This window comes from Amycolatopsis sp. NPDC004747, from assembly GCF_053601335.1.
In genome coordinates, this window is the sequence record NZ_JBSGBQ010000009.1 from 1 (window position 1) to 115,343 (window position 115,343).

General features: G+C 72.5%; 94 protein-coding genes and 1 pseudogene (1 of these 95 running past the window's edge). 43 read left to right on the forward strand and 52 right to left on the reverse strand.

Annotated features, from left to right (window positions below):
• The first annotated feature begins 131 nt into the window (after nucleotides 1–131).
• Nucleotides 132–1,100 (forward strand): ParB/RepB/Spo0J family partition protein, encoded by a 969-nt coding sequence (locus ACWEGE_RS15960; RefSeq protein ID WP_449661187.1) that lies wholly within the window; start codon nucleotides 132–134, stop codon nucleotides 1,098–1,100.
• Nucleotides 1,101–1,107: 7 nt separating this feature from the next.
• On the opposite strand, the gene ACWEGE_RS15965 is transcribed toward ACWEGE_RS15960, so the two are convergent.
• From ACWEGE_RS15965 to ACWEGE_RS15990, 6 genes are read right to left on the reverse strand one after another with little or no spacing between them, the layout of a single operon-like run.
• Nucleotides 1,108–1,914, reverse strand: coding sequence for a hypothetical protein (locus tag ACWEGE_RS15965; protein WP_449661188.1), 807 nt, complete (start codon nucleotides 1,912–1,914; stop codon nucleotides 1,108–1,110).
• Nucleotides 1,907–2,683, reverse strand: coding sequence for an ABC transporter permease (locus ACWEGE_RS15970; RefSeq protein WP_449661467.1), 777 nt, complete (start codon nucleotides 2,681–2,683; stop codon nucleotides 1,907–1,909). The genes ACWEGE_RS15965 and ACWEGE_RS15970 overlap by 8 nt, the downstream gene beginning before the upstream one ends.
• A gap of 5 nt (nucleotides 2,684–2,688) precedes the next feature.
• Entirely contained in the window at nucleotides 2,689–3,633 is a 945-nt protein-coding gene (locus ACWEGE_RS15975; RefSeq protein WP_449661189.1) for an ABC transporter ATP-binding protein, read from the reverse strand.
• A gap of 2 nt (nucleotides 3,634–3,635) precedes the next feature.
• Nucleotides 3,636–4,700 carry a hypothetical protein gene (locus ACWEGE_RS15980; RefSeq protein WP_449661190.1) on the reverse strand — a complete coding sequence of 355 codons (1,065 nt, stop codon included), beginning with the start codon at nucleotides 4,698–4,700 and terminating at the stop codon, nucleotides 3,636–3,638.
• The gene (locus ACWEGE_RS15985; RefSeq protein ID WP_449661191.1) at nucleotides 4,697–5,404 is read right to left on the reverse strand and encodes a histidine phosphatase family protein; all 708 of its coding nucleotides are present in this window, start codon (nucleotides 5,402–5,404) and stop codon (nucleotides 4,697–4,699) included. The genes ACWEGE_RS15980 and ACWEGE_RS15985 overlap by 4 nt, the downstream gene beginning before the upstream one ends.
• Complete coding sequence (locus ACWEGE_RS15990; protein ID WP_449661192.1) at nucleotides 5,401–6,591, reverse strand: M16 family metallopeptidase; 1,191 nt, start codon at nucleotides 6,589–6,591, stop codon at nucleotides 5,401–5,403. The genes ACWEGE_RS15985 and ACWEGE_RS15990 overlap by 4 nt, the downstream gene beginning before the upstream one ends.
• Before the next feature lie 344 nt (nucleotides 6,592–6,935).
• Here ACWEGE_RS15990 and ACWEGE_RS15995 point away from each other — a divergent pair, with 344 nt between their 5' ends.
• Genes ACWEGE_RS15995 through ACWEGE_RS16030 form a run of 8 tightly spaced genes read left to right on the forward strand, consistent with a single transcriptional unit; the run spans nucleotide 6,936 to nucleotide 14,154 of the window.
• A complete protein-coding gene (locus ACWEGE_RS15995) occupies nucleotides 6,936–7,799 on the forward strand; it encodes a class I SAM-dependent methyltransferase (protein WP_449661193.1) in 864 nt (287 codons plus the stop codon).
• Nucleotides 7,796–8,263 carry an NUDIX domain-containing protein gene (locus ACWEGE_RS16000; RefSeq protein WP_449661194.1) on the forward strand — a complete coding sequence of 156 codons (468 nt, stop codon included), beginning with the start codon at nucleotides 7,796–7,798 and terminating at the stop codon, nucleotides 8,261–8,263. Before ACWEGE_RS15995 ends, ACWEGE_RS16000 begins: the two co-directional genes overlap by 4 nt.
• Nucleotides 8,250–9,287: a phosphotransferase gene (locus ACWEGE_RS16005; RefSeq protein ID WP_449661195.1), complete on the forward strand. Its 1,038-nt coding sequence runs from the start codon at nucleotides 8,250–8,252 to the stop codon at nucleotides 9,285–9,287. The genes ACWEGE_RS16000 and ACWEGE_RS16005 overlap by 14 nt, the downstream gene beginning before the upstream one ends.
• Nucleotides 9,284–10,060, forward strand: a complete 777-nt coding sequence (locus ACWEGE_RS16010) for an ATP-binding protein (protein WP_449661196.1) — start codon at nucleotides 9,284–9,286, stop codon at nucleotides 10,058–10,060. The genes ACWEGE_RS16005 and ACWEGE_RS16010 overlap by 4 nt, the downstream gene beginning before the upstream one ends.
• 50 nt (nucleotides 10,061–10,110) lie before the next feature.
• A complete protein-coding gene (locus ACWEGE_RS16015; RefSeq protein ID WP_449661197.1) occupies nucleotides 10,111–11,115 on the forward strand; it encodes an asparagine synthetase A in 1,005 nt (334 codons plus the stop codon).
• Nucleotides 11,106–12,155, forward strand: coding sequence for a S66 peptidase family protein (locus tag ACWEGE_RS16020; protein ID WP_449661198.1), 1,050 nt, complete (start codon nucleotides 11,106–11,108; stop codon nucleotides 12,153–12,155). The genes ACWEGE_RS16015 and ACWEGE_RS16020 overlap by 10 nt, the downstream gene beginning before the upstream one ends.
• Nucleotides 12,156–12,157: 2 nt before the next feature.
• The gene (locus ACWEGE_RS16025) at nucleotides 12,158–13,084 is read left to right on the forward strand and encodes a hypothetical protein (RefSeq protein WP_449661199.1); all 927 of its coding nucleotides are present in this window, start codon (nucleotides 12,158–12,160) and stop codon (nucleotides 13,082–13,084) included.
• 11 nt (nucleotides 13,085–13,095) lie between these two features.
• Nucleotides 13,096–14,154 (forward strand): hypothetical protein, encoded by a 1,059-nt coding sequence (locus tag ACWEGE_RS16030; RefSeq protein WP_449661200.1) that lies wholly within the window; start codon nucleotides 13,096–13,098, stop codon nucleotides 14,152–14,154.
• 12 nt (nucleotides 14,155–14,166) lie between these two features.
• On the opposite strand, the gene ACWEGE_RS16035 is transcribed toward ACWEGE_RS16030, so the two are convergent.
• The 4 genes from ACWEGE_RS16035 to ACWEGE_RS16050 form a co-directional block, all read right to left on the reverse strand.
• Nucleotides 14,167–17,223, reverse strand: a complete 3,057-nt coding sequence (locus ACWEGE_RS16035; protein WP_449661201.1) for an AfsR/SARP family transcriptional regulator — start codon at nucleotides 17,221–17,223, stop codon at nucleotides 14,167–14,169.
• Nucleotides 17,224–17,373: 150 nt separating this feature from the next.
• The gene (locus ACWEGE_RS16040) at nucleotides 17,374–17,514 is read right to left on the reverse strand and encodes a hypothetical protein (RefSeq protein WP_449661202.1); all 141 of its coding nucleotides are present in this window, start codon (nucleotides 17,512–17,514) and stop codon (nucleotides 17,374–17,376) included.
• A gap of 373 nt (nucleotides 17,515–17,887) precedes the next feature.
• On the reverse strand, nucleotides 17,888–18,607 hold the full coding sequence (locus ACWEGE_RS16045; protein ID WP_449661203.1) for a mycothiol-dependent nitroreductase Rv2466c family protein: 720 nt from the start codon (nucleotides 18,605–18,607) through the stop codon (nucleotides 17,888–17,890).
• Between the two features lie 42 nt (nucleotides 18,608–18,649).
• A complete protein-coding gene (locus ACWEGE_RS16050; RefSeq protein ID WP_449661204.1) occupies nucleotides 18,650–19,840 on the reverse strand; it encodes an MFS transporter in 1,191 nt (396 codons plus the stop codon).
• Between the two features lie 58 nt (nucleotides 19,841–19,898).
• Here ACWEGE_RS16050 and ACWEGE_RS16055 point away from each other — a divergent pair, with 58 nt between their 5' ends.
• On the forward strand, nucleotides 19,899–20,255 hold the full coding sequence (locus tag ACWEGE_RS16055) for a MerR family transcriptional regulator (RefSeq protein ID WP_449661205.1): 357 nt from the start codon (nucleotides 19,899–19,901) through the stop codon (nucleotides 20,253–20,255).
• Nucleotides 20,256–20,290: 35 nt separating this feature from the next.
• The gene (locus tag ACWEGE_RS16060) at nucleotides 20,291–20,857 is read left to right on the forward strand and encodes a TetR/AcrR family transcriptional regulator (RefSeq protein ID WP_449661206.1); all 567 of its coding nucleotides are present in this window, start codon (nucleotides 20,291–20,293) and stop codon (nucleotides 20,855–20,857) included.
• Here the strand turns inward: ACWEGE_RS16060 and ACWEGE_RS16065 are convergent.
• Complete coding sequence (locus ACWEGE_RS16065) at nucleotides 20,854–21,762, reverse strand: PDR/VanB family oxidoreductase (protein ID WP_449661207.1); 909 nt, start codon at nucleotides 21,760–21,762, stop codon at nucleotides 20,854–20,856. The two genes, ACWEGE_RS16060 and ACWEGE_RS16065, sit on opposite strands and share 4 nt — an antisense overlap.
• A 119-nt stretch (nucleotides 21,763–21,881) precedes the next feature.
• Here ACWEGE_RS16065 and ACWEGE_RS16070 point away from each other — a divergent pair, with 119 nt between their 5' ends.
• The 8 genes from ACWEGE_RS16070 (at nucleotide 21,882) to ACWEGE_RS16105 (ending at nucleotide 28,824) form a co-directional block, all read left to right on the forward strand.
• Nucleotides 21,882–22,262 (forward strand): hypothetical protein, encoded by a 381-nt coding sequence (locus ACWEGE_RS16070; protein WP_449661208.1) that lies wholly within the window; start codon nucleotides 21,882–21,884, stop codon nucleotides 22,260–22,262.
• Nucleotides 22,263–22,266: 4 nt separating this feature from the next.
• A complete protein-coding gene (locus ACWEGE_RS16075) occupies nucleotides 22,267–23,169 on the forward strand; it encodes a pyridoxamine 5'-phosphate oxidase family protein (protein WP_449661209.1) in 903 nt (300 codons plus the stop codon).
• Between the two features lie 154 nt (nucleotides 23,170–23,323).
• The gene (locus tag ACWEGE_RS16080) at nucleotides 23,324–24,361 is read left to right on the forward strand and encodes a trans-sulfuration enzyme family protein (protein WP_449661210.1); all 1,038 of its coding nucleotides are present in this window, start codon (nucleotides 23,324–23,326) and stop codon (nucleotides 24,359–24,361) included.
• Nucleotides 24,362–24,450: 89 nt separating this feature from the next.
• Nucleotides 24,451–24,927, forward strand: coding sequence for a DUF1097 domain-containing protein (locus ACWEGE_RS16085; RefSeq protein WP_449661211.1), 477 nt, complete (start codon nucleotides 24,451–24,453; stop codon nucleotides 24,925–24,927).
• A 25-nt stretch (nucleotides 24,928–24,952) separates the two neighbouring features.
• A complete protein-coding gene (locus ACWEGE_RS16090) occupies nucleotides 24,953–26,386 on the forward strand; it encodes a glutamine synthetase family protein (RefSeq protein ID WP_449661212.1) in 1,434 nt (477 codons plus the stop codon).
• A gap of 1 nt (nucleotide 26,387) precedes the next feature.
• Entirely contained in the window at nucleotides 26,388–27,392 is a 1,005-nt protein-coding gene (locus tag ACWEGE_RS16095) for a carbon-nitrogen hydrolase family protein (RefSeq protein ID WP_449661213.1), read from the forward strand.
• The gene (locus ACWEGE_RS16100; protein WP_449661214.1) at nucleotides 27,385–28,038 is read left to right on the forward strand and encodes a type 1 glutamine amidotransferase; all 654 of its coding nucleotides are present in this window, start codon (nucleotides 27,385–27,387) and stop codon (nucleotides 28,036–28,038) included. The genes ACWEGE_RS16095 and ACWEGE_RS16100 overlap by 8 nt, the downstream gene beginning before the upstream one ends.
• A gap of 36 nt (nucleotides 28,039–28,074) precedes the next feature.
• Nucleotides 28,075–28,824 carry a FadR/GntR family transcriptional regulator gene (locus ACWEGE_RS16105; protein ID WP_449661215.1) on the forward strand — a complete coding sequence of 250 codons (750 nt, stop codon included), beginning with the start codon at nucleotides 28,075–28,077 and terminating at the stop codon, nucleotides 28,822–28,824.
• A 3-nt stretch (nucleotides 28,825–28,827) separates the two neighbouring features.
• Here ACWEGE_RS16105 and ACWEGE_RS16110 read toward each other — a convergent pair whose 3' ends face one another.
• Genes ACWEGE_RS16110 through ACWEGE_RS16125 form a run of 4 tightly spaced genes read right to left on the reverse strand, consistent with a single transcriptional unit; the run spans nucleotide 28,828 to nucleotide 32,818 of the window.
• Entirely contained in the window at nucleotides 28,828–29,403 is a 576-nt protein-coding gene (locus ACWEGE_RS16110; protein WP_449661216.1) for a PadR family transcriptional regulator, read from the reverse strand.
• Between the two features lie 19 nt (nucleotides 29,404–29,422).
• A complete protein-coding gene (locus ACWEGE_RS16115; RefSeq protein WP_449661217.1) occupies nucleotides 29,423–30,844 on the reverse strand; it encodes an aldehyde dehydrogenase in 1,422 nt (473 codons plus the stop codon).
• Nucleotides 30,841–32,139 (reverse strand): MFS transporter, encoded by a 1,299-nt coding sequence (locus ACWEGE_RS16120; RefSeq protein WP_449661218.1) that lies wholly within the window; start codon nucleotides 32,137–32,139, stop codon nucleotides 30,841–30,843. Before ACWEGE_RS16120 ends, ACWEGE_RS16115 begins: the two co-directional genes overlap by 4 nt.
• 13 nt (nucleotides 32,140–32,152) lie before the next feature.
• Nucleotides 32,153–32,818: a class II aldolase/adducin family protein gene (locus ACWEGE_RS16125; protein WP_449661219.1), complete on the reverse strand. Its 666-nt coding sequence runs from the start codon at nucleotides 32,816–32,818 to the stop codon at nucleotides 32,153–32,155.
• 107 nt (nucleotides 32,819–32,925) lie between these two features.
• On the opposite strand from ACWEGE_RS16125, the gene ACWEGE_RS16130 reads away from it, so the two are divergent.
• The 3 genes from ACWEGE_RS16130 to ACWEGE_RS16140 are packed head-to-tail and all read left to right on the forward strand — an operon-like array spanning nucleotide 32,926 to nucleotide 34,782.
• Nucleotides 32,926–33,813 (forward strand): VOC family protein, encoded by an 888-nt coding sequence (locus ACWEGE_RS16130; RefSeq protein WP_449661220.1) that lies wholly within the window; start codon nucleotides 32,926–32,928, stop codon nucleotides 33,811–33,813.
• Nucleotides 33,810–34,586 carry a 2-keto-4-pentenoate hydratase gene (locus ACWEGE_RS16135; protein WP_449661221.1) on the forward strand — a complete coding sequence of 259 codons (777 nt, stop codon included), beginning with the start codon at nucleotides 33,810–33,812 and terminating at the stop codon, nucleotides 34,584–34,586. Before ACWEGE_RS16130 ends, ACWEGE_RS16135 begins: the two co-directional genes overlap by 4 nt.
• A 22-nt stretch (nucleotides 34,587–34,608) precedes the next feature.
• Nucleotides 34,609–34,782 (forward strand): tautomerase family protein, encoded by a 174-nt coding sequence (locus ACWEGE_RS16140; RefSeq protein ID WP_449661468.1) that lies wholly within the window; start codon nucleotides 34,609–34,611, stop codon nucleotides 34,780–34,782.
• Nucleotides 34,783–34,792: 10 nt separating this feature from the next.
• Here ACWEGE_RS16140 and ACWEGE_RS16145 read toward each other — a convergent pair whose 3' ends face one another.
• The 9 genes and pseudogenes from ACWEGE_RS16145 to ACWEGE_RS16185 all read right to left on the reverse strand — a co-directional run bounded on the left by ACWEGE_RS16145 (nucleotide 34,793) and on the right by ACWEGE_RS16185 (nucleotide 44,319).
• Complete coding sequence (locus tag ACWEGE_RS16145; RefSeq protein ID WP_449661222.1) at nucleotides 34,793–34,981, reverse strand: hypothetical protein; 189 nt, start codon at nucleotides 34,979–34,981, stop codon at nucleotides 34,793–34,795.
• 50 nt (nucleotides 34,982–35,031) lie between these two features.
• A pseudogene (locus ACWEGE_RS16150) lies at nucleotides 35,032–35,736 on the reverse strand (MoaF C-terminal domain-containing protein); the annotation flags it as partial.
• Nucleotides 35,625–37,112, reverse strand: a complete 1,488-nt coding sequence (locus ACWEGE_RS16155; RefSeq protein WP_449661223.1) for an APC family permease — start codon at nucleotides 37,110–37,112, stop codon at nucleotides 35,625–35,627. The pseudogene ACWEGE_RS16150 and the gene ACWEGE_RS16155, both read right to left, overlap by 112 nt.
• A 119-nt stretch (nucleotides 37,113–37,231) precedes the next feature.
• Nucleotides 37,232–38,275, reverse strand: coding sequence for a 3,4-dihydroxyphenylacetate 2,3-dioxygenase (hpaD, locus tag ACWEGE_RS16160; RefSeq protein ID WP_449661224.1), 1,044 nt, complete (start codon nucleotides 38,273–38,275; stop codon nucleotides 37,232–37,234).
• Nucleotides 38,272–39,777: a 5-carboxymethyl-2-hydroxymuconate semialdehyde dehydrogenase gene (gene hpaE, locus ACWEGE_RS16165; protein ID WP_449661225.1), complete on the reverse strand. Its 1,506-nt coding sequence runs from the start codon at nucleotides 39,775–39,777 to the stop codon at nucleotides 38,272–38,274. Before hpaE ends, hpaD begins: the two co-directional genes overlap by 4 nt.
• Nucleotides 39,774–40,721, reverse strand: a complete 948-nt coding sequence (gene dapA, locus ACWEGE_RS16170; RefSeq protein ID WP_449661226.1) for a 4-hydroxy-tetrahydrodipicolinate synthase — start codon at nucleotides 40,719–40,721, stop codon at nucleotides 39,774–39,776. The genes hpaE and dapA overlap by 4 nt, the downstream gene beginning before the upstream one ends.
• A gap of 17 nt (nucleotides 40,722–40,738) precedes the next feature.
• Nucleotides 40,739–41,407, reverse strand: a complete 669-nt coding sequence (locus ACWEGE_RS16175; RefSeq protein ID WP_449661227.1) for a GntR family transcriptional regulator — start codon at nucleotides 41,405–41,407, stop codon at nucleotides 40,739–40,741.
• A complete protein-coding gene (locus tag ACWEGE_RS16180) occupies nucleotides 41,389–42,810 on the reverse strand; it encodes a fumarylacetoacetate hydrolase family protein (protein ID WP_449661228.1) in 1,422 nt (473 codons plus the stop codon). The genes ACWEGE_RS16175 and ACWEGE_RS16180 overlap by 19 nt, the downstream gene beginning before the upstream one ends.
• 72 nt (nucleotides 42,811–42,882) lie before the next feature.
• The gene (locus ACWEGE_RS16185) at nucleotides 42,883–44,319 is read right to left on the reverse strand and encodes an aldehyde dehydrogenase family protein (protein ID WP_449661229.1); all 1,437 of its coding nucleotides are present in this window, start codon (nucleotides 44,317–44,319) and stop codon (nucleotides 42,883–42,885) included.
• Nucleotides 44,320–44,457: 138 nt separating this feature from the next.
• Here ACWEGE_RS16185 and ACWEGE_RS16190 point away from each other — a divergent pair, with 138 nt between their 5' ends.
• Nucleotides 44,458–45,897 (forward strand): GMC family oxidoreductase, encoded by a 1,440-nt coding sequence (locus tag ACWEGE_RS16190; RefSeq protein ID WP_449661230.1) that lies wholly within the window; start codon nucleotides 44,458–44,460, stop codon nucleotides 45,895–45,897.
• Here the strand turns inward: ACWEGE_RS16190 and ACWEGE_RS16195 are convergent.
• Genes ACWEGE_RS16195 through ACWEGE_RS16205 form a run of 3 tightly spaced genes read right to left on the reverse strand, consistent with a single transcriptional unit; the run spans nucleotide 45,884 to nucleotide 48,775 of the window.
• On the reverse strand, nucleotides 45,884–46,717 hold the full coding sequence (locus ACWEGE_RS16195) for an alpha/beta hydrolase (RefSeq protein WP_449661231.1): 834 nt from the start codon (nucleotides 46,715–46,717) through the stop codon (nucleotides 45,884–45,886). The genes ACWEGE_RS16190 and ACWEGE_RS16195 overlap by 14 nt on opposite strands.
• Nucleotides 46,714–47,661 carry an aldo/keto reductase gene (locus ACWEGE_RS16200; protein ID WP_449661232.1) on the reverse strand — a complete coding sequence of 316 codons (948 nt, stop codon included), beginning with the start codon at nucleotides 47,659–47,661 and terminating at the stop codon, nucleotides 46,714–46,716. Before ACWEGE_RS16200 ends, ACWEGE_RS16195 begins: the two co-directional genes overlap by 4 nt.
• A gap of 10 nt (nucleotides 47,662–47,671) precedes the next feature.
• A complete protein-coding gene (locus ACWEGE_RS16205; RefSeq protein WP_449661469.1) occupies nucleotides 47,672–48,775 on the reverse strand; it encodes a zinc-binding dehydrogenase in 1,104 nt (367 codons plus the stop codon).
• A 23-nt stretch (nucleotides 48,776–48,798) separates the two neighbouring features.
• Here ACWEGE_RS16205 and ACWEGE_RS16210 point away from each other — a divergent pair, with 23 nt between their 5' ends.
• Nucleotides 48,799–50,121: an amidohydrolase gene (locus ACWEGE_RS16210; RefSeq protein ID WP_449661233.1), complete on the forward strand. Its 1,323-nt coding sequence runs from the start codon at nucleotides 48,799–48,801 to the stop codon at nucleotides 50,119–50,121.
• Here the strand turns inward: ACWEGE_RS16210 and ACWEGE_RS16215 are convergent, their stop codons facing one another.
• A complete protein-coding gene (locus ACWEGE_RS16215; RefSeq protein WP_449661234.1) occupies nucleotides 50,122–50,856 on the reverse strand; it encodes an SDR family NAD(P)-dependent oxidoreductase in 735 nt (244 codons plus the stop codon). It abuts the gene before it with no gap.
• A 45-nt stretch (nucleotides 50,857–50,901) separates the two neighbouring features.
• On the opposite strand from ACWEGE_RS16215, the gene ACWEGE_RS16220 reads away from it, so the two are divergent.
• Nucleotides 50,902–51,822 (forward strand): aldo/keto reductase, encoded by a 921-nt coding sequence (locus tag ACWEGE_RS16220; protein ID WP_449661235.1) that lies wholly within the window; start codon nucleotides 50,902–50,904, stop codon nucleotides 51,820–51,822.
• Nucleotides 51,823–51,869: 47 nt separating this feature from the next.
• Here ACWEGE_RS16220 and ACWEGE_RS16225 read toward each other — a convergent pair whose 3' ends face one another.
• The 5 genes from ACWEGE_RS16225 to ACWEGE_RS16245 are packed head-to-tail and all read right to left on the reverse strand — an operon-like array spanning nucleotide 51,870 to nucleotide 57,752.
• Nucleotides 51,870–52,586 (reverse strand): alpha/beta fold hydrolase, encoded by a 717-nt coding sequence (locus ACWEGE_RS16225; RefSeq protein ID WP_449661236.1) that lies wholly within the window; start codon nucleotides 52,584–52,586, stop codon nucleotides 51,870–51,872.
• Nucleotides 52,587–52,598: 12 nt separating this feature from the next.
• Nucleotides 52,599–53,504 (reverse strand): ABC transporter permease, encoded by a 906-nt coding sequence (locus tag ACWEGE_RS16230; RefSeq protein ID WP_449661237.1) that lies wholly within the window; start codon nucleotides 53,502–53,504, stop codon nucleotides 52,599–52,601.
• Entirely contained in the window at nucleotides 53,501–54,445 is a 945-nt protein-coding gene (locus ACWEGE_RS16235) for an ABC transporter permease (RefSeq protein WP_449661238.1), read from the reverse strand. Before ACWEGE_RS16235 ends, ACWEGE_RS16230 begins: the two co-directional genes overlap by 4 nt.
• A complete protein-coding gene (locus ACWEGE_RS16240) occupies nucleotides 54,442–56,019 on the reverse strand; it encodes an ABC transporter substrate-binding protein (RefSeq protein ID WP_449661239.1) in 1,578 nt (525 codons plus the stop codon). The genes ACWEGE_RS16235 and ACWEGE_RS16240 overlap by 4 nt, the downstream gene beginning before the upstream one ends.
• Nucleotides 56,016–57,752 (reverse strand): dipeptide ABC transporter ATP-binding protein, encoded by a 1,737-nt coding sequence (locus ACWEGE_RS16245; RefSeq protein ID WP_449661240.1) that lies wholly within the window; start codon nucleotides 57,750–57,752, stop codon nucleotides 56,016–56,018. The genes ACWEGE_RS16240 and ACWEGE_RS16245 overlap by 4 nt, the downstream gene beginning before the upstream one ends.
• 230 nt (nucleotides 57,753–57,982) lie before the next feature.
• On the opposite strand from ACWEGE_RS16245, the gene ACWEGE_RS16250 reads away from it, so the two are divergent.
• Both ACWEGE_RS16250 and ACWEGE_RS16255 read left to right on the forward strand, forming a co-directional pair.
• Nucleotides 57,983–58,957 (forward strand): methyltransferase family protein, encoded by a 975-nt coding sequence (locus ACWEGE_RS16250; protein ID WP_449661241.1) that lies wholly within the window; start codon nucleotides 57,983–57,985, stop codon nucleotides 58,955–58,957.
• Complete coding sequence (locus ACWEGE_RS16255; protein WP_449661242.1) at nucleotides 58,954–59,877, forward strand: alpha/beta hydrolase; 924 nt, start codon at nucleotides 58,954–58,956, stop codon at nucleotides 59,875–59,877. The genes ACWEGE_RS16250 and ACWEGE_RS16255 overlap by 4 nt, the downstream gene beginning before the upstream one ends.
• Nucleotides 59,878–59,879: 2 nt before the next feature.
• Here ACWEGE_RS16255 and ACWEGE_RS16260 read toward each other — a convergent pair whose 3' ends face one another.
• The 4 genes from ACWEGE_RS16260 to ACWEGE_RS16275 form a co-directional block, all read right to left on the reverse strand.
• The gene (locus ACWEGE_RS16260; RefSeq protein WP_449661243.1) at nucleotides 59,880–60,467 is read right to left on the reverse strand and encodes a TetR family transcriptional regulator; all 588 of its coding nucleotides are present in this window, start codon (nucleotides 60,465–60,467) and stop codon (nucleotides 59,880–59,882) included.
• Between the two features lie 396 nt (nucleotides 60,468–60,863).
• Nucleotides 60,864–62,462 carry an amidohydrolase gene (locus tag ACWEGE_RS16265; protein ID WP_449661244.1) on the reverse strand — a complete coding sequence of 533 codons (1,599 nt, stop codon included), beginning with the start codon at nucleotides 62,460–62,462 and terminating at the stop codon, nucleotides 60,864–60,866.
• A 2-nt stretch (nucleotides 62,463–62,464) separates the two neighbouring features.
• Nucleotides 62,465–63,217: a MoaF C-terminal domain-containing protein gene (locus tag ACWEGE_RS16270; protein ID WP_449661245.1), complete on the reverse strand. Its 753-nt coding sequence runs from the start codon at nucleotides 63,215–63,217 to the stop codon at nucleotides 62,465–62,467.
• Nucleotides 63,218–63,224: 7 nt separating this feature from the next.
• A complete protein-coding gene (locus ACWEGE_RS16275; RefSeq protein WP_449661246.1) occupies nucleotides 63,225–65,087 on the reverse strand; it encodes a primary-amine oxidase in 1,863 nt (620 codons plus the stop codon).
• 113 nt (nucleotides 65,088–65,200) lie between these two features.
• On the opposite strand from ACWEGE_RS16275, the gene ACWEGE_RS16280 reads away from it, so the two are divergent.
• Both ACWEGE_RS16280 and ACWEGE_RS16285 read left to right on the forward strand, forming a co-directional pair.
• A complete protein-coding gene (locus tag ACWEGE_RS16280; protein WP_449661247.1) occupies nucleotides 65,201–65,899 on the forward strand; it encodes an SDR family NAD(P)-dependent oxidoreductase in 699 nt (232 codons plus the stop codon).
• Between the two features lie 13 nt (nucleotides 65,900–65,912).
• A complete protein-coding gene (locus ACWEGE_RS16285) occupies nucleotides 65,913–66,713 on the forward strand; it encodes an SDR family NAD(P)-dependent oxidoreductase (protein WP_449661248.1) in 801 nt (266 codons plus the stop codon).
• A gap of 1 nt (nucleotide 66,714) precedes the next feature.
• Here ACWEGE_RS16285 and ACWEGE_RS16290 read toward each other — a convergent pair whose 3' ends face one another.
• Genes ACWEGE_RS16290 through ACWEGE_RS16320 form a run of 7 tightly spaced genes read right to left on the reverse strand, consistent with a single transcriptional unit; the run spans nucleotide 66,715 to nucleotide 73,301 of the window.
• Entirely contained in the window at nucleotides 66,715–67,407 is a 693-nt protein-coding gene (locus ACWEGE_RS16290) for an ABC transporter ATP-binding protein (RefSeq protein WP_449661249.1), read from the reverse strand.
• Nucleotides 67,404–69,098, reverse strand: a complete 1,695-nt coding sequence (locus ACWEGE_RS16295) for a branched-chain amino acid ABC transporter ATP-binding protein/permease (RefSeq protein WP_449661250.1) — start codon at nucleotides 69,096–69,098, stop codon at nucleotides 67,404–67,406. Before ACWEGE_RS16295 ends, ACWEGE_RS16290 begins: the two co-directional genes overlap by 4 nt.
• Nucleotides 69,085–69,945: a branched-chain amino acid ABC transporter permease gene (locus ACWEGE_RS16300; protein ID WP_449661251.1), complete on the reverse strand. Its 861-nt coding sequence runs from the start codon at nucleotides 69,943–69,945 to the stop codon at nucleotides 69,085–69,087. Before ACWEGE_RS16300 ends, ACWEGE_RS16295 begins: the two co-directional genes overlap by 14 nt.
• A 10-nt stretch (nucleotides 69,946–69,955) precedes the next feature.
• Nucleotides 69,956–71,116, reverse strand: a complete 1,161-nt coding sequence (locus ACWEGE_RS16305; protein ID WP_449661252.1) for an ABC transporter substrate-binding protein — start codon at nucleotides 71,114–71,116, stop codon at nucleotides 69,956–69,958.
• Nucleotides 71,117–71,124: 8 nt separating this feature from the next.
• Nucleotides 71,125–71,520, reverse strand: a complete 396-nt coding sequence (locus ACWEGE_RS16310) for a nuclear transport factor 2 family protein (RefSeq protein ID WP_449661253.1) — start codon at nucleotides 71,518–71,520, stop codon at nucleotides 71,125–71,127.
• A gap of 11 nt (nucleotides 71,521–71,531) precedes the next feature.
• On the reverse strand, nucleotides 71,532–72,299 hold the full coding sequence (locus ACWEGE_RS16315) for a MoaF C-terminal domain-containing protein (RefSeq protein WP_449661254.1): 768 nt from the start codon (nucleotides 72,297–72,299) through the stop codon (nucleotides 71,532–71,534).
• Between the two features lie 57 nt (nucleotides 72,300–72,356).
• Nucleotides 72,357–73,301, reverse strand: coding sequence for an AraC-like ligand-binding domain-containing protein (locus ACWEGE_RS16320; protein WP_449661255.1), 945 nt, complete (start codon nucleotides 73,299–73,301; stop codon nucleotides 72,357–72,359).
• 311 nt (nucleotides 73,302–73,612) lie between these two features.
• Between ACWEGE_RS16320 and ACWEGE_RS16325 the strand changes: the two genes are divergently transcribed.
• Nucleotides 73,613–75,052, forward strand: coding sequence for an outer membrane protein assembly factor BamB family protein (locus ACWEGE_RS16325; protein ID WP_449661256.1), 1,440 nt, complete (start codon nucleotides 73,613–73,615; stop codon nucleotides 75,050–75,052).
• 4 nt (nucleotides 75,053–75,056) lie between these two features.
• Here the strand turns inward: ACWEGE_RS16325 and ACWEGE_RS16330 are convergent, their stop codons facing one another.
• Nucleotides 75,057–77,945, reverse strand: coding sequence for a BTAD domain-containing putative transcriptional regulator (locus ACWEGE_RS16330; protein ID WP_449661257.1), 2,889 nt, complete (start codon nucleotides 77,943–77,945; stop codon nucleotides 75,057–75,059).
• A gap of 176 nt (nucleotides 77,946–78,121) precedes the next feature.
• On the opposite strand from ACWEGE_RS16330, the gene ACWEGE_RS16335 reads away from it, so the two are divergent.
• The 5 genes from ACWEGE_RS16335 to ACWEGE_RS16355 all read left to right on the forward strand — a co-directional run bounded on the left by ACWEGE_RS16335 (nucleotide 78,122) and on the right by ACWEGE_RS16355 (nucleotide 93,805).
• The gene (locus ACWEGE_RS16335) at nucleotides 78,122–87,403 is read left to right on the forward strand and encodes an RHS repeat-associated core domain-containing protein (RefSeq protein ID WP_449661258.1); all 9,282 of its coding nucleotides are present in this window, start codon (nucleotides 78,122–78,124) and stop codon (nucleotides 87,401–87,403) included.
• A gap of 34 nt (nucleotides 87,404–87,437) precedes the next feature.
• Nucleotides 87,438–89,690 carry a hypothetical protein gene (locus ACWEGE_RS16340; protein WP_449661259.1) on the forward strand — a complete coding sequence of 751 codons (2,253 nt, stop codon included), beginning with the start codon at nucleotides 87,438–87,440 and terminating at the stop codon, nucleotides 89,688–89,690.
• 193 nt (nucleotides 89,691–89,883) lie between these two features.
• Nucleotides 89,884–91,779 (forward strand): ArnT family glycosyltransferase, encoded by a 1,896-nt coding sequence (locus ACWEGE_RS16345; protein WP_449661260.1) that lies wholly within the window; start codon nucleotides 89,884–89,886, stop codon nucleotides 91,777–91,779.
• 94 nt (nucleotides 91,780–91,873) lie between these two features.
• Nucleotides 91,874–93,223 carry a diacylglycerol/lipid kinase family protein gene (locus ACWEGE_RS16350; RefSeq protein WP_449661261.1) on the forward strand — a complete coding sequence of 450 codons (1,350 nt, stop codon included), beginning with the start codon at nucleotides 91,874–91,876 and terminating at the stop codon, nucleotides 93,221–93,223.
• An 81-nt stretch (nucleotides 93,224–93,304) separates the two neighbouring features.
• Nucleotides 93,305–93,805, forward strand: coding sequence for a hypothetical protein (locus ACWEGE_RS16355; protein ID WP_449661262.1), 501 nt, complete (start codon nucleotides 93,305–93,307; stop codon nucleotides 93,803–93,805).
• 31 nt (nucleotides 93,806–93,836) lie between these two features.
• Here ACWEGE_RS16355 and ACWEGE_RS16360 read toward each other — a convergent pair whose 3' ends face one another.
• The 4 genes from ACWEGE_RS16360 to ACWEGE_RS16375 form a co-directional block, all read right to left on the reverse strand.
• A complete protein-coding gene (locus tag ACWEGE_RS16360) occupies nucleotides 93,837–99,239 on the reverse strand; it encodes a DUF6531 domain-containing protein (RefSeq protein ID WP_449661263.1) in 5,403 nt (1,800 codons plus the stop codon).
• Nucleotides 99,240–99,373: 134 nt separating this feature from the next.
• The gene (locus ACWEGE_RS16365) at nucleotides 99,374–100,219 is read right to left on the reverse strand and encodes a carbon-nitrogen hydrolase family protein (protein ID WP_449661264.1); all 846 of its coding nucleotides are present in this window, start codon (nucleotides 100,217–100,219) and stop codon (nucleotides 99,374–99,376) included.
• An 8-nt stretch (nucleotides 100,220–100,227) separates the two neighbouring features.
• A complete protein-coding gene (locus ACWEGE_RS16370) occupies nucleotides 100,228–101,103 on the reverse strand; it encodes a hypothetical protein (RefSeq protein WP_449661265.1) in 876 nt (291 codons plus the stop codon).
• 5 nt (nucleotides 101,104–101,108) lie between these two features.
• The gene (locus ACWEGE_RS16375) at nucleotides 101,109–101,612 is read right to left on the reverse strand and encodes an MmpS family transport accessory protein (RefSeq protein ID WP_449661266.1); all 504 of its coding nucleotides are present in this window, start codon (nucleotides 101,610–101,612) and stop codon (nucleotides 101,109–101,111) included.
• 873 nt (nucleotides 101,613–102,485) lie between these two features.
• On the opposite strand from ACWEGE_RS16375, the gene ACWEGE_RS16380 reads away from it, so the two are divergent.
• From ACWEGE_RS16380 to ACWEGE_RS16400, 5 genes are all read left to right on the forward strand, one after another.
• The gene (locus tag ACWEGE_RS16380; protein ID WP_449661267.1) at nucleotides 102,486–105,308 is read left to right on the forward strand and encodes a plastocyanin/azurin family copper-binding protein; all 2,823 of its coding nucleotides are present in this window, start codon (nucleotides 102,486–102,488) and stop codon (nucleotides 105,306–105,308) included.
• A gap of 71 nt (nucleotides 105,309–105,379) precedes the next feature.
• Nucleotides 105,380–106,465 (forward strand): multicopper oxidase domain-containing protein, encoded by a 1,086-nt coding sequence (locus ACWEGE_RS16385; RefSeq protein WP_449661268.1) that lies wholly within the window; start codon nucleotides 105,380–105,382, stop codon nucleotides 106,463–106,465.
• A gap of 14 nt (nucleotides 106,466–106,479) precedes the next feature.
• Nucleotides 106,480–107,184 (forward strand): YcnI family copper-binding membrane protein, encoded by a 705-nt coding sequence (locus ACWEGE_RS16390; protein ID WP_449661269.1) that lies wholly within the window; start codon nucleotides 106,480–106,482, stop codon nucleotides 107,182–107,184.
• 78 nt (nucleotides 107,185–107,262) lie between these two features.
• A complete protein-coding gene (locus ACWEGE_RS16395; RefSeq protein ID WP_449661271.1) occupies nucleotides 107,263–109,011 on the forward strand; it encodes a copper resistance CopC/CopD family protein in 1,749 nt (582 codons plus the stop codon).
• A 5-nt stretch (nucleotides 109,012–109,016) separates the two neighbouring features.
• Nucleotides 109,017–109,757: a helix-turn-helix domain-containing protein gene (locus ACWEGE_RS16400; protein ID WP_449661272.1), complete on the forward strand. Its 741-nt coding sequence runs from the start codon at nucleotides 109,017–109,019 to the stop codon at nucleotides 109,755–109,757.
• Here ACWEGE_RS16400 and ACWEGE_RS16405 read toward each other — a convergent pair.
• Nucleotides 109,754–110,281: a DUF6318 family protein gene (locus ACWEGE_RS16405; protein WP_449661273.1), complete on the reverse strand. Its 528-nt coding sequence runs from the start codon at nucleotides 110,279–110,281 to the stop codon at nucleotides 109,754–109,756. The genes ACWEGE_RS16400 and ACWEGE_RS16405 overlap by 4 nt on opposite strands.
• Before the next feature lie 188 nt (nucleotides 110,282–110,469).
• On the opposite strand from ACWEGE_RS16405, the gene ACWEGE_RS16410 reads away from it, so the two are divergent.
• Nucleotides 110,470–110,727 carry a hypothetical protein gene (locus ACWEGE_RS16410; RefSeq protein WP_449661274.1) on the forward strand — a complete coding sequence of 86 codons (258 nt, stop codon included), beginning with the start codon at nucleotides 110,470–110,472 and terminating at the stop codon, nucleotides 110,725–110,727.
• Here the strand turns inward: ACWEGE_RS16410 and ACWEGE_RS16415 are convergent.
• Nucleotides 110,708–111,538, reverse strand: coding sequence for a helix-turn-helix domain-containing protein (locus ACWEGE_RS16415; protein WP_449661275.1), 831 nt, complete (start codon nucleotides 111,536–111,538; stop codon nucleotides 110,708–110,710). The genes ACWEGE_RS16410 and ACWEGE_RS16415 overlap by 20 nt on opposite strands.
• A 275-nt stretch (nucleotides 111,539–111,813) precedes the next feature.
• Here ACWEGE_RS16415 and ACWEGE_RS16420 point away from each other — a divergent pair, with 275 nt between their 5' ends.
• Nucleotides 111,814–113,961, forward strand: coding sequence for an FUSC family protein (locus ACWEGE_RS16420; RefSeq protein ID WP_449661276.1), 2,148 nt, complete (start codon nucleotides 111,814–111,816; stop codon nucleotides 113,959–113,961).
• 183 nt (nucleotides 113,962–114,144) lie between these two features.
• Here ACWEGE_RS16420 and ACWEGE_RS16425 read toward each other — a convergent pair whose 3' ends face one another.
• Nucleotides 114,145–114,708, reverse strand: a complete 564-nt coding sequence (locus ACWEGE_RS16425) for a TetR/AcrR family transcriptional regulator (RefSeq protein ID WP_449661277.1) — start codon at nucleotides 114,706–114,708, stop codon at nucleotides 114,145–114,147.
• 112 nt (nucleotides 114,709–114,820) lie between these two features.
• On the opposite strand from ACWEGE_RS16425, the gene ACWEGE_RS16430 reads away from it, so the two are divergent.
• Nucleotides 114,821–115,343: the beginning of a GMC oxidoreductase gene (locus ACWEGE_RS16430; protein ID WP_449661278.1), read on the forward strand. It continues 1,040 nt past the right edge of the window; the window shows 523 of its 1,563 coding nt (coding positions 1–523); the start codon lies at nucleotides 114,821–114,823; its stop codon lies off the right edge, out of view.

The following is a 115,343-nucleotide window of genomic DNA, read 5'->3' on the forward strand; positions in this document are numbered from 1 at the left end:
GCGCGGCGGGTCACCGCACGGCCTCGGTGGCCGACGCCGAGCCATCCACGCCCACCACGATCGGCCGGGTTTCGGAACCCGCCTTACCACTCACGACCAGCCGCGGCAGGACGAAGCGAAGGAGACGAGGATTGACCGCGGAAGCGCTGCGCCCGGAGCCGGCCGGGCACCGGCGGGGGCCCGACCTCCGCCGCGTCGAGATCGTGCCGATCTCCGCTCTGAAGGTGAGCGGTTCGCCGCGATCGGGCGGTGTCGACATGGCGCACGTCCGCGCGCTCGCCGGCACGGACGCGCCCCTGCCGCCGATCGTCGTGCACCGCCGGAGCAACCGGGTGATCGACGGCATGCACCGGCTGCGCGCGGCGGTGCTGCGCGGACGGCGGGAAATCGAAGTGTGCTTTTTCGACGGATCCGAAACCGACGCGTTCATCGCCGGGGTCGAGGCCAATGTCACCCATGGGTTGCCGCTTTCTCTCGCCGAGCGTGAAGCCGCCGCCGTGCGCATTCTCGCGTTGCGGCCGCAGTTGTCCGATCGCGCGATCGCCGCCGCTGCCGGTCTGTCGGCCAGAACGGTGGGACTTCTCCGTTCGCGTTCAACTGCCGGAAATTCCCAATCGCACGAACGGATCGGGCGGGACGGCCGGATCCGTCCATTGGACGCCGCCGCCGGGCGGCGGCGTGCGTACGAGTGCCTCCAGGCCCGGCCGGATGCGTCGTTGCGGGAAATCGCCCGGGAGGCCGGAGTCGCGATCGGGACGGCCCGCGATGTGCGCGCCAGGGTGCAACGCGGAGAAAACCCGCTGCCGCCCAAATTGCGCGGGCGAACCGGCCCGGCGGCGGGAAAAGCGGTTCCGACGGCACCGGTCGGGCCGCCGGATCCGTCGGCGGCGCTGCAGACCCTCGGCAAGGATCCCGCCTTGCGGTTCAGCGAGCGGGGCCGCGAGCTGGTGCGGTGGCTGACCGCGCACGCCGCTTTCCCGGCCGACCTGCCGGCCTTGCTGGACAGCGTCCCCCCGCACTGCGCGGAGGCGGTCGCGGCGGTGGCCGCGGCACACGCGCGGAGGTGGCACGCCGTCGCCGAGGAACTGCGGCGGCGCTGAGGCGGCTTCACGTCGCGGCGGTGAGCCGGCCGGTGCGGACCTGGTGCCGGATGGAGCCGACCAGGGCGAAGTGGGCCACCGCAAGCCAGCCGAAGCCGACCAGGCACTCGAGGCCGAGGTGGGCCAGGAAGGGCCCCGGCAGGGGAGTGCCGGCCACGGCCGCGCGGACCGCGGGCAGCCCGTTGCTCACCGGCATCAGGTGCAGCGGGAAACGCCACACGGGGTTTTGCGGCACCGCGGTGTTCACGCCGGTGCCGGCCAGCAGCACGATCGTCAGCGTGCTGGTGAGGAACGTGCGCGCTTCGGGCCACCGGATGCTCAGCCCCGAGACCGCCAGTGCCATGGCGTAGGTGGACAGGGTGAGGACCACCTGCCCGCCGACGACCAGCGGGAGAGCGCCGTGCTCCACGCCGAGGCCGAGCAGCGCCGAAACCAGGCCCAGGGTGACCAGCGACGTCAGCAGCCCGTCGAAAACCCAGTACAGGCCCCGGGACACGAGCACCAGGAGCGGATCCGTCGGCGACAGGAGCAGCAGCTGCAGCGTGCCGAGCCGGCGCTCCAGCGAGGTCGAGGCGACCACGCCGAGGCAGCCCAGCGGCGCCAGCACGAGCGCGTTGCCGATCGCCGCGTAGCGCTCGTCGGCGGCCGTGCCCACGAGCCGGCCGAGCATCGCGAAGAACAGCACCTGCGCCACCAGCCGGGAAAGCCAGCCCAGTGACCAGGATTTCCAGGTGAACATGCGGCGGTAGTCCTCGAAGCTGCTGAGCAGGCCGAGCCGGACGATCCGGAGCCGGCAGCGCATCAGGTCAGCCATGGAACCGCACCTCCCCGCGGCGGAGGCGGAGCAGGACGCGCCGCAGCAGCAGGGCGCCGGCCGCGCCGGACACCAGGGCCGACACCGCCGCGAAGCCCAGGTCCCGCCAGCCACCGGCGCTGCCCGCGGCCGCGGCCCGCAGGCCGTCCACGGCCCAGGTCAGGAAGAAGACGTCGGAAAGCTGCCGGAACCCGCCGGGCAGCGAGGAGTGCGGCAGGACCAGGCCGGCCAGCAGGTAGAACGGGTAGGTGAGCGCGTTCTGCAGGGTCCGGGCCCCGCGCACCAGCATCAGCAGGCCACCCAGCAGCAGTGCTCCGGCCGCGCACGCGGCCAGGCAGGTGAGCACCGCCACGAAGAACTGGAAGGGGAGCCGGATGACCAGGCCCGTCCCGTGGGTCAGGACGCCGGCCACCGCGACCTCGGCGATCACCGGCGCGGCGAGCGCGGTGACCGTGACGATCCGGACGACCAGCGAGGTCAGGTACCCCGCCGGAGCGGTCAGGTTGACCTCCAGCGTGCCGCTGAGCCGTTCCTCGTCGATGACGTGCGAGGCGGTGAAGACCGCGTGCCCCCACGCGGCCATCACGAAGGCGGTGAGGCCCAGCGACGTCAGCAGCTCGGCGGAGGGCCGGTGGGCCGCGACGGCTCCGAAGAACACCACGACGTAGAGCGGGTTGACCAGCAGCGGAGCGAGCGAGCCGGCGCGACGCAGCGTCAGCCGGATCTGCATGCCCACCGAGCGGACGGCGACCCCGGCCGTCGCGGTCATCGCGTTCACAGCGAGAACTCCCGGTCCGCGATGAGCGTCCGGTAGACCTCGAGCAGCCCGGGGCCGGACGTGCGGATCTCCCGCGCGTGCGCTTCGGCGAGCACCGCGAGCACCGGGGCGACGTCCTCTCGGCGGGACACCCCGACCACGACCTTGCCGCTGCCGTCCGCCGTGCACTCGCGGACCCCGGGCAGCGCGTCGAGCCGCCGGATCGCGGGCGGGGCCACGTGGGTCGCGCTGATCGTCTGCATGCCGTCGAGCGCGAGCCCGAGCCGTGCCGGGTCGTCGGTGGCCAGGATGCGGCCCCGGTCGAGGAAGGCGACGCGGGTGCACAGCTGCTCGGCCTCGGCCAGGTCGTGGGTGGCCATCAGGATGGTCTTGCCCGCCGCCTGCAGGTTCTCGACCCGGCGGCGGAACCCGATGGCGGCGTTGGGATCCATGCCGCTGGTCGGCTCGTCGAGGATGAGCACGGGCGGATCGGCCACGAGCGCGCGGCCCAGGTGGACCCGCTGGAGCATCCCGCGAGAGAACGTTTCGACCGGTTCGTCGGCGCGGCTTTCGAGGCCCAGATCGGACAGCAGCCAGGCGATGCGGGCCCGCGCGGCGCGGTGCGGGACCCGGCACATCGCCGCCCAGTACTCCCAGTTCCGGCGGGTGGAAAGCCGTCCGTAGAGGCCGCGTTCGCCGCCGAGGACCAGGCCGACGCTCGACCGCACCGCGCGGGGTTCGGTGACCGCGTCGTGCCCGGCGACGCGGACCGTGCCGGAGGTGGGCAGCAGGAGCGTGCTCAAGATCCGGGACAGGGTGGTCTTCCCGGCGCCGTTCGGGCCGAGCAGGCCGAAGACCTCGCCGCGTTCCACGCGGAGGTCGATCCCGTCGAGCGCCACGTGCGCGGGACGGCGGCGCCGGGCGAACTCCCGCCGCAGCGCGGTCACTTCGATGGCCGCCATCGTCAGGCTCCCGGCACGGGCGCGGTGGTCCGCAGGCGCCTGCTGACCCGCAGGGCGTGGTCCACGTCCGCGGCGTCGGCCTGGGGACCGGCCAGCATGAGGTAGTCCCCGACCGGGGTGTGGACCAGCTCGCCGCCGGGCACGGGCGGCCCGGCGCGCCAGGTGGTGCCCGGGCCGGCGAAGGCGTCCAGCAGCAGGCCGAAGCGGACGTTGTCGGCGCTCGACCACCGCCCGCCCGCCAGCGCCGGACCCTCCGGGCAGCCCGCGCGACGGCGGCGGGCGCGTTCGGCCTCGGCCAGGGCGGGGAGCCCGCCGGGCACCCGGCCGCCGGTCAGGCCGGTGGCGAGGGTGACCAGCTCGAGCAGTTCGGGAGCGATGCGGAAGTCGGTGACCGCGGCCTCCGCCGCCGGTCCGTCCAGCAGGCCGGGTTCGGTGGCCAGCAGCACCGCGCAGTCGATCACGTGCTTCACCGAAAACGGTCCCTGGCACCGCTCTTCGACGACGGCGAACAGCTGCGTCAGCGCCTCCGACGGCGGGAACCCGGGGCGAACCGGGATGGCCGCCTGGTCGCCGGCAAAGGCGAAGGTGCTGATCTCCACCTCGAAGTCGGACTCGCTGAGCGGATCGTCGGAGGGCCAGTCGAGCCCGAGCAGGCAGTGGTGCCCGCCGTCGTGCCGGATCAGCGTGAACACCGAGGGAACGGCCCGGTAGGCGTCGATCAGGCGCTGCGCCGCGGCCCAGACCTGCTCCTCCGAGGCGACCACGAGGTCGAGGTCGCCGACCGGCCGCTGGAGGGGGCCGGGGTAGCGCCGGGCGAGGGCCGGTCCTTTCAGGACGGTGGGGTCGGCGACGGCGCGCACCAGGGCGAGCACCTCGGCGTAGCGGCGGGCCCGGGCCCGGGCCCGCTTCAGCACCAGCGCGGTCTGGGCGCCGACCGGGTGCCCTTCGGCCGCGGCCGCGCTGAACACGAGCGGAGCCAGCTGCCCGCCCAGTGCACGGGCCAGCCGCCGCACGGGTTCGTCGGGGTCCACGTGTGCCGCGGCGTACAGCTGGGTGAGGCCGATCATCGGAGTGCACCTTTCGACGAGAAGACGGTCAGGGGCATCGACAGCGAGTCCTCGAGGTGCCAGGTGTCGTTCACGCAGCCGACGACCCAGTGCCCGCCGGCGAAGCCGAGCCGGGTCACCCCGGTCAGGTCGAGGCGGAACAGCGTCCGGGCGGGGCTGCCGAGGAGCGCGCACAGGACTTCGTTGATGACTCCGCCGTGCGTGACCACGATGGTCCGGGCGCCGTCCGGGCACCGGCGCAGCGCGCCGAGGACGCGGGCGCGGAAGTCCCGGCGGCGTTCGCCGCCGGGCCACCCCTGCCAGGCGCCGTCCCGCCACCGGCGTTCGTGCTCCGGGTGGCGGCCCGGGACGGCGTCCTCCAGTGCTCCCCGGTGGAATTCCGCCCAGGCCCGGTCCGGTTCGGGAGGCAGGCCGCAGGCGGCTCCGATCCGCTCGGCGGTGGCGACGGCCCGGCGCAGGTGCGAGCAGACGAGGTGGTCCCAGTCGAACGCGGCGAGGCGGGTGCCGACGGCGTCGGCCTGCGCTCGTCCCGGCCCGGACAGCGGGGGATCCCACCGGCCGTCGGGTGCGTGCCCGCGGTCGGTGTCGTCGTAGGCCCCGTGCCGGACCAGGCAGATCTCGGTGAGCCGGTCCGTGGCCGCCGGGGGCTGCGCGCCGGGAGCCGGGCGCCCGGCCGCGAGGGAAGCGGCAGAGTCCGTCGTCACGTCCGCACCGTCACTTTCAGCGTGTCCGCCACCCGGGCCGCGGCGGCGCGCACCTGATCGGGGGTGACCTGACGCAGCGCCTCCTGTTCGGACTCCGGGGTCCAGGCGCGGTCGAGGCCGCCGTGCAGCGCCAGGTCGATGGTGAGCTGCCAAGGGTCTTCGGCGTCGCGCCGGCACTGGCCGACCGCCTGCCGCACGGCGATGCCGTGTTCCCGCGCGCTCGGCCCGGTCTCGGCGATGCGGTGCAGCAGCCCCTCGACGACGGCGACGGCCTTCGCAACGTTGCCGGACTCGACGCCCATCAGCACCCGCCAGGCACCGGCGTCGCTGTAGTGCGACGGCCAGGCTTGGAAGGTGTAGGCGAGCCCCGCCGCGTCGCGCAGCTCGCGGTAGAGGGAAGAAGCCGGGCTGGAGCCGAGCAGGTGACCCAGCACGGTGTAGGCGCTCCGCCCGGGATCCCCCGCCGGCACGGCCCGCCCGCCGACGGCCACCCAGGCGAACTCCCCGTCCGACGGCGGCACCGCCGCGGGGCCGGGCGGGGCCTCTTCCGGTGGGCCGCCGGGACGGCGCACGTCCCGGGCGAGCAGAGCGTGCTCGGGGAGCGCGGCGCGGATCCGGCCGGGGTCGGCGCCGCCGACCACGACGACGCGGTGGGGCGGCAGGCCGCGCTCCCGCTCGGCTTCGGCGTCGGCCAGGGTGAACCGCGCCACCTCGCCGGGGTCGCCTGCCACCGGCCTGCCCAGCGGGTGGCTGCCGAACAGGTCGGCCAGGAACGCGTCCTGGACGACGTCGGCGGCGTCCGCGCGGGCGGTGGCGATCTCCTGGGCGACGACGTTCTTCTCCCGGGCGAGGTCGGCCTCGGTGATCTCCGGCGACTCGACCGCCCGCCAGAGCGCCGCGGCGACCCGCGGGGCGTCTTCGTCGGCGACCCGGGCGTAGTAGAGCGTCATTTCATTGCCGGAGCTGGCGTTGGCCGTGCCCCCGCGCTCCTCGACGAGGTCGGTCAGCGCGCTTCCGCTGCCCCGCGCGGACATCACGAGGTGCTCGAACAGGTGGGCCGCGCCGGCCCGGCCGGGGCGGTCGTCCCGGCTGCCCCGGGCCAGCGCCACGCAGAGGGTGGTGGTCTGCAGCCACGGGCGGTGCCGTGCCACGAACACGCCGTCCGCGTCTTCCGATGTGTTCGACAAGGGAATCAGTCCTCCAGCCGGGTCGTCCGGCGCGGCGAGGGCGGATTTGCGCGGCGAACGGGGTCCGCAACGCAAATCCGCCCCGGGTCACGCTTAGTTGGCCTTCTTCACGACGAGCTTGGTGATGCGCGGCCGGAGACCGGTCGAGTGGTTGCGGGTCATGGTGGACCTCCCTTCGGGGAATCGAATGTGTTGTCGTTTCCGACGCCGAGAAACGTATCCGCGTTCCCGGAGCGGGATCAAGTGTTCAACTTCGATTCTTCCGGCTGGTCGATCACTTGACTGAAGAACCGCGTCGATTGAAGATCGAAGCATCAGAAGGTGCATTCGAGATTGGGGTCGCTTTGTCGGTCGAAATAGTTTCCGAATCGAGTGCGGCGGATATCGTCTCCTACTTCCACCGCAAAGCAGGCCGGTACGACGAAGTCGACCGGCAGGTCTACTGGCGGCTGTCGGACGAGCTGCTGTGGGACACGCTCACCGGCAGCTTCCTGGACCAGCTGCCGCCGGACTTCACGTTCCTCGACGCCGGCGGGGGAACCGGGCGGTGGACCCAGCGCGTGCTGGACGCCTACCCGCAGGCCCGCGGGGTCCTGGTCGATCTGTCCCCGGACATGCTCGCGGTGGCCGCGGCCAAACGGACCGGCAACCGGGCCGGGCGCCTGGAACTGGTCCACGGTGACCTCGGCGACCTGCCCGCGGACGTCCGGGACCGCCGGTTCGACGTGATCTGGAACTTCCACAACGTGATCGGTTTCGTGCCCGATCCCGCCGCGGTGCTGACCGCGCTGGCCGGCCTGCTGACCGAGGACGGCGTGCTCGTGACGCTCGCCCCGAACCGGTACCACGGTGTCTACTTCAACCTCGCGACCGGCCGGCTGGACGCCGCGCGCCGGGCCGCCGAGACCGGCGTCTCCACCTTCACCGACGACATGCCGCCCCTGCGGTTGTTCACCCCGGACGAGCTCACCTCGCTGTACGCGGGGGCCGGCTGCCGGGTGGACCTGCTCACCGGCTTCCCCTGCGCGGTGTACCCGGCCCGGCAGGAGACCCAGCTCGACGGGTCCAGCCCGGCGGTCGTCGACCTGCTCGGGGATCCGGCGGTCTTCGCCGACGTGCTGGCGATCGAGAAGCAGCTGGCGAAGGCCCCCGACGTGGCCGCGCGGGGCAACAACATCCTCGTCGCCGGGCGGCGGAGCCCGTCGTGACCACCGCGGGTCCGCTGCACATCTGCAACGTGGAGGCCGCGTTGTGGCGCGGTGACCGGTGGCTGCTGATCCGCCGCGGCGGCGGCGAGCGCCACGCGGCTGGCGAGCTGGCCCTGGTCGGCGGCAAGGTCGAGCACGCCGAAGCGCCCGGCGCCGTGCTCGAGAACGCGCTGCGCCGCGAAGTCGCGGAGGAGGTCGGGCTGGCACCCGGCGGTGCCTTCCACTACGTCACGAGTGCGCACTTCCGCCTCGGGGACGGCACCAGTGTCGTGAACGTCGTGTTCTGCGCGCCCGCTCCCGAGGCCGAGCCGGTCGTCCGGGACACCCGCGAGGTCGCCGGGTTCACGTGGCTGACCGCCGCGCAGATCGCGGAGTCCGGCGCTCCCGCGTGGACGAAGGACTACCTGGCCCGGTCGGAGCGGATCCGGCTGTCGGTGGGAGGAGCAGCCCATGCCGGTCCGTGAGAAACCGGTCTTCAAGGACTTCCTCAACCTCGACGACCGGGTGCTGGGCCTGGTCGCGGACCGCTACGGGCTGCCCGGCGTCGACTGCTTCCTGCCGATCCTGCTCGACGGGGATCGCTGCACGCTGCTCGACGTGCGGTCGGAGACGAGCAAGAAGGCGGTGCTGGAAACCGGCGCCCGGAAGTACTTCCTCAAGCAGATCCCGTGGTACTGCGACGATCCCGCGCGGATCGCCATGGCGACGCGGCTGCAGGAGGGGCTGCGCCGGGCCGGCCTGCCGGTGCCGCGGCTGGTGCCCACCGTCGACGGCGACCTGTGGACCTCCTTCCGCGGCGAGTCGTTCGTCCTGTTCGACTACGTACCCGGCCTGCGGTACCGGGGTGACCGGGCCCAGCGCCGGGCGGCGGCGCAGGTCCTCGCGCGGCTGCACCGCAGCCCGGTCGCCGTGGACGCCGTCTCCGCCGAGGACGTCTTCACCCTGGCGGCCGACCACGTCACCCTCCTGCGCAAGGTGGTTCCGGGCGCGGCGGAGGCGGCCTCGGCGTTCGAGGAGCTGCTGCTGCCGCTGGAGCGCCGGGCCAGGGACGCCGGCTTCGGCGAGCTCCCCGCCACGGCCGTGCACGGGGACTTCAACCCGTGGAACCTGCTGTTCACCGCCGATCACCGGGTGAGCGCGGTGGTGGACTTCGACAACTGCGACGTCCAGTCGCGGCTGCACGACGTCGCCGAAGCGGTGCTGACCCTGTGCGTCCTGCGCTACGCCGAGGACTCGACGAACTTCGCCGCCCGGCAGCCGGCGACGGTCGACTGGGCGGCGGTGACGGATTTCCTCGTGGCCTACGAAGAAGTGGCGCCGTTGTCGGACCGCGAACGGGAGTGCCTGCCGTTCGCGCTCGGGGCGGTGTGGACCGAGCTGATCTGCCTGGGACTGCTGCGGCACGACTTCGGCCCGGACGCGGTGGACCGGTGGCGGCGGACCTTCCGGTCGCTCGTCGGGCGCACCCGGCTCGGGGAGGTCCGGTGAAGACCTACCTGCCCTCGGTCCGGATCGTCCTGGTGTGCGGCGGAAAAGGCGGCGTCGGCAAGTCCACCGTGGCCGCCCGGCTGGCCACCGGGCTGACCGCCCGCGGTTGCCGCACCGGGCTGCTCGACGCGGACCTGCAAGGCCCGAGCCTGCCGGTGCTGTTCGACGTCCGGGAGCGGCCTGCCGTCCGCGACGGGCGCATCCGGCCCGTGGTGCGCGGGGGCGTCCGCCTCATGTCCACCGGGCTGCTGGCGGACTCCTCGCGAGCGCTCGCCTGGAAGGGACCGCTGCTGCGCGGCGCGTTGCGGCAGATGGTGCGGGACGTCGACTGGGGAGACGTCGAGACGCTGGTGATCGACACCCCGCCGGGGACCGGCGAGATCCACCTGGCGCTCGCCGACCTGCTCGACGTGGCCGCCGCGGTCGTCGTGACCACCCCGCAGGCGATGGCCGTCGAGGACACGTACCGGTGCATCGCCATGCTCCGCCGCCTGGGTATCGCCGTTCCGGCCGTGGTCGAGAACATGGCCTACTACCCGTGCCCGTGCTGCGGGGCCCGTACCGAACCCTTCGCCGCCTCCGGGCCGGCCGGCACGCTGCCGTCGGAGACCGGTGACGCGGCCACCCGCCTGATCCAGCTGCCCTTCGCCCCCGCGCTGGCCGCCGGGCCCGAGCCCGGTGCCCGGCCTGCCGCCGGTGCCGACGCCACCGCCGCGACCGCGTTCGCCGAACTGCTCGACACCCTGGACACCGCCCGCTGCCCAGTGCCCTGACCCGCGGCACCCCGCCGACCTTCGAGACCTTCGAGAAAGGCCCCACCGTCATGGACATCGCCACCCGCCCGGCCCCCGCCCGCACCGAACCCGGCCTGGAGAGCACGCTGGGCAGTTCCTGGTTCCGGACGATCACCCGGCTCAACGCCGAAATCGTGCGCGCGACCGCGGACTTCTACCGGGAACGCGACGTTTCCCCCGTGCTGATGCCGGTCACCGTCAACTCGGTGTCCAGCCCCATGGGCCTGGGCAGCGACAGCCTGCCGGTGCGGGTCGAGCTGTTCGGCACCCCGACCTACCTGGCCGACTCCATGCAGTTCCAGCTGGAGTTCATGCTCCGGATGGACCTGCCCGGCGCCTACTACATCATGCCGACGTTCCGCGGCGAGGACCCGGACAGCAGCCACCTCAACCAGTTCTTCCACTCCGAGGCCGAGATCACCGGTGGCCTGGACGACGTCATGCGGCTCGTCGAGGGCTACGTCACGGCGCTGTGCCGCCGGTTCGCCGAGTCCCCGGTCGCGGCGGAGATCGAGCGGATCGCCGGCGGACTGGACCACGTCCTCGACATCGCGGGCCGCCCGCGGTTCCCAGAGGTGACCTTCGCGCAAGCGTGCACGCTGGTCGACCCGGAGTGCGTGGTGGACCGCGGCTCCGGCGTGCGGGTCATCACCCGGCAGGGCGAGCAGCAGCTGATCGACCGGTTCGGCGGCGTGGTGTGGCTGACCCGGATGCCGGAGAACTCGGTGCCGTTCTACCAGGGCAGCGCGGGCGACGGCACGGCGTTGTGCGCCGACCTGCTCCTGGGGCTCGGCGAGGTCGCCGGCTGCGGGGAGCGGCACGCGACCCGCCCGGCGACCGAGCGCGCGCTGACCGGGCACGGGGTGGACCCCGCCGAGTACGACTGGTACCTGAAGATGAAGGAGCTGGCCCCGTTGCGCACCGCCGGCTTCGGTCTCGGCCTCGAGCGGTTCCTCGCCTGGGTGCTGCGCCACCACGACATCCGCGACCTGCACCTCATGCCGCGGCTCAAGGGCGTGCCCACGTGGATGTGACCGGCGCGGCGGGCGCGGTCGTGCGCCCGCCGGTGACCCGCTTCGGAGACGAGGTCGCGGTGCTTTCGCTGGCCGGCCCGCTGGCGGCTCGCTGCCCGCGCCGCCTCGCCCGTGCGGAACGCGAGCTGAGCCGGCGGGGGTTGTCCCCGCGGATCGACCCGACCGCCCTGCTGGACACCGGGACCACGGCCGGGCCGGCGCGGGTCCGGGCGGAGCGGCTGACCGCCGCGGTGCTGGACCCGGCGGTGCGGGTGGTGCTCTCGGCCGTCGGCGGTTTCGGCACCCGGGACATCCTGCCGCACCTCGACCGCGGCGTGCTCGCGGCGGCGCCCACCGCGGTGGTCGGCTACAGCGACACCACGTCCTTGCTGCTGTGGCTCTACCACGAACTCGGCTGGACCACCTTCTACGGACCGGCGGCGCTGCCGCAGTTCGGCGAGCACGGGGGAGTGGCCGGCTTCACCTGGGAAGCCCTGTGGCAGCAGCTGTCCGGCGCGGGCGGTCCACTGCCCTCGACCGACCGCGTCGTCGTGGAGACCTTGTTCTGGGACAGCCAGGACGACCGGCCGCGCGTCGCCGCCGGCCCGGCCCCTCGCCGGGTGTGGGTCACCGGCCGCGCCGCCGGACCCCTGGTCGCGGCCAACATCGCCACGCTCGCCGACGACCTGCGGGCCGGCCTGCACGCGGGGATCCGCTGGGACGGCCACGTGGTCTGCCTGGAAGAATCCGACTCGGCTTCGGCGGCCGAACTGCGGGCCGCGGTGGCGGTGCTGGCCGACAGCGGTCTGCTCGACGGCGCCGCGGCCCTGGTGTTCGGCCGCTTCGCCCAGGAGCACCGGGGTGACTGGCCGGCCGGGCGGAGCCGGCACCTGCTGGCGCCACTCGTCCGGCGGTGCGCGGGACCGGTCGTGGCCGGCTGCGAGTTCGGGCACACCGATCCGGTGCTGACCCTGCCGATCGGGGTGGTGGCCGAGGTGCGCGCTCCCGCCCGCGGCCGGCCGGGGCTCTGCGTGCCACCCGCCCGGGACCGGAGGAGCTGACCGTGCTGCCGACCGAACTCGCGACCTGGATCTCCGGGCACCTCGGCCCGGTCTCCGAGCCGGAGCTGATCTCCGAGTCCAACAGCCAGGTGTGGCGGGTGCGGGACCGGCGCGGTCGCCGGTTCGCCGTCAAGCACCTGACCGACCGCTCCAGCCGGATCGAAGCCGAGGAAACCGTGCGGCGGCTGCTCGCCGCACGGGGGAACCGCCGGATCCGCCCCATCCTGGCCAGGCGGCGGAATCCCGACGGCACCCACTACGTGCTGACCGAGCACCTGGACGGCCGGTTGCTCGCCGACGTGCTCGACGGGGGCGGACCGGCCGCCGGGTGGGCCGCTCAGCTCGCCGACCTGCTCGACGCCGTGGCCGGGATCCCGGTGACCGGTTTCGGGAAGCTGTCGGGAGACCTGCGCGCACCCTGGCCGACGTGGTCGTCGTTCCTCCTCGACTACGCGGGAGAACAGCGGCGGAAGGCACCGGCGCTGGCGGAGGCCCGGTACGCGCCGGTGAAGGCCGTGCTGACCGAAGCGGCACCGTTGCTGGACGCCGCCGCGCCCAGCCCGCTGCTCGTGGCCGCCGACATCAACAACCGCAACTTCGTCATCGGCTCCGCCGGACTCGGCTGCGTCAACCTCCCGGTCCTGTGGGGCGGCGACCCCGCGATCGCGTACGGGCAGGCCCTGCTGCACTGGACCGGCACCGACGGCGAGGCCGTCCTCGCCGCCCGGTGCGGTGCTCCCGGCTGGCTGCTGCACTGCTACGCCGCGTTCCACGCCTACGTCGTCCTCGCCTACGCGGAGCGTTTCGCTCCGGAGCCGTGGCAGGGGGTGCGGCCGTGGGGCCGGCCCACTCCGCTGCTCGACCTCCTCGACCGGCACCTGGCCCAGGTCCGGTTACCGCGTGCCGCCACGAAAGACGTGTCGCGATGACCCTTCTCCCCGTGACCTCACCCACCCACGCCGTGTCCGGCACCACCGGACGGCACCACGTCGACGTCACCTGCGACGCGGACACCCTCGCCGGGCTCCTCCGGCTGGCGGAGCCGTTCTTCACCGCCGGCCCGCCGGAAGCCGGCCGGGCGCGGGCGAGAGTGCTCGCCTGCACCGCGCCGCCCGGTGGCCCGGGCTGGACCCGGGTGGTCTATACCTCGCCCTACGAGCCCGACCGGGTGCTGTGGACGCACGAGGCGAGCCGCACCGTCGCGGTGTGCGGAGAGCCGTCCTCCTGGCGGACGCAGCAGCTTCTGCGGTGCGTGCGCAACCTGTTGCGCTGGGAGCACTTCGCCGACGGTGAGTTGTTCCTGCACGGCGGGCTCGTCGTGACCGGCGGGCGCGGTATCGCGTTCGCCGGCCGGAAGAGGTCGGGCAAGACCTCCAGCATCTTGAGCGCGCTGCTGCACGCGGAGGCCGATTTCGTGTCCAACGACGACCTGGTGATCAGCCCCGGCACCGGGCTGCGCGGCCTGGGTTTCCCGCGCAGCGTCAACGTGCGGACCGATTCCCTCCTGGCGTTGGCCCGGCGCCGGCCCGAGCTGCGGAGCCTGCTCTCCGACGTCACCCACCCCGCCAACCGCTTCCCGGGGGTGCACCACACCCCGGAACGGCAGGTGACCGTCGGACCGGGGCTGCGCGCCCCGGCGCACCTCTGGGTGCGGGTCCGCGAGCTCACCGAACTGGCCGGTGCGGCGGTGCGGCCGTCCGGTCCCGTTTCCGCCGTCGTCTTCCCGGTGTTCGACGCCTCGGCGGTGCGGCCGGAGGTCCGGCGGCTGTCCGGGGAGGAGGCCCGGCAGGCGCTGGCGGCCAACACCGAGCCCACCGCCTCGGCCTACGACCCGTTCCTGGCCGCGTGGTACCCCCGGACCCGCCCCGCCCGCCGGGCGGCGATCGCCGACCGGCTCGTCCGGACGGTTCCCTGCTACCGGCTGACGCAGCACATGCAGCACCTGGACGCGGCGACCGAGGCCCTCCGCAGCGCCCTCGACCGTGATCTGCCCGGCTGACCCGTCCGCCGGTCAGTCCCGGGCCCGTGCGGGCACCCCGAGTGCTTCGAACACGTCCCCGGCCTCGCGGAGGTACTCGTCGCCCGCTTTGGTGTCCCCCAGGGCCGCGCAGGCGCGCCCCATGCCCTGGAGGGCGCGGGCTTCCTCGACGCGATAACCGATTTCCGAGGCGACGGAGTAAGCGCTCTCGTACAGCGCGAGGGCGGCGGCGTGCTCGCCGCGAGCGCGGTAGAGCTTGCCGAGCAGGTTGTTGACCACGGCCTGGCGGACCGGCGTCCGGTAGGTACGGCCCAGGTCGACGGCGCGTTCGGCGAACCGCGTGGCCGGCTCGCGGTGCCCGAGCCGCTGGCAGGCGAGGGCCGACAGGGCGAAGACCATCGCGATGTCCCCGGCCGAGGCGGACTGCTCGGCGAGTTCCCTGGCGGCGGCCAGGTGCCCGCTCGCCTCCTCGTCCGCGCCGAGGCCGAGGCACGCCAGCGACAGGTCCATGAGCGCGATCATCTCGTGTTCCCGGATCCCGAGCTCGCGGTTGAGCATGACGGCCCGCCGCGCGGCGTCGGCCGCTTCGGCGTAGCGGCCCCACTGCTCGTACAGCGTGCTGAGGTTGACCAGCGACTCCGCCTCCGCCCGGCCGGCACCGACGTCGCTTTTGATGGCGGCGGATTCCAGGAGGAGCGGCAGGGCCTCCTCGAACCGCCCGATCATGGTCATCAGCAGGCCCAGCATGCCGGTGTCCTTGGCGAAGCCGCGCCGGTCGCCGAGCTCGCGGGCGAGTTCCAGCGCCTCGGACGCCGCCTTGATGCTCTCGTCGAACCGGCCGAGCTTCCAGTGCACGACCGCGAGGTTGGACAGGCTGATCCGCAGCAGCGGCCCGTGACCGAGCCGGCGCGACGAGACGACGGCCAGCTTCGTCATCTCCAGGAACTCGGCGTACTGCCCCGACGTGTCGAGCTGGAACACCACGTTGCGGGCCAGGTGCGCGACGTGCCGGTCCAGACCACGGGAATGGGCCAGCTCGACGGCCGCCTGCAGCGTGGCCTGCTCGCGCACGAGCCAGGTGCGCACCGCCTCCGCGTCGCGCAGCGGCGGCAGCACGCTGGTGCTCTCCGGCGCCTCGAAGGGCAGGGGGACGCGGCCCGGGAACAGCGTGTCGCAGACGTGGTCGGTGATGCGGCCCAGGTAGTCGAACAGCCGCACCAGCGCCGCCGAGGTCTCCCCGGACCGCGTTCCGGTGTCGTCGTCGAGCCGGTTGAGCTGCTGCACGAAGCTGCGGACGAGGTCGTGGAAGGTGTAGTAGCCGAGTTCGTGCTGCTGCACCATGTGCATGTCCAGCAGCATTTCCAGCATCGTCTCGGCTTCGTCCGGCGACGTGCCCAGCAGCGCCGCCGCGGAATGGACATCGATGTCACGACCCGGGTGGAGGCCGAGCACCCGGAACACGGCCCGCTGGCCGGCGCCCAGCCCCTCGTAGGACATCTTGAGGGTCAGTTCCACCCCGCGGTCGCCGGACCGGAGTTCGTCCAGGCGGCGGGACTCGTCGCTCATCCGGTCGACGAGGTACCCGATGGACCACCGCGGGCGGTTGGCCAGCCTGCTCAGCGCGATCCGCATCGCGAGCGGCAGGTGGCCGCACAGTTCGATCAGCGCGGCCACCGCCTGCGGCTCGGCCGACGTCCGCTGCTTGCTCAGCACGGTGTCCGCCATCGCGGCGCCGTCCTCGGCGGTCATCGTGCCCACCGACATCCAGTACGCGCCGTCGAGATCGATCAGCCGCGTCCGGCTCGTGATGATCACCAGGCAGTCGGAGTTCGGCGGCAACAGCGGCCGGATCTGCGCCACGTCGGCGGTGTTGTCCAGCAGGACCAGCAGCTTCCGATTCGCGACGGTCGTCCGCCACAGCGCGGCCCGCGCGTCGGCGTCGTCGGCCAGGTGGTCGGTCGGCACGCCGAGCACGCGCAGCAGGGCCTCCGCGACGGCCTGGGTGGTCAGCGGGTGCTCGTTCGAGGCGTCGCCACCGAGATCGATGTAGAGCTGGCCGTCGGGGAACCGGTCGGCCAGCTGGTAGGACGCCCGCACCGCCAGTGACGTCTTGCCGACCCCGCCCATGCCGTCGATCGCGATGATCCGGGTGCCCTCGCCCGCCGTGCTGTCGACGTACCGGCGCAGCGCCACCAGCTCCTCCCGGCGTCCGGTGAAGTCGACGAGGTCGTAGGGCAGGGTGCAGGTGGGAGCGCGGTCCCGCGGTCCGGGCCCGGCGGGCGGGCTCGGGGCCACCGCCGCGGCCACCGGCTCGGGCGCGGCGAGATCCGGTGCGTTGCGCAGCATCCGCTCGTACAGCTCCGCCAGGTGGGCGCCCGGATCGATGCCGAGCTCGTCGGCGAGCAGCTTCCGCACCCGGCCGTACTCTTCGATCGCCTCGGCCTGCCGCCCGGACCGGAACAAGGCGAGCATCAGCTGCCCGCGCAGGACCTCGCGCAAGGGGTGCGCGGCGACGTGCTCCCGCAGGTCGCCGATGAGCGTGCTCGCCTCCCCGCGCGCGAGCCGCAGGTCGATCACCTGCTCGAGCGCGGCGAGGTGACGCTCCTCCAGCGCGACGTCGGCGGCTCGGATGACCGCACCGCCGCTACCGGCGAGTACCGGTCCCCGGCGCAGCGCCAACGCCGATTGCAAGTGCCGCAGGGCGTCGTCGAGGCTGCGCTCGGCCGTCGCCTGCCTGGCTTCGTCGAGCGCCGCCGAGAAGTTGGCGAGGTCCAGGCAGCCCGGGGCCACCACGGCCCGGTAACCGGGGCCGTCGGTCACGATCAGCCCGGGACCGCCGGGGATCAGCTGACGCAGGCGGGCGACCGCCTTCCGCACCTGGTGCGTCGCCGTCGCCGGGGGCGTCTCGTCCCACACCGCTTCGACGAGCCGGGAAACGCTGAGCACCTGGCCGGCTTCGAGCAGCAGGCTCACGAGCACCCGTTCCTGCACCGGCCCGCCGAGGTGGATACGGCGATCACCGGCCCAGCACTCGAGGGTACCCAGCACGTTGATGCGGACCTTCGAGCCGTGCCCCGGTGTCCCGCTCATGCTTCCGAACCCCTTGTCCTTCTTTCGTGGCCCGGCCACCCCGAGTGAAGCGTCGCCGGCAACGGACCACCACGTGCGGCGATCCGGGATTCGCCGCGGTCACGGTGGAGATCCGCGCAAGTCGTGGTGTGCCGGGGGCGAAGGCGGGATTCAGATCAGGCCGTGCCGGGTGCGCATGCCCTGCAGGACGTTCTTCACCGTGTGCTTCGCGGAGGACAGCAGTTCGATGCCGGCTGTGTTGCCGAGCTCGGCGAGGAGACCCCCTCGGGTGTGCGCGACAGATGACAACATGCGCCCATAGAACCGCCTGAAAGAGGGAAAGGGCAAGGTTCGGGGGAGGCAGCTTCTGCTTTCGAAGTTCTGCCGGTCGGGTGAGGTGTGACGCATGTCTCAGCAGAAATGATAACACGTTGCAGCAAATCCGGAGGCGCGGAGCGTCGCGGGGGCGATGGGTGTCCGGCAGGGTCAGACGTCCTCGGTCTCCGCCCACCTCGGCCGGCGCGGCGGCGAGACAGCGCTCGACACGGACGGGCTCGGCGGGCCCGATGCTCGCCGGACAACCCTTCCGTACCAGCAGGTAACGACCCCCGTGGTTGGCGAGCCGGCAGGCGGTGGACTCCGGCCGCCCCGTAGCCCGCGACCGGTCCACTGTGCCTTGCTCCGACTATTTCTTGAGCCGGCGGCTCCCGGCGTGCCAGTCTTCGGTGATGCCCGGCCCCTGCGCCGTTACACCGAAGGATGGCAGCTGGGGACGTTCGCGCAGGCTGCGCTTCAGCTCGGCGAAGCCGGGGAACCGGGCGAGGCCGACGACGTGGTCCCACAGCTGCCCGGCCTGCTCCTCGTCCGGCAGCCGGCTGATCACCGGGCCGAAGAAGGCGACGCCGTGCGGCGGTTCGAAGTGGATGATCGGCGTGCCGACGTCCCTGCCCGTCAGCGAAAGCGCTTCATCGGACTCCGCCTGGATCTCCGTGTCGCGTGAGGTGTCGTCGAGCGCGTCGGTGAGCGAGGTCGGTAGGCCGGCCTCGGCGAGGGCGTCGGCGGCGAGGTCGGGAGTGCCCTGCCAGCCGGGGGTTTTGCCTTCGTCGGAGCCGGCTTCGAAAATGCGCGTGCCGAAAGCCGCGTACAGCGGGCCGATCGCCTCGCGGCCGTGCTGTTCCCGGACCGCCGACGCCACTCGCAGCAGCCGCAGGCCCGCGGTGTGCTGGGCGGGGTACTCCGGCGGGAAGTGCGTGTCGTAGTCGAGGTGGGCGTTGATCAGGCGCAGGGAGATGAACCGCCAGTCGACGGTGTAGTTCCGCTGCGCTTGGACCAGCCGGATCCATTTGCTCGTCATCCACGCGAACGGGCAGATCGGGTCGAAGTAGAAGTTGATGTCGCTGTTCATGTCACGATCCTAGGTAGGGGGTCAGGCCGGCGCGCCGCGGTTTCAGCGGGCCGGGAAGGCGTGGCCGCGGGCGAAGAGCACGACGAGTGCGGTGGGCACCAGGAGCGCGACGGCGGCGATCATCAGGGAGCCGGAGCCGAACCCGGCGAGGAGCGCGCCGCCGGTCAGGCCGCCCAAGCCGATGCCGAGGTTCCAGGTGGTCACCATGGACGACTGGGCGACGTCGGCATGCGTGCCCGCCGCTCGCATCAGTGCCGACTGCAGCAGGGTGGCCGCGCCGCCGAAGGAGAGGCCCCAGGCCGCCACGGTGGCGTAGTCGATGACCGGGTTGGCAGTGGCCATGGCCAGCACGGCGGCGGCCACGGTGAAGAGCAGGGTGCTGACGATGACGAGCCGGCGGTGGTGCCGGTCGATCAGCACGCCGGTCAGCCAGATGCTCGCGATCGAGGCGATGCCGAAGTCGAGGAGGATCCACTGGACCTGGTCGGCCAGCCCGACGTCGCCGAGGATCGGCGCGATGTAGGTGTAGAGGATGGTGTGCGCGAGCACGAACGCGCCCGTCACGACGAGCACCGTGCGGAGGCCGCGCAGCCGGAGAACGCGCCGCAGCGGGATCCGGTCCTCGGCCGTCCGGCCGGGGAAGTTCGGCAGCGTCCACCCGGTCCAGAGCATCAGCAGCGCGGTCAGCGCGGTGACCGCGCCGAACGTGAGCTGCCAGCCGACGGCCTTGCCGAGGTACGCCCCGACGGGGACGCCGAGGGACAGTGCCACCGGGGTGCCGGCCATGGCGAAGGCCATCGCGCGGCCTTTCAGGCCGGGGCCGACCAGCCGTGCCGCGTAGCCGCCGAGCAGGCTCCAGACCACCCCGGAAGACGCGCCCGCGACGAACCGGGCCGCCAGGGTGGTGGTGAAGTCGAGGGAGACTGCGGTCACGAGGTTGGCGAGCACGAATCCCGCGAGTGCGGTCAGGAACAAGTGGCGCCGCGGCCACGACGCGGTGGCCAGTGTCACGGGGATCGCCGTCAGCAGGGTCGCGACCGCGTAGATCGTCACCGTCTGGCCTGCCACGGATTCGGACACGTCCAGTGCGCGGCTCATCTGCGGCAGCACACCGGCCGGGAGCGCTTCGGTCAGGGTGGTGATCAAGCCGGCGGTGAAGAGGGCGATCAGCGGGGGGAGCGGAAGGCGTTCCGCCGGTGAGGTGCGGGGAACGTTGATTTGTTTGGTGGTCACGTGTTTAGACTCGAACCTTGACATCAGTGTGAGAGCAAGCAGCCTGCTGGGAGGTGTGATGCGGATCAAAGAGCTGTCGGAGCGGACCGGGGTTTCCGCCCGCTTGCTGCGGTACTACGAGCAGCAGGGCCTGATCGAGCCGACGCGTGAGGAGAACGGCTACCGGTCCTATGAGGAGCCGCAGGTCGAGCGGGTGCAGCAGATCCGCAGCCTGCTGGACGCGGGCCTGACGACCGAGATCATCCGGGCCGTGCTGCCGTGCCTGGCCGAGGCGGCCAATTCCTGTTACCCGGCACCGGACTTCGTGGACCGGGTGCGGCAGGAGCGGGCCCGGATGGCCGAGCGCCTCGACGGCCTGCAGAAGAACCTGCGGGCCATCGACGACTACCTGGACGCCGTCGTCGGGGAGCGGTAGTACTTCTTTACCGAAAGTTCGGTAAAGTGGGCGGCATGGCACGCCCTCCCTCCATCGACGACGCCCAGCTGCTCGACCTCCTGGTCTCCGTGTTCCGCGAAAAAGGCTTCGACGGCACCGCCATCGGTGACCTGTCCGCCGCGACCGGGCTGCAGCGGGCGAGCCTCTACCACCGGTTCCCGGCGGGGAAGGAGGAGATCGCCGACGCGGTCCTGACCGCGGTGGGGGAGCGGTTCCTGTGGATCCTGGCCCCGATGCGCGAGGACGCCGACGTCGCCAAGGGCATCAAGGAGACCGCTCGCCGGCTCGGTGACTTCTACGGCGCGGGAGCGCTGTCGTGCGTGCTCGACACCATGACGCTGGCCGGGACGCCGCCGAAGCTGCGTGACCACGCCCGCGACCTCGGGAAGACGTGGGTCGACGCCATGACCGACGCGTCGCGCCGGGCGGGGCGGACGCCCAAGCAGGCCGCGCGGGCCGCCAAGGACGCGTTCTTGCGCATCGAGGGGGCGCTCGTGCTGGCGCGGGTGCTGGGCGAAACCGACGCCTTCGCCGAGGCCGTCGCCGACCTGCCGAAGCTGCTGATGCCGCCGAAGCGTTAGATGTCCAGCACCAGCTTCGGGCACCGGGAGCGGGACACGCAGATCATCATCGTGTCCGGCGCCGCGGAGTGGTCGAGGTAGTCGTCGCGGTGGTCCGGGACGCCCTCGAGCACGCGGGTCTCGCAGGTGCCGCAGAACCCCTGCGTGCACGAGTAGTCGGCCTCGACCCCCGCTTCCAGCAGCGCGTCGAGGACCGTGGTGCCGTCCTCGACGCGGACGTCCACTCCGGACAGTGCGCAGTGGACGTCGAAGCCGCCGTCCGCTGGGACGGTTCCGGCGGTGAAGCGCTCGACGTGCACGCTGCCGGGTTCGCAGGCGTCCTCCACCGCCGCGGTCAGGGAATGGGGACCGCAGCAGTAAACGGCCACGTCGCGGTCGAGTGACCCCAAGACGTCGGCGACCCGGATGCGGTCACCGACGTCGCTCGCCGCGAGGTGCACCCGGTCGCCGTACCGGGCGAGTTCGTCGATGAAGGCCATCGATGACCGGGTCCGCCCGGCGTACCAGAGGGTCCACGGAGTACCCGCCTGCTCGGCCTCGGCGATCATCGGGAGCAGGGGAGTGATCCCGATGCCGCCCGCCACGAACACGTAGGCCTTCGCCGGCTGCAGCTCGAAGAGGTTCCTCGGCGTTCCGGCCGTCAGTGTCATGCCCTCGGTGGCCTGGTCGTGGAACCACGCCGAGCCCCCTCGCGAGTCCTCTTCGCGCCGCACCGCGATGCGCCAGCTCGACCGGTCGGCGGGGTCGCCGCACAGCGAATACTGGCGGGTCGGCCCCTGGGGAAGTGTCACGTCGATGTGGGCGCCCGGGCGCCAAGGCGGCAGCTCACGGCCGTCGGCGGGGACGAGGGTCAGGGCGAGCACGCCCGCGGCGGCGGGTGTCAGCGCGTCGATGACGAGATTCATATTACCGAACGTACGGTAAATAACGTTCGACCGCGGTGTGAGGACGGACACTTTGGTATATTACCGAACGTACGGTAAAAATGGCGGCGCAGACCTTCCGAGCAACGAGGAGCACGTTCATGAGCAGCAAGACCGCCGTCGTGGTGCTGTCCGACCCGTCGACCGGCACCGAAGAGGCACTGGGCCGGGTGTTCAACGCCCTGGCCACCGCGTGGGAGTTCGCCCAGGGCGGGGAAGCGCTGGTGTTGTTCCAGGGCGCGGGCACCCGCTGGCCGGCCGTGCTGGCCGACGCGAACCACCCGGCGCACGAGCTGTACACCGCGGTGAAGAAGCAGGTCGCCACGGTCGCCTCGGGTGGCTGCGCGACCGTCTTCGGTGCGACCGAGGGCGTCGAGGGGGAGGACATCAAGCAGATCAGCCAGAACCAGGCGCCGGGTACCCCGGGCGTCGCGAGCATCCGCGAACTGGTGCAGTCCGGCTACTCGGTCCTGACCTTCTGACGCCGTGGCCGACCTCATCGACCGGCTCGCCTTCCACCCCGGCGAGCTCGAAGCGCAACGGGTGGCCGGAACGGCCGAGCTGGCCGAGCGGGTCCGGCCGATCATCTCCGACGCCATCCCGCACGGGGCGTCCGGCTTCCTGACCCGCCAGCGGATGCTGGTGCTGGGCGCCCAGGACCGCGACGGACGGCCCTGGGCGAGCACCCTGCTGGGGCCGGAAGGCTTCCTGTCGGCGGCCGGCCCGCACACCCTGCGGGCCGCCGCCGGCGTGGTCGCCGGCGACCCCCTCGCCGACGTCCTGCGGGACGAGACCGACGTCGGCACCCTGGCCATCGACCTGGTGGCGCGCAAGCGGTTGCGGATCAACGGCCGGTGGCGGCCCGTCGACGGCGGCGGCGAAGTCGACGTCCACCAGGCGTTCGGCAACTGCCCCAAGTACATCCAGGCCCGCGTCATGCCCGACGACGCGCCGGGGGAGTTCCGGCCGGTGGCAACCCGCGCCGGGACGCTGGACGAGCGTGACGCGGCGCTCGTGGCGGCCGCCGACACGTTCTTCGTCGCCACCGCGGTGGACGGCGGGGTCGACGTCTCGCACAAGGGCGGCAACCCCGGCTTCGTCGACGTCGTCTCGCCGGCCGAGCTGCGCTGGCCGGACTACGTGGGCAACGCGATGATGATGACCGCGGGCAACCTCGGCGTGAACCCCCGCGCCGGCTTGCTCTTCCCGGACTGGGAGACGGGCGCGACCCTGCAGCTGACCGGCACGGCGGAGGTGCGCCGCGCGGCGCACCCCACCGGGGGACCGGCCACCGGCCAGGAAACGGTCTTCCGGATCGCCGAAGCAATCCGGACCGAGCACTCGTTCCCCAGCGGGTGGTCGGCACCGAAGTACTCCCGCTTCAACTGAGACCACCATGGACGGTGACGATGACCAGTACCCACCCGGCGACCCGAGCCGCACGCGCGGGCACCCAAACCCGGCCGGGCGGGGCACCGCCGCTGGTGCCCGCCCTGTACCAGAGCACCGTGCACGCCTTCCGGACCTCGCGTCGCTGCACCGCGTGCTCGACGGTGAGGACCACGGCAACGTCTACTACCGCTTCGGTCACCACAACGGCCACGTGCTCGAGGAGGCCGTGGCGGACCTCGAAGGTGCCGCCGACGCCGTCTCGACCGCCTCCGGGATGGCCGCGCTGACGGGGATCGTGACGGCCCTGGTCGAGACGGGCGGGCACGTCGTGGCCGACCGCAACGCCTACGGCGGCACCCGCAGCCTTCTCGAGGCCGACCTGCCCCGGCTCGGCATCGACGTCACCCTGGTCGACGGCACGGACCTCGCCGAGGTGGAGCGTGCCCTCACCTCCCGCACCCGGCTCCTGCTCGTCGAGGCCCTCACCAATCCGACGATGCGGGTGCCGGATCTGCCGGCGCTGGCCCGGGCCGCGGCCGGTGTCACGTTCGCCGTCGACTCGACGTTCGCGACCCCGGCGTTGCCCCGCCCGCTCGAGCACGGCGCGGACCTGGTGTGGCACAGCATCCCGAAGTACCTCGGCGGCCACTCCGCCGCGATGGGCGGGATCGTCGCCGGCCGCGCCGACCTCGTCGGGCGGATCCGGCGGTCGGTCGTCCACCTCGGCGCGACGCTCGGCCCGTTCGACGCCTGGATGGCGTTGCTGGGACTGAAAACCCTGCCGCTGCGGATGCGCGCGCACACCCGCGGCGCGACGGCCGTCGCCGAGTTCCTCGCCGGGCACCCGGCCATCACCCGGGTGCACCACCCGGGCCGCCCGGACCACCCGCACGCCGAGGTGGTCGCGCGGCTCTTCCCCGACGGGACCGGGGGCATGCTCTCCTTCGAACTCGCCGGCGGGCGCCCGGCCGTCGACGAGCTGATCCGGCGGCTGGGGCCGGCGATCCCGCTGTCGCCGAGTCTCGCCGACGTCGCCACGACCCTCGTCCACCCGGCCACGACCACGCACCGGTCGCTGCCGCCCGAGGACCTCGAGGTCCTCGGGATCACCGAAGGGCTGGTCCGCCTGTCGGTCGGCATCGAGGAGCCCGGCGACCTCGTGGCCGAACTCGGCTCGGCGCTCGCTTGACACGGGGAACGCGCCTGGTCATGCTGACGTGGTCCAGTGGTCAGACCACCAGATGACCTGCTCCATCCACTTCGATGCGAGGAGACGACGTGCGCGCTTTGACGGCCACGGGGATCACCGTGGGACTGCTGGCCGGGCTCTGGACCTGGGTCAGCGAGCTGACCGGCCTGCCGACGTGGGTGGCCGTGGTCTCGTGGGCCGCGTTCTTCGCGGCGGGCGGCAAGGGGACCGGCCTGGTGAAGACGGCGGCCGCCGGGGTGTCCGGCATCGCCTGGGGCTGGCTGGGCGTCCTCGGTGCCGGCCTGCTCGGCGGCTGGGCGGGCGCGCTGCCCGTGGCGGTCGCGGTGATCGCCTTCGCGATGTGCGTCCAGGCGGGGTGGGCGCCACTCTCGTTCATCCCGGCGGCCTTCCTGGGCGCCGCGTCGCTGTTCGGCACCGGCGTGGACGTGCTCACCACGGCGGTCGCGTTCGTGATCGGCGTCGGGCTCGGCATCGCCTCGGAGTGGGCGGCCGCGCAGCTCGTGCGCAGGGCCCGGCCCGGTTCCGCTGTACCCGAAGTGGTCTGACCACCTGACCTACGAGGAGACGAAGATGAGCACCCCCTTCATCCAACGCCACCGGCTGTGGACCGCCGAACAGCAGGAGCAGGCCGACCGCGTCGCGGCCCGGGTCGAGGAACTCGGCCTGCGGCAGGTCCGGATCAGCTGGGGCGACCAGCACGGCATCCTCCGCGGCAAGACCCTGGAGGCCGGACACTTCCTGTCCGTGCTGCGCAACGGCAAGGACTTCCAGACCGCGACCCTGATCTTCGACACGACCAACAACCCCGCGGTCCCGCCGTTCGCGGCCGACGGCTTCGGCGATCCACGCCTGACCGGCCTGCCCGACGGCGTCCTCGTGCCCGACCCCGGGACGTTCCGCGTCCTGCCGTGGCTGGACAAGACCGGCTGGATCCTCAGCAACCTGCACTACCGCAGCGGCGAGGTCGTCCCGTTCGACACCCGCGGCGTGCTGCAGACCCAGCTGGACCGGCTCGCCGGCGACGGGTGGGACTTCGTCGCGGGCATCGAGCTGGAGTTCTACCTCACCCAGCTCGACGACCCGCGGCTGTCGTTCGAGTCGTGCGGCTACCCGCCGGACCCGCCCACGGTCAGCGCCGTCTCCCACGGGTTCCAGTACCTCACCGAGAACCGCGGCGACGAGATCGCCGGGATCCTCGACATCCTGCGCGACAACGTCGTCGCGCTGGGACTGCCGCTGGCCACCGTCGAGGACGAGTGGGGGCCGGGGCAGACCGAGTTCACCTTCGAACCGATGTCCGGCCTGCAGGCGGCCGACGCGGCCATCCTGTTGCGCAGCGCCGTCAAGCAGCTGTGCCGCCGCAACGGCTACCACGCCACGTTCATGTCCCGCCCGGCCTTCCCCAACGCCTTCTCCAACGGCTGGCACCTGCACCAGTCGCTGAGCGGACCCGACGTGGCGAACGCCTTCGCCGGCTCGGCCGAGGAAGCGCTCTCCGACACCGGCCGGCACTGGATGGCCGGCCTGCTCGAACACGCCAAGGCCTGCTCGGTGCTCAGCACCCCGACGGTCAACGGGTACAAGCGCTACCGGCCCGACTCGTTCGCGCCCGACCGCATCGCCTGGGCGGAGGAGAACCGGGGTGCACTCGTGCGCGTCGCCGGCGGCCGCGGGGACGCCAACACCCACCTCGAGAACCGGGCCGGCGAGCCCGCCGCGAACCCGTACCTCTACCTGGCTTCGCAGATCATCAGCGGCCGCGACGGCCTGCGCAACAAGCTCGACCCCGGCCCGTCGGCCGACGAGCCGTACCGGGCCGACGCCGAGCCCCTGCCGGGCAGCCTGCAGGAGGCCGTCGAGCTGTTCGCCGCCAGCAGCGTGCTGCGCGCCGAGCTCGGCGACCCGTTCGTCGAGTACCTCGCGACCATCAAGCGGCACGAAGTCGCCCGCTTCAACGCCGCCGTCACCGACTGGGAACAGCGTGAATACTTCGAGGTCTACTGACGTGCGCGTGCTGGCCGGCGCCCGCCTGCCCGACCCCGACCCCCGCTCGACGATCACCGTGGCCGCCGCCCAGCTCGGCGGGCCCTGGCTGGACGTCGGTGCCCGCCTCAAACGGCTCACCGAGGCGGCGCAGCTCGCCGCCGCCGAGGGCGTGAAGGTGCTGGCGTTTCCGGAAACCTACCTGTCGGGCTACCCCTTCTGGCTCACCCGCACCCACGGCGCCAACTTCGACGACGCGGCCCAGAAGGCTTGCTACGCCTACTACCTCGACTCCGCCATCGAGGTCGGCGGGCCCGAGCAGCGGGAGCTGGAAGCGGTCGCGGCCGACTTCGGGCTGACGCTGCTGGTGGGCGTCACCGAGCGCGGCCGGGGACCGGCGAGCGGCTCGGTGTACTGCACGCTGCTCACGATCACCCCCGAAGACGGCCTCGCCGGGCACCACCGCAAGCTCGTCCCCACCTACGACGAACGCCTGGTGTGGGCCCACGGCGACGGGGCCGGGCTGCGCACCCATGCCGTCGGCCCGGCCCGGGTCGGCGGCCTGAACTGCTGGGAGAACTGGATGCCCCAAGCCCGGCACGCCCTCTACGCGGCCGGGGAACAGGTCCACTTCGGCACCTGGCCGGGCGCGAGCAAGGTCAGCCGCGACGTCACCCGCTTCACCGCGATGGAGGGCCGGGTGTTCGCCGTCGCGGCGGCGGGGATCCTGACCGTCGACGACGTCCCGGACGACTTCCCGCTGGCGGCCCAGCTGCGGGACAACTCGGCGCGGATGCCGTTCGACGGCGGCTCGGCCGTCGCGGCCCCCGACGGGACCTGGCTCGTCGAGCCGGTCCGCGGTGAAGAGGGCCTGGTGATCGCGGACCTCGACCTGCGCGCCGTCGGCCGCGAACGGCTGACGTTCGACCCGACCGGCCACTACAGCAGGCCGGATGTCTTCTCCGTGACCGTGAACCGCACCCGCCGGGAGGCGGTCGCGTTCGTCGAGGGGAGTCCTCGTGACTGACGTCCTCGTCCTGCAGCACCAGGAGGACGCGGGACCCGGGAACCTCGGGACGTGGCTGAGCGACCACGGTGTCGGGTGGGAGCTCGTCGACGTGTCGGCCGGTCTTCTGCCGACCCCGCGGCGGTGGCGCGCCCTGGTGGTCTTGGGCAGCCGGGAAGCCGCCTACGACGAGACGGTCGGGTGGCTCGCGGCGGAGCGGGAGTTCGTCCGCGCCTCGATGGCCCTGGGCACCCCGGTGTTCGGGATCTGCTTCGGCGCGCAGCTGCTGGCGCAGGTGCTCGGCGGCGAGGTGCGCCGGGCGGCGGCGATCGAACGCGGGTGGACCGCGGTCGGCTCGTCCGAGGCGGACCTCGACGGGACCTGGTTCGAGTGGCACGGCGACGAGATCACCGCCCCGCCGGCGGCCACCGTCCTGGCGGCCGGCTCCTGCGTTCAGGCGTTCCGTTCGGGGCCGCACCTCGGGGTGCAGTTCCACCCCGAGGTCACGCGGGAGCAGCTCGAGCGGTGGATGGACAGCGACCGGCGGCTGAAGCTGCTGGCGGAGGCCGGCGGCGAACGCGCGACACTGCTCGCGGACACGGCGAAGCACCTGCCCGACGCCACGGAAGCCGCGGGCCGGCTGTACGCCCGCTTCTTCCGGGTATGATCAGACCACCTGATCACCTGCTGTCGTGGGAGTGGCATGACCGAGGAACGGCGCGGTGTGGCGCCCATCCGCCCGGTGGACCGCAGGCCGCTGTACGAGCAGGTCAGCGATCGGCTGCGCGAGTTCATCGACGTCAACCAGCTGCAGCCCGGCGACCGGCTGATGACCGAACGGGACCTGGCGAAGGCCCTGTCGGTCGGCCGGTCCTCGATCCGCGAGGCGATCACCGCGCTGCGGGCCCGCGGCGAAGTCGAGGTCCGCCACGGCGACGGCATCTACCTGGTCCGCCGCCCCGAGGACGTGATCCCGTCGCTCGCGGCCGAGCTGGTCGCGACGCACCTCGACCACCCGGCGATCTGGGAGACCCGTCAAGCGCTGGAAACGCAGTGCGCGCGCCTCGCGGCCCTCCGCGCCACCCCGGAGGACCTGGCGGAACTGGAGTCCGCGCTCGAGGAGATGGAGCGCGAGATCGCCGCGGGCGAGCCCGGCTTGGCGGGCGACCGCCGGTTCCACCGCGGCGTCGCGACGGCGTCGCACAACCCGATCCTGATCGGGTTGCTGGAGAGCATGCGCCAGGCCCTCGACCGGACGTCGGCGACCTCGCTGACGCGCTCGGGCCAGCCGGGTGCGTCCCTGGCGGATCACCGCGGGATCGCGGAGGCGATCAGGGCGGGAGAGCCGGCCGCCGCGGCCGACGCGATGCTCGCTCACCTGGTGAGCACGACCGACTCCCTCGTGCAGGAGGGCCAGGTCAAGGAACCCCACGTGGCCGGGGGCCGCACGTAGCCGCTAGTCGCCGTCGAGGAGACGCTGCCCTTCGCGGGCCCACTCCGCGCGGGTGCGGGCCACGGCGGCCACGCCCTCGAAGACGTGCGCCTTGAGCCGCGCGATGCGGTCGTGGTCGGCCGGATCGCGCCGGGTCAGCCGCTCCCGCAGCAGGTCGGTTTCCTTGTTGAGGAGGCGGTCGCGGTGGGCCTCGGCCTCCTCGGCAGCCTTCTCCTGGTCGGCGATGAACGCGTCCAGGACCTCGCGGGCCCGTTCGGCGTCGATCATTTCGAAGTTCAGCGCCTGCAGCAGAAACGGGTCGCGCGGGGGCGCCGGGTCGTGCGGGGTGCCCAGCCACGCCAGCAGTTCGTCGTGGCCTTCGGCGGTGATCGAGTACACGGTCCGGGTGAGCTTCGGGCCGCGCTGCTCGTCGTCGCCGGTGATCAGGCCCGCGCGTTCCATGCGCCGCAGCGTCGGGTAGATCTGGCTCTGCGGCGCCGCCCACACCCAGCCGGTGGAGCTGTCGAAGAAGCGGACGAGGTCGTACCCGCTCATCGGACGTGCCTCCAGCACGCCCAGCAGGGCGTGCTGGAGCGACATACCCGGATCCTAACCGGCCTCAGCGCACCAGAACGGACACGGTCTTGGGCTCGGTGAAGAACTCCCGGCTGAACGTGCCGCCTTCGCGGCCGACACCGGAGTCGCCCATCCCGCCGAACGGTGCGCGCAGGTCGCGGACGAAGAAGCAGTTCACCCAGACGTTGCCGCTGCGCAGCCGGGCCGCGACGCGGTGGGCGCGGTTGAGGTTCTCGGTGAACAGCATCGCCGAGAGCCCGAACGGGGTGGCGTTGGCCAGGCGGACGCCGTCGTCCTCGGTGTCGAACGGGGTCACGGTGACGATCGGGCCGAAGATCTCGTCGGTCTGCACCGGGGCGCCGGCGGGCACGTCGGTGAGCACGGTCGGGCGCACGAACCAGTCGTGGTCAAGGCCCCCGGTGACCACGGTCGCACCGCGCAGCGCTTCGGGCTCCAGATAGCCGGCGACCTTCCGGAAGTGTTTCTCGCCGGCCAGCGGACCCAGTTCGGTCCCCGGGGCGCTCGGATCGCCGGCCTGCATCGCCTCGGCCGCGGCCGTGAACCGCGCGAGGAATTCGTCGTGGACCCCGCGCTGCACGAACAGCCTCGACCCGGCCAGGCAGACCTGGCCGGTGTTGCCGAACGCCGCCCGGATCGCCCACGGGACGGCGTTGTCGAGGTCGGCGTCGTCGAACACGACGTTGGCGCCTTTCCCGCCGAGCTCGAGGCTGACCGGCGCGAGCCGCTCGGCGCCCGCCTTGGCCACCGCACGGCCGGTGACCGAAGAGCCGGTGAAGGTGATCCGGTCCACCCGCGGGTCGCGGGTCAACGCGGCCCCGGCGTCGCCGAAGCCGAGCACCACGTTGACCACGCCGTCGGGCAGCCCGGCCTCGAGGGCGAGACGGCCGAGCAGAGCGGCGGAGGCGGGGGTGTCCTCGGCCGGCTTCAGCACGACGGTGTTGCCCCACGCCAGCGCGGGTGCGATCTTCCAGGTCGCCAGCATCAGCGGGAAGTTCCACGGCGAGATCGCCGCGACCACCCCGGCCGGCTCGTAGCGGGTGTAGACGTGCTGGCCGTTGTCGGACGGGAACGCCTCGGCCGAGGCGAGCCGGGCGTGGTCGGCGAAGAACCGGAAGTTCTGCACCGAGCGCGGGACGTCGTGGCCGGTCGCGGCGCCGACGGGCTTGCCCATGTCGCGGCTTTCGGCTTCGGCCAGCTCGGTGGCGTGCACTTCCATCAGGTCGGCCAGCCGGTGCAGCAACCGGCCGCGCTCCTCGAACCCCAGCCGCGGCCACGGCCCGGTGTCGAAGGCCCGCCGCGCGGCCGTGACGGCGGCGTCGACGTCGGCGGCGCCGGCCTTGGCCACCACCGCGTAGGGCTCGCGGGTGTAGGGGTCGATGTCGTCGTAGGTCTGGCCCGTGGCCGAGCCGATGACTTCGCCGCCGATGACGTGGTCGATCTTCACGCGGTGCGCTCCTTGAATTCGGTCCGAACCGGGTGCGGTTCGGGGCTGCGGGCCGGGACGAGGGTGATCGCGGCCGTGCCGAGCAGGGCGGCCGCGCCGAAGAGGACGAAGTTCCACTGGTAGCCCGCGCCGGAGGCCAGGACGAACCCGCCAAGGGGCGGCCCGAGGATGGCGCCGAGCCGCCCGACGCCCAGGGCCCAGCCGACCCCGGCCGCGCGCAACCGCGCCGGGTAGTGCCGGGTGATGTGGACGTTGAGCAGGTTCTGGGTGCCGATGGTGCCGTAGCCCGCGACGGCGATCAGCACGTACAGCACGATCGTCGGTGGCCGGGTCAGCAGCAGCCCGATGCCGGCCGCGGCGAGCAGGAACGACACCGCGATCACCGGCCGTGAGCCGAACCGGTCCGCCGCCCGGCCCCCGGCGAAGGAACCGGCGATCGAGCCGAGGTTGAACACCAGCAGGAAGGTCAGCGCGGAGCCGAGGGAGAAGTGGGCCTGGCGCATGATCTGCGGCAGCCAGGTGTTCATGCCGTAGACCGTCAGCAGCGCGCAGAACGCCGTGGCCCACAGCAGCAGCGTTCCGGCGCGCTGTCCCGGCGCGACGAGCCCGCGCAGCGCGGCCGTCCACGACCGGCGCTGCGGGCGCTGCAGCTGCGGCACCGGACGGCCCAGCGCCGCGGCGAGCCGCGTCGCCTCATCGGTGCGGCCGGTGAGCACCAGGTGCTCCAGGGATTCCGGGAGGAGTTTCCAGCCGAGCGGCACCACCACGAGCACCGGCACGGCGGCGATCAGGTACATCACCCGCCAGCCCGCCACCGGCAGCAGCGGGATCGCCAGCGCGGAGGCGAGGATGCCGCCCACCGCGTAGCCCGACTGCATCATCACGTAGGTGAGGTTGGCCCGGCCCGGTGGCGCGTACTCGACGACCAGCGCGGCCGCGGTCGGCATCAGGCCACCGAGGCCGAGCCCGCCGAGCAGGCGCAGCACGGCGAACACCTCCGGCGACGGCGCCGCCGCGCACAGCACGGTGAACACCGAGAACCACGTCACGCACAGCAGCAGCATGCGGCGGCGGCCGACGTAGTCGGTGAGCGTGCCGGTCAGCAACGCCCCCAGCAGCATCCCGATCAGCGCGTAGCTGCCGAGCGTCCCGGCCTGCGCCGGGCCGATGTGCCACTGCGCCATCAACGCCGGCACGGTGGTGCCGTAGACGACCAGGTCGTAGCCGTCGAAGGCGACGGCGAGCGCGCAGAGCAGGAACACCGTCCACAAGCGGCGCGCGGGGTGTGCGGTCATGTCGATCGTCCTTTCACGACACTGTGGAACGAAGGTGCTGCCACAAGCGGTCGAGCAGTTCGGATCCGGTGGCGCGCCAGGCATCGGCTTCGTCGCCGGTGAGCGGCCGGGGGGTGCCGGCGGCCGCGGCGGCCAGCGTCAGCCGCGCGGTTTCCTCGAGGATCCACATGCGGGCCACGGCTTCGCCGATCGTGGCGCCGGCGGTCACGGCTCCGTTGCCGCGCAGTACGCACGTGAAGTTCTGGCCGAGGTTCTCGGCCACGGCCAGCCCGCGCTCGCGGTCGCGGACCAGGCGCGGGTCCTGGTGCACGGCGACCGCGGGGCCGAGCAGGGAGCCCTGGCCGTGGAGCGGCTGGAGCCGCAGACCGGCGGCGGCCGCGGCGGTCACGGCGTGGGGCTGGGCGCGGCAGATCGCACCGATGTCCGGCCGGGCCGCAGCGATGGCGGTGTGCAACCACGCCTCCTTCGGCGCCGATCCGGGCAAGGCGGCGCCGACGAGCGGAAGCGTGACGCTGTCGGGGACCGTGGGGTCCAGCTCGCCCAGCGGGCGCGGCGGAGTGATGAGGAGGCTGTCGCCCGCGGTGCGGACACTGACGTGGCCGAAAGCCGTGACGAGGCCCGCGGTGGCCAGAACGCGTCCGGCCCGGGCCAGCTCGGCGGCGAGCTGCGCGCTTGTCATGCTCGCAACTATCTATAGGTATCTGTATACCTGTCAAGAACTATTGAACCAGTATTCAGATACCTGTATGGTTGGTTGATCGTTTTCCGGGGATCGAAGGGACGGGCATGATCGAGCTGCAGGACATCGCCTACGTGCGCTCGGGCACCGCGGACCTGGCCACCGCCGTGGACTTCGCGGTCGACATCGTCGGACTGGAACTCACCGCCCAGGCTCCGGGCCGGGCCTGGCTGCGCGCGGACTCACGCCACCACTGCCTGGCCTTCGTCGAAGGTGCGGCCGGGGTGCTGGCCACGGCCTTCACCGTCGCCGACGAGGACCGGCTGGCCGCCGCCGAAGCCGAACTCGAAGCCCACGGCACCCGGGTCGTGCGTGGTGATCCCGCCGGCGCGGCCGAGCGGCACGTGCGGGACTACCTGACGTTCGACGACCCGGCGGGCAACGTCGTGGAACTGGTGGTGGACCAAGCGACGGTCTCGCGCCCGGTGCGGTTCGGCCGCACCGCGGGCATCACCGAGTTCGGTCACCTGTGCCTGGACGCACCGGACGTCCGCGAGGCGTACCGCTTCTGGTCGACCCGGTTCAACGCCCGCGCCTCGGACTGGATCGGCGACGGCGCCTGCCTGATGCGGATCGACCCGGTGCACCACAAGCTGGCCGTGTTCCGCGGCGACGGACCGGGCCTGTGCCACCTGAACTTCCAGGTCGAGTCGATCGACGACGTCATGCGCAACTGGCACTTCCTCGTCGACCGCGGCGTCGAGATCGAGATGGGCCCCGGCCGGCACCCGCAGTCGGGCGCGATCTTCCTGTACTTCAAGGGCCCCGAGGGCCTGACCTACGAATACTCCTACGGCGGCCGGCTGATCACCGACGAAGCGGCGTGGCGGCCCCGCTACTTCGACCCCGCCGAACCGGATTCGATCGACCTGTGGCGCGGCCCGACGGCCCGCACGACCTCGCAACCGCAGCTGCACTCGGGAGACCGCGTATGAGCACCCCCTGGACCGTCGAGCGCGCGGCCCGCATCCTGCTCGAGCGGGAAGACGCCCGAGCCGACGGCGAGCCGCTGACCGACGAGTGGCCGGAGCTGGACCTGGCCACCGCCCACCTCGTGCAGGACGAAACCCTGCGGCTGCGGCTGTCGCGCGGCGAGACGCTGATCGGTGTCAAGCTGGGCCTGACCTCGCGGGCCAAGCAGGAGCGGATGGGTGTCGCCAGCCCGATCACGGCGTGGCTGACCGACGCGATGGTGCTCCCCACCGGTGCGCCCGTGCCGTCGCTGATCCACCCCCGGGCCGAACCGGAGATCGTCTTCACCCTGGGCCGCGACCTCGCCGGGCCCGGCGTCACCGCACCCACCGCCCTGGCCGCGGTCGAGCACGTGCTGGCCGGTGTCGAGCTGATCGACAGCCGCTACCGCGACTTCCGGTTCACCCTGCCCGACGTCGTCGCCGACAACGCCTCCTCGGGCGCGTTCGTGACCGGCCCGATCAGCCGCCCGCCGGAAGGCTGGGACCTGTCCGCCGAGGCGTGCACGATCTCCGTCGGCGGCACCGTCGTCGACACGGCCACCGCCGCCGCCGTTCAGGGCCACCCGGCCCAGGCGCTGGCGCTGGCCGCCAACGAGCTGGGCCGCCGCGGCCACCGCCTGCGCGCGGGCTGGCTCGTGCTCACCGGCGGGATCACCGACGCCGTACCGATTCCCGAAGGCACCGTCGTGACCGCGACCTTCGGATCCCTGGGCCGGATCGAAGTGGGAGGCTGACGTGCCGCTCGTGCAGATCACCGTGGCGGAGGGACGCACGCCGGAGCAGCTGCGCGCTTGTCTGGCCGCGGTGCACGACGCAGTCCGCGACAGCCTCGGCGCCCCCGACGCGTCCATCCGCGTACTGCTGACCGAAGTACCACCGGAACACTGGAGTTCGGGGGGAAAGACGCTGGCGGAACGAGCCGCACCCTGAAGCTACGTGCTCATGAACGGTCTCCCCAGGGAAGTGCCGGGTCGAGGTGGGCGGGGTGGACGGTGGTGCTGAGCAGGCGGCCGAACGCGCCGAAGGTGAAGTGCGTGGTGTCCCGGCCGGTCTCGTCCAAGCCGAACAACGCCCCGTGGGAGCGCAGGTCGTGGGCGTTGCGGTGGTCGGCCACGGTGACGCGGCGCACGGGATCACCTTCTCCCGCCAGGTGAAGACGTAGATGCCGGGGCGCAGCTGGTACACGGTGTTTTCGTCGGTGTCGGCCAGGCCGCGCTCCGGCCCCGCGAGGCACTGCCACGTGTACCACTGCGGGCTGAGGTAGACGTGTTCGTAGGCGTGCTCCTCGCTGTACACCCACAGCGCGCGCCGGCCGATCAGCGCGGTCGTGGGTGCCGGGGCCGGCCCGCTGACCGGTGTTCCGTCGAGGTGGCCGGGCACGAACGCCTGCCGGACGCGGGTCCGGCCCGGCTCCGGCCCGGCGATCGTGGTGATCACCGAAAGGGTGTGCCCGGTGGTGAAGTCGAGGAACAGGCTGACCGCTTCGGCCGGCTCGTGCGTGTGGTGGAACTGCGCGTAGACGAGCCCTTCGGCGACGTCGAAGGCTTCGTAGTGGTCCTTCCCGGTGGCCGCCGGGAGCGGGTCGGTGGCGCCGGGGACGTAGTCCCAGCCGACCGTGCCGGCACCGAAGCGGTGGGTGATCCGGGTGCCCCGGTCGTCGGTGACCACCACTTCGCGGTCGGCCAGCGCGGTCGAGGGCTCTGCCTTGTTGGCGTCGAAGCCGGGTTCGAGCCCGTTGAGGGGCAGCCAGTTCGCGGTGTCGGCGAGGTCGGTCACGAGGTTTCCTCCATGGTGTGTTCCGCGGATTCGGCGGTGGCGGCCGGTTCGCGTTCGAGGTCGGCGGCCAGGGCCTGGTAGACGGCCGGGCGGCGCTTGCGCAGCCACGCGGCGACCACCAGCCCGGCCAGTGCGACGACCAGGAGCAGCCAGGGCAGCTGCGGGACGACGCCGTTGCTGGAGCCGGCCAGGGTGGGGAAGTTGACGATCGCCAGGGTCACGATGAGCCCGAGGCCCACCGCACCCAGGCCGGGCGCGATCAGCGTCCGGGTGAGCCGGGGGTCGCGGGTGCGGCGGAAGTGGACCAGGATCGCCAGCGCCGCGAGCAGTTGCAGGGCGAGGATGGCGAGCGTGCCGAAGCCGGTCATGCTGGCCGTCAGGTCGGCGACCGGGTCGAGGCCGGCGAGCCGGAACAGCAGCGCCACCACCGAGCCGAAGACCAGCTGGGCGAGGGCGGCGTGCTGGGGTGCGCCGGTGCGGGCGCGGGTGCGGCCCAGCAGCCGCGGCAGGACGCCGACCCGGCCGAGGGCGTAGAGGTAGCGGGTCGCCGAGTTGTGCAGGGCCAGCAGGGCCGCGAACAGGCTGACCACGAGCAGCAGCATCATCACCTTGGTCGGCACGTCGCCGAGGTAGTCCCGCGACACCGAGAACACCAGGTCCCCGGTGGACAGGTGCGCGGTGGCGACGTCCTGGGCCTGCGCGACGCCGATCGCGGTGACCACGGCCCAGGTGGTGAAGGCGGCGAAGACCCCGATGAAGCCGATGGCGACGTAGGTCGCCCGCGGGATCGTCCGCTTGGGGTTCTTCGCTTCTTCGCCGAACAGGGCGGTCGCTTCGAAGCCGATGAAGGCGTTCGCGGCGAACAGCAACGCCAGCCCGCTCGCGCCCTGGACCATGACGGACGGGGTGAAGACGGCGAAGGAGAAGCCGTGCCGGAACAGCACGCTGAAGTCCATGACCAGCAGGATGGACACCTCGAGGACCAGGGAGACGCCGAGGACCTTCGCGCTGACGTCGATGCCGCGCCGGCTGAGCAGGAAGACCAGCACGACCGAGACCGCGCTCCAGACGATCCAGTCGAGGTCCACGCCGAAGACGTCCTTGAGGACGGTGCCGGTGAAGAACCCGCTGGTGCCGATGGCGCCGGCGACGAAGCAGTTGTAGCCGAGCATCGCGACGAACCCGGCGACCAGGCCCATGGTCCTGCCCAGGCCCTTGACGACGAAGGCGTAGAAACCGCCCGCGCTGGTCAGGACCTTCGACATCTGGGCGTAGCCGACGGCGAACAGCAGCAGCACGACCGTGGCGAGGACGAACGCGGCGACCATGCCGCCGCCGTTGCCGACGGCGATGCCGATGGCCGCGATCACGACCATCCCGGTCAGCGGCGCCACCGCGGCCAGCACCAGGAACACGATGCCGGGCACCCCCAGGACGTTCTTGGCGAGCGAGGTGCTGTCCTGCCCGGGACCCGATCCGCTCATGGCTGCTCCTTGGTGACGGGACCATCTTCGGTCGGCTTGGACCGGAAGTATGGGTTCTCGGCCCTCTCGCGGCTTGCCTTTGCGTGCGCGGTCCTTGTCCCTGCGCGACCGGCTCGGGGTCAGACCTGCTCGCCGAGCTTGAATTCCGCCTGCCCGGACGCGTAGGAGAAGCCGTCCGCGCCGATGGTGACGTCGGCTTCGCGCGGCTCGGCCCGTTCGACGACCGGCTGGACGCGCCCGTCGAGGTCGAGCACGACCGACGCGTCGGTGTACCAGCTCGGCACCACCGGGTTGCCCCACCAGTCGCGGCGCTGGTTGTCGTGGACGTCCCAGGTGATCACCGGGTTGTCCGGGTCGCCGGTGTAGTAGTCGTGGGTGTAGAGCTCGATGCGGTGGCCGTCGGGGTCGCGCAGGTACAGGTAGAACGCGTTCGACACGCCGTGGCGGCCCGGCCCGCGCTCGATCATCCCGGACTTCCGCAGCGCGCCGAGGTGGTCGCAGATGTGCAGGATCTGGTGCCGTTCGTGCGAGGCGAACGCGATGTGGTGCAGCCGCGGGCCGTCGCCGCCGGTCAGGGCCACGTCGTGGACCGTCGGCTTGCGGAACATCCAGGCCGCGTACACCGTGCCCTGGTCGTCCTGGATGTCCTCCGAGACGCGGAAACCCAGGCCCTCGTAGTACTTCCGGGCCGCCGGGACGTCCGGGGTGTCGAGGTTGAAGTGATCCAGCCGCGACAGTGCGCCGGCGCCGTGGACGTCGTAGCGCTGGGTGAACCGCTCGACGTGCTCGGCTTCGTGGAAGAACTCGACCGGGAACCCGAGCGGGTCGAGCACGCGCACCGCCTCGCCGATGCCGCGGGTGGCGCCGGCCGGTCGCCGGGAGACCGGGCAGCCGAGCTCGCGGTAGTACGCCTCGGCCAGCTCGAGGTCCGCCGGGGTCCGCACCCGGTAGGCCAGCACGCCCAGCGCGGGTTCCGGGCCCTTGCGCAGCACCAGCGAGTGGTGCAGGTACTCCTCGAAGGCCCGCAGGTACAGGGCGGACGAGTCTTCGTGGGTGACGACGAGCCCGAGCACGTCGACGTAGAACGCCCGTGACGCGGCCAGGTCGGTGACGACGAGTTCGGCGTACGCGCAGCGGATGACGTCCGGCGGGGTGGCGGTCATGCGGTTTCCTTCCCGGCGCCGAACCGTGCCGTGTGCACCGGCCCGAGTGAGACGTGGATGGCCTGCTGGTCGGTGTAGAAGTCGAGGGAGCGGTAGCCGCCTTCGTGGCCGAGGCCGGACGCCTTGACCCCGCCGAACGGCGTCCGCAGGTCGCGGACGTTGTGCGAGTTCAGCCAGACCATCCCGGCCTCGACCGACTGCGCGAAGGTGTGCGCCCGCGTCAGGTCGGCCGTCCACAGGTACGCGGCCAGGCCGTACTTGACGTCGTTGGCGAGCGCGAGGGCTTCGGCCTCGGTGTCGAACGGCGTCAGGGCGACGACGGGGCCGAAGATCTCCTCCTGGAAGATCCGCGCGGTCGGGGGGACGTCGGCGAACACCGTCGGCGCCACGTAGTTCCCGCTGTCCAAACCGGACGGACGACCGCCGCCGGCGAGCAGCCGGCCCTCGGTCTTGCCCAGCTCGACGTAGCGCATGACCTTGTCGTAGTGCTCGGGGTGCACCAGCGCGCCGACCTCGGTGGCCGGGTCGTGCGGGTCGCCCACGACGATGTTCGCGGCCCGTTCCGCGTACCGCGCGCAGAACTCCTCGTAGATCGGCCGCTCGACCAGGATGCGGCTGCCCGCGGTGCAGCGTTCGCCGTTGAGCGAGAACACGCCGAACAGCGTCGAGTCCAGTGCCGCGTCGAGGTCGGCGTCGGCGAAGACGATCGCCGGGGACTTGCCGCCCAGCTCCATCGACATGCCCTTGAGGTGCGCCGCGCAGTTGCGGTAGATCGTCTGCCCGGTCGTGGTCTCGCCGGTGAACGAGATCAGCGGCACGTCCGGGTGCTTGACCAGGGCGTCGCCCGCTTCTTCGCCGAAGCCGTTGACGAGGTTGAACACCCCGTCCGGCAGCCCCGCCTCGGCGAAGATCCCCGCCCACAGGCTCGCCGAGAGCGGCGTGAACTCGGCCGGCTTGAGCACCACCGTGCAGCCCGAGGCCAGCGCCGGCGCGAGCTTCCAGCTCTCGAGCATGAACGGTGTGTTCCACGGCGTGATCAGCCCGGCGACGCCGACCGGCTTGCGGTGTACGTAGTTCACCTGCCGCCCGGGCACCTGGTAGGTGTCGTCGGCCTGGGCCACGACGAGGTCGGCGAAGAACCGGAAGTTCTCGGCCGCGCGCTGGGCCTGGCCGAGCGCCTGGGTGATCGGCAGGCCGGTGTCGAACGTCTCCAGCTCGGCCAGCCGCCGGTCCTGGGCTTCGACGGCGTCGGCGATCTTGTTCAGCACGCGCGCCCGTGCTCGCGGCAGCATCCGCGGCCACGGGCCGCCGGTGAACGCCTTCCGGGCCGCCGCGACCGCGCGGTCGACGTCTTCGGCCTGGCCCGCCGCGGCGGTCACGTACGGGGTGTTCGACACCGGGTCGAGGACGTCGAACGTCTTGCCCGAGACGCTGTCGACGAGCTCGCCGCCGATGTAGTGCTTGAGCTCGCCCGGCAGTCCTTCCGGGACGTGGTGGGTCATGCCTTTCCTTCCAGGGAGAAGCCTTCGACCGGGCTGAGGTACCGCGCGCCTTCGGCCATGAGGTCCTTGATCCGGGCGAGGCCGGCTTCGGTCGGCGGGATCAGCGGCGGCCGGACGTGCCCGGAGGCGATCAGCCCGCGCTGTTCGAGCACCCACTTCCCCGGCGCCGGGTTGGTTTCGACGAACAGCAGGTCGACCAGCGGGTGCAGGCCGTAGTGGATCTCCCGCGCCCGTTCGTGGTCACCGGCCTGCCAGGCTTCGTACATCTCGGCGCACGCGGCCGGGGCGATGTTGGCCGTCGCGCTGACGAACCCGGCGCCGCCGAGGGCCAGCAGCGGCAGGCAGAGCAGCTCGATCCCGGACCACACGACCAGGTCGCGGCCGCACAGGTGCAGCACGCGCGAGAAGTGCTCGAAGTCCTTCGTCGTCTCCTTGATCCCGGCGAAGTTGTCGCACGAGCGGTACAGCCGTGCGACGGTCTCCGGTGCCAGGTCGACCGCGGTCCGGCTCGGGACGTTGTAGGCGACGATCGGCAGGTCCGGGAACTCGCGGCAGACCGTGCGGTACCAGACGAACAGCGCGTCCTGGGTCGGCCGCGCGTAGTACGGCGTGATGACCAGGGCCGCGTCGATCCCGGCCTCGCGCGCGGCCGCCGTGAGTTCCAGGGTTTCGTCGAGCTTCGCCGAGCCGGTACCCGGGACGAAGGGGACGCGGTCGCCGACCTCGGCCGCCACCGTCCGGATCGCCTCGGCGCGCTCGGCGACCGTCTGGGACCCGGGCTCGCCGGTCGAGCCGCCGATCGAGATGCCGTGCGTGCCCGAAGCCAGCTGCCAGCGCACGAGGTTCTTCAGGCCGTCGTGGTCGACGGCCCCCTCGGCGGTGAACGGCGTCATCAGGGGCGCGATCGACCCGCGGACGGCCCGGGGGTCGGAGCGGAAGCGCATGGGTTTCCCTTCGTGCGTCAGTGGCGGCGGTAGGCGAGGTAGGCGTCCAGGGTGGCCAGCCGGTGGGCGCGGACGGCCTGTTCGATCTCCGGACCGGGCGCGCCGCGTTCGAGCAGGCCGAGAATGGTTTCGTGCTCGGCGACCGACTCGCGGGCGCGGCCGGGCACGAAGCTGAACGTCGAGCTGCGCAGGCGGCCGAGCCGGTCCCAGCCGCGGCGGACGAGGTCGAGGACCTGCGGGTTGGGGCAGGCTTCGAACAGCACGGCGTGGAAGTCGCGGTTGAGGCCGGTGAACCTCGCGGGTTCGAAGTCGCCGAGGCAGCCGGCCAGCTCGGCGTTCAGCGCGCGGGCCTTCGCCAGCGTGCCCGGCGGGAGGACCGGCGCGGCGAGCGCGGCGGCGTAGCCCTCGACCAGGGCGAGGGTCTGCATCGTGTGCTGGTACTCGCTCTCGTCGACCATCGCGACCTGGGCGCCGACGTTGCGCTCGAAGGTCACCAGGCCCTCGGCCTCCAGCAGCCGGATCGCCTCGCGGACCGGCACCACGCTGACGCCGAGCTCCTGGGCGAGCTGGCCGAGGACCAAGCGGTAGCCGGGGGAGAAGGTGCCGTCGGCGATCCGGGCCCTGATCCACTCGTAGGCGATCCGCGACTTGCTCATCGTGGTGCCGTTCACCGCTTCGCGCGCCATGCCGCGTACCTCCCGCGCCAGTGCTCGTCCATCGGGTAGAGGCCTTCGACGCGCTCGCCGTCGGCGACCCGCTCGGCGATGAACGTCTCCTGCAGCTCCTGCTCGATCGCCGCGTCGACGACTTCTTCGACGAGGTCCGGCGGGATGACCAGGACGCCGTCACCGTCGCCGGCGATGACGTCGCCCGGGCGGACCGCGGCGCCACCGCAGGCGATGGCGACGTCGACGTCCCACGGCACGTGCCGCCGGCCGAGCACCGCCGGGTGCGCCCCGGCGTGGTAGGTGGGAATGTCCAAAGCGGACACCGCGGCCAGGTCGCGGACCCCGCCGTCGGTGACGATCCCGGCGGCGCCGCGCACCTGGGCCCGCAGCGCGAGGATGTCGCCGACCGTGCCGGTGCCGCGTTCGCCGCGGGCCTCCATGACCAGGACGTCACCCGGGCCGAGGCGGTCGATCGCCTGCTTCTGGGCGTTGTAGCCGCCGCCGCGGGCTTTGAACAGGTCTTCGCGGTACGGCAGGTACCGCAGGGTCCGCGCGCGGCCGGTCAGCCGGGCGCCGGGCCTGGTCGAGGTGAGCCCGTCGATCGACACGGCGTTGTACCCGCGCTTGCGCAGCTGGGCCGACAGCGTGGCGGTGCCGACGGATTCGATCCGCTGCTTCAGGGAGGCCGTCAGCTCGAACGGCGGCTCGGCGGTCCCGTACGCGTCCGCGCGCTGCTGTTCGTCGACGCGGGGGAGAGCACCGTACGGTCCGAAGGGGACGGTCCCCTCGGTGATCGGGGTGACGAGCCGGCCGGTGGTGTGGCCGCCGCCGTCGACCTCCACTTCGACCACGTCGCCGGGGACCGCGACCGACGCTCCCGCAGGCGTCCCGGTCAGGACGACGTCGCCGGGTTCGAGGGTGATCAGCTGCGAGAGGTCGGCGACCAGCCGTCCGAAGCCGAAGAGCAGGTCGGCGGTGGTGTCCTCCTGGACGAGTTCGCCGTTGAGCCAGGTCCGCAGCCGCAGGGCCGCCGGGTCGAGCCCGGCCGCGGGCAGGACCGACGGCCCGAGCGGGGTGAAGCCGTCGCCGCCCTTGGCGCGCAGGTTGCTGCCCTTGTCGGCGTACCGCAGGTCGTAGACGCCGAAATCGTTGGCCGCGGTGACGCCGCCGACGTGCGCCCAGCCCTCTTCGGGCGGGACGCGGCGGGCCGTGCGGCCGATGACGAGCGCGATCTCGCCTTCGAAACCCAGCAGCTCGGTGCCCGCCGGCCGTTCGAGGGCGGTGCCGCTCGCCGCGACGGACGTCGGGGGCTTGAGGAAGTACGACGGCTGCTCCGGTACCCGGCCGCGCTGGGCGGCGCGGGAGCGGTAGTTGAGGTGCAGCGCGATGATCTTGCCGGGCCGCTGCGGGAGAGGCGTCATCGGTGGTCCTGCCTGCCGGTCGGGAAAAAGTATCTCAAATAATATACGATCTGTGGCGCGGGGAAACCCCCTTCAGCTGCCGTAGTGGAGCCAGACGGACTTGGTTTCGGTGTACGCGTCGAGGGCCCACGGGCCCATCTCGCGGCCCCAGCCGGACGCCTTGTACCCGCCCCACGGCGCCGCCATGTCGGGGATCGGCGGCATGTTGACGAACACCGCGCCGGCCCGGAGGCCGTCCGCGTAGCGCTGCGCCGTGCGGATGTCGCGGGTCCACACCGTGGCGGCCAGGCCGTATTCGGTGTCGTTGGCGCGGGCCAGTGGCTCGTCGCCGTCGTCGTAGGCCGTCACGGCCAGCACCGGGCCGAAGATCTCCTCGCGCATGATCGCCATGTCGTCGCGGACGCCGGCGAACAGCGTCGGGGTGTAGAAGTAGCCGTCGCCGTCGACCGGGTTCCCGCCGGTGACCAGGTCGGCGCCCTGGTCGCGGCCGGTGCCGACCAGGAAGTCGACGTGTTCGCGGTGCTTCTCGGACACGAGCGGCCCGAGCTGCGTGGTCTCTTCGGTGCCCGGCCCGAGCCGCAGGCCTTCCAGGCCGCGCGCCAGCTTGTCGACGAACTCCTGCTCGCGCTTGCGGTCGACGTAGAAGCGCGTGTACGCCGCGCAGACCTGGCCGGTGTTGAGCGTCGCGCCGGCGAGGTTGCCCGCGACGGCGGCGTCGATGTCGGCGTCGGCCGCGATGATGCTCGGGGCCTTCCCGCCGAGTTCGAGGGTGAGCCGCTTGAGGTTGGACGCCGCGCTCGCCGCCGTGATCAGCTTCCCGACCGCCGTGGACCCGGTGTAGGAGACGTGGTCGACGTCCGGGTGCTCGGTCAGGAGCGCACCGACGGCGCCGTCGCCGGTGACGAGGTTGACCACGCCCGCCGGGATCCCGGCCTCGTGCACCAGCTCGACCAGCCGGATGCTGGTCAGCGGCGTGACCTCGCTGGGCTTGATCACCACGGTGTTGCCGGTGGCCAGCGCGGGGGCGAGCTTCCAGGCGAGGATCATCAGCGGGAAGTTCCACGGCGTGATCAGCGCGTTCACCCCGACCGGCTCGCGGCGGGTGTAGTGCAGCGTGTCCGGGAAGGACACCGGGTTCGTGGTGCCCTGCAGCTTCGTGACCCACCCGGCGAAGTACCGGAAGTGCTCGGCCGCGCCGGTCACGCTCACCTGCCGGGACACCCCGATCGGCTGCCCCTGGTCCAGGGTTTCCAGCCGGGCCAGTTCTTCGTGGTGCCGCTCGACGAGGTCGGCCAGCCGGAACAGCAGCGCGGCGCGCCGCACTGGCGGCAGCCCGGCCCACCCGGGCGCGGAAAGCGCTCGCCGCGCGGCCGCGACGGCGGCGTCGACGTCGGCCCGCGAAGCCGTGCCGACTTCGTCGAGGATCCGGCCGGTGGCCGGGTCGCGGGTCGGGAGCGCGCCGCCGCCGGCTTCGGTCCACTGTCCGTCGATGCAGAGGCGTGTCGCCATCCCGCTGTCCTCCTCGGCCTGGGGTGCACCGAGTATCGGGCGACGCGCCGCCGCGGGTCTTGTCCGCTCCCGCAAGCCCGTTGACCGACCGCGAAGGGATCCCGCGCGGGCTGCGGGCCGCGCGTCAGGCTGGGCCGCATGGACGTGATCGTGGTGGGCGCCGGCTCGGCCGGTTCGGTGGTGGCGCGGCGGCTGGTGGACGCGGGCGCGGCAGTGACGCTGCTGGAGGCCGGCGGCGAGGACGTCAACCCGGCCATCCACGACCCCGCCCGGGCCGGGGAGCTGTGGCACGGGCCCGAAGACTGGGACCTGTACACGGTTCCGCAGGAGCACGCCGCCGGGCGGCGGCTGCACCTGCCGCGCGGCCGGGTGCTCGGCGGGTCGCACGCGCTGAACGCGATGATCTGGGTCCGCGGCGCTCCGGCCGACTACGACGGCTGGGGCCTGCCCGGCTGGACCTGGGCCGACGTCGAGCCGGTGTTCGCGCGGATCGAGCAGGACCTCCTGGAGGTCGTCCCGAACGAGCCGCTGCACCCCGTTCAGGAGTCCATAATGGACGCCTGCGTCTCGGCCGGGCTGCCGCTGAACCCGGACTACAACAGCGGGAAGCTGGACGGCGTTTCCGTCGAGCGGATCACCCTACGCGGTGGCCGACGGTTAACCACCTGGCACGCCTACGGGGCGCCGGTGGCCGCGCGGATGACTGTCCACACGGGAGCGCTGGTGCACCGGCTGCGGTTCTCCGGCTCGCGCGTGACCGGGGTGGTGGTCGCTCTCGACGGGGTGCTGCAGGAGCTCTCCGCGGACCTGGTGGTGCTCGCCGCGGGGGCGCTGGCCTCGCCCGCGATCCTGCTCCGCAGCGGCGTCGGCCCGGCGGACGAGCTGCGCGCGCTCGGCCTCGACGTCGTCGCGGACCTGCCGGGCGTGGGGCGCAACCTGCACGATCACCTGCTCTCGCCGGTCATCTTCTCGACCACCCGCGAGGTCGTGCCCGCGCCGGGCCGTCCGGTGACGCAGGTGCACTGGTTCTGGCGCAGCCGGGACGGCCTCGCGGTGCCCGACACCCAGCCGATCTGCTTCAGCGTGCCGATGTACGAGCCGTGGATGTCCGGGCCGCCGACCGGGTTCTCGCTGATGGCGGGGATGGTGACGCCGGAGAGCCGGGGGAGTCTGAAGCTGTCCGGCCCTTCGCCCGATGACGAACTGCTGATCGACCTCGCCGCCCTGTCCGCACCGGCGGACTTCGAGAGCCTGGTGGCGTCGGTCGAGCAGTGCCTCGAGGTCGGCCGCGCGCCGGCGCTGGCGGAGGAGTGGGGCGCCCGGCCGCGGTACCCGGCGCCGGGTACGGACGTCCGCGAGTACGTCCGCCGGACGGCGGTCACCTACCACCACCAGGTCGGCACCTGCCGGATGGGCACCGGCCCGGACGCGGTCGTCGACCCGCGGCTGGCCGTGCCCGGCCTGGACGGCCTGATGGTCGCCGACGCGTCGGTGCTGCCCCGCGTCACGACGGGCAACACGAACGCACCGGCGGTCCTGGTCGGCGAACAGGCCGCGCGGTTCCTCATCGGGAACTGAGCAGCCGCCGCAGCCACGAGGACCGCGCGGCCAGCGCCGCGCGGGTCACCTCGGCCTCCGGGGCGAAGCGGTCGAAGCCGTGGTGGGCCTCCGCCCAGACGTGCAGCTCGGTGGGCACCCCTGCTTGGGCCAGCCGCTGGGCGTACGCCACGTCTTCGTCGCGGAACAGCTCCGCCCCGCCGACCTCGACGAACGCCGGCGGCAGGCCGCTCAAGTCCGCCATCCGCGCCGGGGCCGCGTACGGCGAGACCTGCCCGTTCAGCAGGCTGCGCCAGCCGAAGTCGTTGGCCTGCTTCGTCCACACGAGGTCCGGGAGGTCGGCCGACGTCCGGTCGTCGAGCATCGGGCACAGCAGCAGCTGCCCGGCCAGTGCCGGCCCGCCGCGGTCGCGGGCCAGCAGCGCCACCCCGGCGCCGAGCCCGCCGCCCGCGCTGCCGCCCCCGACGACGAGCCGCTCGAAGCCGAAGGCCGACGCGAACCACACGAGGCCCGCGTAGCAGTCTTCGAGCGGCGCCGGGTGCGGGTGCTCGGGCGCGAGCCGGTACTCGACCGTGGCGCAGACGAACCCGAACTCCTCGATCAGCGGCACCAGCCGCGGCAGGTCGGCGAACCGGTCGTCCATCACCATCCCGCCGCCGTGGATGCTGTACAGCCCGGGGGCGTCCGGGCGCGGGTGCCGGGGCTGCAGCACCGTGACCACGACCCCGCCGTCCAGCGTGTGGTCCGACCAGGTGATGTCCCGGTCGCCGATCGCCTCCGCCGGTGTGGGGTTGCGGAAGGACGCGCGGATCGCGGGGAGCGTCTCGGCGGAGAGGTTCACGGCCCCTCCGGATCGACCGCGTCCCGGTCCGCCCAGAACGGCTCCACCAGCGCCCGCAGCTCCGCCGCGCCCACCCGCTCGACCAGCGCGACCGCCTCCAGGTTGTCCTCGAGCTGCCGCACGCTCGTGGCGCCGAACAACGTCGTCGTGTTCGCCGGGTGGGTGAGGGTGAACGCCAGGCACAGCTGGGCCGGGGTCGCCCCGACGCTCTCGGCCACCTTCGCAAGCTCCGCGGCCGAGTCCGCGATCCGCTGCCGGACGTCACCGGGGTCCCGGCCGACCTGGCGCCCGCCCTTCCCGAGCAATATCCCGCCTTCGAAGACGTCGGACGCCTGCAGCGACACCCCGAGCCCGAAGACCGAGGCGAACGGGGCACCGTCCGGAATGGACCGCCGGGCCACGCTGTACTTCAGCTGGGCGATCGCGGGGGCCGGGACACCGTCCGCGGCCGCGAAGCCGTGCACGGCCTTGATCGCCGAGGCCGACCAGTTGTTGACGCCCCACTGCCCGATCAGCCCCGCGTCGTGCAACTCGGCGAGGTCGGTGACAAGGGCGTGCAGGTCGGTGCGGTCGTGCCGGAGGTCGCCGAGGATGACCAGGTCGGCGTGCGAGACGCCGGCGCGGAAGAACGCGTTCTCCAGCTGGGCGCGCAGGCTGTGCTCCGGGTAGCCCTCCAGCCACAGCTTGGCCGAGAGCAGGTAGTCGTCCCGGCGCAGGCCCGCGGCGCGGACCATGGCCGAGAACAGGACGTCGGTGAAGACCGGGGGACTGCCGGGCAGGCCGTACACCCCGACGTCGAAGAGCGTGATCCCGGCGTCGACGGCGGTCCGCAGGAGCGAAACCGCTTCGCGGAAGTCCATCCGGTCATAGGTGTGCCACGAGCCGAGGGACAGCACGCCGGTGTGCGGGCCGTCGCGGCCGATGCGGCGCTGGGGGATGGGCACGGGAACCCTCCTAGGGGAGTCGGGGGTCGATGACGGCTTTGAGCTCGCCGAGCCGGGACATCGACTCGACGGCGGCGGACGCGCCGGCCAGCCCGACCGGCGCGCTGAACAGCTCGTCCCACGGCATCCGGTCGGCGAAGGTGCGGAAGAACCCGACCGAGCGGTGGTAGTCGGCGATGTCGCCGTTGAGGGAGCCGGCGAGCGTCAGTTCCTTGCCCATCACCGTGCCCAGCGGCACCGGGACGGGCGCCGGGCCGGTGGACCCGACGATCGCGACCGTGCCGCGCTGGGCGGCGAAGGCGACGGCCTCCTCGCCGATCGTCGGGCCGCCCGCGAAGTCGAAGACGTGGTCGGCGCCGCGGCCGCCGGTCAGCTCGCGCACGCGCTCGATGCGTTCGTCCGGAGTGGACTCGACGTCGACGGTCGCGGTGGCCCCGAACCGTTCGGCCACGGCCAACCGCGACTGCGGGCCGCCGACCGTGAGCACGGTTCCGGCGCCGCACAGGCGGGCGACCGCCGTGGCGAACACGCCGAGCGCCCCCGCGCCCTGCACGACGACCGTCGCGTTCGGACGGATGCCGCCGGACCGGGCCACCGCGCGCAGCACGGTCTTGCCCGCGCAGCCGGACATCGACGCCCACGTGTCCGGGACGTCGCCGGGCAGCAGCAGCTTCGCCGCGCCGGGCGTCACGTAGCAGTACCGGGCCAAGCCGCCGGTGGCGTACGGGAACCGGTCGGCGCGCTGCAGGAAGCCGTAGCCGCGGTGCTCGCAGGCGACCGGCTCGCGCAGAACCGTGCAGCCATAACACTTCCCGCACGTCGACTCGGACCAGCCGATGCGGTCGCCCGGCTTGATCTCCCGGCCGAGGGTGTCGGTGGTGCCGGGGCCGGTGGCGACGACCTCGCCGACCATCTCGTGGCCCAGCACCATCGGGAGCATGCCGGGCAGGCTCAGCTGCCCCGACCACAGGTGGACGTCGGTGCCGCACAGCGTGGTGCAGGTGAGCCGGACGAGCGCGGCACCGGGCTCGGGCTCTTCGGGCAGCGGGAGTTCGCGCAGTTCGAGAGGAGCGCGGCGGCCGGTGAGAACGGCGGCCTCCGTGTGGGTGGGCAGGGCCATCTTTTTAGTCTACAGTCGTGGAAGAAAAAGTCCAGAGCCGGGAGGAAACCATGACGGCGCAACGGATCCACCCGGCGGACGTGGTGGTCCACCGCGGGCTGGTGCACACCTTCGGCCCCGCGGGCACGGTCACCGGGCTCGCGGTGCGCGACGGCCGGATCGCCGCGGCCGGCGGCGACCTGACCGGCCACATCGGATCGGACACCGAGGTTCTGGACCTCGCCGGGCGCACGGTGCTGCCCGGCATCAACGACGCCCACCTGCACGCGACCTGGCTCGGCGCCCGGTGGCCGCACCCGCTGCTCGGCGCGCCGCACGAGGAAACCCCGGTGGTCACCGCGGAGGACCGCCGGTCCGCGATCCTGCGGGCCGGCGACGTCTGCGCGGCACTGGGCATCACCAGCTACACCGAGCCCGGCCTCGGTCCGGGCGAGACGGGCTGCTTCTCGGCGGACGTCCTCGGCGAGTACGCGGCCCTGCAGCGCGAAGGGCGGCTGCGGGCCCGGGTCACGGTGCTGCGCCTGTTCGGTCTCCTCGACGGTGCCAGTTCGCTGCCGGACTTCGAGCGTGGTCTGGGCACCCCGGTGCCGGCGGCGGATCCGGAGTGGCTGGCCGTCACCGGCGTCAAGATCTTCGCCGACGGCATCCCGCCGATGCGCACGGCCTGGACCCACCACTGCTACGCCGACGGCACGCGCGGAACCCTGCTCGTCGACGGGCCCGACGACGACGGGCGCGCGGCCAACCTGGCGAAGATGATCGCCCTGGCCCATGACGCCGGTCTCGTGGTCGGCGTCCACGCCACCGGCGAGCGCAGCATCGAAGCCGCCCTCGAGCACCTGCGGGCCGGCGACCACCTCGTGCACGGCGACCTCGTCACTCCGGCCCAGCTGCGGCGGATGGCCGCCCGGGGCGTCGGGCTGACCACGCAACCGGCCATCGCCGCCGCGATGCGGCCGATGGTCGCCACCGCGCTCGGCGAGGAGGTCGCCGCGAAGGCGTGGCCGCTGCAGGACGTCCTCGACGTCGGGGTGCAGCTCACGCTGAGCAGCGACGCCCCGGTCGTCACCCCCGACTGGCGGGTCCACCTCGCGGCGGCCGGGGAACTGCTGGGTGCGCGCGGTGTCACGCCCGCGCTGTCCGAACGGCTGCTTCGCTGCTACACGACCGAAGCCGCGGCACAGGACGGATCGTCGGACTGGAAGGGGTCCCTGGAACCGGGCAAGGTGGCCGACTTCTGCGTCCTCGGTGCCGATCCGGTGGGCGTTCCCCTGGCGGACCTGCCGTCGGTCACCGTCGAGCTGACCGTGACCGGCGGCCGGATCGTCCACAAGGGATAGTCAGGTGAGCAGCTGGCCGCCGTCCACCGCCAGGCTCACCCCGGTGATGTGCCCGGCGGCGGGCGAGGCCAGGAACACCACCGCCGGGACGACGTCCTCGACGGCGGCGATGCGGCCCAGCGGGATCCGGGCCTCCCAGGCCGCGCGGGCGGCGGGGTCCGCGGCGAAGCCCGCCGTCATCGGGGTCAGCACCGGTCCGGGTGCGACCGCGTTGACGCGGATCCCGTGCGGCGCCAGTTCCACTGCCGCGGACCGGGTCAGCGCGTCGACCGCGGCTTTGGTGGCTTCGTAGTGGCCGAGTCCGGGCGTCGGCTGCCGGGCACCGATCGAGGAGATGTTCACGATCGCCCCGCGCGTCCCGGCCGCGGCCATCTGCGCGCCCACCGCGCGGGTCATCAGGAACGTGCCGCGGAAGTTGACCCGCAGGCAGCGGTCGAAGACCTCGACGTCCAGGCCGGTCAGCGGCCCGCCGCCCCCGGCCAAGCCGGCGTTGTTGACCAGCACGTCCACCGGCCCGAACCGGTCCGCCACCAGGGCGGCCGCCACCTCCACCGACGCGGGATCCGCGATGTCCAGTTCGACGTGCCCGGCGCCGATCTCGCGACCGACGTCGTGCGCCGCGCGGATGTCCACATCGGCCACGACCACCCGGTCACCCGCTGCCACGAACGCTTCGGCGACCCCGCGGCCGATACCGCTCGCGCCGCCGGTGACCACCACAACCCGTGTTTTCATTCTACAATCGTAGATGAAAGATGTGCTGTGGCGAAAGGAAAACCCGTGCTCGGAAGATCGGCCTTCGGCCTCGGTTCGTGGAACACCTGGGACCGGATGGCGTTCGACGACGCCGTCCGGCTGCTCCGGACGGCCGTCGACGCCGGCGTCACGCTGTTCGACGTCGCCCACTACGACTTCGGTCCGCACGCGGAGAACTCGCGCACGGACATCCTCTTCGGCGAGGCCGTCCGGAAGGCCGGGATCGCGCGCGAAGACTACGTGCTGTGCGGGAAACTCTGGCTCTGGGACCACCCGCGCAGCGGCTTCGCCGAGCAGCTCGAAACGTCGCTGGGCCGGATCGGCACGGAGTACGCGGACCTGGTCGTGGTGGGCGACTACCGGGAGCGGCTGGACGTCCCGCGGGTCGTCACCGAGGTCGCGGAGCAGGTCCGGGCCGGGCGGATCGGCGGCTGGGGCGTCAACAACTGGCTCGCCGCGGACCTGGACGCGGCACTGGGGTTCGCGGACCGCGAAGGTCTCCCCGGCCCGGAGTTCGCCCAGCTCAAGTACTCGATCGCGCGCCGCTCGATGGCTGAAGGCGAGCCCTATCGCAGGCACTTCGCGAGCGGGCGGCTGGCGCTGCAGGCGTCCGACGTCTTCGAAGGCGGAGTGCTGCTGGGCAACGCTTCCCCGAGCCGGAAGATCGGCGCGGACGTCGGCGGGATCCGCGAATCCATCGTGGCGGCGTCCGCGGAGGTCGGGCGCGTCGCGGCGGACTTCGGCGCCACCCGCGCCCAGCTCGCGCTGGCCTTCTGCCTGGCGTACGAACCGGTGGCGAACGTCCTGTTCGGAGTGACCCGGGTGGACCAGCTGACCGACAACCTCGGCGCGCTCCTCCTGGCCCGCGAACACGGCCCCGAAATCCGCGCGGCCCTCGATCACCTGCGCCTCGACCACGCGGTCGCCCCCGACGGTTCCTGGTGACGGCTCAGGGGCGGCGCTTTCCCGGAAGGCGCCGCCCCTGAGGTCGATCAGGTGGTGAGGAAGGTGAGGGCCGAGGTGCGGAAGGGGGCGCCGCGCAGGGCGCCGCCGTGGTCGCCGGGAACCGTCACGAGATCGCTGCCCGGCACCAGGGGGACGAGGGTTTCGATGCCGTGGCTGACCGGGTCGTCCCGGCCCGCGACGAACCGCGTCGGCACGGTGATCACGCCCGCCTCCGGCACGAACGGCTCCCGCCGCAGGCCCTCGATGCATTGGGCAAGGGCGGCCGGGTCGCGGCCGGGCGCGGTGATCATCCGGGCGATCGCCGCCGTCAGCGGATCCGCCGGCAGCCGCCCGCCACCGGCGAAGGCCAGCGCGGCCTCGACGTCGACCGCGCCGAACGGCTCGTGCGGGCTGAGCCCGCCCAGCACCAGCCGCCGGACCGGCAGCACCGCGGGCAGTTCCCACGCCAGCCGCGCGCCCAGCGAGTAGCCGACAACGTCTACTTCGGACACATCACCGGCCACGAGAGCGAGTTCCCCGGCGATCGCCTTCGGCGTGACGTCGGCGAGCGCCGGGCTGGAGCCGTGGCCGGGCAGGTCGGGCACCAGCACCGGACGGCCCGCGGCGGTGAGCGCCGACGGCCAGCCCGTGCTGATCCAGTCGGTGTGCCCGTCGGAGGCGAACCCGTGCAGGAGCAGCACCGGCGGTCCGGCGGTAGGCCCGTCCGGGGCGAACCGGCGGACGGCGAGGGAGGTGAGGGTCAAGGAGATCCTTTCTCACGAAGCCCGGCGCAGCCGCTGGAGCTCGCCGAGCGTCCGGGCACGGGCGTCGACGGCGATCCGCAGCGCGGAGCCGATGAGGTTCAGCAGGAGCACGCAGGCCATGATCGTCACGCCGGGCACGACGACCAGCCACGGCGCGGTGACCAGGTACGACCGGCCCTCGGCGATCATGTTGCCCCAGGTCGGCGTGGGCGGGGCGATGCCGAGGCCGAGGAAGCTCATGGCGCCGTCGACGAGCATCGCGGCCGCGGCCAGGATGACGACCTGGACCAGCGCCAGCGGCAGCACGTTGGGGAACACGTGCACCAGCAGGATCTTGCCGCGGCTCATCCCGGACACGCGGGCGGCGCCGATGTACTGCCGCCCGGCGATGCCGAGCACGCGGCTGCGGATCACCCGGGCGGTGAACGGCGTGAAGATCACCGTCAGCGCGATCAGCTCGGTCCAGATGCTCGCGCCCAGCGCGATGGCCAGCGCCATCGCCAGGATGATCGCCGGGAACGACATCCACGCGTCCATCAGCCGCATCAGCACCGCGTCCGCGGCTCGGTAGAAGCCGCTGACCAGGCCGATCACCATGCCGGAGAAGGCCGCGCAGAGCGTGATCAACGCGGACAGCCCCAGCGACGCGCGCCCGCCGGACACCAGCCGGGCCAGCACGTCCCGGCCGAACGAGTCGGTGCCGAGCGGGTGCGCGCCCGAAGGCGGCAGCAGGCGGTGCACCGGATCGGTCGCGCTGACACTCGGCAGGAAGAACGGCAGCACGACCACGGCCAGCACGATCAGGCCGAGCAGGACCGAGCACACGACGAGGGTCCGGTTGCGCCGGAACACCCGGGCCGCGCGCCGCGGCGGGGGAGCGTCCACCGAGGTGGCGGGTTCGGCGACGGCGAGGCTCATGCGACACGCACCTTCGGGTCGAGCAGCGCGTACGAGAGGTCGACCAGCAGGTTGACCACCACGAACAGCACCGCGACGAACAACGTCACGCCCTGGATGAGCGGGAAGTCGCGGGTGGACACCGCCCCCATCAGCAGGTGCCCGAGGCCGGGCACCACGAAGATCGACTCGATGATCACGATGCCGCCGACGAGCATGGCGAAGTTGCTGCCCAGCTGCGTCACCAGCGGCATCAGCGCGTTCGGCAGGACGTGCTTCAGCATGACCCGCCGCTCCGGCAGGCCCTTGACGCGCGCGGTCCGCAGGTAGGTCAGCGGCAGTTCGCCCAGCACGCTCTCGCGCAGCGTCAGCACGAACAGCGCCGTCTGCCCGATGACGAGCACGGTCACCGGCAGCACCAGCGCCGGCACCGCGGCCACCGGGTCGGTGAGCAGGTCGTGGTAGCCGCTGGACGGGAACCACCGCAGCGTCACCGAGAACACCAGCACCAGCACCAGCGAGATCCAGAAGTCCGGCATCGCCATCCCGAGCGAGGACAGCCGGTCGAGCGCGCGGGCCACCGGGTTGCGCGGTGACACCGCCTGCCACGCGGTGATCGCCACCGAGAGGACGAAGCTGATCACCGTCGAGAGCACGGCGAGCGTCAGCGTCGGCACGATGTGCGCGGCGACGACGCCGAGCACCGGCCGGTGGTAGGTGATCGACGTGCCGAAGTCGCCCCGCAGGACGTGCCCGGCCCAGCTCAGGTACTGCTGCCAGAGCGAGCCGTCGAGACCCAGGCTCGTGCGCAGCGCGGCGACGTCGGCCGGGCGCGCGGTCGGGCCGAGGATGGCCTGGGCCGGGTCGCCCGGGATCAGCCGGATGACGAAGAACATCATGGTGCCGACGATGACCAGGATGATCACCAGATCGCGCAGCCGGCGCAGCAGCACCCCGGTCATGCCGCCAGCCAGGAGTTCCAGAACACCCGGTAGAAGTCGCCGTAGCCCTTGAGCCGCGGGGTGTAGGCCGCCCAGAGCTTCGACTGGCTCAGCGTGATCACCGACAGCTGCTTCCAGGTGAACGCCTGGAGCTTGTCGATGACGGCCTTGGCCTGCTCGGGTGTGGTCGAGGCGTTGAACTCGGCCAGCAGCCCGTCGAGCTCCGGGGACGACGAGCCGTTCAGCGTGCCGAGGGTGAGCGCCGGCATCTGGGCGGGCGAGGTCAGCGACGAGTCGAAGAACAGCGTCGTGATGTCCCAGCCGCCCGGATCCTTGGTGAGGGTGCCGAGCATGGTGGCGAAGTCGAAGGTGTCGATCTTGGTCTGCAGCCCGATCTTGCCGAGCGCGTCCTGGATGAGCACGGCCCACTTGCCGAACTCGGGGTAGGAGTTGGTGGTGACGATGCGGATCGTCGCGCCGGCGGTGACGCCGGCGTCGGCGAGCAGCTGCTTCGCACGGGCCGGGTCGTGTTCCCGGTAGACGGACTCACCGGCGGTCGAGTAGGACGCCTTGTTGTCCGGCGAGGCGAACGCGCCCGTCTCGATGGTCAGGTCCTTGCTGCCGCCGGTCGCCGCGTTGAGGGCCGGCTTGTCCAGCAGCAGGTTCAGCGCCTGGCGGGCTCGCGGGTCGGCGAACTTCGAGCCGGGGTGGAAGTTGGGGATGACGACGTTCTCGTTGCCGCCGGGCAGGTTGTGCACCACCAGGTTCGGGTTGGCCTTGAGCTGCTCGTACTGGTCGTTGGCCGGCATCGCGTGGTCCCACTGGCCGGTCTGCAGGCCGTTGATCAGCGCGTCCTGGTCGCCGACGACCTTGTAGGTGACGGTGTCGAGGTAGGCGTGTTTCGCGCCGGCCTGGCCACCCCAGTCCTCTTCGGACCGCGATCGGTAGCCGTCGTAGCGCTGGAGCACCAGCTGCTGGCCGATGTCCCAGCTCTTCAGCTTGTACGGGCCGGTGCCGATCGCCTTGTCCTGGCCGAACCCGGTGGCGGGCAGGCCGGAAAGGTTCTTCGCCTCGTAGATCTCGGTGCCCGCGCCGGCCAGCTCGTCGATCAGCGGGTAGCGCGGCCGCTTGAGGTCGATGGTCACCGTCGCCTTGTCGGGCGCGGTGATGGCGGCGATGTCCGGCGTGACGAGCTGCCCGGTGCGGTGGCTCTTCTGCCAGCGCTGCAGGCTCGCGACGACGTCGTCCGCGGTCAGCGGGTTGCCGTCCTGGAACGTGACGCCCTGGCGCAGCTTGAAGGTGTAGGCGAGCCGGTCCGGGCTGGTCGTGTAGCTGTCGACGAGCATCGGCCGGGCGACGAAGTGCTGGTCGACCTCGAACAGCTTCTCGTACATCATGTTGCCGATCTGCGCGGTCACCTGGCCGGGGTTGGCGACCATGTCGAGCGACTGCGGATCGGTGGGCACGGCGACGGTGAGGTTGCCGCCGCGGACCGGCGGGCCGCCGGCGGCCGGGGTCGTGCCGGCGCTGCCCATGCAGCCGGCGAGCAGGGTGGCCGCGGCGGCGAGGGCGGCGAGCAGGGGAGTTCTCTTCATGGGCGCGTCGATCCTGTGTGGGGGAGGGCGGGCAGGTCGGGGTTGGCGGCGAGCAACCGCCGGGTGTAGCCGTGCCGCGGGGAGAGGCGGATCTCGTCGGGGGCACCGGTCTCGATCAGCTCGCCGCGGTACATGACGCCGACGCGGTCGGCGACCGACAGCACGAGGCTGAGGTTGTGGGTGATGAACAGCAGGCTCAGCGTGCGGGTGCGGCGCAGGTCCAGCAGCAGGTTCAGCACCTGGCCCTGCACCGAGACGTCCAGGGCCGATGTCGGCTCGTCGGCGACGATCAGCTCGGGCCCGGCGGCGATCGCCCGCGCGATGGAGACGCGTTGCCGCTGCCCGCCGGACAGCTGCGACGGCAGCTTCCCGGCGGTGTCCTTCGGCAGCCCGACCTCGTCGATCAGGTCGGCGACCCGGCGGTCCAGCTCGGCACCGCGCAACGGGGTCAGTTCCTTCAGCGGCTCGGCGATGATCCGGGCGGCGGTGTGGCGGGGGTCCAGCGAGCTCTGCGGGTCCTGGAAGATGAGCTGGACGCGGCGGCGGAACGCCCGCTCGTCGCCCGTCAGCCCGCCGGGCGTGATCCCGTGCGCGCCGAAGACGACCGTGCCGGACGTCGGCGGTTCCAGCGCGCTCACCAGCCGGCCGAGGGTCGACTTGCCGGAGCCGGATTCACCGACCAGGCCGAAGAACTCGCCGGGCGGGATCTCCAGGGAGACCTCCCGCACCGCTTCGACCCGGTGTCCTTTCCGGCCGTACACTTTGGACACCGCTGTGATGCCGAGTGGTGACCCGTCGTGGTCCGTTCGCGGACGTGGCTTCAGCGTCCGGGTTTCGACGGCTTCGGTCGCTTCGCCCGCCATGGCGGATTCGAGCAGGGCGGGGGAGATGGTGGGGAACCCGTCGCGGCGGTCGACGCCGAGCTGCGGCACGCAGCCGAGCAGCGCCCGGGTGTACGGGTGCTTCGGCCGCGTCAAGACCTCGTCGCGCGAGCCCACTTCGACCAGGCGGCCGCGATACATCACCGCGATCCGGTCGGCGACCTGCGCGGCCACGCCCATGTCGTGGGTGATGAACACGCAGGCGGTGCCGTGGTCGCGGCGGACCCGGTCGAAGAGCGTGAGGATCTCCGCCTGCGTGGTGACGTCGAGCGCGGTGGTCGGCTCGTCGGCGATCAGCAGGTCCGGGTCGGCCATCAAGGCCAGCGCGATCATCACGCGCTGCTGCATGCCGGCGGACATCTGGTGCGGGTACAGCCGCAGGATCCGGTCGGTGTCGGTGAGGCCGACCTCGGTCAGCAGCCGCTTCGCCTTGGCTTCGGCCCGCTTGCGCAGCGGGCTGCCGCGGCGGGCGGCCTGGCCGGGCAGCGACCCGGGTTCGCGGTAGGCCTCGGCCAGCTGGTGGCCGACGCGGCGGCTCGGGTTCAGCGAATCGAGGGCCTCTTGGAAGACCATGCCGATCCGCGGCCCGCGGTAGGCGCGCATCGCGTCGGCGGGCAGCTTCGTCAGGTCCACGCCGTCGAACGCGATTTCGCCGCGGGTGCGCACGGGGGCGACGAATTCGAGCAGGCGGATGATCGACAGGGCGGTCACGGTCTTGCCGCTGCCGGACTCGCCGACCACGCAGAGCGTCCGCCCTTGCCCGAGATCGAGGGAGAGCTCCCGCACGAGTTCGCGTTCGGTGTCGTCGGTGACGACGCCGACGGTGAGCTCCCGGATTTCGAGCAGCGTCATGGGTTCCCCTTCCTCGCGCCCGCCTTGATGAGGGCGGGCCGGACTGCCGGGCACCGGCAGGGGTAGTTCTACGCATGTTGACACTGCCCGGAGGCACTGTCAATGGTTTTATTCTACGAACGTAGGAAGTTGAAACATCACGGGTTTTTGTTGCTGCGCGGCGGAAATTCGTCCCTGGAACTTTTTATCTACGCATGTAGAGTGTACGGGTCGAACACAAGGAGGACGACGTGACGCCCACCCCAGCCGCGCCCGACCGGATCGTGGAAACCGCCACCGGCTACATGGCCGCCCAACAGCTCTTCGCCGCCAACCGGATCGGCCTGTTCGCGGCGCTGGCGGCCGGCCCGCTCGGCCCGGCCGAGCTGGCCGAGCGCACCGGCAGGCCGGAGAAGATCGTCCGCATCCTCGGCGACGCCCTCGCCGCGCGCGGCTTGCTGTCCCGCGTGGACGGTCGCTACGCGCTCACGCCCGACACCACCGAGTACCTCGGCGGAGGAGGTCTGGACCTGGCGCCGTTCCTGACCTTCCTCGAGACCATCAGCTACCCGCACTGGCTGCAGTTCGCGCACACCACCGACACCGGCGAGCCCGGCGAGCTCGACCTCGACGGCGACCGCTGGACGACGTTCCTCGGCGGGGTCATGGTGTATAACGCCCTACACGCGCGCATGCTGGCGCGCAGTTTCGACTTCGGTGGGTACCGGAACCTCCTGGACCTGGGCGGCCTTTCCGCCGAGTTCGCGCTCCAGGCCCTCCGCGCCAACGACGTCCTGCGGGCCACGTTCGTCTACGACCCGCGATCGGTGGACTCGGTCACCGCGGCCGTCGCCGAGTTCGCCGAGCGGACGACCGTCGCCGGCGCGGCGACCCCGGACGCCGAACCCGGTGGCGAGTTCGACCTCGTCATGGTCAACCATGTGGTCCACCGGTTTTCCGTCGACGAGAACCGGGCCATCCTGCGGCACGCGCGGGCCGCGGCGGCGCCCGGCGCCCGGCTGCTGCTGCTCGACTTCTTCCTCGACGAGGACACTTCGCCGCGGGCGCTGGACGCGCTGCACGCGGGGGAGTACCTGGTCATCGACGGCACGGTCGTGTACCCAGAGGGGGACGTCCGGGGCTGGCTGGCCGGCGCCGGGTGGCGGCCGGTCGACCGGCTGACGCTGCCGGGTTCGCCGCGGGTGCTCGTCGCGGAGGCGGTGTGAGCATGGGTCTCGACCCCGCGGTGCGGGAGCTGCTGGCCCGCAGCCCCGACGCGCCCGCCCGCCCGATGACCGCCGCCGAGCTGCGGGCGGCGTTCGCGGCGTCGCGGCCGGAGCCCGGTCCGCTGGCGCCGGTGGCTTCGGTGACCGAGGTGGCCGTGCCCGGCCCGGGCGGCGACCTGCGCGTCCGGCTGTACCTGCCGGACGCGCCCGGCCCGGTGCCGGTGTTCGTGTGGATCCACGGCGGCGGCTGGACGATCGGCTCGGTCGACGAGAACGAGGTCGCCTCCCGCGCGGTGTGCGCGGCGGCGTCGGTCGCGGTCGCGGCCGTCGAGTACCGCCTCGCCCCGGAGGACCCGTACCCGGCGGCGCCCGCGGACTGCTACGCGGTGCTGGCCTGGCTGGTGGCGGGCGGCGCGGGCCCGGCGGTTTCGCCGTCCCGGATCGCCGTCGGCGGCGAGAGCGCCGGCGGCAACCTGTCCACAGTGGTCTCCCTGATGGCCCGCGACCGCGGCGGCCCGCCGATCGCGGCGCAGGTGCTGATCTGCCCGGTGTTCGGCCACCCCGACGACGGCCACGCGTCCTATGTGGACTTCGCGACGGGTTACGGCATGACGGCCGACGCCATGCGGTTCTTCTTCGCCCAGTACGCCCCGCCTTCGTTCGACGACCCCTACGTGCTGCCGTCGCGGGCCGGTGACCTCACGGGCCTGCCGCCGGCGCTGGTGCTGACGGCGGAGTACGACGTCCTGCGTGACGAGGGGGAGGCGTTCGCCCGCCGGCTGGCGGAGGCCGGGGTGGCGGTGGACCTGCACCGGTACGCCGGGCAGATCCACGGCTTCTACGGCCTGTACACCCGCTTGCCCGCGTCCGCGCGGTCGCACGCCGAGGTGGCTGCGTACCTGCGGGGGATCTTCGCCTGAGGTCAGGGGCGGGTGAGGCGGTCCAGGAGGGACTCCAGGTGCCGGTGCTGGAGGTCGATCGTGGAGAACTCACCCGCCACCAGGCTCATCACGTTGGCGCCGGCGTTGAGCAGGACGATCTCGTCGACGATCTGCTCGTCGGGGGTTTCGGTGACGATGTCGCCGTCTTCGCGGCCCTCGGCGAGGAAGCGGTGCAGCAGCCCGCGCCACTCGCGGACGTGCTCGAGGTACTTGTCGTGCATGGTCCGGTTGCCCAGCGACATCTGCCAGAAGATCAGCAGCACCCGCCCGGCGGTGATCCGCTCTTCGTCGATCGGCATGGACGAAACGCAGACCTCGCGCAGCGCGGTGAGCCCCCGCAGGCCGTCGAGCTCGACGTACTGGCGCATCATGTCGAGGGCCCGCTCGTAGGTGGCCGCGATGATGTCTTCCTTGCTGGGGAAGTACAGCTTCAGCGCCCCGTTGGCGAACCCGGCGGCGGCGGCGATCTCCCGCATGGTGGCGGCTTCGATCCCGCCCCGCACGATCAGGTCCCAGGTGACGTCGACGATGTCGCTGCGCCGCTGGTCGTGGTCGATGATCTTGGGCACCCGGCACCTCCCGCACTGGTTTCTCTACCAGTGTAGGAGAAAGTGCGCGCGAGGACAGCGCCGGGGTCAGCGCCGGAACACGCGCCGCCCCGCGAACTGCGACTGCCGACGGGGACGTACGGGGAGGGGCGGCGGCTGGAGAGGCACTCAGTCGCGTTCGGCGCCGCAACATGCACGGCCTGCGAGGCTCTGCCGGGCGCGGGGCGGGGTGGCTCGACGCGCGAACAGTACCGGGGTCAGCGCCGCAACACGTGCCGCTGCGTGTTGCGAACGGCGGCGGGGACCGCGCGGGGCGGGGCGGCGGCCGGAGGGGCACTCAGTCGCAGTTCGGCGCGCGGCCCGCGAGATGCGGTCGGGTGCGGGGCGGGGTGGCTCGGCGCCCGATCACGCCTGAGGTCAGCGCCGGAACACGCGCCGCCCCGCGAACCACGTCTCGACGACCTGGGTGTCCGCGACCTCCGCCGTCCGGAAGGGATTGCGGTCCAGGATCACGAAGTCCGCCGACCGCCCGGGTGTCAACGCGCCCGTCACGTCGTCCAAGCCGCACGCCCGCGCGCCGCCCAGGGTGAACACCTCGATCGCCTCGGCCAGCGTGATCGCCTGCTCCGGCCAGAGCGCCCCCGGCCGTCCGTGCGGGTCCGCACGCGTCACCAGGCCCGCGATGCCCTCCCAGGCGTTCGGCGACTCGCTCACCGGCCAGTCCGAGCCGCCCGCCACCAGTGCGCCGGTGTCCAGCAACGCGCGGTTCGGCTGCATCCGCGCCGCCCGGACGGCCGGGAGCACCTCCGCGATCGCCTCCGGGATGACCCCCGGCACCCACAGGAACGGCGAGATGTCCGCCGCCACGCCCAGCTCGGCGAACCGCGGCAGGTCGTCCGGGTGCACGAACTGCCCGTGCGCCACCTGGAACCGCGTGTCGGCGTACCCGGCCGCGCGCACCTGCTCGACCGCGTCCAGGAACTGCCGCACCGACGCGTCGCCCGTGCAGTGGACCTTCGCCGAGAAGCCCGCGGCCGCCGCCTTCAAGAGCCAGCCGGTCAGTTCGGCCGGGGGCATCGTCGTGGCGCCGTGGAAGCAGCTGCCGTGGGTGTCGTCGGGCAGGTACGGCTCCAGGAACGCCGCGGTGCGGGTCGGCGGTACGCCGTCGAGGAAGATCTTCACGAAGTCCGGCCGGTGGTGCTCGGTGCGGTACTCGCCGGCGAGCTCCAGCAGGGGCGCCCCGACCGGGTCGAAGCCGAAGATCGGGTCGTTGACCAGCAACGACGACACCACCCAGGCGTCGAGTTCGCCGGCCAGGTCCAGCGAGCGGAGCGCGCCGAGGATGTCGGTCGAGACCCCGGCGTCCTGGAACGCGGTGACGCCGAAGCCGTGCAGCACCTCGATCGCCCGCCGGGATGCTCGCCGGTGCTGCTCCGGGGTCAGCCCGACGATCACGCGCTCGACCAGCACCCCGGCGGCCTCCAGCAGCAGCCCGCTGGGTTCGCCGCCGTCGCGGACGACGACCCCGCCGGGCGGGTCCGGTGTCGCCGCGGTGATCCCGGCCAGCTCCAGGGCCCGGCTGCTCACCCAGCGGTTGTGCCGGCTGTCGTCCGACAGCGACACCGGGCGCCCGCCCGCGGCTTCGTCCAGGGCCCGCCGGGCCGCCGGAACCGACAGCTCGGCGACCAAGGTGGACGCCCAGGCGCCGCCGGTGAGCCATTCGTCCGGTCCCAGCGACGCGGCCCGCGCGCGGACGGCGGCCAGGATGTCCTCGATCCCGGCGTCCGCGCCGAAGGTGAGCTCGAACAGCTCCGCCCGTCCGGCCATCGCGTGGTGGTTGTGCACGTCCACGAGCCCCGGCATGACGAACGCGCCACCGAGGTCGAGCACCTCGGTGCCCGGGCCGGCGACGTCGTCGACGACCTTGCCGCCGGTCACGGCCAACGACGACGCCCAAGGTCGCGTGCTGTCCAATGTGTACACGACGGCGTTCGTCAGCACCAGGTCGGCGGCCACGGTCAGCTCTCCGCCGGGTCGTACCCGGCCGGGTGGACGGTGGTGCTCAGCAGCCGCCCGTGCGCACCGAAGGTGAAGTGCGCCGGCCGCTCGCCGGTGGCATCGAGTCCGAAGAGGACACCGTGGGAGCGCAGGCGGCGGGCGTCGCGGTGGTCGGCGATCGTCACCGACGCGCACGGGATGACCTTCTCCCGCCAGGTGAAGACGTGGATGCCCGGCCGGATCCGGTAGACGGTGTTCTCGTCGGTGTCGGCCAGCCCGCGCTCGGGCCCGGCGAGGCACTGCCAGGTGTACCAGTGCGGGCTCAGGTAGACGTGCTCGTAGGCGTGCTCGCGGCTGTAGACCCACAGCACGCGGCGCCCGATCAGCGCGGTGCTCGGCGCCATCGGCTCGCCGCGGACGTCGAAGCCGTCGATGGTCGCGGGCCGGAACTCCTGGGTGACGCGCGGGGTGCCGTGGTCGCCGATCGTCGTGGTGACCACCAGCGCCCGGCCGTCCCGCAGGTCCAGGAAGAGCGACACGGCCTCGCGCGCGTCCGGCGACGGGTGGTGCTGGACGTAGTAGAGGTCGTCGTCGACGAGGAACGTTTCGCCGGCCGCGATCTCCGCGTCGACGACCCGGCCGGGGCCGCCGTCGTCGTCGCGCAGCACGAAGGAGCGGCCGTGCAGGTCGTCGACGACCGGCGCCTTGTTGGCGTCGAAGCCGGGGGCGAGGCCGTCGAGCGGCAGCCAGGTGGAGGTGTCGGAGAGCGTCATCGTGTCCTCAATGTGCGCAGTGGTCGCCGGCCGGGAGATCGAGCGCGGGGTTGCGGTCGAGGAACCCGGACGGCCGGAACAGGAACCCGGAGCGGTCGACCGGCATCACCGGCCAGTCTTCGGGGCGGGGCACGTGGGTCGGGCCGAACACGTGCCACAGCACGAGGTCGGTGTCGACGAGGTCGCGGTCGGCGGCCGTCCACGCCGGCAGGCCCGCGCCACCGGGGTGGGCGTTGGGGCGGTCGCCGGCCGGGAACCGCTCGTCCTCGCGGTACGGCGTCGCCCACAGGTGCTGCGTGGCGAAGGTGGCGCGGGCGTGCACGGTCGCCTCCGGCTGCGCCATCAGCGTCGCCGAGGGCCGCGGCACCAGCTGGTAGGCGGTCGGCTTGCCGAGCCGGTTGACCCGCGACGCGCTGCGGACCTCCCAGACGCGGGCGCGGGCCGGATCGGCCCGGCGCATCGCCTCGCGTTCGGTCCGCAGCGGCGTGGTCTTCCAGGTGAACGCGTTGCCGTACGGGTTGCGCGGGCCGGTCGGCACGCCTTCGACGTCGACCTCGTGCAGGCTGGTGCGGTCGCCGTCGACCTCGACGTCGAGGCGCGCGCAGAACAGGTGCTGGTGGACCGGCGCGAACAGGCCGGGCGCCAGCTCGGTGGCGTGCGGCTGGTCCTGCCCCGGTGTCCCGGCGCCGCAGAAGACGATGCCGGTGGCCTTCGCCTCGAACTCGATCGAGCCGTCGAGGTGGAAGTACCAGTAGTGGCCGTAGTCGTAGTTGCCGATGGTGGAGATCGACGACACCACCAGCCGCCGCGACCGCCGGACCTCGGGCCGCCCGGCCAGGTCGGTGTGCTTCCAGAGGATGCCGTCGTCCTCCTCGTGCAGGCAGACCGCGCGCGGGATCTCCACCGGCTCGCCGCGGTCGTCGGCCACCCAGGCCGGGAAGTAGCGGATTTCGCCGACGCAGTCGCAGCCCAGGCGCAGGTCGTTGCCGTTCTTGCCGAACTGGTACTCGCCGGCGTCGAAGTAGCTGATCCAGAACCGGCCGGGCGCGACGTCCCCGTACGGGACCACCATCTCCGGGACGGACGCCCGGTACAGGACCGGCCGGTCCTGGAAGCCGACCTGGTGCAGCGTCAGCCCTTCGCGGGCGTTGAACCCGATGCGCAGCCGCCAGCCCTCCCAGCTCACCTCGGCGCCCTCGACGGTGAAGCTCGGCCCGGCGGGCTGGGTGATCTCGACCGGCTTGAGCGTCGTCCGCGCCGGGACGCCGGTGTACCGCCCGCTCTCGGCGGGCACCGGGACGTCCCCTTCGTCCTCGACGCGCAGCACGCGCTGCTCGGTCAGGTTCAGGTGCACGACCAGGCCTTCGACCGGGTGCGCCCACGGGCTGTCGTCGGCGTCTTCCCGCAGGAAGGTCAGGGACCGCATGACGCGGCCGGTCTCGTCCTCGCGCCCGAAGTAGCCGGGCGCGAGCGGCGCGCAGAAGGCGTGCTCGATCCGGTCGGCGAGGCCGCGCCGGGCCATCGCGGCCTGCCACTCCGCCGAAGCCTTCGTCAGCTCCTCGGCCAGCGCGTACTCCTCGAACAGGTACGACGGCTGCCCGGCGGCCTCGGCCCAGTCGTCCCAGGACACCAGCTCGTCCTTGGTCACCGAGACGACGGCCTCGCCGGCGCGGCCGGTGGCGGTGTCGAGGAGCGTGTAGCGGATCCGGCGGTCGCCACCGCCGGCCCGCACCTGCTCCTTGGCGGGTTCGACCGGCAGGACCTGCGGGACCCGGATCGTGGCGCCGGCCAGCCCGGCCGCGGCGAGGATCGCGCGGCCGGCGGCCAGCTCGGCGGCGGTCAGCGGGTCGAGGGGGTGCGGCGTGCTCACCCCGCCGAGTCTGCGGCCCCGGGTGCCGCGCGGGGAACCCCCGTGCGGCGCCGGACAACAACACTGCGCTCGCGGCCAACCGCCCGGCGGCCGCCCGCGGTGAGGATGGGCGCATGCGAACCGATCTCGCCGGGAAGGCGGTCCTGGTGACCGGCGGCGCGTCCGGCATCGGGCTGGCCTGCGTCCAGGCGTTCCGCGCCGAGGGTGCGCGCGTCGGCGTCGTCGACCGCCGGGCCGGTCCCGGCGTCGTCGAGGCGGACGTCACCGACGAACCCGCGCTGGCCGCCGCGGTCGAGGCCGTGGCCCGCGGCTTCGGCGGCCTCGACGCCGTGGTCGGCTGCGCCGGGATCTCCGGCCCGGTCGGCACGCCGGTGGCCGCGACCACGGCCGCCGACGTCGCCCGGGTGCTCGCGGTGAACGTCACCGGGCAGTTCCTGCTGGTCAAGCACGCGCTGCCGTGGCTGAGCGACGGCGGCGCGGTGGTCCTGCTCGGCAGTGACTCGGCGTTCACGGCGGCGCCGGGCATGGTGCCCTACTGCGCGTCCAAGGGCGCGGTGGTCGCGATGACCCGCGCGCTGGCCGTCGAGGTGCCGGGCATCCGGGTCAACTGCGTCTGCCCGTCGGTGGTGGACACCCCGATGGCGCGCGCCGACCTCGGCGCCGTCCTGGACGACCCGGTGTTCCCGGTGCAGGCGGCCGAAGACGTCGCCCGGCAGGTGCTGTTCCTCGCGTCACCGGCTTCGCGGCCGGTCAACGGCCAGGCCCTGCTGGCCGACTTCGGGATGTCGGCGCGGTCCGCGTTCCCCGCCTAGGAAAGGATCCACAGTGGACTCATCAGGCAAGGTCGTCGCGATCACCGGCGGCGGCACCGGCATCGGCGCGGCGGTGGCCCGCCGGTACGCGGGCGAAGGCGCGCGCGTGGTCGTGTTGGGACGGCGTCGCGAGCCCCTCGAGAAGGTGGCCGCGGAAACCGGCGCGCACGTCATCACCGGCGACGCGAGCGTGCGCGAGGACGCCGAGAGCGCCGTCGCCGAGATCATCGGCCGGTACGGACGGCTGGACGTCGTGGTCGCCAACGCGGGCGGCCACGGCCTGTCGTCGGTGGTCGACACCGGCGACGACGAGTGGGAGCTGGCTCTGCGCTCGAACCTCTCCAGCGCGTTCGTGTTCTGCCGGGCCGCGCTGCCGTCGCTGGTCGAGACGGGCGGGCAGGTGGTCGTGGTGTCGTCGCTGGCCGGGCTGTTCGCCGGGCCGAACGTCGCCGGCTACACGGTCGCCAAGCACGCGCTGATCGGCCTGACCCGCTCGATCGCCCGCGACTTCGGGCCGCGCGGGGTGCGGGCCAACGCGGTGTGCCCGGGCTGGGTCCGCACCCCGATGGCCGACGGCGAGATGGCCCAGTTCGCCGCGGCGGCGGGCTTCACCGGCGGCCACGACGAGGGCTACCGCCGCGTGACGGCCGAGGTCCCGCTGCGCCGCCCCGCCGAGCCCGAGGAGATCGCGGCGATCGTCCGGTTCCTGGGCTCGGCGGAGTCGTCGTACATCACCGGCGCGGTGCTCGTCGCCGACGGCGGGGCCCACGCCGTGGACCTGCCGACCCTGGCGTTCGAGCGCGCCGGGATGTGAGTCAGGACCCGAGGTAGGCGGAGTGCAGGGTGGCGGGGGAGTCGAGGAGGGTCTGCGTGTCACCGGTGTAGGTGACGCGGCCCGACGAGACCACCACCGCCTCCTGCGCGACGCCGAGGGCCAGGTGCGTGAACTGCTCCACCAGCAGGATCGCCGCGCCCTCGGCCGCGAACCGCGTCACGACCGGCAGCAGGCGGGTGAAGACCACCGGCGCCAGGCCCAGCGACATCTCGTCGATGAGCAGGTACGCCGGGCGCGCGGCGAACGCCCGCGCCAGCACGACCATCTGCTGCTCGCCGCCGGAGAGCAGGGCCGCGGGGGAGTCGCGCCGCTTCGCCAGCTCGGGGAACAGCTCCAGGACCTCCTCCACCGCCGCCGGGGTGCGGGCGGTGAGCCGCAGGTTCTCCAGCACGGTCAGGCCGGGGAAGACCGCCCGCCCCTGCTCGATGTGGGCGAGTCCGAGCCGGGCCCGGGCCACCCGGGAATGCCGGGTCACGTTCACCCCGCCCAGGTGGACGCTGCCCGCCGACGGCGCCACCACGCCCGACAGGGCCTCCAGGAGGCTCGTCTTCCCGGCGCCGTTGGGCCCGACCAGCGCCGTGATGCGGCCGGGCGCCAGGGTGAACCCGACGTCCCGGATGACCGGGCCGGCCCCGCGCTCGACCGTCAGGCCGTCGGCTCGCAACGTGTTCACAGCAGCTCCGTTTCGCCCATGTAGGCCTTCAGCACGGCCGGGTCGGCCAGGACGTCCGCTTGCGGCCCGCTCGCCAGCACCTGCCCGAAGTCGAGCACCGTGAGCGTGTCGCAGACCGACCGCACGAGGTCGAGGTCGTGCTCGATGAGCAGCACCGACACCCCGAACCGCGCGGGCACCTGCCGCAGCCGCCGCCCGAACGCCACGTGCTCCTCGTGCGGCAGGCCGGCCGCCGGCTCGTCGAGCAGCAGGACGCGGGGCTGCGCGAGGAGGTGCCCGACGACTTCGACGAGCCGCCGGGCGCCCGCGTCGACCCGCGAGAGCGGCGTCCGCTCCGGCGGGCAGCCGAAGAACGCCAGCGCGTCGGCGACCTCCCGCCCGGCGAGCCGGCGGCGGGCGACGAACCGCACGTACGCGCCGACGGTGAGACCGGGCGGGACGCGGTCCTGCTGGAAGGTCCGGCGCAGCCCCCGGCGGGCCCGGCGGGTGGGCGGCCCGGTGAGCGGCCGCCCGTCGAGCACGACGGTCCCGGTCGCCCGCGGGAGGAAGCCGCTGAGGACGTCGACGAGGGTGGACTTCCCGGCGCCGTTCGGCCCGATCACGCCGAGGATCCCGTGCTCCGGCACCGTGATGTCCACATCGGACAGTGCGGTGACGTGCCCGAACGAGACACTCAGGCCCCGCACCTCGAGCACGGGTCCGCCGATCGGCACCGGCTCGACGTCGGCGATGTCGGCCAGGCCGATGGTCTTGCGGTCCCCACGCCGGTACCAGAGGGCCCGCACGGCGGTGCCGAGGTTGCCGCGGCCGGTCAGGGCCTGGACGCCGAGCACGCCGAAGACGACGAAACCCCAGTCCTGCGGCACGCCCCCGCGTTTGAGCAGCTCGGGCACGGCGACCCAGAGCAGCGCGCCGAACACGGCCATGTCGATCAGGTGCGCGCCGGACATGACGGCCAGCACGTACAGCGCGAGGGACTGGATGGCGGTGAAACTGGCCGGGAAGGCCAGGCCGACCTGCCCGGTGAGCAGACCGCCGCTGATCCCGCCGAGGGCGGCGCTGACCGCGAAGGCGGTGAGCTTCGACGTCCGCACACCCGCGCCGACCGCCGCGGTCCCGCGCTCGGAGAAGGCGACGAGGTGCCAGCTGCTGCCCCACCGCCCGCGCCGCAGGAAGTGCACGACCAGCCCGCAGGCGACGAGCACCAGCACGGCGAACAGGAAGTAGGACCGGTCGTCGGAGAACGCTTCGGGCCGCTCGACGGAGAGACCATCGGTGGCGCCGGGGAACTGGATCTGCACGAGCGTGAGGTCGGCGGCCGCGGCGAGCCCGAGGGTGACGACGGCGAGGGTGATGCCCCGCAGCCGCAGCGCGGGCAGCCCGACGAGCACCCCGGCCACGGCGGCGGCGAGACCGCCGAGCAGCAGCCAGGTGCCGAACCCGCCGGGTACGCCGGCCACGTTGCAGGCGGAGACGACGAAGGCGCCGACGGCGGCGAAGGTCAGCTGGCAGAGCGAGATCATCCCGGCGGTCCCGGTGACGACCCCGAGCCCGAGCAACGCGATGGCCGCGACGACGGCGCTGACCCCGAGGTAGACGAAGTAGCCGGCGAGCCCGACGCTCAGTGCGTAGCCGACGGCGACCGCCGCCGCGGCGACGGCGAACGGCACGAGCCTCTCAGCGAGCCGCATCCCACACCTCCTTGCGCTGCGTCCACAGCAGCAGGGCCACGATCACCAGGAACGGGAGGAAGTACCGCAGCACCGACAGCCGGTCGCTCTGGGCGACCGCGCCCTGGGCCATGCCCAGCACCAGGCCGCCGAGCACCGCCAGGTCCAGCCGCCGGAAGCCGCCCAGCAGGGCCGCCGCCGCGGCCGGGACGACCAGCATCGCCAGCGAGGTCGGGTCGTTCGACTGCGACGGCGCCACGATCGAGACCGCCAGGGTCGCGATCACCCCGGTCGCCGTCCACACCCCGACCGACAGCGGCCGGGCCGGGATGCCCAGCAGCTCCGCCGTCGTCGGGCGCTCCGACAGGGCCCGCAGGCGCACGCCCAGTGCCGTCCGGGCCAGCACCGCCCGGCAGCCCAGTGCGACCAGGATCGCCAGCGCGACCGTGAGCACCGTGACCTGGCTGACCACCACCCCGCCGATCGTGAACGCCGGCCCGGCCAGCAGCGGGTGGAACGGCTGCGGCTTGTTCCCGAACAGGATGAACGCCAGCGAGATCAGCAGCAGGAGCACCGCGACCGTCGTCGCCGAGCGCGTGCCGGTGTCGGCCTCGGCCAGCCAGGTGGAGACGATCCAGCCGAGTACCGCGCTCAACGCGCCGCCGAGCAGGATGCCCGCCAGGGTGGCCAGCCACGCCGGGACGCCGAGGTGGACGGCGAGGAAGACGGCGACGTAGCAGCCGAACATCCCGGTCGCGGATTGGGCGAAGTTGACCACCCGCACCAGCCGCGACATCAGGGTCAGGCACACCGCGAGCACCGCGTAGAGCCCGCCGGCGGCGAGACCGGCCAGAGCGCCCTGCAGCATCGACGTCCTCCTACTGCTTCGGGATCCGGAGCCAGTCCTGCGCCACCAGTTCCCACTTTCCGGCGCCGGTGGCGAGCTTGATCGGCCAGCCCGCGGTGTTGTCGTGGTGCGCCTGCGCGGGCCCGAACACGTACGGCGTGCCGACCATCGGGTCGCTGATCGGCTTCATCTCGCGCAGCGCCTTCGACACCGTCTCGCGCGTGATGTCGCCCTTCATCCCGCGCAGCACGGCGAGGAAGTACTTCGCCGCCAGGTAGCCGCCCTGGCTGAACGACGTCAGCGGGATCTTGTTCTTCGCCATCAGCTCGCGCCAGTCCTTGTTGGCCGGGGCGGCGGCGTCGGTGAACGGGTAGAACTCGGCCGGGACGTACACGCCGGCGCCCGCGTTCGAGATCGCCTTGGCGTAGTTCTCGCTGTAGACGCTGGTCAGCAGCAGCCAGGTGACGTCGGTCCAGCCCTGCGCCTGCGCGGCCTTGAGCTGGCCGATCGAGTCCGGTTCGACCGGGTTGACGGTGATCGCCTTGCAGCCCGCCGCCCGCGCCTTGACGATGTAGGGCGTGTAGTCCGACCCTCCATAGGGGACGGTCGAGTCGACGTACTTCAGCTTCTTGCCGGTGATCTTCGTCCACTCGCCGATGGCCGCCTGGTACGCCGGCAGCGTGTTGCCGGCGATTTCCAGCAACGCGCAGATGTCGTCCTGCTTCAGCACTTCCGAGCCGTAGAGCAGGGTGAGCGTCAGGTCGTGGAACGGGCCGACGTTGACCGGCGCGATGTTCGGGCTGGAGAAGCACGCCGGGTCGACGCCGATGCCCGGCATCGACAGGATCTTCTGCTGCTCGTAGTACTTCTCGTTGATCTCGCACTCGATCAGGCTCGACGACCCGACGAGCGCGACGGCCTGGTCGCCGCCGACCACCTCGCGGGCGGCCGCCGCGGCGGCCGCCGGGTCGCCCTTGTCGTCGATCGCCTTGTACTCGATCTTGCGGCCGTTGACCCCGCCGGCCGCGTTGGCCGCGTCGAACACGGCTTTCGCGGCCGCGGAGGCTTCCGGGAAGGTGGCCGCGCCGGACAGCGCGTTCACCGACCCGACCACGATCGGGCCGTTCGCGCCGGCGTCGGAGCCGGCGCAGCCCGCGGTGGCCAGCAGGACGGCGATCGCGAGTACGGGCAAGGTTTTTCTCATTGCTGCTCCCGGAGGGCGGCCACGACGGGCGCGGAGTCGACGATCTGCTCGAAGGACACGACCTCGCCGCTCGCGAAGCGCCACAGGTGCGCGACGCGGGCGGTGAAGGACCGGCCGGTCCGGCGGTGGGTGCCGGTGTAGGTGCCGACGCCGACCACCGCGTCCCCGGCGTCGAGCAGGTCGCCGAGGGTGAAGCGGTAGCCGTCCCAGTCCCGGCCGATGGCCTCGAACACGTGCTCGCGCACCTCGTCCGGGCCGGTGTAGGTGCCGGCGTAGGGGAACCCGGCCGCCTCCGTCCACGTCGTCCCGGGGCCGAGCGGGGCGAGCATGCCGGGCAGGTCGCCGGCGTCGCTGGCGTCGTAGTGCGCGCGGATGACGTCCACATTGGACACAAGTGGCTCCTTCAGACGGGCTGGGCGTCGGGGTAGGCCACCGCGCCCAGCGGGTAGATGTGCCCGCCGGCACGGGAGTGCTCGGACCGGCCATCGCCGGTCAGGCCGAGGAACACGCCGGTGGTGCGCAGGGCGTAGCCGAGGTCGTGCAGCCAGACGCTCGCCACGGCGATCCGGAACTCGCGGAAGCAGAACAGGTACAGCCCGTCGGCGAACTTCCACACCGTCGAGAGGTCCATGTCGCCGTGGCCGCGCTGCACGCCTTCCAGGCACTGCCAGGCGTAGCGCTCCGAAGAGACGTAGACGTGCTCGTAGAGATGGTCGGGGCTGTAGCGGTAGAGGTTCCGCTTGCCGATCAGGTCGCGCGACGGCCCGGGCACGGCCCCGGACGGTTCGCCGCCGTCGGTGACACCCGCCCGGAAGTCCTGCGAAACGCGGGGAACGCCCTCGACGTCCTCGGCGCCGATCACCGAGCGGACGGCGAGGGCGCGGTGGGTGGCCGTCGAATACACGATGGTCAGCGCTTCGCCGTCGACGCTGGTGAGCGGCAGGTTCACGAAGAAGACGTCGTCGCGCACCGCGACCGCGTCGTACGGGTCTTCGACGCCGTTGCACACGACGTGCCCGGCGTCGGTGAAGGTCAGCGCGAGGGTTTCGCCGTCGTCGAGGGTGATCGTGACGTCCCGGCCGGTGAGGTCGGCGTTCGGCAGCCGGTAGGTGGCGATGCCGGCCGCGAACTCGTCGTAGGTGCGCCAGTCGTCGGAGGGGGCTTCGGGCATGGCCTCATCGTCGGGCGGCCCCGTGGTCCGGGCGAGCGGTCACGCGCTGGCGGGCAACTACCGGACGCTGACGGTCAACTCCCGGCGCAGCTCGCTCGGCGCCCGGCCGAACGCGCTCTTGAACACCCGGCTGAAGTGCGCGGCGTCGACGAACCCCCAGCGGGCGGCGATGGCCGCGACCGGGCGGCCGGCGTGCACCGGGTCCAGCAGGTCGCGGCGGCAGTGCTCCAGCCGCCGGGTGCGGATCCAGCCGGAGACGGTGGTGCCCTGCTCCTGGAACAGCCCGTGCAGGTGGCGGGTCGAGATGAAGTGCTCGGCGGCGATCCGCGCCGGGGTGAGGTCGGTCGACTGCAGGTTCGCGTCGATGTGGGCGCGGATGCGGCGCATCAGCTCGTGGTGCGGGTCGGCGTTCGCGCGCGCGAGGTCCAGTTCGGTGGCGACCAGGGTGGACAGCAGGTCGACGGCGCTGTGCGCCAGCCGCGCGCCCGCGGGGCCGCCCAGCTGCTCGAGGTTGCCGCCGAGCTGGGCGAGGAACGGCACGACGACGTTGCCGACGCCCTCCTTGCCCGACATCCGGACGGCGGTCAGCCGCCCGACCAGCTCGGTGGGCAGGTCGATCAGCCGCTGCGGGAACATCACCACGAGGGTCCGGAAGTCCTCTTCGAACACCAGCGAGTACGGCCGGTGCGTGTCGTAGAGGGCGACGTCGCCGGGGCGCAGCACGGCCTGCCGGTCGTCCTGCACCAGCAGCCCGGTGCCGGCCAGGATCAGGCTCAGCTTGTAGTAGCGGCGCTCGCCACGCGCGATCAGCTCCGGCGTGCGCTCCACGACGTGGGGCGAGGCGGTCACCTCGGAAACCTGCACGTCGTCGGCCACCGACGAGCGGATCCGCCCGCGGAAGCCGTCCCCGCCCGCGGTCACGTGCAGCGGCACGAAGGACTGCGAGACGGCGGCGCGGAACTCGGTGAAGTCGCGGGCGATGAGGGTCGTCGGGGCAGGCACGGGTCACCTCGCAGCGTCGGGATGCAGCGTCGTATACGATAAGCGATACGATCTCCGCCGACAATGCTCGGCCGGCGGGTGAAGCCCGGCCCGGGCGGCGACGCTGCCGGCTCACAGTCCCGTTCATCCCCCCGATCGCCGATCTTGGTATCGTCCCGCCTTCGTTGGGTCCGGAGCGGAGGGTCACCGTGATCAGAGCCGAACGGCGACGCCGCAAACGCAGGCCCGGCCGCCGTCGGCGGCCCCTGTCCGGGGCACAACCCTCCGAGACGCCGAAGCCGCCTCCCCCGAGGAAGCGCGCGCCTGTCCTGATGGCGGGTTTCGTGCTTGCCGCGGCGGTGCTGGGCATGGGGATCGTGTTCCACGTGCTCGGGTGGACCGCGCTGAGCAGTGAGGCGGGTGGCAACTGTGGCCGGTCCAGCAGGCCCTGCCCGCAGGGGCTGACCGGGGTGCTGTTGCTCGCCTTCGGGTGCACCTTCGCGGGGCTGGGCGGACTGGCGTTCGTGGACAGCGCCCTCGAGAAGCGGGGGGCGCTGCCACGGCGCCGCCGCTGGAGCGCGATCATCGCCGTCGTCGGGGTGCTCGCCGGCGTCTGGCCGGGGGTGCTGGCCTACGACGGACTGCGCGGACAGTTCCTGGAAGTGCGGTGGTCCGCCCCGCTCGACCGGCCTGCCGGCGTGACGGGTGCGGGCAGCTGGGTCGACGGCGACCTCGTGGTGCGGGCCCGTGCCGACCGGCTGGTCGGCTACACCACCACCGGGACCGCCTGGACGACGGATGTCCCGGGCCGCGAGGCGCTGTGCACGATGAGCCGGGACGTCGCGGACGGCGTCGGCCTGGTCGCGTGGGCGGCCGACGGCCGGCCGTGCGCGACCGTCGTGGCGATCGACCTGCGCACCGGCAAGACCTTGTGGCAGCTGACCCGGGCGGCGAGCGACCACCGGTACGGCCTCGCCATGGCCGGCGACGAACTGGCGGTCACCTCGGGGCTCGCGGTCTTCACCGAAGCCACCGGGTTGAGGGCCGTGGGGCTGCGAGAGCACGACGAGCGGTGGCGCCTCGACGTCGAACCGGGGTGCGCACCTGCCGGAGTGGCGGCGAGCGCCGGCCAGGTGGTCATGCTGGTTTCCTGCGAGAACGCGGGCGTGCGCGTGGTCGTCGTGGACCCGGCGAGCGGACGGGAACGCCGGCGGGCGGAGGTGCCGGTCGAACCGCCGATGGCCTCGGTGGAGCTGCTGTCGGCGCGCCCGGTCGTGGTGCGCGCCGTCCAGGAAGGCAGCCGGACCGAGGACGTCGTCATCTCCTTCGACGACGAGGGACAGGTGCAGGCGCGCATCCCCCGCTCCGGTCCGGACTACGACATGCCGCCGGTCGAGCAGACCTACTGGCGGGCGCGACCGGTCCACCGGCCGGTCGTCCGTGACGACCTGTTGATCGCCCCCGTCAGCGCACCGGGTGAGGACCGGCGCACTGCCGTGGCCGCGTTCTCGCTGAAGACCGGGACACAGCTGTGGCGCACCGCCATCGACGGTGACGTGGTCACGGTCGAGCCGACGACCGGCGGACTGGTGGTGGCGACCAACCGGCTCCACCTCAACGAGCTGTCACCGACCGACGGCACCTTGACGGCGACGCTCCCGGTCCGCGGCGAGTGGTGGGTTTACGACGTCGATCTGCGCAAGGTGAGCGACGGGTACGCCGTCATGGCGTTCGACGGCACCAAGGAACCACCCGTCGTAATGGTCGGCTGATGCCTCAGCTTCGGCCGACCTGGAGCTGTTGGAGCTGGGCCGCGACCGCGACGGCGGGTTCGTGTTCGCCGAACGTCCGCCACAGCCGAAGTGCCCGGCTCAAGTGTGTCCGCGCCGCCACCGGGTCCTCGTACCCGATGTCCAGTTCGCCGAGCAGCTGCCAGCAGCTGGCTTCGCCCAGCCGATCCCCGTCGCGCTCGAACACCTTGGCCGCGCGGGTCAGTACCTCGGCCGTCCGCGCGCTGTCCCGGCGCCCCGCGTGCACCCGGCCCATGCGCAACAAGGTGTACGCAACGCATCGTTCGTCGCGCAGGTCGTCGAATATGTCATGAGCCGTCTGCAGGCATGCCAGTGCTTCGTCGGAATCCTCGTACAGCCGGCTCATCTCCCGGAGCACCACGGCTTCCCGGTGAACGTCGCCCAGCTCGCGCGACAGGGCCAGCGCTTCGTCGAACCAGGCCCGGGCATCGGAGGTCCGGCCCTGGGCCAGGTGGATTCCCGCGACGCCGTTGCGCAGCTGGGCCTCGATGTGCCGATCGCCGGTGGCGAGCACCAGGTCCAACGCCCTGATCGCCTGGTCGAGCGCGTGCTCGTAACGGCCGTGCACTCGCTCGATCGTGGCGAGGGCCGCGGTCGCGAGTGCTTCGCCGCGCCGGTCGCCGGCTTGCCGGTGGAGGGCGAGTGAGCGGTGCAGGTTGGGCGTCGCGCTGTCGAACTGGTCGCGGTAGATCTGTACCTGCGCGAGATCGTTCAACAGCACCGCCTCGCCGCGTCCGTTCCCCGCTTCGCGCACGGCGCCCAGCGCGATTTCGTGGCCGCGCAGCCAGTCCTGATGCAGGCTCCTGAGGTCGTAGTACGGCACCATGGCGACGGCCAGTTCCCAGGCCGCCTCGTGCAGGCCCCAGTCGGCGGCCAGCGTGACCGCGTCGAGCACGGTGGCCCGCTCGGCGTCGAACCAGCCCAGGGGGTCGGCGGCGGCCCGCCGCCGGACGTCCGTGGGCGCGGGGCGCCGCGGTGCCGCGCCGGGAGTCGGCCGGAACAGGCTGGGTGGCAGGTGCCCGGCCACGTGTTCGGCGAGGTCCAGCCAGGTCGCGAGCAGGTGCGCGACGGCCGCCTGTCGCATCAGCAGGGGATACGTGGCCGCCGTTTCCGCGGCGTAGTCGCGTAAGAGGCCCGGCAGCCGGTAGCGGGGCCGGCCGGTCTCGTCGGTGCCGGAGATCTGGACCAGATTGGCGTCCAGCAGGAGGTCCATGACGTCGTCGGCATGGGCCCGGTCCAGCAGCGGGCCGAGCACCCAGGACGGGACCGGTCCGCAGCACAGGCCCAGCAAGGCGAAGCCCCGCACCGCGTCCGCGGGCAGGGACCGCAGGCTCAGCTCGAAGCTGGCCCGCACGCCGAGTTCGCCGACGCGCAGCTCGTCGAGCCGCTGCGATTCGTCGGCCAGCCGTTCGGCCAGCACGCGCAACGGCCACTTCGGCCGTCCGGCCAGCTTGGCGCCGGAGATGCGGATCGCCAGCGGCAGGTTGCCGCAGGCCCGCAGGATCGCCTCCGCCTGCTCGGGTTCGGCGGCCACCCGGGATTCGCCCACGAGGGAGGTGAACAGCTCGCGGGCCGTCGCCGGTTCGAACACGTCCAGTTCGACGTGCCGGGCGCCGGGCAGGTCGCTGATCGGCGGACGGCTGGTGATGATCACGGCACAGCTGCCGGTCGAGGGCAGCAACGGCCGTACCTGGCCGGCGCTGTCCGCATCGTCGAGCACGATCAGCACGCGTCTTCGGGCCAGCATCGATCGGTACAGCGCGGCTCGCGCCTGCAGGTCGTCCGGAATCCACTCGCCGCGGACGCCCACCGCGCCGAGCATTTCGGCCAGCAGGACCGCGGGATCCCGGGGCCTCGGTGACGTTCCCGCGAGATCCAGGTAGAGCTGGCCGTCGGGAAAGCGCGCGGCCAGCGCGTGCGCGGCGTGCACCGCCAGGCTCGACTTGCCGACGCCCGGCGCGCCGGTCAGCACCACGACCGAGGGCGGCCCGTCCGCCGAGCCGGCGGACACCGTGCCGGCGACCCGCGCCAGTTCTTCGGCGCGGCCGGCGAAGTCGGGGAGGCCGGGCGGCAGCTGCCGCACCGGATCCAGCCGGGAGACAGCCTCCGTCAGCGCCGGGTCGGCCCGCACGATCTGCTCGTACCGGTGCCGGATGGACTGGCCGGGATCGACGCCGAGCTCTTCGGCCAGTAGCGTGCGCAGCTCGAGGTACCCGGCCAGTGCGTCGGCCTGCCTGCCCTGCCGGTAGAGGGCAAGCATCTGCAGCTCACGCAATCGTTCCCGCAGCGGGTGGCGCGGGACGAAGTCGGCCAGCCGCGACACCACCTCGGCGTGCTCGCCGAGCGCGAGCTGTGCCTCGGCCCAGTCCTCCAGCGCACCCGCCCGCGCCTCGGTCAGCCGGTCCGCTTCGGCCTGGACCATCGGCGTGGCCGGGACGTCCTCGAACGGTGAGCCCCGCCAGAGCGCGAGCGCCGCGTCCAGGTGCCGCGTCGCCGTGCCGGCGTCGCCCGCGCGCAGCGCCGCCCGGCCCTGTTCGGCCAGGGCGGTGAACCGGCCGGCGTCGATGTCCTCGAACCCGGCGCACAACCGGTAACCCGGTGAGCGGGTGACCAGCACCTGATCGCGATCGGCGTTCAACAACCGCCGGAGCCGGGCCACGTAGCCGTAGATCTGGTTGTCCACCGTTTTCGGTGGACGCTCACCCCACAGTTCGACGGCGATCCTGTCGGCGGAGACCACCCGGTCCGGCTTGGCCAGCAGCACGGCCAGCAGGGTGCGCCATTTCGCCGCGCCGACGCGCCGCCACTCGCCGTCGTCGAGGAACTCGAGCGGGCCGAGAACCCGAAACCGCATGTTCCTCCTTCCCGGCAGCACGCCACTTCGGCCGCATCTAAGCAACCTGACGCACACGCCGAATACAGGTTGCCTACACATCCGGTTGTCAGTGTCTGTCCCCGCAGGCGCATCGCGCCTGGTCAGGCTCGAAAAGCGGGGTGTGCGGCCCTGCCGGCCAGGGAGGCATGGCGCGGATGGCGCGACGGAAATCACGTCGGTTGCGGTTCCTGTGGCTGGGCTGGGGGGCCGTGTCGGCCCCGGTCAAGCTGGTCGCGCTGGGTCTCGTCGCCGTCCTGGTGGGCGGCGTCTCGGCCGACGGCCTCCTCGGGCTGCCCGCCGCCGGCGGGCCGGGGTACGCGCACGGGCCCGCGCAGCGCTGGGGATCGGCATCGTCGGCCGATGCGCGGACCGCCGCCAACGCGTCACGCAACCGCACGCTGCCGGACACGCTGCGCAGCCGCTACCCCGCGGTGAAGTGGGAGCAGAACGCGGGATCCGTCGGGACGCCGCCCGCCCCCGAGACGACGGGCTTCGACCCGGCGACCAGCCGTGAGCTCCCCGAAGCGCGGACCGCCACCGACCGCACCTACGCCAACACCGACGGCACCGAGACCACCGAGTTCTCCACCGTGCCGGTGAACTACCGCACGCCGCAGGGCTGGGCGCCGATCGACACCACGCTCACCGCGGACGGCGGCTCGGGCTGGCGGAACACCGCTGACGCCGCCGGGCTGCGCTTCGCGCCGACGTCGGCCGGTCAGTTCGCCACCATGACAGTGTCCTCGCCGGACGCCGGGCAGGTGTCCTTCGGCCTCGACGGCGCTTCGGCGGTCAACGGCACGGTGAGTGGCAGCGCGATCACCTATCCCGGGGTCCGGCCGCACGTGGACCTCAAGCTCGAGGCGAAGCCGGGCGGAGTCAAGGAAACCCTGGTCCTCGGCTCGTCCGAGGCCCCGACGTCGTACGTCTTCCCGTTGCGGCTCGACGGCTTGACCCCGCACCTGGACCACGGCCAGGTGCTGCTGGCCGACGCTTCCGGCGCCACGAAGGCGGTCATCCCGGCGGGGGACATGCTGGACGCGGGCGCGGCGCGGTCGGCGGGAGTCACCTACCGGCTCGTGACCTCCGGCGGCGGGCCGGCGCTCGAGGTCACGCTGGACGCCGGCTGGCTCCGCGATCCGGCGCGGCAGTACCCCGTCCAGGTCGACCCGACCGTGCAGCTGCCGGTGAACGGGGGAGCGGCCGACGACGCGATGTACGTCCAGGAAGGCGCCGGCTCGGCCAAGGGTGACCAGGACCTGCTGGCCGGCACCGTGAACGGGCACAATTCCGCGTCCTACCTCAAGTTCTCGAACCTGGTCGGCAAGCTCCAGTACCACACGATCTTCGGCGCGCAGCTCTGGCTGACCGAGTACAACTCGGACTCTTGCAAGCCGCGCGAGCTCACCGTGCACCCGGTGACCGGCTCGTGGTCCGGTGGTTCCGGCTACAGCTACCCGGGCCCGGCCGTGGGCGGTTCGCTGGCAAGCAAGTCGTTCGCGCACGGGTACATCGCGTTCGGCCACTCGTCGTCGGACTGCCCGACCGCGGGCGAGACGATCAACCTCGGCGCCGCCGGACGCGACCTGGTGCAGCGCTGGGTGGACGGCACCCAGGCCAACTACGGCCTTTCGCTGCGCGGCTCGACGGACTCGTTGTCCGGCAAGTGGTTCACCGGCACCGCCACGGCCAACCCGCCGAAGCTGTACGTGACGCACAGCCCGTACAACGCGACGTACTCGATCCCGAACCCGGTGCCGAACCCGGCCGTGCTGCAGAACCAGGACGGCAAGATCAAGGTCTCGGTCACCAACAAGAGCGCGGCCGCGTGGGCGCCCGGCGACTACTACCTGGCCTACCGCGCCTACAACACCGCCACCGGCGCCTCGGTGACGCAGCAGCGCTCGGCCAACCTGACCTCGACGGTGGCCAGGGGCGGTCGCGTGACGCTGGACGCGACCATCAAGGCCCTGCCACCGGGCAAGTACTTCCTCGACTTCACCATGGTCAAGACCGGTGGCCCGGTGTTCACCGACCACCAGGTGCCACCAGGCCGGCTCGTCCTGCAGGTCTTCGACATCCCGCCGGTCGTCCAGGAGCTGTACCCGTTCAACGGGTACCAGGCGCAGACCCTGACCCCGCAGCTGTGGGCGCGGGCACTGGACATCGACGCGCCACCGGGTTCGTCGCTGCAGTTCAAGTTCCAGGTCTGCCTGCGCGACGACTCCGGGAACCCGGTCAGCTGCACGGATTCCGGCTACCAGGCCAAGCAGGCGTGGACCGTCCCCGCCGGGACACTGAGCTGGACCAAGGCGTACCTGTGGCGTGCCTACGTCAAGGACGCCGGCAACGAGGTGAACTCGCCGTACTCGACGATCCTGACGTCGGTACCGCAGCCGGACATCACCTCGCACCTGGCCGGCGACCAGAAGCAGGCCTTCGACCCGGTGGTGGGCAACTACCGCACCGCGGCGGTCGACGCCACGATCGTGACGGTCGGGCCGCAGCTGAGCCTGTCGCGGACCTACAACAGCCTCGACCCGCGCCGTGACGGCTCGTTCGGCGCCGGCTGGTCGACGACCTACGACATGAAGCTGGTGCCGGACAACGACGGCTCCGGCAACGTCGTGGTGACCTATCCGGACGGCCAGCAGGTCCGCTTCGGCAAGAACGCCGACGGCAGCTACGCCGCGCCCGCCGGCCGTACCGCGTCGCTGACCGTGGACTCGACGTCCTGGAAGCTCCTGGACAAGTCCGGCACGACCTACCAGTTCTCGCCGGCCGGCCGCCTGAGCCGGATGACCGACAACGCGGGGCACGCCGTCGTCCTGACCTACGACACCAACACCGGCAAGCTGTCCAAGGCGCAGGTTTCCAACAGCGCGACCAACACCGCGGGGCGCGCGCTGAGCTTCTCCTGGACCGGCAACCACGTCTCTTCGATCCAGACCGACGCGGTCAACGGTGCTCCGCTGAGCTGGGCCTACACCTACACCGGCGACGTGCTGAAGACGGTGTGCGGGCCCGGAAACACCTGTACCGGCTACGACTACACGGCCGGCTCGCACTACCGCAGTGCCGTGCTGGACTCGCACCCGGAGTCGTACTGGCGGCTCGGCGAACCCGACGGCACCTCGGCGGCCAGCGATGTCTCGGTCAACCTGGGCAAGGACGTCGGCACGTACGCCAACGTCACGCTCGGCACGGCCGGTCCGCTCGCCGGCTCGACGGACACCGCGGCGTCCTTCAACGGAACGACGTCCTCGGTGAACCTGCCGAAGGGCGCGCTGAAGAAGAGCCGTGACGCGGCGGTCGAGCTGTGGTTCAAGAACTCGCCGACCGGTTCCGGCGGCCCGCTGCTCGGCTACCAGGACAAGGCGCTGGGCACCGCGTCCACCACCGGCGTGCCGGTGCTGTACGTCGGCACGGACGGCAAACTGCGCGGGCAGTTCGCCACCGGCGGCATCACCCCGATCACGTCGGCGACCGCGGTCAACGACGGCAAGTGGCACCAGGTCGTGCTGTCCTCGATGGGCACCACGCAGACCCTGTACCTGGACGGCGCGAAGGTCGGCGACCTGACCGGCAAGCAGATCGACGCTTCGCTGCTGACCTTCAACCAGGTCGGTGCCGCCTACGCCACCACGCCGGCGTCGTGGCCGTCATGGGGCACTACGGCTCAGCGGTCCTACACCGGGGCCGTCGACGACGTGTCCCTCTACAGCGGACCGCTGGGAGCGGCGATCGTCTCCGCGCACTACAAGGCGGGCACCACCGCCGCCGACCAGCTGGCCAAGGTGACGCTGCCGAGCGGCAAGGTCGTCGCGTCGGTGACCTACGACGTCGTGCGCGACCGGGTCAAGGAGTACACCGACCACAACGGCGGCACGTGGAAGCTCGGCGCGCCGACGGTCTACGGCGGGGACACCGATCTGCGCCGCAGCGTGGAGGTGCTGGACCCGGCGAACCGGCCCAGCCTGTACGAGTACGACGCGATCGGCGGCTGGCTGCTGCGCCAGGGCAAGCCCCTCGGCATCGAGGCGCGCGGCGAGGACACGCCGGGCGAGCCCGCCGAAACGCCGCCACCACCGGTCGAAAGCTGCACGCAGCCCGACCCGAACGATCCGGCGTTCTGCACCACCATTCCCGGCGGCTCCGGCGGCCCGGTGTTCGTCCGCTACGACGCCGACGGCGTGAGCATCCGGACGTACGGCTACGACACGAACGGCAACCTCGCCACGGTCACCGACGAGAACGGCGACTCGACGTCCATGACCTACGACGCCCGTGGTGATGTCGTCTCGACCACCACGTGCCGGGCGGTGAACGACTGCCAGACCTCGCGGACGACGTACCCGGCGACGATCGCCAACTCCTACGACCCGAAGTCGTACCTGCCGACCGAGTCGCGCGACGCGCGTTCGGCGAGCGCGACGGACAACACCTACCGGACCACGTACGCGTACCACTCGACCGGCCAACTGGCTACGCAGACGAGCCCGGACGGCAGTCAGATCGTGAACACCTACACCTCGGGTGCCGAAGCGGCGTCCGGCGGCGGCAACGTGCCCGCCGGGCTCCCGGCGACCACGACGGACGCGCGCGGCAAGGTGACGCGGTACGCCTACTACGCCAACGGCGACCTGGCGCAGGTGACCGCGCCGTCCGGGCTGGTCACGCAGTACACCTACGACGCCATCGGCCGGACGACCACGAAGAAGGAGATCTCCGACAGCTTCCCGGGCGGGGTCGTCACGACCTACACCTATGACGGCTGGTCGCGCCCGGCGACGGTGACCGAGCCGGCGACGACCGACGCGGTGACCGGTGTCAAGCACCAGCGGCAGACCACGACCACCTACGACGCGGACGGCGACCCGACCCGCGTCCAGGTCGCCGACATCGGTGGTGGCGGCGACCCCGCCCGGGTCACCACGACCGACTACGACGAGCACGACCGGCCGGTCCGGGTCACCGACCCCGACGGCAACGAAACCAGCTCCGGCTACGACCAGTTCGGCAACCTCACCTCGGTGACCGACCCGAACGGCAACCACTACGACTACGCCTACACCGCGCGCAACAGCGTCGCCGAGGTGCGGCTGCGGAACTGGCACAGCGATCCGGCGGGCGCACCGCCCACCGGCACCGGCGACTACCTGGTGCTCCAGGCCTACAGCTACGACTTCGCGGGGCGGCTGGCCAGTTCGACCGACGCGATGGGCAGGCGGACGGAGTACCAGCGCTACGGCGACGGTCTGCTGCACCGCGCGGTGCTGAAGAACTTCCACAACGCCGACGGGTCCACAAAGGACTACGTGCTCGAGGACGACAGCTACGACGCCGCGGGCCACCTCACCAAGCAGGTGACCGGCAACGGCACGACGGTCACGCAGCACACGCCGGACCGCAACGGCCGCCCACTGTCCACGGTGGTCGATCCGGGTGGGCTCGCGCGGACGACCGGCTTCACCTACGACCCGGCCGGGAACGTCACCCGGGTCGCGGTTTCCGGCAATGCCTCGAACGTGCCGTGGATCGTCTCGGCCACGCCCGCGACGACCGACTACACCTACGACGACGCCGGCAACCGCCTGACCATGACCACGACGGACGGCACCACGTCGCGCACCACCACGTACGCCTACGACCAGCGTGGCCTCCCGACCGCGGTGACCGACCCGCGCGGCAACGTGGCCGGTGCGGACAAGGCGGCGTTCACCTCGCGCCTGAGCTACGACGAGCTGGGCCGCTCGACCGGCGGGACCGGTCCGGTCCGTCAGGTCGAGTCCGGCGGAAATCCGGCGAGCCCGGTCGCGCCGGCGACGAAGGTCGGCTACAACACCTTCGGCGAGACGGTGGAGCTGACCGACGAGCTGAACAACACCACCCACGTGGCCTACGACAACGCGGGCCGGATGACCAGCCGGACCGCGCCGAGCTACCTGCCGCCCGGCGCGGGCCAGGCGCTCACCCCGACCACGCGGTACGGATACGACGCCAACGGCAACGTCACCACGGTGACCGATCCGCGCGGCAACGTCATCCGCAGCACCTACGATCAGCTCGACCGCACTGTTTCGGTCGACGCGCCGAGTACGACCAACGACGAACGCGCCGTCACGTCGTACACCTACTCGCGCACCGGCGCCGTCCTGTCCACCGTGGACCCGACCGGTGCGCGGAGCGAGTCTACGTACGACGATCTGGACCGCCAGGCGACCGGAACGCAGGTCGAACGCCGTCCGGTGTCGGCGGCGTACACCACGCTGATCCGCCACGACGACGCCGGGAACGTGGTCGGCCAGACCTCGCCGACCGGGGCCACGACGGTCAACGGCTACGACGCCGTCGGTGAGCTGACCACGACGACCGACCCGTCCGGCATCCCGGCCCAGTACGGGTACGACTTCGCGGGTCGCCAGGTCCGGGCGACCGACGGCCTCGGCCGCACTTCGCAGACCGGCTACGACCTGCTCGGCCAGGTGGTCGCCGCGGCCGACCTCAAGCCGGACGGCACCACGCTGCGGACCTCGCACTACGGCTACGACCTGGCGGGCAACCGCACTTCGGTCACCGATGCCCTGCAGGCCACCACGACGTTCGCCTACGACGCGGCGAACCAGCTGGTGAGCCAGGTCGAGCCGGTCGACGCCAAGACGAGCATCACCTCGTCGTTCGGCTACGACGCCGCCGGCAACATGACCCGCTTCACCGACGGGCGCGGAAACGCCACCATCACGACGTACAACAGCCTCGGCCTGGTCGAGTCCACGATCGAGCCGGCCACCGCGGCCCAGCCGAACGCCGTCGACCGGACCTGGACCACCGGCTTCGACGAGAACGGCAACGCGGTCCGCGACGTGGCACCGGGCGGCGTCGTCCAGCAGGTGACCTACGACGCGGCCAACCGGCCCACCGACGGCACCGCCACCGGCGCCGAGACGCCGACGACACCTCGCCACCTCGGTTACGACCTGGCCGGGCGCGCGGTCGGGACCAACGCGGGCGCGGGCACGAACTCCTACGTCTACAACGACCGCGGAAACCTGCTCAGCTCCACCGGTCCGTCCGGTACCGCGGCCTTCACCTACGACGGAGACGGCAACCGGACCAGCCGGGCCGACGCGGCGGGTACGACGAACTACGGCTACGTCAAGGCGCGGCTCGATTCGGTCACCGACGGGCTGACCGGGGTCAAGGAGCAGCTGGGCTACGACGGCGCGGGGAACGTCAAGACCGTCGGCTACGGCGCCGGGCGGGTGCGGACGTTCGGGTACGACGACTTCGGCCGGGTCGCCACCGACGTCCTGACCAACTCGGCGGCGAAGCAGGTCGCGAGCACGACGTACCACTACGACCTCGACAACCGGCTGTCCGACAAGACCACCGCGGGCACCGCGGGCGCGGGCACGGTCAGCTACACCTACGACCAGTCCGGGCGGCTCACCAGCGACACCACCAGTGGCGTGACGACCGGGTACGAGTGGGATGCCGCCGGGAACCGGACCAAGACCGGGCCGGCCACGGCCACCTACGACGAGCGCAACCGGCTGCTGACCGCGGGCGGCACCAGCTACACCTACACCGCGCGCGGCACGCTGGCTTCGCAGGTCGGTTCCGGTGGTACCGCGCAGTTCGGCTACGACGGCTTCGACCGGCTCACGTCCGCCCCCGGGCAGACCTACAGCTACGACGGGTTCGACCGGGTCGACAGCCGCAACGGCACCGCGTTCACCTACGCCGGACAAGACAGCGACCCGGTGTCCGACGGCAGCGAGACCTATGCCCGCGGCTCCGGCGGCGAGCTGCTCGCGGTCCGCGCGGGCGGGGCCGACCGGCTGGCCCTGAGCGACCGGCACGACGACGTGGTCGGCGCGTTCGACCCGGCCGACACGGCGCTGAACGGATTGTCCGGATCGACGGCGTACGGCCCGTTCGGCCAGGTCACCGCGCACACCGGGACCACCGGCAACCTCGGCTACCAGGGCGACTGGACCGATCCCGGCACCGGCCGCGTCGACATGGGTGCGCGGTGGTACGACCCGGGCACGGGCTCGTTCGGCTCCCGGGACAGCATGTCGTTGTCCCCGACCCCGTCCAGCAACGGAAACCGTTACCTGTACGGCAATGCCGATCCGGTGAACAGCACCGACCCGACCGGCCACTGGGGCTTCAAGTTCGACGAGGTCGACTTTGTCATCCAGGTGCTCAAGATGATCAAAAACGTCGAGACGCCGACCAGGATGGCCGACGACTCCTGCGAGGCCTACTACGGGATGTCCTGCGCCGCCTTTTTCCGCAGTGCGCACAAAGAGTCGGTGCACGACATGTTCTGCGACACGCACTCCTGGACCAGCCAGTGCGGTGGCAGCGGCCGGTGGCCGTACTCCTCGGGCGGCGGCGGTGGCGGCTCGTACGGCGGTGGTGGCGGCCACGGCGGGGGCGGTGGTGGAGGCGGCGGGTCCTATGTGGACTGGGCGAAGAAGGCTGCCGAAGAGGCCGCCGAGGCCGCGTACCGGCGGGCCCTGCGCATCACCGAGGAAGCGCGTGACGCCGCGGAACACGCGGCCAAGACCGTGACGATCGCGGTGGGCGCGGCGGCGACCACGGCGGTGACGAACCTGCCGACGCTCGTTTCGTCCGCGCCGACGGCGGCCGCGGCGGTGGTGTCCACGGTGGAGAACGTGGTCACCGACACCAAGGTCCAAGCCAAGAACATCTACCAGGCGGCGGTCGACGCGGCCGGGGTGGTCGTCATCGCGGTGTCGACCGCGTCGCAGGTCAACACCGAACCCGAGAACAAGACGCAGAACAAGAGCAGGCAGGGCCGGGACTGCCGCCGGCAGTTCCCGGAACCGTTCTACTTCGAGCGGGACTCGTCCAACGGCGACCGAGCGGTCGGGGTCATCGCCTGCGTCACCAGAGCGGATCTCCGCGAAGGCACCGGCACCAGTTCGGAAATCAGGCCGCCCGGTTACCAGTGGGCAGGCACGTTCGTCAAGGCGATCGGCGGCGGGAGTCCCGGTTCGTGGGTCAACAACTGCCATTCGCTCGCTTCGCTGCTGGGCGGCAGTGGCACGGATCTGCGGAACCTGTCGACCTGCAGCCGGACCACGAACGCGAACCGGATCGACAAGAACGACCGGGACCATTCGCCGAACATGCGCTGGTTCGAGGACCAGACCGCGAAACAGCTGGAGACGGGCAAGGTCGATTACGTGCTCTACACGGTCATCCAGCACTACCACGGACCCCGCACGGTCCCCTACGAGTACGACATGGATGCCAAGGGTGCCGACGTCCAGACCGGAAACACGTTCTCCCTGCACAAGCCCATCGAGAACAAGGTGTGGAGTCCGAAATACCACAAATGGATGAACATGGGCGAGGGGATGAAGGACGGGAAACCGGTGCCCGTCGGAAGCACGCCGTAGCCACTAAATGGCAATCGCACAAGGAGAAAATGCAGTGCTCAGAAAGATGACAGTGGCACTGGCGGCGCTGGTCGCGCTCACCGCCGTGACCACGGCGCCGCACGCCCCCGCGGCGCACGCGGACGCGGCCGGGCACGGTGGCGACTACGTGCCGCTGCCGTCGACACCGGTGGTGCTCGACACCCGCAGTGGCACCGGCGGGATCAGCACCCAGGTCGGCGCCGCCGCCACGGTGGACTTCCCCGTGCTGGGTGTCGGCGCGGTGCCCACCACGGGTGTCGGTGCGGTGCTGGTCCGGGTGTCGCTGCTCAAGCCGACCGTGGCCACCTGGGCCGAGCTGTGGCCGGACGGCGCCACCCGCCCGACCCTGACCATGGTCTCCGCGGCCGCCGGCGAGCAGATCTCGAACACGGCGGTGGTGAAGGTCGGCAGCAACGGCAAGCTGTCGCTGTACAACTCGGCGGGCAAGACCGACGCCGTCGTCGAGGTGCAGGGTTACTACAAGGCGGAGCAGGGGACGACGGGTGGCGGGTTCTTCCCGGTGACGCACACCCGGGTGATCGACACCCGCAACGGGACGGGCACGTCGACCGGCAAGATCGCGGCAGGTGCCACGCGCACGGTGACCATCACCGGCAGCCTGGTGCCGGCGGGAGCGGCGGCAGCGTCGGTGAACCTGACCGTGCCGGGCGCGACGGCCGCGGGCTGGCTGGCGGTTTCGCCCGCCGGCGGCACCGCGCGGCCGGTGTTCAACTACGAGACCGGCTCCACCCAGTCGGGTGCCGTGCTGAGCCTGCCGGCGAGCGGGCAGGTCACCTTCACCAACAAGGGCAGTGCCGCCGTCGACCTGATCGTCGCCGTGGACGGCTACTACTCGTCGAGTTCGACGCAGGGCGCCGGCTACCGGCAGGTGGCCGGCCGGGTGCTGGACACGCGGTCCGCCGGCGCCGGGCTGCCGATCGCCGCGAACGCCACGCTCGACATCCAGGTGGGCGGCACCAAGGGGCTGCCGACCCGTGGCATCGAAGGTGTGGCGCTGAACCTGATCGTGGTGAGCCCGCAGAAGTCCGGGTACCTCAAGGCGTGGCCGGTCGGCACGACCGAACCGTCGGTGTTGTCCGTCATGGACTTCGAGGCGGCGAACTGGCGTGACAACATGGTGGTGCTCAAGCCGGGCACGGACGGCAAGATCCGCGTCCGCAACACCAGCGCGGGTACCGTCCACCTGCTCGCCGACCTGCAGGGCTGGTACGCCGACCCGCTGCCGGGTGTGCCGGTCGCCCAGAACACGCGGATGACGGCGATGCAGGCGGCTCCGGTCGCGGGTGCCACCGCCGGCACTCTCGAGTACTCCTATGTGGACAACGCCGGCCGCGTCGTCTACGGCCACCAGTCCGATGTGGACAACTTCGGTTCGGTGCAGTGGACGGTGATCTCCGGGAACGAGGCGTTCTCCGGGCAGCCGACGCTCACCCAGCTGTCCGACGGCCGGATCCAGGTGGCGGCACAGTACTCCGACAGCGACACCTGGACGGACAGCCAGACCACCGCGGGCGGTCCGGCGTGGAACGCGTGGTCCGACTTCGGTGGTTCGATGGCTTCGGCGCCGGTGACGTCGAAGCTCGCCGACGGGACCGTCGTGGAGTTCGCCGTGGATGCCGACGGCAAGCTCTGGGCGTACGCGCAGTCCGGCTCCGTACCGTTCTGGCGCAGCCTCGGTGACCAGAACCTGACCGCGACGCTGTCGGTGGTCCAGGTCCGCGACGGGCTGCGGGTGTTCGGCCTGAACGGCGCCGGTGCGCTGAAGACGATCGAGTACTACAACGACGGCAACGTGTCGGCGTGGACCGATCTCGGCGGCTCCGGGCTGTCCGGGCAGCCCGCGGTCGTCGTGCGCCCCGGCTACCTGCTGCAGGTGTTCGTCCGCGGCGCCGACGGCACGATCGTGTCGAAGCTGCAGAACGGCGACGGTGCCTGGCCCGCGGACTACACCGCGATCGGGAACTTCGCCTCGGCCGGCGCGCCCTCGGCGATCCTGGACCCGGCGCTGGGCCGGGTGGCGATCGTCGTGCGTGGCACGGACAACGAGATCTACCACGTCTGGGAGACCGCGACCGGGAGCAACACCTGGGGCGGCTGGGCGAAGACGATCGCGGCGACCGATCCGGCCGCGACGGATCCGGCCACGACACCGTATGTGAACTCCAACGGGCAGTCCTGGCTGATCGCCTTCCGGAACACCAACGGGGCGGTGCGGTTCTACGACCGGCAGCTCCCGGCTTCGTAACGGGTGAAGTACCAGATTCTCGGGCCGGTCGCCGTCATCCTGGGCGACCGGCCCGTCCCCTTGGCTGACCAGAGCTGGGCTCGGCTCCGCCTCCGAGTCTCAACCCACAGGTGGACGCCCGCTTCAATCCGGAGCTTGAGGACTCCGGCGGCCTCGCGCTCTAGCGTTGCCGGCGGCAACCGGAGGGGGAGATATGGCGGTGTTGACCGAGGTGCGGACCGGGCGGGGCGAGCGGATCGCGGTGGGGGTGATCGCGGCCGTTGCCGCGGTGTTGTGGGGCTGGGCCCTGTGGAGCCGGGCGCTGCAGCCGTACTACGCGGCGGCCGTGCACTCGATGTCGCACGATGCCACGGCGTTCTTCTTCGCGGGCTTCGACCCGGCGGGAGTCGTCACGGTCGACAAACCGCCGCTCGCCTTCTGGGCGCAGGCGCTCGGCGTGGCCGTCTTCGGGTTCCACCCGTGGGCGATCGCCCTGGTCCAGGTCGTCGAGGGCGTGGCCGCGGTGCTCGTGCTGCACCGGGTGGTGCGCCGCTGGGCCGGCGCGCGGACCGCGCTGCTCGCCGCGGCGCTCTTCGCGCTGACGCCGATCACCGCGGCGATCAACCGCGACAACCTGCCGGACACCCTCTTGGTGCTCCTGCTGCTGCTCGCCGCCTACTGCGTCACCCGGGCGATCGACAACGCCCGGTGGCTGGTGTGGGCCGGGGTCTTCGTCGGGCTGGGCTTCCTCACGAAGATGCTCGCCGCGTGGATCGTGCTGCCGGGCCTGGCGTTGGCGTACTTCGTCGCGGCGCCCGGTTCACGCGGCCGGCGGCTGGCCTGGCTCGGCGTGGCCGGCGCGGTGACGCTTCTCGTGTCGCTGGCGTGGCCCGTCGTCGTCACGGTGTGGCCGGGCGCCAAGCCGTTCGTCGGCAGTACCACGGACGACTCGGTGTGGCAGCTGGCCTTCGGCTACAACGGCCTGGCGCGGCTGGTCGGCGGCACGACCGGGATCGGCGGCGGCTACAGCGCCACGGTCGGCGCGGCGCTCGGCGGCGACGCGGGCCCGTTGCGGCTGTTCGACGCCGAGGTCGGCGGACAGATCGCCTGGCTGCTGCCGCTCGCCGTGATGTCCTTGGTCGTCGCCGTGTGCCGGGCGCGCGGGGCCGCGCCGCAGACGAAGGCGGGCTGGGCGCTGTGGGGTGGCTGGCTGGTCGCCGGGGCGGTGGTCTTCTCGTTCACCGGCGGCATCTTCCACGCGTACTACACGGCTGAGCTGGCCCCGGCGATCGCGGCACTCGCCGCCGAGGGGCTGGTCACGGCCGCGGGCTGGTCCCACAGCCGGGCCCGGTTCGTCCTGCCGGCCGCGGTGGCGGGGACGGCGGTGCTCGCCTACGTCCTGCTGGATCGGACGCCGGGCTGGCTGCCGTGGCTGCGGTACACCGTGCTCGCCCTGGCGTTGCTCGCGATCGTCGCCGCGCTGGTGCGAGCGCCCCGCGTCGCGGCGGCGATCGGGCTGGCCGCCGTCGTGGCCGGGCCCGCGGCCTTCGTCGTCGACACCGCGGTGCGGCCGGGGAGCGTCCTGGAGAGCGCCGACCCGGCCGCCGGGCCGCTGTCGACGGCCGCGCTGCACACCGTCTTCGGCGCGAACACCGGTGCGGGCGTCGCGGCCGGGTACGTCCGGTTCATCGACAGCGCGTACCGGCTCAGCGCCGGTCAGCGCGAGGTGCTCGCGTTCGCGCAGGCGTCGCCCGCCGAGATCACCCTGGCCGTCGAGGGCGGTACCTACGGCGCGGACCCGTTCCTGCTGAACACCGAGGCCCGGGTCGCGCCGCTCGGCGGTTACCTCGGGTTCGACCCGGCGCCGTCGGCCGCGCAGCTCCCGCAGTGGGTCGCGGCCGGGAAGCTGCGGTTCGTGCTGCTGCCGCAGGTGTTCGTCGACATCGCCCGCGCCGGGGCGGGGCAGACCACCGCGGCGGCGGTCGACGCGGGGGAGCTGACCCGGCGGGTCAGGTGGGAGGCGAGGCACTGCCGCCCGGTGCCACCCGCGCGGATCGGCCCGGACGCGGCCACGGCCGGGCTGCTGTTCGACTGCGGCGTCAGTCCGTGACCCGCAGGCCGGATGGTGCGCGGTGCAGGGTCACCCGCGACGGGTGACGACTCGGGGCCGCCCGGACCGCAGGGTCGGCCGCGGAGGTGCGGCGATGGCGAAGCGGGCGGACGGGCGGCCGGCGATCACCCGGCAGGTGGCCGCGGCGATTTCCGTGACGGCGTCGGCGGCGGCGTTCGCCGTGGTCATCGGCGCACTGGTCCGGCACCCGCTCCAGCTGGCACTCGCGGTGCTCCTGCTCGGGAGCGTGCTCGGTGCCGGGTGGGCCGCGCTGGTGCGCCGTGGTTTCCCGCGGGTGGCCGCGGCGACGGCCGGAGTCGTCGCCGCGGTCCTGCTGGTGCTGCCCGACCTGCACGCCTACGCTCTGCTGGCGGCGGCCGCCGGACTGGTCGCGCTGTCGTTCGCCGCGGCCAGGATCGCCCTCGGCCACGATCTGGCGCGGACGCCCCGGATCCGGCGCGCGGAGCCGGCGGCGGCGGGCGTCCTGCTGCTCAACCCGCTGTCCGGCCACGGCGTGGCCACCGCGTCCCGGCTCGGGGAGCGCGCCCGGGCGCTCGGGATCCGGCCGATCGAGCTGCACTTCGACGACGACCTGCGCGAACTCGCGGAACAGGCGGTGGCCGACGGCGCGGACGTGCTCGGGATGGCCGGCGGCGACGGCAGCCAGGCCGTGGTCGCCGACGTGGCCCGCAGGCACGACCTGCCCTTCGTCTGCGTTCCCGCGGGAACGCGCAACCACTTCGCGCGCGACCTCGGCCTGGACCGGGACGACCCGGCCGGCGCGCTGACCGCCTTCGGCGAGGCTGTCGAGCGGCGGGTCGATCTCGGCGTGGCCGGGGGCCGGGTGTTCGTCAACAACGTTTCGCTCGGCGCGTACGCCGCCCTGGTCCGGGCTCCCGGCTACCGGGAGGCCAAGGCCGCCACGGTCGCCCGCTGCCTGCCCGGCCTGTTCGGCCCGGACGCCCGCCGCCCGCTGAGCTTTCCCGGCCCGGACGGCGCTCCCGCGGGGGCCACGGACATCGTGCTCGTTTCCAACGGCCCCTACCGGCTCGAGCGGTTGACCGGCCTCGGCAGCCGCGAACGGCTCGACCTTGGCGTCCTCGGGATCGTCACGGTCGCGGTCGACCGGGCGCGGGACGTGCCGGAGCTGGTCGCGGCCGAGTTGTGCGGCGACCTCGCCCGGTTCCCCGGTTACCGGGCTTGGAGCACGCCGGAGTTCGCGGTGGAATCGGCGGACCCGCTCATCGACGTGGCCGTGGACGGCGAACCCCGGCGCCTCCCGTCGCCGTTGCGGATCGGCGTCCTGCCCGGCGTCCTGCGGGTGCGCCTGCCCCCGGACGCCCCCGGCACTTCTCCGGCGGCGATGGCCCCGAAGGGGGTCCGGCGGGCCCTGCGCGCGCTCCTGCGCGTGCTCGCCGGGCGCTCTCCGCGCGTCTTGGATTAACCCGCTGCGGGGGAGACGGGATTTCGGTGTCCGAGTTTCACTTCGGCGGCCGAGTTTCGGCCCAGCGACAGGAGACCGATGGTGAACGAGCACCCCGACCTCGACCAGGCGGCGCCGGCCGGCGCCGTCGCGACCGCACGCACCGGTGGCCCGGAAGCGATCGACGAAGCCGACCGGTACGTCGTGTTGCAGCGCAAGAGCCAGCTGTTCCCCGCGGTCGTGGCTGCGGCACACCGGCTCCGGTGCTTGCCGGTTTGGAGGGGCCGCGACGCGGTCGATCCGTCCTCGGTGGCGGAGGCTCTCGAAGAAGCGGTGCTGCAGCTGGCGTTCTTCTGCAGCAAGGAACTCAACGCCACCCTCGAGCGGGTGCTCGCCGCGGTGCACGACCGCGTCGAGACGGTCCGGCAGATCCACGCGGGGAGCCGGCCGGGTTTCGGTGGCCGGGTCGACGAGCGGTTCCGCGCAGCCGAGGAGGCCGGCCAGGGGCAGCTGGACCGGGCGATCGCGGTGTTCGTCGACGCCGCTCGCGCGGACCTGCGCATCGGCGGCTCGTGGGTCCCCCTGCGCCCGGCCGAACCCTGAGCGTGCTCAGGGTTCGGCCGCCGCACTCCGGTCAGCCGTCCACGTCCATGGCGTTCGGGTCGTCGGCCCAGCCCGGTCCGCGGCCGCCGCGCTGCTCGCGGACCATCTCGTGCATGCGCTCCTGCTGCTCCCGGATCCGGTCCCGCACCGCCTGGTCCGACATGTCGACGTCCTTGACGTCGTCGCCCCAGTACTTCTGCTTGTCCGCGTCGGTCGGCTGCCCGAGGCGGTGGCCCATCTCCTTGTCGTGGAGGAACATCGGCATGTCCTCTTTGGACACGTTCGCGCCGTCCCGCACGACGTCGCGCGCCGTGTGCATCTCGATGACGTCGTCGTGCGAGACCGGTGGGGTGTGGGCGGTGCCGCCCGGCTTGCCGACACCGCCGGTGCCGTCGCTGTACTCGATCGACTTGCCCTCCATCTTGTCCACCATGTGGTGGTAGGAGTCGTCGGCGACCTTGCCCTGGACCGTGCCCGCGGTCGGCCGGAAGGAGTCCCGATGGGGAGCGTCCTCGATCGCGTGGGTCTGTTTCGGCTCGTTCGGCGTCTCGATGTCGTTCTTGTAGTGCGGGTTCGGCTCCCAGGCTTGGACCTTCTTCGGCTCGTCCGGGGTCATGCTCTTGCTGACGAAGTCGGGGTTGTCCACCATCTTCGGCTGCGTGTGCTGGTGGGCGTAGGTGAGCTGGTTGAGCTGGACGCCGTCGCTCGGCCGGCCTTCTCGCAGGGTGTTGCCGAGGGCTTCGCGGTAGGAGTCGGCGTTGAACCCCGAGCCGTCCTTGTCGCCGCGCACGCCGGTGCCGATGTTGTCCCGGTGTGCCTGCGCCGACTCCTGGTAGGCGGGAGCGTCGTCTTCCATGCGCCTGGCGTCCTTGATGTTGGCGGCCTCGTCCGCGGTTTTCGGCCCGCGATCGCCTGCCTTGACGCCGTCGCGGATCTGGCTCTCGTGGGCGTTCGCCCGCTGGAACTCGTCGCCGCCGATGGCCTTGTACCCGATCGGGTGTTCGGACTCGTGCGTCTTGCCGCTGACGAGCTTGTTCGGGTCCTTCCAGGTCGAGTCGTTCTTGATCTCGTTCTGGTACTTCTCCCAGGTGCGAGCCTGTTCGTGTTTCGTCGTGCCGTACGAGCCGTCGGACTTCGCGGCGTTGCCGTCCGGCTTGGTCTTCGCCTTGGGCGCCTTCTTGCTCGGCCCCGCGCCGCCGCTGCCGATCAGCTGCTGCTTCGCCTTGCTCGCCTTCGACTTCGACACCCCGCTCGCCTTCGCCTGCTGCTTCTTCTTCGCCGCACAGGGGGTGACCTGCGGAGCGAGGCCGAGCGGGTCGGCCAGCGCGGTCGGGTTGTGGACGTAGGCCTGCGAGTCCGGGCCGGGGTCGAGGCCCAGCGGGTCGTGGGACAGGTAACGGCCGGCCTCGGGGTCGTAGTAGCGGTTGAGGTTGTAGTGCAGCCCGGTTTCGGCGTCGTGGTACTGGCCGGGGAACCGCAGCGGGGTGGTGGCCCGGCCCGGTCCGTCGAGGACCTTGCCCCAGAGCGTGGCCTGGCGGTGCCACGCGACCTCACCGGATTCCTCCAGCAGCTCGCTCGGCGTGCCGGCGAGGTCGGTGACGATCGTGTGGAACCGCTGGTCCGGCGCGCCGAGGACGCCTTCGGTCTGGGTGAGGGCGCGGCCGGTACCCGGTTCCCACTCCCACACGGTGGCGACCGGGGGCTGCCCGGGTCCGGTGCGCACCTGTTCGGCGAGGGTGTCCCCGTCCCAGGCGAACTGGACCTGCTCGGCCACCCGGCCGTCCGGCGTGAGCCGCTGCTTGGCGACCCGGCGGCCCAGCGCGTCGTAGCGGTAGCGCCAGTGCTCGCCCCGGGGCGTGAGCACCGAGGTCAGGCGGCTCTCGGCGGTCCACCGGAACTGCCACTGCGGGCCCGCCGGCCCGGCACCGCGCAGGGTGGTGCGGCCTTCGGGGTCGTGGGCGTAGCGGACCGCGCCCGCGGCGGTGAGCAAGGTGCCGCGGTACTCGCGTGGCCCGGACGTCGGCGCTCCCGGCGTCTGCGCCCGGGCGATGACACCGCTCTGGTGGTAGGCGTAGTTCTCCTGCCAGCCGCGGCCCACGACGGCTTGGACGCGGCCCGAGCGGTCCACCTCGAGGGTGCGGGGACCGGTGATCGCGTCGGTCACCGAAGCCAGGTAGCCGTCGGCGAGGTAACCGTACTCGCGGTGCTGGGTCGTGCGGTTGCCCGCGACGACCGTCTGGGCCACCAGCCGGTCGCCCGGGGCCCAGCTCTGGCGCAGTTCCGCGGCCCCGAAGCGGCGGACCCGCTCGTGGCCGGCGAGGTCGTGCTCGAAGCGCAGCGAGCGGTTCCCGACGTGCAGCGCGGCGAGCGTGCCGGCCGGTCCGTACTCGAAGCGCGACACCGCGCCCGACGGCGTGTGGCGCGCGCGGCGCCGGCCGAGCTCGTCGTACTCCGAGCGCACCACGCGCCCGTCCACCGTCTCGGCGACCACGCGGCCCAGCGCGTCGTAGGCGAAGGTGACCTCGGCGTCGGCGTTGCGCGCGGAGATCATGCGGCCGGCCTCGTCGTAGGCGAAGGTCGCGACGTCTTCGCCGGTGACGCGGCGGACCACCTGGCCCATCACGTCGCGCTCCAGCGTCGTGGTCTCCCCGGCACCGTTCGTCCGGCCGATCAGCTGCCCGGCGGCGTCGTAGCGGTAGTGCAGGGTGCGGCCGTTGAAGTCGGTCTCGCCGGTGAGGTTCCCGGCGGGGTCGTACCGGTAGTGCCAGCTCAGGCCCTGCTCGTTGGTCACCGACACCAGGCGCAGCTCGGTGTCGTACGCGTAGGCGAGGCGCGCGCCGTCCGGGCCGGTTTCGGCCACCGGCAGGTCGAACTGCGCGTACTCGGTGCGGGTGGTGTTGCCGCGCGCGTCGGTGCTCTCGTCGGTGTTCCCGACGGCGGAGTCCCGCCACCGCCACGTCGCGCCGTCCGGCTCGATCCGTTCGGCGAGCTGGTCACCCGCCGCCCACGCGAGCCGGGTGACGGCGCCCAGCTCGTCGGTCACCGACGTGGTGCGGCCGAGCAGGTCGTAGGTGTAGCGGGTGACGGCGCCGTCCTCGTCCTCGACGGTCAGCGCCCGGCCCGCCGCGTCCGAGGTGATCCGGGTGGTGCCACCGAGCGCGTCGGTGACCACGGCGACGTTGCCGCGCTCGTCGTAGGCGTAGGAGGTCCGGGCACCGAGCGGGTCGACGACGCCGGTGACCTTGCCGCGCGTGTCGTACTCGTAGCGCCACGTGGCACCGTCGGGGCCGATCGCGGCGACCGGGCGGCCCTGCTCGTTGTACTCGGTCAGCGACCGCGTGCCGTCCGGCGCGGTGATCGCGACGACCCGGCCGGCCCGGTCCCGCTCGTAGCGGACCTGGCGGCCCAGCGGATCGGTGCGGGTGAGCAGCCTGCCGTGCTCGTCGTAGGCGAGGCTGGTGGTGTGGCCCAGCGGGTCGGTCTCGGCGATCACGTTGAGCCGGTCGTCGAGGTGGAAGCGGCGCACCGCGCCGAGCGAGTCGGTGACGCTCGTCACCAGGTTCTCGCGGTCGTAGTCGATCGTGCAGTCGAGGTAGCCGCCGGTGCCGCGGGCGCGCACGACCCGGCCCGCGGCGTCGAAGCCGTAGCCGTACCAGCGGCCGTTGACGTCTTCCCAGCGCACGATCCGGCCGTCGGCGTCGTAGGTGAAGCTGGTGGGGGTGCCGGCGGCGTCGACGACCTCGGTCAGCCGGCCGCGCTCGTCGTAGGAGTAGCTCGCGACGACCGTGCCGTCGGCCGCCCGCAGGGCGGTGATCCGGCCGCCCGCGCTGTCGAACAGCACCCGGTCGCCGGAGGAGTGGACCAGCTCGGCCGGCACCCCGTTCGTCCCGGGCACCACGTCGATGCGGTTGCCGTCGCCGTCGAAGATCGTCCGCAGCGGGCACACACCGTCGGCGGACTCCTCGAAGAACAGCGTGTGCTGCTGCTGCGGGTCCTCGACCAGGTAGCCGCCCTCGACCCGCCGCAGCGGCCGTGCCGGGCCCGCCACCGGCAGCACCGGGGAGTTCACCGGCACGGGGTAGCTCTGGAGGCTGCCGTCCGCGAGCGCGACGTGCAGGCCGTCGGCCTCGACCTCGAGCCGCTGGTCCACGGTGGAGGCCCACGACGGGCCGAACCAGCGGCCCGCGCGGTAGGACGAGATGTGCGTGCGCGCCACCTCCAGCGGCAACGCGCCGGGGATCTCCAGGTCCGTCTGCGTCAGCAGCATCCACCCGGTCGCCACGTCGATCGGGTCGCCGCACACCGACCGGTCCGGCGGTGGGGTGCCGTTCTCGTGCGGGTTCGCGTTGCCGTCCTTGATGCTCTTGCCGCCGCCGGAACCTCCGGAGCTCGAGGTGACCGTCTTGTCGTCCCCCAGCCCCTTCGGGGTCTGCGCCGGAGGCGGTTCCGGGTCGGTCTTGGGCGGCGCCTCGTCGGTCTTCGGCGGCGGTGGGCTGCCGTCACCGCCGTGAGAGCCGCCGCCGGTGCTGGAGGTGTGGGTGGCGTCGTCACCGCCCTTGGCCGCCGGTGGCGGTGTGTGGTCCTTGGGGGTGCCCCCGCCGTCGCCGCCGGGGGTCTTCACCGGTGGCGCCTTCGGGGTCCCGTTGATGTCGGCGTGCTTCGGCGGCGGGGCGGTCTTGCCGACCTTGATGTTCTTGAGCGCCTTGCCCGCGTCCTCGAAGAGCGTTCCTGCCCGCTTCAGCAGCGGCACCAGGGCCTTGAGCGCCTTGACGAGCTTGGTGACCAGGTCGGTGATCTTCGAGGCGGTTTTCGCGACGGCGGTGACGACCTGGGGGACGACCCAGGTGAGGCCGATGCCGAGGGTGAAGACGACCTGCAGCGCCCAGCTGATCAGGTGGCCGACGAGCTCGGAGATGATGTCGCGCACCAGCGTGCGGACCGCGGCCACGACCTCGCCGGCGGTCTTGACGCCGCTGGAAGCCCCTTCGCAGCCCTTCTGCGCCGCCTGCAAGGTGGTGGCCACGTCCAGACCGCGCTGCCGGTAGGCGTCCGAGGCCGGTCCGGACCACGACTGCAGATCGGCCTTGATGGCGTCGGTCAGGTCCGAGGAGACGCTGCCGAGTTCCTTGGCGACGTTGGCCCAGGTCTCGGACTGGGCCTGGATCTCGTCGGCGTTGCCGGTGAGCCCGTTGAGCGCGTCCTTGAGCGGGCCGACGTGCTCCATCAACCAGCTGACGCCGGCGGCGAGGATCGCGCCGAACGGGTCCATGGCCATCGACAGGGCGTCGAGCGCCGTACCGACCGCGCCCATCGCCACCGACGCCCAGTCGCCGCTTTTGATGGCGGACGAGAGGTCGTTGGCGGATTCCAGGAGCGAGATGCCGGAGTAGGCCTTCGTCGAGTCCTGGGTCTGCGCGATCAACGGGTTGCTCACCCCAGCACGCTAGCAGCGGAGGAGCGCCGTCCGGTGCCCCGTCTCGGGGTTGTCCGAATGGTCCTGGCGCGCCGGTCCTCATCGGACACCCATGGGACGAGACGGGCCGACCGGCTCATGGGACCGAGCCGGCGTCAATGCGTGACTCGTCCGCGGCCCAGCGCGTACGCGTCCGGTCTTCGCTCCTCGAGGTGGTGGCGGGCCCGGCGGGCGGTGGCGATCTCCGCTTCGACGTCCAGCTCCGCGACGACGAGCGCCGGCCGGGAAGCCGTCCGGGCGTGGGTGGCGCCGTCCGGGCCGACCACCTTGGCCAGGCCGAGGAAGCGGGTGCCGTGCATGACGCCCGCCTGGTTGGCGGCCACGAACACCACCTGGTTCTCCACCGCGCGCACGCAGTCGTAGACGTCGAACAGCCGGGCCTGGCGGTCCCGCGAGAGCGTCGGCGCCCGGCTTCCGGCGGCCCACGAACACGGGCACGCGACGATGGTGGCGCCGTCGGCGGCGAGGCTGCGGGCGGCTTCGGGGAAGGCCTTTTCGTAGTCGAGCAGCATGCCGAGCCGGCCGGCCGGGGTGTCGAACGCCGTGAACCCGGTGCCGGGTTCGCGCTGCAGTGCTTCGGCCGCGGACAGGTGCACCTTGCGATGCCGGCCGAGCACGCCGTCGCCGGAGACGCAGGCCGCCGCCGAGTAGCGTTCGCCGTTCTCGCCCGCTTCGCTGTATCCGAAGCACACCACCAGTTCCGCCGCCAGCTTCGCCACCGCCCGCACCTCCGCGCCGTCCGGGGCGAGCGCGGGCGGCGGGTGCTCGGGGTCGGCCCGGCCGAAGTCGGTGAAGGCGCCGCCGAGCGTGCCGTCCGGCAGCACGAGCACCGTGGCGCCCGCCCGCCGGGCCTCCTCGATCAGCGCCGCCACGCGGCCGAGGCCGAATGTGAGGTCGCGGCCGAAGTGGGCGGCGACCGTGGCGATCCGCGTGAGTCCCATCCGTGCTCCTAACCGGTTTTCCGCCGCAACGCCCAGCGGCGGAACAGCTGGGTTCCCATCAGGGTCACGAGCAGGCCGGCGAGCAGCGTCTCCCGGCTGACGCCGCCGCGGGGCGCGGCCGGCAGGGCCTCCGCCGAGCCGGTCGCCTGGCCGCCGAGGCCCTGCATCCGCGCGTCGACCGCCGGGACCTGCGGCACCGCGGCCGGGCCGTAGTCGTAGGCGACGCGGTCCGGCGGGATGCCGGGCCCGGGGATCCCGCCCTGCCCGGCCATCCCCGGGAACTGCGTCCCGAGCACCGCTTCGGGCAGGCCCGGGCTGGTGATCGTCGCCCCGGTCGCCGGGGGAGTCGCGCCCGCGGTCGCCCGCGGCGGACTGCCACCCGTGGCCGGCGGCCGCGCGCCGCCCGGCGGCGGGGACGACGCAGGAGCCGGCGGAGGAGACGTCGGCGCCGGGTTCCCGGGCTTCGTCGTGACCCGGCAGTTCGCGTCGAGGAGCCCGCGCAGCGCCGGGGACAGCGCGTCGATCACCGGGGCCAGCAACGAGATCCGGCGCAGCTCGCCCAGCACGGCGTCGGCCACGGTGCTGCCCGGGATCACGCCGTCGGCCGCGCCGATCGAGCCGAGCGTGATCGGCGGAAGCGCTTGCCAGACGCCGGCGAAGGCCGGGCGGAGCACGTTGAGCGGGTCCAGCGGGGCCAGCGCCGCGAGGATCTGCGGGGTCACCGCCGCGGGCTTGAGCGAAACGAGCTGACCCGGCTCGCCCTGCACGGTCACCGCGCAGCTGTCGAGCACCACCGGCTGCGCGGCGGCGGACGGCGTCGCGGTGGCCAGCGCCGCCGACATCGCCGTGGCCGTGACCACTTGCCGCACCATGCGGAGTTTCATCGCGGCTACCTCGAGGACGGGCGGATCACGGAGGAACAGGAGACCTGGGTGCCCGGCCCGCGCGAGGACGCCTGGTGCACGACGTTGCCGTCGACGCTGACCGTGCAGGCGATCGAGCCCGCGGTCTCGTTGTTCGCGGCCAGCACCTGGACGACCCCGAGCCCGGGGCCGACCTTGAGGGTGAACTCCTTGCGCCACGGCAGATCCCCGTTCACCACGGTTTCGGTGCCGTTCACGCCGTCGACCACGTACTTGATCTCCGGGGACTTCCCGGTGCCGGTCACGGAGTAGACGACCTGGTGCTCGGCCGTGGGCAGCCGGACCTGGTCCCACCCGGCAGGCTCGTCCGGGGCGAACACCTCGGTCGCGATGACGACGGCGACCGCCACGGTCGCCGCGCCGAGCACCCAGGGCAGCCACCACGTGCGCTGCGCGAGCCGGAACGCCCGGCCGCGCGGGACCGGGGACGGTTTTCCGCCCGGTTTCGGTTTCGCCGTTCCCGTGGTCACGGCCGGCTCCGTCGGCAGGCGTGGACGATCATAAAGAGCTCACTTTCTTGGCGTCTTCTCAGGTGTGCGGCACGGTGATATGGGAGGGTCGGAAGACGAAAGGCGCGGCCTCGCCGGCGCCGGGTGGCGACATCGTGGCACGCACCCGGGCGTTCTGGCCAGTGCCTCCCCGAGCGGGCGCCGGTCGGCTCGTACCGTGGCGTTAACCTGCCGGAAACGACGGTCCTGCACCGGAATCACCGACGATCTTCGCTGGTCACGGGCCTGGTCGGCGCAGCGGGGCGCTCGGCCGGGTGGGCTACTGCGCGGAGCCGTTGCGGGGTGGGCGGTAATTCGCTTCCGGGGCAAAAAGGTGTCACTCCGCGGCGGCGTCCGGTCGGTTGACCGAAAAGGCGCGATCAGTGCGAACGGCATCCTGGGCGAGTCGCGGGTCGCGGTGTTCCGGTGACACTTATTTGCATTCCCGGTCATTGTTCTTCCCGCTCGGAAAATTAAGCCTTTCACCTCAAAAATAAGTCGGCAAGGGTTCTTGGTAATCGACAGTTAACAGTGCCGAAAAGTGCTGTACACAGGCCGCCGTCCTAATTGTGGCTCCACGTCCACGGCGTTCGGTCGATTGGTGAGGACCAGATGGCGCAGCAGCCGCGCGGACGGGGAACACCGGAACGGCCCGTTCGCGGCCGGGCCCCGCCGACGCGGCCCGTGCTCGGCGCGACTGCTCTCATCCGGGTGGCCGGACCCGGGTGCGGTACTCGCGCAGCCAGCGGAATTCCCCACCAGCCAAGAACCGTGCAGCACCGGAAGCCATCAGGGCACCCACCCGACGGGACCCCGGGGTGACCGGCGCTGCCCCTGCGAAGAGAAGGGAAGACGATGCGTCCATCGCATCCGTTGCGCAGGTTCTCCTCCGGACGGCGCCGCCGCGTCTCACGGGCCGTGGTCCTCGCGACCACCGTGGTCCTGAGCACCCTCGGCGTCGTGTTCACCGGGCCGGCTCCGGCGTCGGCGGCCACCACCAACGTCACGCAGCAGAACCTCGGTTTCAACCCGGCCGACATCTCCATCGCCGTCGGCGACACCGTCACCTGGACCAACGCCGAGACCGACGGCACCGTGCACAGCGTCGTGCAGTCCGGCGGCGGCGAGATCAACTCGCCCGACATGCCGCCGGGCGCGTCGTTCAGCCACACCTTCGGCAGCCCCGGCACGGTGAACATCACCTGCCGGTTCCACCCCGACATGTTCATGGCGGTGCACGTCGGCGACAGCACGCCGCCGACCACGACCGCTCCGCCCACCACCACGGCGCCGCCGACCACGACGGCCCCGCCGACGACCACCGCGCCGCCGACCACCACGGCTCCGCCCACCACGACGGCGCCGCCGAACACGACGGCCCCGCCGACGGGCGGGACCACCGCGCCGCCGGCGACCACCGGGCCCGGCGGCGCCCCCATCGGCGTCGGCCCGCTGCCGGTCAGCTTCCGGCTCACCGACGACAACGGGGCCTGGTACAACACCAACCTCAACCTGTTCGGCACCAAGTCCCTGGCCGTGGCGGAGCTGCCGCGGCTGAACCTCGGCAAGGTGCTCGGGCTGCTGCCGTCGCTGGACCTGTCCAAGCTGCCGCTGCTGGGCAACGGCGCCCTGGACGGGTCGAGCGCGACCAACCTGCTCGGCGGAGCCGTCTCGCAGCTGAGCAAGCTGCTGCCGAGCGGGAGCAACACGCCACAGGTCGGCAACCTCGGCGTCGATCCCGCCCAGCTGCTCAACATCGGGGCGCTGCGCAGCGCGGTCGGGCAGGTCCTGCCGCTCGGGGATGCCCGGGCGGCGAAGGCGAACACCCTGCTCGACCAGTTCCAGCAGCAGGTCGCGGCGCAGCCGGCGAACGTGCCGGTGTCGCTGGACAAGCTGCCGGTCGGGGCGGACCTGATGGGCCTGCTAGACGAGCTGAAGAAGTGGGCCAGCAACGACATCACGCTGCCGGTCACGGTCAACTTCGGCGTCGGCTCACCCGCCGCGGCGTCCGCGCACACCGCGACCAGCCTGATCTGGCCGGACGGGGCGAAGGGCTTCCCGTACGACCAGGGCGGGGCCTGGGTGGGCAACCAGACCGTCCAGCTCACCGAGCCCGGCCTGTACGCCTTCCAGTGCAAGATCCACCCGTACATGCTCGGCGCGGTCGTGGTCGACGACCCGCTCACGCCGGGCCTGGACTTCGGCAAGAAGCTGCACGTCAACAGCCGCAACCTGGTGGTGCCGTCCAACGCGGACATCATCACGCAGCTGGTGACGAAGTTCTTCAACATCACCGCGCCGGGCAACTGGCAGACCTACAGCGGCACGCAGGACACGGAGTGGAACCCGTCGGACTACCCGCCGGCGCCCATCCTGACCTACGACGAGGCCGGCAACCCGCAGCTCATCCCGCTGCTGAGCCTATACCTCAAGGAACACCAGGGCGTGCCGAAGAAGCTCGCGGCCGCCAACAAGAAACCGGGCACGCCCGGTGTCGGCGAGGTGTGGGTCGACACCGAGATGGAGACCACGGCGGGCAAGACCAAGCCGGGGACCGCGACGCGGGTGAACGTGCAGAACTGGGAAGTGGAGCGGAAGGTCGCGCTGCCCCAGGTCAACATGAACAACCCGCACAACATGTGGACCGACAAGGACGAAAAGGTCATCTACCAGACCGAATGGTTCAACAACAAGCTGGACGTCTTCGACCGGGCCAGCGGCGCCTTCATCAGGCAGATAGAAGTCGGCCCCGACCCGTCACACGTGATGAGCCGGACCGACACCGGGCAGCTGCACGTCGCGCTCAACGGCGGCGGCGCGGTGATGGAGCTCTCGCCCGACGCCACGAAGATCGACCGGCGCATCCCGGTCGAGCTACCGGGTGAGAAGGTGGCGCACCCGCACGCCCACTGGATGACCGGGGACGGGTCGACGATGATCACGCCCAACGTCAACCTGTACAACGCCACGGTCGTCGACATCCCGAGCGGGCAGATCCGGCACGAGCAGACCGGTGAGCTGCCGATCGCCTCGGGCATGACGCCGGACGGCTCGAAGGCCTACGAGGCCGACTTCTCGGGTGCCACCGTTTCGTGCATCTCGCTGAAGGCCGACGCGTGCGTCGCCGACGGCGGGGCGAAGCAGCACTACAAGAAGATCGACCTGTGGGGCAACTACGACCCCGTCAAGGGCCCGTCCGGGGACTGGGGTGGTCTGGACATCCAGATCCCGGTGGCGCCGGACAACTCCGCGGTGCTGGTGGCGAACACGCTCACCTCCAACATCACGGTGATCGACCCGAAGACGGACAAGATCGTCAAGTGGCTGCCGTGCGACTCGGGCTGTCACGGCATCAACTTCGGGGCGAAGAAGGGCGGCGGCTACTACGCCTACGTCTCCAGCAAGTTCTCGAACGCGATGTCCGTGGTGGACACCGACCCGAACGGCGACGGCAACCCGTCCGACGCCGCGGTGGTCGGCCGGATGGTGCTGACCGCCGGCCCGAACACGGCGACCGACGACAAGGTCACCGGGTCCGCGGGCATGGGCGGGATGGGCGTGCTGCCGATCCCGCTCGCGTACGAGGGCTGGGTGCAGCAGGCGCCGGGCAACGCGGTCAACGACCAGTTGACCTGCCGGCAGCGCAACCCGGTCGCCTTCGCGACCGTGTGCAAGTAGCAGGACAGGGGAGGGGCCGGGTGACCGCCCGGCCCCTCCTCGCCGGTTTCCCTGATGCAGAAGGGCATTCGATGCGTTATCCACAGTGGACACGGAGGTTCCGGCGTCCGCGCGGCCGGGTCCTGCGGTTCGTCGCGATCGGTTCGGCGGTCGGGCTGACCGCGGCCGCGGCCGTCGGCCCGGAGCGGTCGGCGGTGAGCACCGCGGGACCGGTCGCCGTCCAGGAGGCCGCGGCGACCCAGCTGCTGCAGCGGCCGCTGGGCACGGCGTTCGGACAGCGGTCGCAGGCCGAAGCGGATCTCGGCGACGGCACCACGCTCGCCGCGTGGGAGCTCAAGGACGGCGTCAAGGAGTTCCACCTGACCGCCGCGCCGCTGACCTGGGAGACCGAGCCCGGCCGCACCAAGCAGGCACTGGCGTTCAACGGCCACCTGCCGGGGCCGGTCATCCGGGTCAACCAGGGCGACAAGGTCCGGATCGTGGTCAAGAACACCATGGCCAAGCCGACCGCGGTGCACTGGCACGGCATGGAGCTGCCCAACGACCAGGACGGCGTGCCGATGCTGACCCAGCCGGACATCGAGCCGGGCCAGAGCTTCACCTACGAGTGGACCGCGGTGTCGACCGGCACCCACTGGTACCACTCGCACGAGGACGGCGACCAGGAAGGGCGCGGTCTTTACGGCGCCCTGGAAGTCGTGCCGACGCTCGGCGACATCCCGGCCGAACGCGACTACCGGATCATGACCGGCGACGGCGCGCTCGGGTTCGTCTTCAACGCCAAGAGCTACCCGGCGACGACGTCGCTGGCGGCCAAGGTCGGCGACCGCGTGCACATCCGGCTGATCGGCACCGGCCCGGAGATGTTCCACGCCATCCACATCCACGGCGGGTACTTCACCGTGGTCGCCCAGGACGGCCGCCCGCTCGCGGTGCCGCAGCAGATGGACACCGTCACCGTCGGGATCGGGCAGACCTACGACCTCATCTGGCAACCGGTCCGGCCCGGCAAGTGGATGATCCACTGCCACGTCTTCTCGCACTCCGAGGTGTCGACCGGGATGACCGGCATGGTCACCATCGCCGACGTCCACCCCGCCACCCTGCCGCTGCCCGGCCTGCCGGGCGTCACCGAGTCCCAGCCACAGCACAACTGAGCCCTGGAGCCGACATGTCCCTTCCCCTCGCCGCCCGCCGGGTCGCCGCCGTCTCCCTGCTCGGCGCCGCCGGCGTGCTCCTCGCGACGCCGGCTGCCTTCGCGCACGTCACGGTCACCCCGAACACGGGGACACCCGGCGGCTACACGCGGGTGGCCTTCACCGTCCCCAACGAAAAGCCGGACGCCTCGACCGTGAAGCTCGAAGTGGTGCTGCCGGCCGACCACCCGCTCGCCTCGGTCTCCGTGCAGCCGGTGCCCGGCTGGACGGTCACGCCGCAGAAGACCAAGCTGCCCCAGCCGGTGCGGACCGACGACGGCGAGGTGACCGAGGCGGTCACGTCGATCGTCTGGCAGGGCGGGCAGGTGCAGCCCGGCCAGTTCCAGCAGTTCCTCGTCTCGCTCGGCCCGCTGCCGAAGGACAGCGGGCAGCTGGTGTTCAAGGCGCTGCAGACCTATTCGGACGGTTCGGTGGTGCGCTGGATCGACCTGCCGGATGGCAGCGGCGCCGAGCCGGAACACCCCGCGCCGACGCTGTCGCTGGCCGCCGCTCCCGAGCCGCCGTCCCCCGCGGCGGACCCGACCGCGCGGGCGCTCGGTGGCGGCGGGCTCGCGCTCGCGATCGCCGCGTGCGGCTGGGCGTGGCAGTCGCGGCGGCGGGCGAAGCAGGAGCCGGCCGCACCCTCCCCGGCGGCGCACAAGCCGAAGGTCGGGGTCTGAAAGCGGGCGGTGGCCGGCCGACCGGACCTCGGCCGGCCACCGCCTTCCCGCACCGTCCCCGCCCGCGAAAGGAACCCCGTGCTCGCAGCAACGACCCGGCGGCTCGCGGCCGCCGTCACGGCGCCGGTCCTCGCGCTGCTCCTGCTCGTGCTGGTCCCCGGAACCGCCTCCGCCCACGCCGTCCTGCTGGCCACCACCCCGGGCAACTGGCAGGTCGTCGACGCCTCGCCGCACGAGATCTCGTTGCGGTTCAACGAACCCGTGGACGTCGGGCTCGCGGAGATCCGGCTGCTCGGCCCGCGCGGCGACGCCGTCGAGGGCCTGCCCCGGCCCACGCACCCTGGCGAGCAACGCGACGTGGTGACCGTGGCCGTGCCCAACGCGCTCGCCACCGGCACGCACACGGTGACCTACCGGGTGGTGTCCGCGGACTCCCACCCGGTGCAGGGCGCGTTCAGCTTCAGCGTCGGGCAGCCGACGCGTACGTCGGACGCGGTTGCGACGCCGGCGTCCGGCGGGGGAGACGGCCTGACCGCGACGGCGTACGGTGTCGTGCGCTGGACCGGTTACGCCGGTCTCGCGGTCCTGCTCGGCGCGGCTTTCCTGGCCGCGCTGCGCCGGCCGGGCGGCGAGTCCCCGGCGGGCGACCGGCGGCTGTTGTGGCTCGGCTGGAGCACGCTCGTCTCGGCGACCGTGCTCGGCTTCCTCGCCTACGGCCCCTACGCCGCCGGACGGCCGCTCTCCGCGCTGGGCGACCTCGCCCTGCTCGGGTCGACGCTGGGCAGCCGGATGGGGCTGGTGCTCGCCGTCCGGCTGGTCCTGCTGGCGGCGGTGGCGGTGTGGCTCGCCCGGTGGCCGCTCGTGCCGCGGAACCCGTGGTGGCACGGCGGCGCGGTGCTCGCCGGCGGGGTCGCGCTCGCGATGACGTGGAGCCTCGCCAACCACAGCGCGGCCGGGGCGCACGTCGGGTTCGCGCTCGTCGCCGACACCGTGCACCTGACGGCGATGAGCGTCTGGATCGGCGGGCTGGTCGCGTTGCTGGTGCTGCTCAGGCGGCCGGGCGACGCCGAAGCCCTGGGGCAGGCGGTCCCGCGCTTCTCACGGGTGGCCGCGGTGTGCGTGGCCGTCCTGGTGGTCACCGGAACCTTCGAAGCCTGGCGTCAGGTCGGGACGCCGTCGGCGCTGATCGGGACGACCTACGGCACGATCCTGCTCGGCAAGCTGGCCCTGGTCGCGGTGCTCGTCGCGCTGGGCGGGCTGGCGCGCCGATGGGCGCGACGGCACTACGGCGAGCCGGTGACGACGGTGTTGCAGCGCAAGCGGGCCCGGCGCGGACCGCCCGAACCCGAGGTGCGGCGCTTCCGGCGCGCGGTCGGGTGCGAAGCCGCGGTCGCCGTCGTCGTGCTCGGCTTCACCGCCGCGCTGGTCAGCGTGGAACCGGCGCAGGCGCAGGTGGCCCGGGAACAGGCCGCGCCGAAGATCCCCGCGTACACCGGCCCGGTGAGCACCGTGCGGCCGTTCACCGCGGGCGGCACGACCGGGCAGCTCGGGATCGACGTCTCGCCGGGGCGGATCGGGCCGAACGAAATGCACCTCACCGTGCTCGACGCGCAGTCCCGGCCGCACGAGGTCGCCGAGCTGCGGGCCGAGCTGCGGTTGCCGGACCGCGGCGTGGGGCCGTTGCCCGTCAAGGTGGCCTACGCCGGGCTCGGCCACTACGTCGCCGGCGCCTCGATCGCCGTGCCCGGGCAGTGGGAGCTCGCCGTGGTCGTCCGGACGTCCGAAGTGGACCAGGCGACGATCCGCGTCCCGCTCGGGGTCCGGTGACCGCCGTGCTGGCAGGGGATGAGATGGTCCGGCGCGACGCGCGGCGGCTGCCCGAGGCCGCGTTGGAGGACCTGCGCCGTCGTGCGGTCGCGGCGGTCGAGTCCGGCGTCACGCGCAGCGAGGTGGCCCGCTTGTTCGGCGTCTCCCGCAAGACGGTCGGGACCTGGGTGACGGCCTACCGGGACCTCGGCGAGGACGCGTTCCGGCCGCGGACCCGCGGCCGGCGTCCCGGCGAGCAGCTGGCGCTCTCGTCCGGGCAGCAGGCCGCCGTGCTCGAGACCGTGACCGGGCAGGACCCCGAGGAAGCCGCGCTGCCGTACCGGGTCTGGACGCGGCAGGCGATCGCGGAGCTGGTCAACCGCGAGTTCCGGATCACGCTGAGCCTGAAGACGGTCAGCGGCTACCTGGCCCGCTGGGGCCTGCTGCCCGGGCCGAACGTGCTGGAGGCGTTGCGGGGCCGGGGAGTGGTGGGGTTCCGGGCCGCTGAGGTGGTCTGGCTGACGTGGCACCGGAGCCCGGCGGACCTCGACGTGCTGCTCGCGGCGTGCAACCGGGGTTCGCTGTACTTCGACGTCCGGACCACGCCGTTCGACGCCGTCGCGGTGACGGGCTTCCTGCGCCGGCTGGCCGACCAGCTCGGTCACCCGATCACGGTCGTGGTGCGGTCCTGGCCGGCTTCGGGCACCGGCCTGGTGCGGTCGTGGCCGCCGGTGCCGGATCCACGGATCGAGCTGCGGTTCGCCTAGCCCTTTTCGACGCCCAGCTTGATCGCCGCGGTGCGCCAGGCCGTTCCGGTCCAGTCGAGCTCGAACACGAAAACGGTGCAATTCGCGGGGACGGTTTCCGTGGTGGCGCCCGTGCGGTCGAGCACTTTCAATTCGTCCTGGTCGAAGAGCACGGTGACGGTCGGCTTTTCCGCCCGTCCGTCCGGGACGGCGCTGCGGAAATGGATCCGGCCGCCCTGGTACGTGGCGCCCGCGGCCTTGTCCCGGTCGAGCTGGGCGACCAGCTGCGTGCAGGTCCGGCAGGTCGGCGCGGCCAGGTCGCGGAGCGGGACGGCGTCGAGCGTCCGGTAGCCGTAGTCGACGAGGTCCAGCCAGTGCGTGGCGAACGAAGTCGCGCCCTGGGTGTCCTTTGTGGTCGCGTGCGGCGGCACCGGCGGCACCGGCATGGCGGGCGCCGCCGGGACGCCCGCCGTGGTGCACCCGGCGGCGGACAGGCCGGCGGCCAACGCGATCGCGGCACCGCGGCCGACCCGGGAGAAACGCATGACCCGAGAATGGCGGACTGCGTGACGAATGCGTGGGCCGGTTGATTAATGGCGCGTTACGAGATGTCCGCCGAGGCCTCCGGAACGCAGTGAAGTATCTGTGTGTCCGCTCGTTTTCGTCGACTTCGGAGTTTTGGCGTTCTATGCTCGAAAAACAATCCGCCGGGTCGAACCGAGGGAGCGCCGCGATGCCGAACCTGTGCTGGGGCACCACCGACCTCTACCCGGGCCGGGTGCACACGATCCTGCCCGGCAGCACCGTCTCCCTGTGCAGCCAGGGCCGCTACACCGAACTGGTGATGGACCAGGTCCGCGAGTACCGGAGCCCGCACGCGCGGATCTGCCCCGAATGCGCGATCGCCGCGGTCGGCAGGCTCTTCCCGGCCCGGCCTTCGCCGTACCCGCGCGGAGAAACCGCGCCGGCCGTCACCCTGGCACCAGGATGAACCGGACCGGCAGGCCGGCCGGCACCGCCCGCAGGACGTCGCGGGCGCCCGCGGGCCACCGGCCGACGACGACGTTGAGCCCGCGGCCGGGCTGGGTCAGCTCGCGCAGGAAGGCGGTCACGTCCCCGGCGTCGAACGGGCCCACCCGTGCCTGGAAGTGGAGCACGCCGCGGCTGGTCACCGCGTACAGCACGTGCACGTCACCGAAGTGGGTGCGGAAGCCGTTCAGCAGGTTGTGTCCCGCCGCGACCGGGCCGGCGCCGGTGTCCGGCGGGGCGTGCGGGCGCGTCCAGCCGAACCACAGCGGTTCCGCGGCCGGCAGCCACTCCGCCGGCCGCTGGACGGGGACGAACGCCGGGATCCGGCGCCGGGGGAGTTCCGGCCGCAGCGCGTGGTCTTCGATCAGTCCCCAGCGGCCGAGGTAGTGCGTCACCGTCGTGGTGCTGAGCAGGATCCGGTACCGGTGGTTGACGAGCTCGGCGACCGCCTGGCGGTTCCACAGCCGGTGCGGCAGGCCGTGCGACTCCGGGGAGCCGGCGACGATCGCCTTGATCGTCGCCGCCTGGCGGGGCGGGGACAGCACCAGCTGCTCTCCCGGGCGGCGGCCACGCGGCTTCGGCCGGAAGGCGGTGCTCCCGCCCTCTCGGTACGCCCGCACCCAGGCACCGACGGTCTTGCGCGACACGCCGAACGAGCGCGCCACTTCGACCTGGGACGCGCCGGCCTCCACGGCGGCGACGGCTCGTCGACGCAGGACTTCCAGCGCTTCGGCTGGCAGGCTGCGCGCGTCGCCCGAAGTCTTCGTCGTCAAGCCCCCGACGGTACGGATCTTCGCGGCGGTGCCGGTTATCCGCAGATGAACCTTTTCGCCCGAAACCCGGCCGAACCGCCCCCGCCGGGTGATCAGGCTGTAACACGGATCACGGTGCCCGGCAGGCCCGCCGACTTCGACGCACCCAGTACGGCTCCGTCGTCCACTCCGGACCGGGCAAGCCCGGGCCGTTCCCGGGGAGCGAGGATCCCCGCGTCACCGCCGCGTCCCGGCGAACGGCCCGTGATCAGCGGGTTCGCGGCTATGCTCGCCGCGTGGCGATCGATTCCCCCGCAGTGAACACCCGCCGGATCAGGCCCCGGGACTGGGTGCCGCAGTGGTCGGCGGGCGCGGCGCTGCGCGCCGTGCGGGCGACGCTGGTGGTGCCCGCCCTCTTCGCGTTCAGCGTCACGGTGATCGGCAACCTGCAGGTGGCGACGTTTGCCGCCTTCGGCGGGTTCGCCACGCTGGTCTTCGCGTCGTTCGGCGGCGACTGGCGGGACAAGCTGCGCGCGCACTTCGGGCTCGCCGTCGCGGGCAGCGTCCTGCTGGTCGTCGGGACCGCCGCCAGCGCTTCGCTGCCACTGGCGGCGGTCGTGACGCTGGTCGTGGTGTTCCTGGTGCTGTTCAGCGGGGTCGCGGGCCCGAACGCGGCCACCGGCGCGCCCGCCGCGCTGCTCGCCTACGTCCTCCCGGCGGCCTCGCCCGGCACGCTGGAAATGGTGCCCGACCGCCTCGCCGGCTGGTGGCTGGCGTCGGTCGTCGGCACCGCGGCCGTCCTGCTGCTGTCGCCCCGATCTCCCACCACCGCCCTGCGGGACGCGGCGTCCCGGTCGGCCGGCACCCTTGCCGACTACCTGGACGCGGCCTTGCGCGGCGACCCGGACGTGCACGCGGCCAAAGAGGCGGCCGTCGAGGCCAAGCACCGGCTGATCGACGAGTTCACCGCGACGCCGTACCGCCCCACCGGGCTGGCCGCCGAAGACCAGGCCCTCGACAGCCTGGTGGGCCTGCTCGAATGGTGCTGTTCGGTCATCGCCGACACCCTCGGCGAATACCCGGACCTGAGCCGGGCACCCGAGGTCGAACGGGAACTCCTCGCCGAGACCGGCGCGTGCCTGCGGGCGGTCGCCGGGCTGCCGGCCGACCGGCCCGGCGCCTTCGACACCGACGAGCTGGACCGCAAGATCCAGGCGAGCGTGGAGTGGCTGCGCGGCATGGGCTCCGGCGACCCCGGATACGCCGACGCCGTGCACCTGTCCTTCCACGCCCGGACCGCCGCGTTCGCCGCCCGCGCCGCGGCGGTCGAAGCCCGCGCCGCGACGCCCGGCAGCCGGCGCAAACGCTTTCCCGGCAGCCTCTCCCTGACGTCGCTGACCCGGGTCGCCTCACCCCAGACGAGCCTGCGGTCGGTGTGGTTCGTCAACAGCCTCCGCGGCGCGGTGGCCCTGAGCGCGGCGGTCGTGGTCGCCGGCGCGAGCGGGGTCGAGCACGGCTTTTGGGTGGTGCTGGGGGCGTTGTCGGTGTTGCGCGGCAACGCGGCGGCGACCGGGTCGACCGCGTTGCGCGCGCTGGCCGGCACCGTGCTGGGCGTCGTCGTCGGCGCCTTGCTGCTGCTGGTCATCGGCACCAGTACGCCGGCGCTGTGGATCGCCCTCCCGCTGGCGGTGCTGGTCGCCTCCTACGCGCCCGGCGCCCTGCCGTTCACGGTCGGCCAGGCCGCCTTCACCGTGACGGTGGTCGTGCTGTTCAACCTGCTCGCCCCGGCCGGGTGGCGGATCGGGGTCGTGCGGATCGAAGACGTCGCGATCGGCTGCGCGGTGTGCCTGGTGGCCGGCGCGCTGTTCTGGCCCCGCGGCGCCCGGGCCGTCGTCGCCGACGACCTCGCCGACAGTTTCCGCACCGGCGGCGCGTACCTCGCGACGGCCGCGCACTGGGCGCTCGGCCTCCGCCACGACCCGCCCGCCCCGGCCGCGGCGACCGCCGCCGGCGCCCGGCTCGACGACGCGCTGCGCGGGTTCCTCAGCGAGCAGGGCACCAAGCACGTCCCCAAGCCGCTCCTGTGGCGGCTGGTCACGGGCACCGTCCGCGCCCGGCTGACCGCGCACTCACTGGCCGGGCTCCCGAACCCCCACGTCGAACCCGACCCGTTCCGCCGGCTCCTCGGCGAGCAGGCGGGCCAGCTCGCCGCCTGGTACGACCACCTGGCGTCCCGCCTCGACCGCACCGACCACGGCGACGTGCCGATGCTCGCCCCGCCCACGTTCCCGGAGCTCCTCGAGCAGCCGGGTGCCTCGGTGCGCGACCTCGCCTGCGCGTTGTGGGTCCACGAGCACATCAAGCACATCGCCGCCCGGCTCGCCGAACTCGTCGAGCCCGCCGGCGTGGTGGCGGCCCAGCGCCATCGCCCGTGGTGGCGGTAGCTCCGGTCGTCGACAGCTGACGGAATCCGTCCGGGGACAAGACGGTGATCGCCGGGCCGGAAGGTGCTTGGTGGCGTGCTCGACGAGTACCGGCGAGCAGCCTCAAGCTGGTTGGAATCCCGTGCTGATGCGCCAAGTCCTGGTTTGAAGCGGTACACCGCTGCCGCGTTGCTCCGGCCGGGCCTAACCGGGTTGGTCCCGCGCGCCGGCGAGGCCGTCGAGGAACACGCGCACCAGGCGTTCCGCCGGTTGTGCCGGCTCCTGAGTGGACAGACCCGAGACCAGTGCCGCTTCGTGCATCTCGAACAGCAGGGCCAGATCCGCCGGTTCCAGGTCCGCGCGCACACTGCCTTCGCGCTGTGCCTGCTCGAAAGCCGGACGCAGCAACGAAATCACCGCCTGCGTGTACTGGCGCTGGCTGCGCTGCGGCAGTTCGCGGAACTGCCGGACGAGCGGCCGCCGCCGGGCCTGCATGGCCAGCATCGTCCGCAGCAGCTCGCGGAACGACTCCCGGCCGCGCACCCGGTCCTTGAGCGCCGCCAGGTGGTACGCCGCGACGGCGAGGGCCAGCGCCGTGCGGTCGGGGAAGTGCCGGTAGACCGTTGCCCGGCCGAGGCCGGCCCGGCGGGCCACATCGTCCAGTACCACGTCGGCGTCTTCGCAGAAGGCTTCGTCGGCCGCGCGGAGGATCGCCTCGCGGTTGCGCCGGGCGTCGACGCGCCGGGGCACTGCTGCGGGTGATCGCACAGCGCACATGGTCGCGGATATTACTCGCGAGTAGTGAGACCGGCAATCCGTTCCATCTCTCGGTTCGGGTTCCTACATTCACCGACAGTCACCGTCGCCGAAGGAGCCGCCCATGCGCAGCCTGAACCGCCGAACCGTCCTGCGGGGCGCGGCTGCCGTCGCCGGCGTCGTAGCGCTCGGCGTGGCCCGGGTGCCGATCACCCGGGAGGAGCACCGGGTCGTCGTCATCGGCTCCGGGTTCGGCGGCGGGGTCACGGCGCTGCGGCTGGCGCAGGCCGGGGTGCCGGTGCTGGTGCTCGAACGTGGCCGGCGCTGGCCGACCGGCCCGAACGCCGAGACGTTCCCGCACCCCACGACGTCACCCGACAAGCGGATCTTCTGGCTCGGCTCCGCGCCCGCGCTGCCGGGCCTGCCGTCGCTGCCGCCGTTCGAGCGCTACACCGGGCTGCTGGAGCAGGTGAGCGGCCAGGGCATGAGCATGATGTGCGCCGCGGGCGTGGGCGGCGGTTCGCTGGTCTACCAGGGCATGACGCTGCAGCCGACCGCCGAGCTGTTCCACGCCTGCTTCCCCGAGCAGCTCGACTACGCGCGGCTGGACGCCGAGTACTACCCGCGGGTCGCCGCCATGCTCGGCA

Bases quoted from the DNA above. Each gene is read 5' to 3' on its own strand.
- hpaE (WP_449661225.1), bottom strand. From the start codon at position 39,777: ATGACCCACCACGTCCCGGAAGGACTGCCGGGCGAGCTCAAGCACTAC.
- ACWEGE_RS16155 (WP_449661223.1), bottom strand. From the start codon at position 37,112: ATGAGCGGATCGGGTCCCGGGCAGGACAGCACCTCGCTCGCCAAGAAC.
- ACWEGE_RS16185 (WP_449661229.1), bottom strand. From the start codon at position 44,319: ATGGCGACACGCCTCTGCATCGACGGACAGTGGACCGAAGCCGGCGGC.
- ACWEGE_RS15975 (WP_449661189.1), bottom strand. From the start codon at position 3,633: ATGGCGGCCATCGAAGTGACCGCGCTGCGGCGGGAGTTCGCCCGGCGC.
- ACWEGE_RS16315 (WP_449661254.1), bottom strand. From the start codon at position 72,299: ATGCCCGAAGCCCCCTCCGACGACTGGCGCACCTACGACGAGTTCGCG.
- ACWEGE_RS16175 (WP_449661227.1), bottom strand. From the start codon at position 41,407: ATGGCGCGCGAAGCGGTGAACGGCACCACGATGAGCAAGTCGCGGATC.
- ACWEGE_RS16245 (WP_449661240.1), bottom strand. From the start codon at position 57,752: ATGACGCTGCTCGAAATCCGGGAGCTCACCGTCGGCGTCGTCACCGAC.
- ACWEGE_RS16410 (WP_449661274.1), top strand. From the start codon at position 110,470: ATGCCGAACCTGTGCTGGGGCACCACCGACCTCTACCCGGGCCGGGTG.
- ACWEGE_RS16215 (WP_449661234.1), bottom strand. From the start codon at position 50,856: ATGAAAACACGGGTTGTGGTGGTCACCGGCGGCGCGAGCGGTATCGGC.
- ACWEGE_RS16235 (WP_449661238.1), bottom strand. From the start codon at position 54,445: ATGACCGGGGTGCTGCTGCGCCGGCTGCGCGATCTGGTGATCATCCTG.
- ACWEGE_RS16070 (WP_449661208.1), top strand. From the start codon at position 21,882: ATGAGCAGCAAGACCGCCGTCGTGGTGCTGTCCGACCCGTCGACCGGC.
- dapA (WP_449661226.1), bottom strand. From the start codon at position 40,721: ATGCGCTTCCGCTCCGACCCCCGGGCCGTCCGCGGGTCGATCGCGCCC.
- ACWEGE_RS16380 (WP_449661267.1), top strand. From the start codon at position 102,486: ATGCGTCCATCGCATCCGTTGCGCAGGTTCTCCTCCGGACGGCGCCGC.
- ACWEGE_RS16270 (WP_449661245.1), bottom strand. From the start codon at position 63,217: ATGACGCTCTCCGACACCTCCACCTGGCTGCCGCTCGACGGCCTCGCC.
- ACWEGE_RS16015 (WP_449661197.1), top strand. From the start codon at position 10,111: ATGGACATCGCCACCCGCCCGGCCCCCGCCCGCACCGAACCCGGCCTG.
- ACWEGE_RS16065 (WP_449661207.1), bottom strand. From the start codon at position 21,762: ATGAATCTCGTCATCGACGCGCTGACACCCGCCGCCGCGGGCGTGCTC.
- ACWEGE_RS16190 (WP_449661230.1), top strand. From the start codon at position 44,458: ATGGACGTGATCGTGGTGGGCGCCGGCTCGGCCGGTTCGGTGGTGGCG.
- ACWEGE_RS16180 (WP_449661228.1), bottom strand. From the start codon at position 42,810: ATGACGCCTCTCCCGCAGCGGCCCGGCAAGATCATCGCGCTGCACCTC.
- ACWEGE_RS16345 (WP_449661260.1), top strand. From the start codon at position 89,884: ATGGCGGTGTTGACCGAGGTGCGGACCGGGCGGGGCGAGCGGATCGCG.
- ACWEGE_RS16330 (WP_449661257.1), bottom strand. From the start codon at position 77,945: ATGCGGTTTCGGGTTCTCGGCCCGCTCGAGTTCCTCGACGACGGCGAG.
- ACWEGE_RS16055 (WP_449661205.1), top strand. From the start codon at position 19,899: ATGCGGATCAAAGAGCTGTCGGAGCGGACCGGGGTTTCCGCCCGCTTG.
- hpaD (WP_449661224.1), bottom strand. From the start codon at position 38,275: ATGACCGCCACCCCGCCGGACGTCATCCGCTGCGCGTACGCCGAACTC.
- ACWEGE_RS16035 (WP_449661201.1), bottom strand. From the start codon at position 17,223: ATGAGCGGGACACCGGGGCACGGCTCGAAGGTCCGCATCAACGTGCTG.
- ACWEGE_RS16295 (WP_449661250.1), bottom strand. From the start codon at position 69,098: ATGCGGCTCGCTGAGAGGCTCGTGCCGTTCGCCGTCGCCGCGGCGGCG.
- ACWEGE_RS16230 (WP_449661237.1), bottom strand. From the start codon at position 53,504: ATGAGCCTCGCCGTCGCCGAACCCGCCACCTCGGTGGACGCTCCCCCG.
- ACWEGE_RS16405 (WP_449661273.1), bottom strand. From the start codon at position 110,281: ATGCGTTTCTCCCGGGTCGGCCGCGGTGCCGCGATCGCGTTGGCCGCC.
- ACWEGE_RS16390 (WP_449661269.1), top strand. From the start codon at position 106,480: ATGTCCCTTCCCCTCGCCGCCCGCCGGGTCGCCGCCGTCTCCCTGCTC.
- ACWEGE_RS16130 (WP_449661220.1), top strand. From the start codon at position 32,926: ATGATCGAGCTGCAGGACATCGCCTACGTGCGCTCGGGCACCGCGGAC.
- ACWEGE_RS16110 (WP_449661216.1), bottom strand. From the start codon at position 29,403: ATGTCGCTCCAGCACGCCCTGCTGGGCGTGCTGGAGGCACGTCCGATG.
- ACWEGE_RS16040 (WP_449661202.1), bottom strand. From the start codon at position 17,514: ATGTTGTCATCTGTCGCGCACACCCGAGGGGGTCTCCTCGCCGAGCTC.
- ACWEGE_RS16240 (WP_449661239.1), bottom strand. From the start codon at position 56,019: ATGAAGAGAACTCCCCTGCTCGCCGCCCTCGCCGCCGCGGCCACCCTG.
- ACWEGE_RS16280 (WP_449661247.1), top strand. From the start codon at position 65,201: ATGCGAACCGATCTCGCCGGGAAGGCGGTCCTGGTGACCGGCGGCGCG.
- ACWEGE_RS15980 (WP_449661190.1), bottom strand. From the start codon at position 4,700: ATGATCGGCCTCACCCAGCTGTACGCCGCGGCACACGTGGACCCCGAC.
- ACWEGE_RS16300 (WP_449661251.1), bottom strand. From the start codon at position 69,945: ATGCTGCAGGGCGCTCTGGCCGGTCTCGCCGCCGGCGGGCTCTACGCG.
- ACWEGE_RS16370 (WP_449661265.1), bottom strand. From the start codon at position 101,103: ATGAAACTCCGCATGGTGCGGCAAGTGGTCACGGCCACGGCGATGTCG.
- ACWEGE_RS15965 (WP_449661188.1), bottom strand. From the start codon at position 1,914: ATGGCTGACCTGATGCGCTGCCGGCTCCGGATCGTCCGGCTCGGCCTG.
- ACWEGE_RS16350 (WP_449661261.1), top strand. From the start codon at position 91,874: ATGGCGAAGCGGGCGGACGGGCGGCCGGCGATCACCCGGCAGGTGGCC.
- ACWEGE_RS16005 (WP_449661195.1), top strand. From the start codon at position 8,250: ATGCCGGTCCGTGAGAAACCGGTCTTCAAGGACTTCCTCAACCTCGAC.
- ACWEGE_RS16385 (WP_449661268.1), top strand. From the start codon at position 105,380: ATGCGTTATCCACAGTGGACACGGAGGTTCCGGCGTCCGCGCGGCCGG.
- ACWEGE_RS16105 (WP_449661215.1), top strand. From the start codon at position 28,075: ATGACCGAGGAACGGCGCGGTGTGGCGCCCATCCGCCCGGTGGACCGC.
- ACWEGE_RS16325 (WP_449661256.1), top strand. From the start codon at position 73,613: ATGGCGGGTTTCGTGCTTGCCGCGGCGGTGCTGGGCATGGGGATCGTG.
- ACWEGE_RS16335 (WP_449661258.1), top strand. From the start codon at position 78,122: ATGGCGCGACGGAAATCACGTCGGTTGCGGTTCCTGTGGCTGGGCTGG.
- ACWEGE_RS16090 (WP_449661212.1), top strand. From the start codon at position 24,953: ATGAGCACCCCCTTCATCCAACGCCACCGGCTGTGGACCGCCGAACAG.
- ACWEGE_RS16135 (WP_449661221.1), top strand. From the start codon at position 33,810: ATGAGCACCCCCTGGACCGTCGAGCGCGCGGCCCGCATCCTGCTCGAG.
- ACWEGE_RS16365 (WP_449661264.1), bottom strand. From the start codon at position 100,219: ATGGGACTCACGCGGATCGCCACGGTCGCCGCCCACTTCGGCCGCGAC.
- ACWEGE_RS16060 (WP_449661206.1), top strand. From the start codon at position 20,291: ATGGCACGCCCTCCCTCCATCGACGACGCCCAGCTGCTCGACCTCCTG.
- ACWEGE_RS16045 (WP_449661203.1), bottom strand. From the start codon at position 18,607: ATGAACAGCGACATCAACTTCTACTTCGACCCGATCTGCCCGTTCGCG.
- ACWEGE_RS16125 (WP_449661219.1), bottom strand. From the start codon at position 32,818: ATGACAAGCGCGCAGCTCGCCGCCGAGCTGGCCCGGGCCGGACGCGTT.
- ACWEGE_RS15970 (WP_449661467.1), bottom strand. From the start codon at position 2,683: ATGACCGCGACGGCCGGGGTCGCCGTCCGCTCGGTGGGCATGCAGATC.
- ACWEGE_RS16120 (WP_449661218.1), bottom strand. From the start codon at position 32,139: ATGACCGCACACCCCGCGCGCCGCTTGTGGACGGTGTTCCTGCTCTGC.